This is a genomic window from Streptomyces sp. NPDC005483 (assembly GCF_040606035.1).
GTDB lineage: Bacteria > Actinomycetota > Actinomycetes > Streptomycetales > Streptomycetaceae > Streptomyces.
Window position 1 is genome coordinate 1 of record NZ_JBEXEA010000024.1, and the last position, 115,343, is coordinate 115,343.

Annotated in this window: 96 protein-coding genes, 1 tRNA gene and 2 pseudogenes (1 of these 99 running past the window's edge); 36 read left to right on the forward strand and 63 right to left on the reverse strand. The window is 71.2% G+C overall.

The features are described from left to right. Window positions 1-859: 859 nt before the first annotated feature. Entirely contained in the window at window positions 860-1,408 is a 549-nt protein-coding gene (locus tag ABZT06_RS35330; RefSeq protein ID WP_355750811.1) for a M23 family metallopeptidase, read from the reverse strand. A 379-nt stretch (window positions 1,409-1,787) separates the two neighbouring features. On the opposite strand from ABZT06_RS35330, the gene ABZT06_RS35335 reads away from it, so the two are divergent. Next, window positions 1,788-2,420, forward strand: coding sequence for an HAD family acid phosphatase (locus tag ABZT06_RS35335; protein WP_355750556.1), 633 nt, complete (start codon window positions 1,788-1,790; stop codon window positions 2,418-2,420). 81 nt (window positions 2,421-2,501) lie between these two features. Here the strand turns inward: ABZT06_RS35335 and ABZT06_RS35340 are convergent, their stop codons facing one another. Next, a complete protein-coding gene (locus ABZT06_RS35340) occupies window positions 2,502-5,027 on the reverse strand; it encodes an ATP-dependent Clp protease ATP-binding subunit (RefSeq protein ID WP_057612449.1) in 2,526 nt (841 codons plus the stop codon). Between the two features lie 430 nt (window positions 5,028-5,457). On the opposite strand from ABZT06_RS35340, the gene ABZT06_RS35345 reads away from it, so the two are divergent. Then, window positions 5,458-6,225 carry an SCO3374 family protein gene (locus ABZT06_RS35345; RefSeq protein WP_355750559.1) on the forward strand — a complete coding sequence of 256 codons (768 nt, stop codon included), beginning with the start codon at window positions 5,458-5,460 and terminating at the stop codon, window positions 6,223-6,225. A 35-nt stretch (window positions 6,226-6,260) separates the two neighbouring features. Here the strand turns inward: ABZT06_RS35345 and ABZT06_RS35350 are convergent, their stop codons facing one another. From ABZT06_RS35350 to ABZT06_RS35395, 10 genes are all read right to left on the reverse strand, one after another. Beyond that, window positions 6,261-6,596, reverse strand: a complete 336-nt coding sequence (locus tag ABZT06_RS35350) for an Lsr2 family protein (RefSeq protein ID WP_007383771.1) — start codon at window positions 6,594-6,596, stop codon at window positions 6,261-6,263. A gap of 221 nt (window positions 6,597-6,817) precedes the next feature. Further along, entirely contained in the window at window positions 6,818-7,366 is a 549-nt protein-coding gene (locus ABZT06_RS35355; RefSeq protein WP_355750562.1) for an amino-acid N-acetyltransferase, read from the reverse strand. Window positions 7,367-7,375: 9 nt separating this feature from the next. Beyond that, a complete protein-coding gene (locus tag ABZT06_RS35360) occupies window positions 7,376-7,768 on the reverse strand; it encodes a BlaI/MecI/CopY family transcriptional regulator (RefSeq protein WP_123762293.1) in 393 nt (130 codons plus the stop codon). 148 nt (window positions 7,769-7,916) lie between these two features. Further along, complete coding sequence (locus ABZT06_RS35365) at window positions 7,917-8,081, reverse strand: hypothetical protein (protein WP_020122549.1); 165 nt, start codon at window positions 8,079-8,081, stop codon at window positions 7,917-7,919. Between the two features lie 58 nt (window positions 8,082-8,139). Beyond that, entirely contained in the window at window positions 8,140-8,793 is a 654-nt protein-coding gene (locus ABZT06_RS35370) for a hypothetical protein (protein WP_355750814.1), read from the reverse strand. Between the two features lie 132 nt (window positions 8,794-8,925). Next, complete coding sequence (locus ABZT06_RS35375) at window positions 8,926-9,723, reverse strand: type III pantothenate kinase (protein ID WP_355750567.1); 798 nt, start codon at window positions 9,721-9,723, stop codon at window positions 8,926-8,928. A 5-nt stretch (window positions 9,724-9,728) separates the two neighbouring features. Further along, entirely contained in the window at window positions 9,729-10,715 is a 987-nt protein-coding gene (gene nadC, locus ABZT06_RS35380) for a carboxylating nicotinate-nucleotide diphosphorylase (protein ID WP_355750570.1), read from the reverse strand. Window positions 10,716-10,720: 5 nt separating this feature from the next. Further along, window positions 10,721-12,436 (reverse strand): L-aspartate oxidase, encoded by a 1,716-nt coding sequence (locus ABZT06_RS35385; RefSeq protein ID WP_355750573.1) that lies wholly within the window; start codon window positions 12,434-12,436, stop codon window positions 10,721-10,723. Beyond that, the gene (panC, locus tag ABZT06_RS35390) at window positions 12,433-13,425 is read right to left on the reverse strand and encodes a pantoate--beta-alanine ligase (protein ID WP_355750576.1); all 993 of its coding nucleotides are present in this window, start codon (window positions 13,423-13,425) and stop codon (window positions 12,433-12,435) included. Before panC ends, ABZT06_RS35385 begins: the two co-directional genes overlap by 4 nt. After that, the gene (locus ABZT06_RS35395) at window positions 13,422-14,351 is read right to left on the reverse strand and encodes a DUF2520 domain-containing protein (protein WP_355750579.1); all 930 of its coding nucleotides are present in this window, start codon (window positions 14,349-14,351) and stop codon (window positions 13,422-13,424) included. Before ABZT06_RS35395 ends, panC begins: the two co-directional genes overlap by 4 nt. 171 nt (window positions 14,352-14,522) lie before the next feature. Between ABZT06_RS35395 and ABZT06_RS35400 the strand changes: the two genes are divergently transcribed. Further along, the gene (locus tag ABZT06_RS35400; RefSeq protein ID WP_355750582.1) at window positions 14,523-15,764 is read left to right on the forward strand and encodes a beta-eliminating lyase-related protein; all 1,242 of its coding nucleotides are present in this window, start codon (window positions 14,523-14,525) and stop codon (window positions 15,762-15,764) included. A 233-nt stretch (window positions 15,765-15,997) separates the two neighbouring features. Continuing rightward, window positions 15,998-17,104: a DUF5937 family protein gene (locus tag ABZT06_RS35405; protein WP_355750584.1), complete on the forward strand. Its 1,107-nt coding sequence runs from the start codon at window positions 15,998-16,000 to the stop codon at window positions 17,102-17,104. Between the two features lie 63 nt (window positions 17,105-17,167). Here ABZT06_RS35405 and ABZT06_RS35410 read toward each other — a convergent pair whose 3' ends face one another. After that, window positions 17,168-17,839, reverse strand: a complete 672-nt coding sequence (locus ABZT06_RS35410; protein WP_355750587.1) for a response regulator transcription factor — start codon at window positions 17,837-17,839, stop codon at window positions 17,168-17,170. Between the two features lie 81 nt (window positions 17,840-17,920). Continuing rightward, on the reverse strand, window positions 17,921-19,123 hold the full coding sequence (locus tag ABZT06_RS35415) for a sensor histidine kinase (protein WP_355750590.1): 1,203 nt from the start codon (window positions 19,121-19,123) through the stop codon (window positions 17,921-17,923). Window positions 19,124-19,241: 118 nt separating this feature from the next. Between ABZT06_RS35415 and ABZT06_RS35420 the strand changes: the two genes are divergently transcribed. Next, the gene (locus ABZT06_RS35420; protein ID WP_355750593.1) at window positions 19,242-20,255 is read left to right on the forward strand and encodes an SAM-dependent methyltransferase; all 1,014 of its coding nucleotides are present in this window, start codon (window positions 19,242-19,244) and stop codon (window positions 20,253-20,255) included. Here ABZT06_RS35420 and ABZT06_RS35425 read toward each other — a convergent pair. Continuing rightward, window positions 20,220-21,371, reverse strand: a complete 1,152-nt coding sequence (locus ABZT06_RS35425) for an NADH-quinone oxidoreductase subunit D (RefSeq protein ID WP_355750596.1) — start codon at window positions 21,369-21,371, stop codon at window positions 20,220-20,222. The genes ABZT06_RS35420 and ABZT06_RS35425 overlap by 36 nt on opposite strands. Before the next feature lie 31 nt (window positions 21,372-21,402). On the opposite strand from ABZT06_RS35425, the gene ABZT06_RS35430 reads away from it, so the two are divergent. Then, window positions 21,403-21,906 (forward strand): PH domain-containing protein, encoded by a 504-nt coding sequence (locus ABZT06_RS35430; RefSeq protein ID WP_355750598.1) that lies wholly within the window; start codon window positions 21,403-21,405, stop codon window positions 21,904-21,906. Beyond that, complete coding sequence (locus tag ABZT06_RS35435) at window positions 21,903-23,246, forward strand: PH domain-containing protein (protein ID WP_355750601.1); 1,344 nt, start codon at window positions 21,903-21,905, stop codon at window positions 23,244-23,246. Before ABZT06_RS35430 ends, ABZT06_RS35435 begins: the two co-directional genes overlap by 4 nt. 30 nt (window positions 23,247-23,276) lie before the next feature. On the opposite strand, the gene ABZT06_RS35440 is transcribed toward ABZT06_RS35435, so the two are convergent. Next, window positions 23,277-24,602, reverse strand: coding sequence for a hypothetical protein (locus tag ABZT06_RS35440; RefSeq protein WP_355750604.1), 1,326 nt, complete (start codon window positions 24,600-24,602; stop codon window positions 23,277-23,279). 122 nt (window positions 24,603-24,724) lie between these two features. Further along, the gene (locus tag ABZT06_RS35445; RefSeq protein WP_355750607.1) at window positions 24,725-25,873 is read right to left on the reverse strand and encodes an alpha/beta hydrolase-fold protein; all 1,149 of its coding nucleotides are present in this window, start codon (window positions 25,871-25,873) and stop codon (window positions 24,725-24,727) included. 173 nt (window positions 25,874-26,046) lie between these two features. On the opposite strand from ABZT06_RS35445, the gene ABZT06_RS35450 reads away from it, so the two are divergent. The 6 genes from ABZT06_RS35450 (at window position 26,047) to ABZT06_RS35475 (ending at window position 31,039) form a co-directional block, all read left to right on the forward strand. Beyond that, window positions 26,047-27,858 carry a phosphatidylglycerol lysyltransferase domain-containing protein gene (locus ABZT06_RS35450; RefSeq protein ID WP_355750817.1) on the forward strand — a complete coding sequence of 604 codons (1,812 nt, stop codon included), beginning with the start codon at window positions 26,047-26,049 and terminating at the stop codon, window positions 27,856-27,858. 50 nt (window positions 27,859-27,908) lie between these two features. After that, the gene (gene folP, locus ABZT06_RS35455; RefSeq protein WP_355750611.1) at window positions 27,909-28,769 is read left to right on the forward strand and encodes a dihydropteroate synthase; all 861 of its coding nucleotides are present in this window, start codon (window positions 27,909-27,911) and stop codon (window positions 28,767-28,769) included. Continuing rightward, window positions 28,766-29,281 (forward strand): nuclear transport factor 2 family protein, encoded by a 516-nt coding sequence (locus tag ABZT06_RS35460; protein ID WP_355750614.1) that lies wholly within the window; start codon window positions 28,766-28,768, stop codon window positions 29,279-29,281. Before folP ends, ABZT06_RS35460 begins: the two co-directional genes overlap by 4 nt. 236 nt (window positions 29,282-29,517) lie before the next feature. Continuing rightward, on the forward strand, window positions 29,518-29,877 hold the full coding sequence (gene folB / locus ABZT06_RS35465) for a dihydroneopterin aldolase (protein WP_355750617.1): 360 nt from the start codon (window positions 29,518-29,520) through the stop codon (window positions 29,875-29,877). Continuing rightward, a complete protein-coding gene (gene folK, locus ABZT06_RS35470; protein WP_355750619.1) occupies window positions 29,874-30,485 on the forward strand; it encodes a 2-amino-4-hydroxy-6-hydroxymethyldihydropteridine diphosphokinase in 612 nt (203 codons plus the stop codon). Before folB ends, folK begins: the two co-directional genes overlap by 4 nt. 68 nt (window positions 30,486-30,553) lie before the next feature. Further along, on the forward strand, window positions 30,554-31,039 hold the full coding sequence (locus ABZT06_RS35475; protein WP_355750622.1) for a DUF3180 domain-containing protein: 486 nt from the start codon (window positions 30,554-30,556) through the stop codon (window positions 31,037-31,039). A gap of 10 nt (window positions 31,040-31,049) precedes the next feature. On the opposite strand, the gene folE is transcribed toward ABZT06_RS35475, so the two are convergent. The 6 genes from folE to dacB all read right to left on the reverse strand — a co-directional run bounded on the left by folE (window position 31,050) and on the right by dacB (window position 38,689). Beyond that, window positions 31,050-31,655, reverse strand: coding sequence for a GTP cyclohydrolase I FolE (folE, locus tag ABZT06_RS35480; protein WP_355750625.1), 606 nt, complete (start codon window positions 31,653-31,655; stop codon window positions 31,050-31,052). Between the two features lie 121 nt (window positions 31,656-31,776). After that, a complete protein-coding gene (gene ftsH / locus ABZT06_RS35485; protein WP_355750628.1) occupies window positions 31,777-33,810 on the reverse strand; it encodes an ATP-dependent zinc metalloprotease FtsH in 2,034 nt (677 codons plus the stop codon). 206 nt (window positions 33,811-34,016) lie between these two features. After that, a complete protein-coding gene (hpt, locus tag ABZT06_RS35490; protein WP_020122574.1) occupies window positions 34,017-34,577 on the reverse strand; it encodes a hypoxanthine phosphoribosyltransferase in 561 nt (186 codons plus the stop codon). 53 nt (window positions 34,578-34,630) lie between these two features. Further along, the gene (tilS, locus tag ABZT06_RS35495) at window positions 34,631-35,665 is read right to left on the reverse strand and encodes a tRNA lysidine(34) synthetase TilS (RefSeq protein WP_355750633.1); all 1,035 of its coding nucleotides are present in this window, start codon (window positions 35,663-35,665) and stop codon (window positions 34,631-34,633) included. Window positions 35,666-35,857: 192 nt separating this feature from the next. Beyond that, on the reverse strand, window positions 35,858-36,985 hold the full coding sequence (locus ABZT06_RS35500; RefSeq protein ID WP_355750636.1) for a zinc-dependent metalloprotease: 1,128 nt from the start codon (window positions 36,983-36,985) through the stop codon (window positions 35,858-35,860). 66 nt (window positions 36,986-37,051) lie between these two features. Next, complete coding sequence (gene dacB / locus ABZT06_RS35505) at window positions 37,052-38,689, reverse strand: D-alanyl-D-alanine carboxypeptidase/D-alanyl-D-alanine-endopeptidase (RefSeq protein WP_355750639.1); 1,638 nt, start codon at window positions 38,687-38,689, stop codon at window positions 37,052-37,054. Between the two features lie 79 nt (window positions 38,690-38,768). Between dacB and ABZT06_RS35510 the strand changes: the two genes are divergently transcribed. Both ABZT06_RS35510 and ABZT06_RS35515 read left to right on the forward strand, forming a co-directional pair. Then, complete coding sequence (locus ABZT06_RS35510) at window positions 38,769-39,260, forward strand: inorganic diphosphatase (RefSeq protein WP_007383738.1); 492 nt, start codon at window positions 38,769-38,771, stop codon at window positions 39,258-39,260. A 101-nt stretch (window positions 39,261-39,361) separates the two neighbouring features. Beyond that, a complete protein-coding gene (locus tag ABZT06_RS35515; protein WP_355750643.1) occupies window positions 39,362-41,029 on the forward strand; it encodes a threonine/serine exporter family protein in 1,668 nt (555 codons plus the stop codon). Between the two features lie 7 nt (window positions 41,030-41,036). Here the strand turns inward: ABZT06_RS35515 and ABZT06_RS35520 are convergent, their stop codons facing one another. Continuing rightward, a complete protein-coding gene (locus ABZT06_RS35520; RefSeq protein WP_355750646.1) occupies window positions 41,037-41,930 on the reverse strand; it encodes a VTT domain-containing protein in 894 nt (297 codons plus the stop codon). A 126-nt stretch (window positions 41,931-42,056) separates the two neighbouring features. Here ABZT06_RS35520 and ABZT06_RS35525 point away from each other — a divergent pair, with 126 nt between their 5' ends. Beyond that, window positions 42,057-42,422, forward strand: a complete 366-nt coding sequence (locus ABZT06_RS35525) for a YbjQ family protein (protein ID WP_355750649.1) — start codon at window positions 42,057-42,059, stop codon at window positions 42,420-42,422. Window positions 42,423-42,438: 16 nt separating this feature from the next. On the opposite strand, the gene ABZT06_RS35530 is transcribed toward ABZT06_RS35525, so the two are convergent. Beyond that, complete coding sequence (locus ABZT06_RS35530) at window positions 42,439-43,200, reverse strand: MerR family transcriptional regulator (protein ID WP_355750652.1); 762 nt, start codon at window positions 43,198-43,200, stop codon at window positions 42,439-42,441. 117 nt (window positions 43,201-43,317) lie between these two features. On the opposite strand from ABZT06_RS35530, the gene ABZT06_RS35535 reads away from it, so the two are divergent. Continuing rightward, a complete protein-coding gene (locus ABZT06_RS35535) occupies window positions 43,318-44,601 on the forward strand; it encodes an ion channel protein (protein ID WP_355750654.1) in 1,284 nt (427 codons plus the stop codon). 30 nt (window positions 44,602-44,631) lie between these two features. Continuing rightward, window positions 44,632-46,038, forward strand: a complete 1,407-nt coding sequence (locus ABZT06_RS35540; RefSeq protein WP_355750657.1) for a glutamate decarboxylase — start codon at window positions 44,632-44,634, stop codon at window positions 46,036-46,038. A gap of 17 nt (window positions 46,039-46,055) precedes the next feature. On the opposite strand, the gene ABZT06_RS35545 is transcribed toward ABZT06_RS35540, so the two are convergent. From ABZT06_RS35545 to ABZT06_RS35560, 4 genes are all read right to left on the reverse strand, one after another. Beyond that, on the reverse strand, window positions 46,056-46,697 hold the full coding sequence (locus ABZT06_RS35545; RefSeq protein WP_355750659.1) for a PadR family transcriptional regulator: 642 nt from the start codon (window positions 46,695-46,697) through the stop codon (window positions 46,056-46,058). 21 nt (window positions 46,698-46,718) lie between these two features. Then, window positions 46,719-47,255: a DinB family protein gene (locus ABZT06_RS35550; RefSeq protein WP_355750661.1), complete on the reverse strand. Its 537-nt coding sequence runs from the start codon at window positions 47,253-47,255 to the stop codon at window positions 46,719-46,721. Window positions 47,256-47,368: 113 nt separating this feature from the next. After that, window positions 47,369-48,829, reverse strand: a complete 1,461-nt coding sequence (locus ABZT06_RS35555) for an aldehyde dehydrogenase family protein (RefSeq protein WP_355750664.1) — start codon at window positions 48,827-48,829, stop codon at window positions 47,369-47,371. A gap of 141 nt (window positions 48,830-48,970) precedes the next feature. Further along, a complete protein-coding gene (locus tag ABZT06_RS35560; RefSeq protein WP_355750820.1) occupies window positions 48,971-49,795 on the reverse strand; it encodes a helix-turn-helix transcriptional regulator in 825 nt (274 codons plus the stop codon). A gap of 365 nt (window positions 49,796-50,160) precedes the next feature. Between ABZT06_RS35560 and ABZT06_RS35565 the strand changes: the two genes are divergently transcribed. Then, window positions 50,161-50,661, forward strand: a complete 501-nt coding sequence (locus ABZT06_RS35565) for an ATP-binding protein (protein ID WP_355750666.1) — start codon at window positions 50,161-50,163, stop codon at window positions 50,659-50,661. 91 nt (window positions 50,662-50,752) lie between these two features. Here the strand turns inward: ABZT06_RS35565 and ABZT06_RS35570 are convergent, their stop codons facing one another. The 4 genes from ABZT06_RS35570 to ABZT06_RS35585 all read right to left on the reverse strand — a co-directional run bounded on the left by ABZT06_RS35570 (window position 50,753) and on the right by ABZT06_RS35585 (window position 52,136). Continuing rightward, window positions 50,753-50,995 carry a DUF397 domain-containing protein gene (locus ABZT06_RS35570; RefSeq protein WP_031042736.1) on the reverse strand — a complete coding sequence of 81 codons (243 nt, stop codon included), beginning with the start codon at window positions 50,993-50,995 and terminating at the stop codon, window positions 50,753-50,755. A gap of 148 nt (window positions 50,996-51,143) precedes the next feature. Beyond that, window positions 51,144-51,605, reverse strand: coding sequence for an SRPBCC domain-containing protein (locus ABZT06_RS35575; protein ID WP_355750669.1), 462 nt, complete (start codon window positions 51,603-51,605; stop codon window positions 51,144-51,146). Next, window positions 51,602-51,970, reverse strand: a complete 369-nt coding sequence (locus tag ABZT06_RS35580) for a metalloregulator ArsR/SmtB family transcription factor (RefSeq protein ID WP_355750672.1) — start codon at window positions 51,968-51,970, stop codon at window positions 51,602-51,604. Before ABZT06_RS35580 ends, ABZT06_RS35575 begins: the two co-directional genes overlap by 4 nt. A 10-nt stretch (window positions 51,971-51,980) precedes the next feature. Beyond that, window positions 51,981-52,136, reverse strand: a complete 156-nt coding sequence (locus ABZT06_RS35585) for a VOC family protein (RefSeq protein WP_355750675.1) — start codon at window positions 52,134-52,136, stop codon at window positions 51,981-51,983. 28 nt (window positions 52,137-52,164) lie between these two features. Here ABZT06_RS35585 and ABZT06_RS35590 point away from each other — a divergent pair. The 3 genes and pseudogenes from ABZT06_RS35590 to ABZT06_RS35600 form a co-directional block, all read left to right on the forward strand. Further along, window positions 52,165-52,305 (forward strand): annotated as a pseudogene (locus ABZT06_RS35590) (uS14 family ribosomal protein); the annotation flags it as partial. A gap of 45 nt (window positions 52,306-52,350) precedes the next feature. Beyond that, a complete protein-coding gene (locus ABZT06_RS35595) occupies window positions 52,351-52,866 on the forward strand; it encodes a hypothetical protein (protein ID WP_355750678.1) in 516 nt (171 codons plus the stop codon). An 88-nt stretch (window positions 52,867-52,954) separates the two neighbouring features. Then, window positions 52,955-53,494, forward strand: a complete 540-nt coding sequence (locus ABZT06_RS35600) for a DUF4232 domain-containing protein (RefSeq protein WP_355750681.1) — start codon at window positions 52,955-52,957, stop codon at window positions 53,492-53,494. On the opposite strand, the gene ABZT06_RS35605 is transcribed toward ABZT06_RS35600, so the two are convergent. After that, window positions 53,475-54,668 (reverse strand): DUF2786 domain-containing protein, encoded by a 1,194-nt coding sequence (locus ABZT06_RS35605; RefSeq protein WP_355750684.1) that lies wholly within the window; start codon window positions 54,666-54,668, stop codon window positions 53,475-53,477. The two genes, ABZT06_RS35600 and ABZT06_RS35605, sit on opposite strands and share 20 nt — an antisense overlap. 66 nt (window positions 54,669-54,734) lie before the next feature. Here ABZT06_RS35605 and ABZT06_RS35610 point away from each other — a divergent pair, with 66 nt between their 5' ends. The 3 genes from ABZT06_RS35610 (at window position 54,735) to ABZT06_RS35620 (ending at window position 57,959) form a co-directional block, all read left to right on the forward strand. Continuing rightward, entirely contained in the window at window positions 54,735-55,364 is a 630-nt protein-coding gene (locus ABZT06_RS35610; RefSeq protein ID WP_355750687.1) for a LysE family translocator, read from the forward strand. 49 nt (window positions 55,365-55,413) lie between these two features. Continuing rightward, window positions 55,414-56,157 (forward strand): Clp protease N-terminal domain-containing protein, encoded by a 744-nt coding sequence (locus tag ABZT06_RS35615; protein ID WP_355750690.1) that lies wholly within the window; start codon window positions 55,414-55,416, stop codon window positions 56,155-56,157. A gap of 110 nt (window positions 56,158-56,267) precedes the next feature. Beyond that, window positions 56,268-57,959 carry a bifunctional 3'-5' exonuclease/DNA polymerase gene (locus ABZT06_RS35620; RefSeq protein WP_355750693.1) on the forward strand — a complete coding sequence of 564 codons (1,692 nt, stop codon included), beginning with the start codon at window positions 56,268-56,270 and terminating at the stop codon, window positions 57,957-57,959. Here ABZT06_RS35620 and ABZT06_RS35625 read toward each other — a convergent pair whose 3' ends face one another. The 3 genes from ABZT06_RS35625 to ABZT06_RS35635 form a co-directional block, all read right to left on the reverse strand. Further along, entirely contained in the window at window positions 57,960-61,292 is a 3,333-nt protein-coding gene (locus ABZT06_RS35625) for a BTAD domain-containing putative transcriptional regulator (RefSeq protein ID WP_355750695.1), read from the reverse strand. It lies immediately after the preceding gene. Window positions 61,293-61,657: 365 nt separating this feature from the next. Then, window positions 61,658-62,551, reverse strand: a complete 894-nt coding sequence (locus ABZT06_RS35630; RefSeq protein ID WP_355750697.1) for a glycosyltransferase — start codon at window positions 62,549-62,551, stop codon at window positions 61,658-61,660. Between the two features lie 234 nt (window positions 62,552-62,785). Continuing rightward, window positions 62,786-63,208, reverse strand: coding sequence for a DUF3052 domain-containing protein (locus tag ABZT06_RS35635; protein WP_355750700.1), 423 nt, complete (start codon window positions 63,206-63,208; stop codon window positions 62,786-62,788). Between the two features lie 153 nt (window positions 63,209-63,361). Between ABZT06_RS35635 and ABZT06_RS35640 the strand changes: the two genes are divergently transcribed. Further along, window positions 63,362-65,110, forward strand: a complete 1,749-nt coding sequence (locus ABZT06_RS35640) for a tetratricopeptide repeat protein (RefSeq protein WP_355750703.1) — start codon at window positions 63,362-63,364, stop codon at window positions 65,108-65,110. 1,196 nt (window positions 65,111-66,306) lie between these two features. On the opposite strand, the gene ABZT06_RS35645 is transcribed toward ABZT06_RS35640, so the two are convergent. The 13 genes from ABZT06_RS35645 to bldG all read right to left on the reverse strand — a co-directional run bounded on the left by ABZT06_RS35645 (window position 66,307) and on the right by bldG (window position 90,768). Further along, the gene (locus ABZT06_RS35645) at window positions 66,307-66,855 is read right to left on the reverse strand and encodes a hypothetical protein (protein WP_355750706.1); all 549 of its coding nucleotides are present in this window, start codon (window positions 66,853-66,855) and stop codon (window positions 66,307-66,309) included. Between the two features lie 122 nt (window positions 66,856-66,977). Further along, window positions 66,978-73,196, reverse strand: coding sequence for a DNRLRE domain-containing protein (locus ABZT06_RS35650; protein ID WP_355750823.1), 6,219 nt, complete (start codon window positions 73,194-73,196; stop codon window positions 66,978-66,980). A gap of 1,088 nt (window positions 73,197-74,284) precedes the next feature. Next, window positions 74,285-74,358, reverse strand: a tRNA-Thr gene (locus ABZT06_RS35655). A gap of 107 nt (window positions 74,359-74,465) precedes the next feature. Continuing rightward, window positions 74,466-76,106 carry an alpha/beta hydrolase gene (locus ABZT06_RS35660; protein ID WP_355750709.1) on the reverse strand — a complete coding sequence of 547 codons (1,641 nt, stop codon included), beginning with the start codon at window positions 76,104-76,106 and terminating at the stop codon, window positions 74,466-74,468. 96 nt (window positions 76,107-76,202) lie between these two features. Further along, complete coding sequence (locus tag ABZT06_RS35665) at window positions 76,203-77,408, reverse strand: DNA polymerase III subunit delta' (protein WP_355750712.1); 1,206 nt, start codon at window positions 77,406-77,408, stop codon at window positions 76,203-76,205. A 164-nt stretch (window positions 77,409-77,572) separates the two neighbouring features. After that, window positions 77,573-80,758, reverse strand: coding sequence for a dTMP kinase (tmk, locus tag ABZT06_RS35670; RefSeq protein ID WP_355750714.1), 3,186 nt, complete (start codon window positions 80,756-80,758; stop codon window positions 77,573-77,575). Between the two features lie 123 nt (window positions 80,759-80,881). Next, a complete protein-coding gene (gene topA / locus ABZT06_RS35675) occupies window positions 80,882-83,710 on the reverse strand; it encodes a type I DNA topoisomerase (RefSeq protein ID WP_355750718.1) in 2,829 nt (942 codons plus the stop codon). A gap of 260 nt (window positions 83,711-83,970) precedes the next feature. Further along, complete coding sequence (locus ABZT06_RS35680; protein WP_355750721.1) at window positions 83,971-84,168, reverse strand: hypothetical protein; 198 nt, start codon at window positions 84,166-84,168, stop codon at window positions 83,971-83,973. Window positions 84,169-84,613: 445 nt separating this feature from the next. Continuing rightward, window positions 84,614-86,140 (reverse strand): methyltransferase, encoded by a 1,527-nt coding sequence (locus tag ABZT06_RS35685; RefSeq protein ID WP_355750723.1) that lies wholly within the window; start codon window positions 86,138-86,140, stop codon window positions 84,614-84,616. 217 nt (window positions 86,141-86,357) lie between these two features. Next, on the reverse strand, window positions 86,358-86,957 hold the full coding sequence (locus ABZT06_RS35690; protein ID WP_355750726.1) for a small secreted protein: 600 nt from the start codon (window positions 86,955-86,957) through the stop codon (window positions 86,358-86,360). Window positions 86,958-87,172: 215 nt separating this feature from the next. Continuing rightward, on the reverse strand, window positions 87,173-89,581 hold the full coding sequence (locus tag ABZT06_RS35695) for a sodium-translocating pyrophosphatase (protein WP_355750729.1): 2,409 nt from the start codon (window positions 89,579-89,581) through the stop codon (window positions 87,173-87,175). A gap of 290 nt (window positions 89,582-89,871) precedes the next feature. Further along, the gene (locus ABZT06_RS35700) at window positions 89,872-90,309 is read right to left on the reverse strand and encodes an ATP-binding protein (RefSeq protein WP_355750732.1); all 438 of its coding nucleotides are present in this window, start codon (window positions 90,307-90,309) and stop codon (window positions 89,872-89,874) included. 117 nt (window positions 90,310-90,426) lie between these two features. After that, window positions 90,427-90,768: an anti-sigma factor antagonist BldG gene (gene bldG, locus ABZT06_RS35705; protein WP_006132569.1), complete on the reverse strand. Its 342-nt coding sequence runs from the start codon at window positions 90,766-90,768 to the stop codon at window positions 90,427-90,429. 80 nt (window positions 90,769-90,848) lie between these two features. Here bldG and ABZT06_RS35710 point away from each other — a divergent pair, with 80 nt between their 5' ends. Beyond that, entirely contained in the window at window positions 90,849-93,506 is a 2,658-nt protein-coding gene (locus ABZT06_RS35710) for a DEAD/DEAH box helicase (protein WP_355750736.1), read from the forward strand. Here ABZT06_RS35710 and ABZT06_RS35715 read toward each other — a convergent pair. After that, a pseudogene (locus ABZT06_RS35715) lies at window positions 93,472-93,762 on the reverse strand (Rv3654c family TadE-like protein); the annotation flags it as partial. The gene ABZT06_RS35710 and the pseudogene ABZT06_RS35715 overlap by 35 nt on opposite strands. Between ABZT06_RS35715 and ABZT06_RS35720 the strand changes: the two are divergent. Next, window positions 93,649-94,014 carry a hypothetical protein gene (locus ABZT06_RS35720; RefSeq protein ID WP_355750831.1) on the forward strand — a complete coding sequence of 122 codons (366 nt, stop codon included), beginning with the start codon at window positions 93,649-93,651 and terminating at the stop codon, window positions 94,012-94,014. The pseudogene ABZT06_RS35715 and the gene ABZT06_RS35720 sit on opposite strands and share 114 nt — an antisense overlap. A 47-nt stretch (window positions 94,015-94,061) precedes the next feature. Here ABZT06_RS35720 and ABZT06_RS35725 read toward each other — a convergent pair whose 3' ends face one another. From ABZT06_RS35725 to ssd, 6 genes are all read right to left on the reverse strand, one after another. Further along, entirely contained in the window at window positions 94,062-94,427 is a 366-nt protein-coding gene (locus tag ABZT06_RS35725) for a TadE family type IV pilus minor pilin (protein WP_355750739.1), read from the reverse strand. Continuing rightward, on the reverse strand, window positions 94,414-94,635 hold the full coding sequence (locus ABZT06_RS35730; RefSeq protein ID WP_355750742.1) for a DUF4244 domain-containing protein: 222 nt from the start codon (window positions 94,633-94,635) through the stop codon (window positions 94,414-94,416). Before ABZT06_RS35730 ends, ABZT06_RS35725 begins: the two co-directional genes overlap by 14 nt. Window positions 94,636-94,746: 111 nt before the next feature. Next, entirely contained in the window at window positions 94,747-95,535 is a 789-nt protein-coding gene (locus ABZT06_RS35735; RefSeq protein WP_355750745.1) for a type II secretion system F family protein, read from the reverse strand. Next, window positions 95,532-96,461, reverse strand: a complete 930-nt coding sequence (locus ABZT06_RS35740; RefSeq protein WP_355750826.1) for a type II secretion system F family protein — start codon at window positions 96,459-96,461, stop codon at window positions 95,532-95,534. The genes ABZT06_RS35735 and ABZT06_RS35740 overlap by 4 nt, the downstream gene beginning before the upstream one ends. A 43-nt stretch (window positions 96,462-96,504) precedes the next feature. Beyond that, window positions 96,505-97,701: a TadA family conjugal transfer-associated ATPase gene (locus ABZT06_RS35745; protein ID WP_355750829.1), complete on the reverse strand. Its 1,197-nt coding sequence runs from the start codon at window positions 97,699-97,701 to the stop codon at window positions 96,505-96,507. Window positions 97,702-97,889: 188 nt separating this feature from the next. Next, a complete protein-coding gene (gene ssd / locus ABZT06_RS35750; protein WP_355750748.1) occupies window positions 97,890-99,002 on the reverse strand; it encodes a septum site-determining protein Ssd in 1,113 nt (370 codons plus the stop codon). 611 nt (window positions 99,003-99,613) lie between these two features. Here ssd and ABZT06_RS35755 point away from each other — a divergent pair. Continuing rightward, complete coding sequence (locus tag ABZT06_RS35755) at window positions 99,614-100,447, forward strand: HAD family hydrolase (protein WP_355750751.1); 834 nt, start codon at window positions 99,614-99,616, stop codon at window positions 100,445-100,447. Window positions 100,448-100,785: 338 nt separating this feature from the next. On the opposite strand, the gene ABZT06_RS35760 is transcribed toward ABZT06_RS35755, so the two are convergent. Beyond that, window positions 100,786-101,610 (reverse strand): oxidoreductase, encoded by an 825-nt coding sequence (locus ABZT06_RS35760; RefSeq protein ID WP_355750755.1) that lies wholly within the window; start codon window positions 101,608-101,610, stop codon window positions 100,786-100,788. A gap of 101 nt (window positions 101,611-101,711) precedes the next feature. On the opposite strand from ABZT06_RS35760, the gene ABZT06_RS35765 reads away from it, so the two are divergent. After that, complete coding sequence (locus ABZT06_RS35765) at window positions 101,712-102,698, forward strand: ATP-binding protein (protein ID WP_355750758.1); 987 nt, start codon at window positions 101,712-101,714, stop codon at window positions 102,696-102,698. A gap of 47 nt (window positions 102,699-102,745) precedes the next feature. On the opposite strand, the gene ABZT06_RS35770 is transcribed toward ABZT06_RS35765, so the two are convergent. Next, entirely contained in the window at window positions 102,746-104,023 is a 1,278-nt protein-coding gene (locus tag ABZT06_RS35770) for a hypothetical protein (protein ID WP_355750761.1), read from the reverse strand. A gap of 297 nt (window positions 104,024-104,320) precedes the next feature. On the opposite strand from ABZT06_RS35770, the gene ABZT06_RS35775 reads away from it, so the two are divergent. Further along, the gene (locus ABZT06_RS35775; protein ID WP_355750764.1) at window positions 104,321-106,732 is read left to right on the forward strand and encodes a SulP family inorganic anion transporter; all 2,412 of its coding nucleotides are present in this window, start codon (window positions 104,321-104,323) and stop codon (window positions 106,730-106,732) included. 54 nt (window positions 106,733-106,786) lie between these two features. Here ABZT06_RS35775 and ABZT06_RS35780 read toward each other — a convergent pair whose 3' ends face one another. Both ABZT06_RS35780 and ABZT06_RS35785 read right to left on the reverse strand, forming a co-directional pair. Continuing rightward, complete coding sequence (locus tag ABZT06_RS35780) at window positions 106,787-107,389, reverse strand: hypothetical protein (protein ID WP_355750767.1); 603 nt, start codon at window positions 107,387-107,389, stop codon at window positions 106,787-106,789. Then, a complete protein-coding gene (locus ABZT06_RS35785; RefSeq protein WP_355750770.1) occupies window positions 107,386-107,991 on the reverse strand; it encodes an RNA polymerase sigma factor in 606 nt (201 codons plus the stop codon). Before ABZT06_RS35785 ends, ABZT06_RS35780 begins: the two co-directional genes overlap by 4 nt. Window positions 107,992-108,236: 245 nt before the next feature. Between ABZT06_RS35785 and acs the strand changes: the two genes are divergently transcribed. The 5 genes from acs (at window position 108,237) to ABZT06_RS35810 (ending at window position 113,591) form a co-directional block, all read left to right on the forward strand. Then, entirely contained in the window at window positions 108,237-110,195 is a 1,959-nt protein-coding gene (gene acs / locus ABZT06_RS35790; protein ID WP_355750773.1) for an acetate--CoA ligase, read from the forward strand. A gap of 145 nt (window positions 110,196-110,340) precedes the next feature. Next, window positions 110,341-111,759: a Na+/H+ antiporter NhaA gene (nhaA, locus tag ABZT06_RS35795; protein WP_355750776.1), complete on the forward strand. Its 1,419-nt coding sequence runs from the start codon at window positions 110,341-110,343 to the stop codon at window positions 111,757-111,759. A gap of 74 nt (window positions 111,760-111,833) precedes the next feature. Next, window positions 111,834-112,340 carry a phage holin family protein gene (locus ABZT06_RS35800; protein WP_355750779.1) on the forward strand — a complete coding sequence of 169 codons (507 nt, stop codon included), beginning with the start codon at window positions 111,834-111,836 and terminating at the stop codon, window positions 112,338-112,340. Beyond that, window positions 112,337-113,278, forward strand: coding sequence for an alpha/beta hydrolase (locus tag ABZT06_RS35805; protein WP_355750782.1), 942 nt, complete (start codon window positions 112,337-112,339; stop codon window positions 113,276-113,278). Before ABZT06_RS35800 ends, ABZT06_RS35805 begins: the two co-directional genes overlap by 4 nt. 127 nt (window positions 113,279-113,405) lie before the next feature. Continuing rightward, window positions 113,406-113,591 (forward strand): hypothetical protein, encoded by a 186-nt coding sequence (locus ABZT06_RS35810; RefSeq protein ID WP_355750785.1) that lies wholly within the window; start codon window positions 113,406-113,408, stop codon window positions 113,589-113,591. A 22-nt stretch (window positions 113,592-113,613) separates the two neighbouring features. On the opposite strand, the gene ABZT06_RS35815 is transcribed toward ABZT06_RS35810, so the two are convergent. Both ABZT06_RS35815 and ABZT06_RS35820 read right to left on the reverse strand, forming a co-directional pair. Continuing rightward, on the reverse strand, window positions 113,614-114,813 hold the full coding sequence (locus tag ABZT06_RS35815; protein WP_355750788.1) for a MarP family serine protease: 1,200 nt from the start codon (window positions 114,811-114,813) through the stop codon (window positions 113,614-113,616). A 91-nt stretch (window positions 114,814-114,904) separates the two neighbouring features. Next, window positions 114,905-115,343 carry the 3' portion of a CoA pyrophosphatase gene (locus ABZT06_RS35820; protein ID WP_355750791.1) on the reverse strand. The gene runs 251 nt beyond the window's last position, so 439 of the gene's 690 nt are visible here — the last part of the coding sequence; its start codon lies off the right edge, out of view — the gene reads right to left on this strand; it ends in the stop codon at window positions 114,905-114,907.

Sequence of the window (115,343 nt, forward strand, 5' to 3'; positions counted from 1 at the left end):
GCCGCGCGCGGCGGCGCGAGAGCTGGCGCGCCCGCGGTCCGGCCCGGCGCGCTGCTGCGGGCGCCCCCAGCCCGACCGGGTGGCGCGAGTCGCCGACGCCTGCGGTCCGGCCCGGCGCTCACTTCGGGCATCTCCGGGCCAGGCGCGGCGGCGCGAGGGACGGGCGCCCGCGGTCCGGCCCGGCGCTGCTGCGGGCGCCCCCAGCCCGACCGGGGCAGCGCGAGCAGCCGACGTCTGCGGTCCGGCGAGGCGTGCTTGGTGCGGGTATCTCCGGGCCGCGCGCGGCGGCGCGAGGGGCTGGCGTCCGCGGTCCGGCCGGGGCAACGCAAGAGGCTGGCGCCCGCGGCTCGACCTCGAGGCAGGACGAACGACTCGTGCCCCTGGCCCAACCCAGACCAACACGAGGACTGGCGCCCGCCGTTGCCTCGTAGGCAGCACAAGGAACTCCCGCCCACGAACCGGCCCGAAGCCAACCCGAACGACCCACACCCCCGACCCACCCAGGGGCAACACGAGAGCTGGCGTCCGCGGCTCGCCCTGAGGCGAGACAGACCACTCACGCCCCGCCCCAACCCCAGTCCCACCATGAGGGCTGGGGCCCGCCGTTCGCTGCGAAGGCAGCCCAAGAAGCTGCCGCCCACGAACCGGTCAAGCCAACCCGAACGCCCCCGCCCCCCGCCGAGACAGCCCGAACGACCCGCACCCCCGGCTCACGCCAGAGACAGCGCCCGTCCGCCGCACACCCGCGCTCCGAGGCCCCGAACCGCGGCCCGCCCCGCCCCGGCGGAGACGCCGCCCGCTCACCAGACCCGGCAGGACACGCCACGCGCGGCCACCCCGACCGTCGGACACCCCCGGCTCAGACCTTGACGCCCTTGGCGCGCAGGAAGGCGACCGGGTCGATGGCCGAGCCGTAGTTCGCGGTGGTGCGGATCTCGAAGTGCAGGTGCGGGCCGCTGGTGTTGCCGGTGTTGCCGGACAGGGCGATGCGCTGACCGGTCCTGACGACCTGGCCGACCTTGACCTTGATCCGGGAGAGGTGGGCGTACTGCGAGTACGTCCGTTCGCCGTTCTTGATCACGATGGCGTTGCCGTAGGCGGCACCGTCACCTGCGCCACCCGGACCCGCCTTGACGACGGTCCCGCCGTGCGCCGCGACGACGGTCGTACCGCTCGGCACCGCGAAGTCCTGCCCGCTGTGGGTGGACTGCCACATGGCCCCGGCCTGCGCGAAGCTCGCGCTGAGCTTGTACTTCTTCACCGGGTCGACCCAGGAGGCCGAGGAGGACGCGGCCGAGGCGACTCCGGCCCCCAGTACAGCCGACGCCCCGACGGACGCGGCTATGACGGCCACTCGGGTGCGGAGCAGGGACGTACGGGAAGAGCGGTGGGAGACGCGCTGGAACATTCGGAACCTCATGAAGCCGGGGACAGGAAACCACCCGGCACACGACGGCGACCGGATGGGGCATCCCTTGGTAACCCGGAGGGCCGAATACACCCAAACAGCACATCTACGACGGACTGTAGTAATAAGCCACAGTGAAACTCTCGGGAAGTCCGCCTATTTACCCGAATTACCCCCTCGATCTCACCACTATTCCTCCTAGTAATGGACAAATCGCCTGTGCGGCAAGTCACCGGCGGCCCCTCGGTAAAACCCACGCCATGTGATGCACGCCTCTAGCCTCCTACCAACCAGTAACCCTACGGTTCCCCTCGCGCCACCCTCGCCCCCGAACATGCACCAGACAACGGCATACGGACGTGAGAGGACCCCCACGAAAATGAGAAGCCGACGCCCCTGGGCGCGCCGCATAGCTGTAAGCACCGTCTCCGCAGCCGCACTCGTCGCCCTGGCCGTACCGGCCGAGGCCGCGACCACCAGCACGAGCGCTTCCACGACCGCCACGGCCGCCGCAGCGGACGTCGACTACGCGACCTGGCAGAGCGACTGCCAGGCCGTGATGGACCAGGCTCTCCCCTACCTGAAGACGCGTATCGCCACCCCCAAGCCCGGCGAGAAGCAGGCGATCGTCTTCGACGTCGACAACACCACCCTGGAGACGGACTTCGGCTTCAGCTACCCCTCGCCGGCCAACAAGCCCGTCCTGGACGTCGCGAAGTACGCCCAGGAGCACGGCGTGACCCTGTTCTTCGTGACCGCCCGCCCCGGCATCATCGCCTCGGCGACCGACTACAACCTCAAGCAGGTCGGCTACCAGGTGGGCGGCCTCTACGTCCGCAGCTTCATCGACCTGTTCAAGGACGTCGCCACCTACAAGACCGCCCAGCGCGTCGACATCGAGAACAAGGGCTACACGATCATCGCGAACATCGGCAACAGTGCCACCGACCTGTCGGGCGGCCACGCCGAGAAGACCTACAAACTCCCGGACTACGACGGCCAGCTGTCCTGACCTGCTCCCGTTGCGGAACGCGAGAGGGGCCGGTGCTCTGCGAGCACCGGCCCCTCTCGTCGGCCCTGTGGGCCGTGAGGCTTACGCCTCCTTGCTCAGGTTCGGTCCGGCACCGCCGGCCGCCTGCTCGATCGGCGGGACGTCGGGCAGTGCCGCCTTCTCCTCGCCGCGGAAGGTGAAGGTCTGGGTCTCGCCCTCGCCCTCCGTGTCGACGACCACGATGTGGCCGGGACGCAGCTCGCCGAAAAGGATCTTCTCCGACAGCGTGTCCTCGATCTCGCGCTGGATCGTGCGACGCAGCGGCCGCGCACCCAGCACCTGGTCGTACCCCTTCGTGGACAGCAGCTCCTTGGCGGACTGGGAGAGCTCGATGCCCATGTCCCGGTCCTTGAGGCGCTCGTCCACCTTGCCGATCATCAGGTCGACGATCTGGAGGATGTCGGCCTGGGTCAGCTGCGGGAAGACGACCACGTCGTCGACGCGGTTGAGGAACTCGGGCCGGAAGTGCTGCTTGAGCTCGTCCGAGACCTTGTTCTTCATGCGCTCGTAGTTGGTCTTCTTGTCGCCCGAGGCCGCGAAGCCCAGGTTGAAGCCCTTGGAGATGTCCCGGGTACCGAGGTTGGTCGTCATGATGATGACCGTGTTCTTGAAGTCCACGACCCGGCCCTGGGAGTCGGTCAGGCGACCGTCCTCCAGGATCTGCAGCAGCGAGTTGAAGATGTCCGGGTGGGCCTTCTCCACCTCGTCGAAGAGGACGACGGAGAACGGCTTGCGGCGGACCTTCTCGGTCAGCTGGCCGCCCTCTTCGTAGCCCACGTATCCGGGGGGCGAACCGAAGAGCCGCGAGACCGTGTGCTTCTCGCTGAACTCCGACATGTCGAGGGAGATCAGCGCGTCCTCGTCACCGAAGAGGAACTCGGCGAGCGCCTTGGACAGCTCGGTCTTACCGACACCGGACGGGCCGGCGAAGATGAACGAACCACCGGGACGCTTCGGGTCCTTCAGACCGGCACGCGTACGACGGATCGCCTTCGACAGCGCCTTGACGGCGTCGACCTGGCCGATGACCCGCTTGTGGAGCTCGTCCTCCATGCGCAGCAGACGCGAGGACTCCTCCTCGGTCAGCTTGAAGACCGGGATGCCGGTGGCGGTCGCGAGGACCTCGGCGATCAGCTCGCCGTCGACCTCGGCGACGACGTCCATGTCGCCGGCCTTCCACTCCTTCTCCCGCTTGGCCTTGGCGGCCAGGAGCTGCTTCTCCTTGTCACGGAGGGAGGCGGCCTTCTCGAAGTCCTGCGAGTCGATCGCGGACTCCTTGTCCCGGCGGACACCGGCGATCTTCTCGTCGAACTCGCGCAGGTCCGGCGGCGCGGTCATCCGGCGGATGCGCATCCGGGAACCGGCCTCGTCGATCAGGTCGATCGCCTTGTCCGGCAGGAAGCGGTCCGAGATGTACCGGTCGGCCAGGGTGGCGGCCTGGACGAGGGCCTCGTCCGTGATCGAGACACGGTGGTGGGCCTCGTACCGGTCGCGCAGACCCTTGAGGATCTCGATCGTGTGCGGCAGGGACGGCTCCGCGACCTGGATGGGCTGGAAGCGGCGCTCGAGGGCCGCGTCCTTCTCCAGGTGCTTGCGGTACTCGTCCAGCGTGGTCGCACCGATGGTCTGCAGCTCACCGCGGGCCAGCATCGGCTTCAGGATCGAAGCGGCGTCGATGGCGCCCTCGGCGGCACCCGCACCGACCAGCGTGTGCAGCTCGTCGATGAACAGGATGATGTCGCCGCGGGTGCGGATCTCCTTGAGGACCTTCTTCAGGCGCTCCTCGAAGTCACCGCGGTAGCGGGAGCCGGCGACCAGCGCGCCGAGGTCCAGGGTGTAGAGGTGCTTGTCCTTGAGGGTCTCGGGCACCTCGCCCTTGACGATGGCCTGGGCGAGGCCCTCGACGACGGCGGTCTTGCCGACGCCGGGCTCACCGATCAGGACCGGGTTGTTCTTGGTACGGCGGGACAGCACCTGCATGACCCGCTCGATCTCCTTCTCGCGCCCGATGACCGGGTCGAGCTTGGACTCACGAGCGGCCTGGGTGAGGTTCCGGCCGAACTGGTCGAGGACCAGGGACGTCGAGGGGGTGCCCTCGGCAGGCCCGCCGGCGGTGGCGGTCTCCTTGCCCTGGTAGCCGGAGAGCAGCTGGATGACCTGCTGCCGCACCCGGTTGAGATCTGCGCCCAGCTTGACCAGGACCTGGGCGGCGACGCCCTCGCCCTCACGGATCAGGCCGAGCAGGATGTGCTCCGTGCCGATGTAGTTGTGGCCCAGCTGAAGGGCCTCGCGGAGCGACAGCTCCAGGACCTTCTTGGCACGGGGGGTGAAGGGGATGTGCCCGGACGGGGCCTGCTGCCCCTGCCCGATGATCTCCTCCACCTGCTGGCGGACCGCCTCGAGCGAAATCCCGAGGCTCTCAAGGGCCTTGGCGGCGACACCCTCACCCTCGTGGATCAGGCCCAGGAGGATGTGCTCGGTGCCGATGTAGTTGTGGTTGAGCATCCGGGCTTCTTCCTGAGCCAGGACGACAACCCGCCGCGCGCGGTCGGTGAACCTCTCGAACATCGTTAATCGCTCCTCAGAGCGGTCAGGCAGTGGGGGGAACTTCCCCTCCCTGTCCTTCCGCAGCTTAGTCCCGCAAGCGGGGACCGCTCATTCCAACTGCCGACACCGTCGATGGCCTCCTGACCCCGAACGCCGACATCCTGTCCAACCCGATGGTGCGAGACGATGTTCCCGCAGGCCAGGCAGTTACCCCAGTCGCCAGTACGCCGATGGCGAACGTGAGACGGCCTTTCCTGCGTGTCGCCCCCTCCCACTAGGGATGTCTTACCCGCTCGAACCGACACTCCATGCCGTACGCCCCCCGTCCCTCCGCTACGGGCGAACAACCTTGTGCCACCCCGCACCCCCGCACGCCCCCTCGTTGTCCACTCTTCGCACACGTCGGTACACCCAGCGTAACTCTGGCGCCTTTCCGGCGGTTGCGCTTGGCATGGTCGCCAGCCACCCCCTTCTCACCACGGATCTCACCGCGGTCCCGCTCCCGCGGCGGCCGCTCGAGCGGGCCGCCGCCGGCGACGATCCGGTCCGCCGCTGGTACGAGAACGAACTGGGCTGGCCCACGGTGCCCGGGAGCGCCCTCGAATCTCCCCTACGGCTGCGCCTGGGTCTGCGTTTCGACGTCCTGGACGTCCCGGCCGAGGCAGGTCGGGCGGCCCTGCGCCACCTCGCGGGGGCCTCTCCGGTGGCGCTGCGAGGCGACCGCATGCGGTTCCTGGTGGCGGCGGGCAGCGCGGAGGAGCTGCCGGGCCTTCTGGAGTGGCTGGAGTGGGGCACGCTCGCGCTCGACCTGAGGGCGATCGGCACGGGCGGCGTGATGCGGGCACCACATCCGCCGGAGCCCGGGGTGGGCGGGATCGGAGGGGTGCCGTCGGGGCGGTCTGCGCGTCCGGGGACCGAAGAGGGCGAATCCGTCGCCCTGCCTTCCCTCCCGGAACCGGGGGACCTCACGCCCCGACCGTCGCCGAGGGAGGTGAGCCAGGCTGCCGGAAACCGGCGGCCTCTCGTCCTGGACCGCCCGGGCGCCCTGCAGGGGGCCGCCGTGTGGCTGCGGCCCCCCGAGCCTGGGTGCGAGGTCGAGGCCTCGCTGCCGACGATGTCGGCGCTGGGGGGCGGTGGGGGCGCCCCCGATCTCGTACGCGTCGTGAACACGGTGGCGACGCGGTGCCACCGGCTGCGGCTGCGGCGCGCTCGGCCATAGGCCTTCGCAGGCCCCGGCCCTCGTGGACCTTTCGATCAGGCGTTGGCCTTCTCGTAAGCCTCGCGAATGCTCGCCGGAACACGGCCGCGGTCATTGACCTCGTAACCGTTCTCCTTGGCCCAGGCGCGGATCTGAGCGGTGTCCTGACTGCCACCGGAAGCGGCCCGCGTCTTTCCGCGACCGCCCGAAGCACGGCCTCCGGTACGGCGACCGCCCTTCACATAAGGGTCGAGAAGGCCACGGAGCTTGTCCGCATTGGCGGTCGTGAGATCGATCTCGTACGTCTTGCCGTCCAACGCGAACGTGACGGTCTCGTCCGCCTCGCCGCCGTCGATGTCGTCGACAAGAAGGACCTGAACCTTCTGTGCCACCGGATTTCCTTTCATCCAATACTTGAGGGCCGGGGGTCTGCGGCGTCCGCCGTTTCGCCGTCCCCTGTTATATGCAGTACTGCAGTACGTCGGAAAGCAAACCGCTTTTGCTGAGAAAACACAAACCCTCGGGAGAGACCGACAGGGGCCGCCCCGTCCGGAAACGTGCGCGTTTCGGACATAGGGAACCTGGGCAGGACGAGCGCCGGAATCCTTGGTGATCACAGATGCAGAAGCATCCGGCTGTTGCCCAAGGTGTTCGGTTTCACTCGTTCGAGACCGAGGAACTCTGCCACGCCTTCGTCATAGGAACGCAGGAGCTCGGCGTAGACATCGGTGTCAACGGGCGTCTCACCGATCTCGACGAAGCCGTGCTTGCCGAAGAAGTCGACTTCGAAGGTGAGACAGAAAACGCGGCGAACACCGAGCCAGCGAGCCGTCTCCAACAACTTCTCCAGCAACTGATGCCCGACCCCGGCACCCTTCAGCCCGGGCTTCACGGCGAGAGTGCGCACTTCCGCGAGGTCTTCCCACATGACATGCAGGGCGCCGAAGCCGACCAGCTCGGCGTTGTCGTCACGCTCGGCGACCCAGAACTCCTGGATGTCCTCGTAAAGCGTCACCGTCGCTTTGTCGAGCAGGATGCGGTCGTGGACGTAGGAGTCAAGGAGCCGACGGATGCCGGCGACATCGCTGGTGCGGGCCCGCCGGACGGTGATGGCTTTTGCGGTGACTTCGGGGTTCTCGCTGGAGGGGCTCTTCGCGGACATGAGCGGACGCTATCGCCCGCCGTCCCGCGTTGCCGAGTCGGGGTTCTCCACGGTCGGCCCCCCGACGATCCGTACGGCGTCCTGGAGTGCCTGTCGTTGTTCCTCGCTCATCATGCCGAAGAAGGCGACGAGAGCGGCGGCCGGGTTGTCACTCTGGGACCAGGCGTCGTTCATCAGTGCGGCGGCGTAGGCGGCCCGGGTGGAGACCGCCTCATATCGATAGGCCCGACCTTCCGCCTCACGGCGCACCCAGCCCTTCTGATGGAGATTGTCCAAAACGGTCATCACCGTGGTGTACGCGATGGACCGTTCCTGCTGAAGGTCTTCCAGGACTTCTCGAACCGTGACCGGGCGGTTCCACTTCCACACCCGCGTCATGACCGCGTCTTCGAGTTCTCCCAATGGGCGAGGCACAGCTCAGCACAATAGTGGGAGATCCGGCTTTCGGCGTGACGGACGGGCCTTCCAACACCAAACAGCAACAAAAAGGGCGTACGACTCCGAAAGCGCGGTGGCTCGGGGAGTCGTACGCCGACGAGGGCGGGGCCGGTCAGTCGGCCTGCTTGGTCGCTTCCGCGCGCGCGAGGGCGGCGTCGACGGCCGCGTCCTCCTTGGCCTTGTTGGCCCCGCCCTGGGTCTTCACGATGACTCGGATCAGACCGATGAAGAACACGGCCATGACGACCGGGGGCACGAGCGCGGAGACGTAGTCCATGCGTCCAGAGTAGCCACGCGCGGACGGACAACTCGGGCGGGGTGCGGCCTGCCGGGCGTCAGCCCGCGGCCAGCTGCTGCGGCGGGGCCGGCTTGCGGCGCGGGAAGACCTCGCCCGGGGTGGGAATGGGGCGGGAGGGCTTCGGGGCGGCGGGGGAGGGTTTCTCCGCGGGTCTCACCGGGGGCTTGGCCGGCTCCTTCCGCGGTTCGCGCTGCGGCTGCTTGGCGTCCTGCTCCGCCGGCCCGCCAGGGGCGCTCCCGGAAAGGCCCCCGGGCAGCGCCAGGAGGCGCGTTCGGGAGGCCGGGACCACAGGGTCCGCGGCGGCACGCCGGGCGCCCGTGGTGCCCGCGAGACGGGTTCGCACGTCCCGTTCGGCCAGCACCTGGCAGCGGCTCAGCAGCAGCGCCGCGACGGGGTTGCCGCGCAGCGCCCGGAGCGCGGCGAGATCGTCGGGCCCGGGCCGGTACCCGGCACCCAGCGCCTCCTCCAGCAGCGTGAGGTAACCGGCGGCGGTGCCGGGCAGTGCGGCGCGGTACCGGGCGAGGTCGGCCACCAGGAAGGCGCGCAGCCGGGCGCCCTCACGTACCGCCTCGTCGAGGGACTCGGCGAGGCGGTGGCAGTCCTTGATGTCCTCGGCCGAGGACGGGGCGGGGTGAAGGGCGAGGGCGAGAGCGCGGCGGAGCACGCGCAGCTCCTCCACGCCGAACGCCATGCCGCCGCGGGATCCGTATGGCGTGGGCATGCGGCGACAGTACGCGCTAATCAGACAAACTCGGCATAACGGACGGGTGTGGCGCGGTCGGGGCCACACCAATGCCCCCTTCACGCATCCCGTTCCGGCAGGTCACATCCGCGACAGGTTGCGCTCGTACACCAGCCGCAGCCCCACCAGCGTCAGCCAGGGCTCGTGCTCGTCGATCACGGACGACTCCCCCAGCACCATCGGCGCAAGGCCGCCGGTGGCGATCACCGTCACGTCGTCCGGGTCCTCCGCGAGCTCCCGGGCCATCCGGCTCACCACGCCGTCGACCTGCCCGGCGAACCCGTACACGATCCCGGCCTGCATCGCCTCGACCGTGTTCTTCCCGATCACGCTCCGCGGCCGGGCCACCTCGACCTTCCGCAGCTGCGCCCCCTTCACCCCGAGCGCCTCCACGGAGATCTCGATACCGGGCGCGATGACCCCGCCGACGTACTCCCCGCGCGCGGACACGGCGTCGAACGTCGTCGCCGTGCCGAAGTCCACGACGATCGCGGGCCCGCCGAACAGCTCGACGGCCGCCACCGCGTTGATGATCCGGTCCGCGCCGACCTCCTTGGGGTTGTCGGTGAGGATCGGCACCCCCGTCTTCACGCCGGGCTCGACCAGCACGGCCGGCACGTCGCCGTAGTAGCGCCGCGTCACCTCGCGCAGCTCGTGCAGCACGGACGGCACGGTCGCGCAGATCGCGATCCCGTCGATGCCGTCGCCCAGTTCGTCCCCGAGGAGCGGGTGCATGCCCATCAGGCCCTGGAGCAGCACCGCCAGCTCGTCGGCCGTGCGGCGGGCGTCCGTGGAGATCCGCCAGTGCTCGACGATGTCCTCGCCGTCGAACAGGCCGAGGACGGTGTGCGTGTTGCCTACGTCGATCGTGAGGAGCATCGCGACTACTCCGCCTCGCGCAGGTCGAGGCCGATGTCGAGGATCGGCGAGGAGTGGGTGAGCGCGCCGACGGCGAGGTAGTCGACCCCGGTGCCGGCGTACGCGCGCGCGTTGTCCAGTGTCAGCCGCCCTGAGGCCTCCAGCGCGGCCCGCCCGTGCACCAGGGCGACGGCCTCCTCGCACTCGCCGGGCGTGAAGTTGTCCAGCAGGATCAGATCGGCGCCCGCGTCCACGACCTCCCGCAGCTGGTGCAGGGTGTCGACCTCGACCTCGATCGGCACCTCCGGGAACGCCTCCCGGACGGCCTTGAACGCCTGCGCGACGCCACCTGCGGCGACCACGTGGTTGTCCTTGACCAGCGCCGCGTCGGACAGCGACATCCGGTGGTTGACCCCGCCCCCGCACCGCACCGCGAACTTCTCCAGCGACCTGAGCCCGGGAGTCGTCTTCCGCGTGTCCCGCACGCGTGCCTTGGTGCCTTCCAGTGCGTCCGCCCACGCGCGCGTGGCGGTCGCGATGCCGGAGAGCCGGCACAGCAGGTTCAGCGCGCTGCGCTCGGCGGTGAGGAGGTCACGCGTGCGCGTGGTGACCGACAGGAGCTTCTGTCCCGCCTCCACCCGGTCGCCGTCCTCGACGTGCCGCTCCACCTCGAACTCGTCCTCGCAGACCACCGAGACGACCGCCTCGGCGACCCTGAGGCCGGCCACGACGCCCGCCTCGCGCGCGACGAAGTCGGCGGTGGCGACGGCGTCCTCGGGGATGGTCGCGACGGTCGTCACGTCCACGCCGTGGTCCAGGTCCTCCTGGATGGCGACATTGGCGATGTCCTCGACCTCCACGGGGTCGAGCCCGGCGTCGGCCAGGAGCTGCGCGAGCGCCGGGTCGAGCCCGCACTCCAGGTACTCGTCGTCGCCGATGCCGGCGTCCGCGCCACAGGCACAGCCGTCGCCGCAGCCGCCGGACGAGGCGAGGGGAAGATCGTCGGTGCTCACTGCTGTCACTGCTCCTGGAGGTGCTGCCGGGTCGGGGGGAAGTCTGCGGTATCGGTGGTGTGTACGGCGAGGGTCCGGTCGGGATTCAGTCGTACGACGATGTGGCGGCGCCACGCCTCGTCGTCCCGGTCGGGTTCGTCCTCGCGCCAGTGGCAGCCGCGCGTCTCCTCGCGCAGCAGGGCCGCGGCGGCCAGGACACGGGCCACGCACAGGAGGTTGGTGGCCTCCCAGGTGTCGACGCCGGGCTCGGCCGTCTTGCCGTTCTCGTCGAGGGCGTCGCGGGCGTCGGTGTGCAGCCGGTGCAGGGCGTCGGCCGCGCCGGCCAGGGACGCGGCCGAGCGCAGCACGCCCGCGCCGCGCGTCATGATGCGCTGGATCGCGAACCGGGCCTCGGGGGCGAGCAGGGGGTGGGCGGGCGTCTCGGGGTGCTCGACGGGCACCGGCACGCGCGCGTGGAGGCCGTTCGCCTTCTGCACCGCCGCGATGTCGGCCACGATGCGCTCGGCGTAGACCAGGCCTTCAAGGAGCGAGTTGGAGGCGAGCCGGTTCGCGCCGTGCACACCGGTGCAGGCGACCTCGCCGCACGCGTACAGGCCCGGGACGGTCGTACGGCCCCGGGAGTCGGTGCGCACGCCGCCGGAGGCGTAGTGGGCGGCCGGTGCGATCGGGATGGGCTCGGTGACCGGGTCGATGCCGTGGGCGCGGCAGGCGGCGAGGATGGTCGGGAAGCGGTGCTCCCACATCTCGGCGCCGAAGTGCCGGGCGTCGAGGAACATGTGCTCGGCGTCCCGCTCCTGCATGCGGCGCGTGATGCCCTTGGCGACGATGTCACGGGGCGCCAGTTCGGCCAGTTCGTGCTGGCCGACCATGAAGCGCACGCCGTCGGCGTCGACCAGGTGGGCGCCCTCGCCGCGTACGGCCTCGGAGACCAGCGGCTGCTGTCCCTCCGCGTCCGGGCCGAGGAACAGCACCGTGGGGTGGAACTGCACGAACTCCAGGTCGCTGACCTCGGCGCCCGCGCGCAGGGCGAGCGCCACGCCGTCACCGGTGGACACGGACGGGTTGGTGGTCGCGGAGAACACCTGGCCCATGCCACCGGTCGCGAGGACGACCGCTGGGGCGTGCACGGCGCCCACGCCGTCGTGCTGGCCCTCGCCCATGACGTGCAGGGTGACGCCCGCCGTACGGCCGTCGGCGTCGGTCAACAGGTCGAGGACGAGCGCGTTCTCGATCGTGCGCAGTCCCCGCGCGCGGACGGCCTCGACGAGCGCCCGGGAGATCTCCGCGCCGGTCGCGTCGCCGCCCGCGTGCGCGATCCGGCGCCGGTGGTGGCCACCCTCGCGGGTGAGCTCCAGGTCGCCCGCCTCGGACTCGTCGAAGTGCGCGCCGGTCGCGATCAGGCGGCGCACGGCGTCGGGTCCCTCGGTGACGAGGATCCGGACGGCCTCCTCGTCGCACAGGCCCACGCCCGCGACCAGCGTGTCCTCCAGGTGCTGTTCGGGGGTGTCGCCCTCGCCCAGGGCGGCGGCGATGCCGCCCTGCGCCCAGCGGGTGGAGCCGTCGTCGAGGCGGGCCTTGGTGACGACGACGGTCCTGAGGCCCTCGGCCTCGCACCGCAGGGCCGCGGTGAGGCCGGCGACGCCGGAGCCGACGACCACGACGTCCGCGTCGATGGACCACCCGGGCGCGGGTGCGTGCAGTCGTATGCCTGTGCTGGTCACGAGGCGGCTCCGAAGGTCAGGGGGATGTTGTCGATCAGCCGGGTCGTCCCCACCCGGGCGGCGACGGCGAGGACGGCCTCGCCGGTGAAGTCGTCCTCGATCTCGGTGAAGTCGGACGGGTCGACAAGGGCGAGGTAGTCCAGGGTGAGCGGCGGGTCCTGGCGCGCGGCGTCGTCCAGGATCAGGCGGGCGGCCGCGCGGACGGCCGAGGGGGCACCCGGCAGGGCTTTGGCGACGGCGTGCGCGTCGGCGGCCGCGCGGGACTCGCCGAGGGCGCTCAGCGCCTCGGCACGCGCGTGCGTGGCGGGCACTTCGCGGGCCCGCGCGCGCAGCGCCTCCTGGGCCGCGTGCCGGTCGCGGCCCGCGAACAGGGCGCGGGAGAGCGCGAGGGCCGTGCGCCGTTCCCTGGGCTTGAGGTAGCGGTTGCGGCTGGAGAGGGCCAGGCCGTCGTCCTCGCGCACGGTGGGCACGCCGACGATCTCGACGCCGAAGTTCAGGTCGCGCACCATCCGGCGGATCAGGGCGAGCTGCTGGGCGTCCTTCTGGCCGTAGAGGGCGATGTCGGGGCGGGTGAGGTGGAGCAGCTTGGCGACGACGGTGAGCATGCCGTCGAAGTGGCCGGGGCGCGAGGCGCCCTCCAGGAGTTCACCCATCGGGCCGGCGCTGATGCGCACCTGGGGCTCGCCGCCGGGGTAGACCTCGTCGACGGAGGGCGCGAAGACGGCGTCCGCGCCGGCGTCCTCGGCGATCTTGAGGTCGGCGTCCAGGGTGCGGGGGTAGCGGTCGAGGTCCTCGCCCGCGCCGAACTGGAGGGGGTTCACGAAGACGGTGACGACGACCTCGCCGTCCGCCCCGGCGATCTCGCGCGCGGTGCGGATCAGGGTGGCGTGGCCCTCGTGCAGGGCGCCCATGGTCATCACGACGGCCCGGCGGCCCACGCGCGTGCGTGCGTGCAGTTCGCCGGCGGTGCGCAGCAGGGTCGTGGTCATCGGGCGTCTCCCTCGGCGCCGTCGGTCCCGGTGGCGAGTACCCCGAGGAGGTCCTCGGCGAGCTCCGGCTTCAGCAGTCCGTGGGCGAGCGCCCGGTCGGCGGTCGCGCGGGCCATCGCAAGATAGCCCGCGACGGTCTGCGGGGCGTGCTCGCGCAGTTCCGTGATGTGCGCGGCGACGGTGCCGGCGTCCCCGCGCGCGACGGGGCCGGTGAGGGCCGCGTCGCCGGAGCGCAGGGCGTTGTCCAGGGCGGCGCCGAGCAGGGGGCCGAGCATCCGGTCGGGGGCCTCGACGCCGGCCGAGCGCAGCAGCTCCATGGCCTGGGCGACCAGGGTGACCAGGTGGTTGGCGCCGAGGGCGAGGGCCGCGTGGTACAGCGGGCGCTTGTTCTCCTCGATCCACTCGGGCTCGCCGCCCATCTCGATGACGAGGGCCTCGGCGGCCAGCCGCAGTTCCTCGGGGGCGGTGACGCCGAAGGAGCAGCCGGCGAGGCGCTGGACGTCCACGGGGGTGCCCGTGAACGTCATCGCCGGGTGCAGGGCCAGCGGCAGCGCGCCCGCGCGCAGGGCGGGGTCCAGCACCTTCGCGCCGTAGCGCCCGGAGGTGTGCACGAGCAGCTGCCCCGGCCGCACGGCACCGGTCTCGGCGAGACCCTCGACGAGGCCGGGCAGGGTGTCGTCGGGGACGGTCAGCAGCACCAGGTCGGCGCGTTGCAGGACGTCCGCGGGGGTGACGAGCGGGACGTCCGGGAGCATCAGGGCGGCCCGTCGCCGGGAGGCGTCGGAGACCCCGGAGACGGCCACCGGGCGGTGCCCGGCGAGCTGGAGGGACGCGGCGAGCGTCGGCCCCACCCGGCCGGCGCCGACGACGCCGACGGTGAGCCGCGCGGGGCGGTCCTTGTTGTCTGGCTGTTGGGCTGTACTCACGCGACGGCGGCCTTCCCGTTCCAGTCCGCATCTGGGTACCGGACGATTTCTCGTCATGTTAACGCGATCGGTTCGAGGGGCGTCCGGTTGTCCACAGGCTGTGGGTTTCCGTGGATCGCGCGTGCGGAAATCGGCGTGCCCGTGTCCGGGGGCGCGCGAGATGATCCGCGCATGAGTGACACAGCGGAGCAGAGCGCCGGGCAGACGGCGGACGAGGGACGACCGGAGCAGGTCACGGAGGGGGAGGAGCAGACGGAGCAGCTCACGGAGGAGGAACGGCTCCTGCGACGCCGCGCCCGGCGCATCAGCGCCTATCGGAGCGCGGAGCGCACGCTGGCGCGACTGGGGCTACTCGCGCCCCTCCGTGAGCGCTTGGCCTCGCTCGACGGGGCCGACACGCTCTACGACCTCGACGAGTCGACCGACCTCTACGGCAACGGCATCGTCGCCGCCCTGGAGGAGAAGGTCGCGGGTCTCCTCGGCAAGGAGGCCGCCGCTTTCTTCCCGACCGGCACGATGGCCCAGCAGGTGGCGCTGCGCTGCTGGGCGGGCCGCACCGGAAACCCCACCGTCGCCCTGCACTCCCTGGCCCACCCCGAGGTGCACGAGCGCGACGCCTTCCGGGAGGTCTCCGGTCTGCGTCCGGTCCAGGTGACGAGCGAACCGCGGCAGCCCACGGCCGACGAGATACGCGGCTTCGCGGAGCCGTTCGGGGCGCTGATGCTGGAACTGCCCCTCAGGGACGCCGGTTACGTGCTGCCCACCTGGGAGGAGCTCACCGAACTCGTGGAGGCCGCGCGAGAGCGGGACGCGGTGGTGCACTTCGACGGAGCCCGTCTGTGGGAGACCACCGTCCACCTCGGCCGTCCCCTGGCCGAGATCGCGGACCTCGCGGACAGCGTCTACGTGTCGTTCTACAAGTCCTTCGATGCCTTCGGCGGTGCCGCGCTCGCGGGCCCCAGGAGCCTGATCGAGGAGGCGAAGACCTGGCGGCACCGGTACGGCGGCGCGGTCTTCCAGCAGTTCCCGACCATCCTGTCGGCCCTCGCCGGACTGGAACACGAACTGCCCAGGCTGCCCGAGTACGTGACCCACGCGCGCGTGGTGGCCGCCGCGCTGCGTGAGGGGTTCGCCCAGGCGGGGGTGGCGTGGGCGCGGGTCCACCCCGAGGTGCCGCACACCTTCGACTTCCAGGTCTGGCTGCCGTACGGCGTCGACGAGCTCTCCGAGGCGGCGATCCGGCAGTCGGAGGAGACGGGGACGGCCCTGTTCAGCAACGCCTGGGACGAGAAGGGTCCGGGCCTGTCCATGACCGAGGTCAACGTCCGTGCCGCCGCCCTGGAGTGGACGGCGGCCGACGTGAGGGCGGCGGCCGTCGACTTCGTCGCCCGGCTGCGGGAGGTCAGCGGCTAGGGAGCCGGCAGCGGGACGGGCCTGCCCGTGCAGCCGCCGGGACAGCGTGTGCCGTACCGGCGCCCGGGCGCGCCGCCCCGCAAGGGCCCGCACGGAACCGGCGGTACTCGCGCAGTTTGCGCAGGACCCGCACATCGTGGGCGCCGGGCGCGGCCACGGCGGTGGCGTCGCGTCGATTGACGGCCCCTGCCAATCGAGGGCGGCGTTGTCAGTGGCGGAGTGCACCAGAGGTCATGAGTGTGCGCATCGACATCGCGGGGCTGCGGCCGGAGAGGGTCGCCGTCGTGCCCTCGCCCCTGGCAGAGCTCGGCATGGCGCTGCACGCACTGGCCGAACCGGGTCACCATCCGGGACTCCAGGCCTGGGTGACGGGCGTGACGGCCCGGCTCGACCCGCATCTGGCCGACCGGATGTGCGAGGCGGACTTCCTGTGGCGCACGACGTTCTCGGACCTGTTCCTGCCGTTCGCCGGCGTCGCGGGCCGGACCACGCTCCCCGGGGCCTGCATCGCCGAGGACCTGGACCTGCTCGACAAGCTGACGGACGAGCAGTTCGTTGACGCGGCCCTGGAGTTCACCTGCGCGCTGCCGTACAACTCGCACGGCCCGAGCGTGCTCTCCGACCGTGCGCTGCACCGGCGTGCCCTGGAGCTGGCCGCGTCGCGCGGACCGCGACAGGTGCGCTTCGCCGAGCGGCTGCTGGCCGACCCGCCGCGCATCCGGTCCTGGTTCCGGCAGTTCGTGGCGGACTGCGACGAGGCGTTCTTCGCGGACACCTGGTCGCGGCTGCGCCACCAGCTCGCGGCGGACGCCCGCCACAAGACGGACCTGCTGCGCCGCAAGGGCCTCGCGGAGGCGCTGACCGCGGTGTCGCCCGCGGTCACTCTCGACGAAGCAGCGGGCCGCATCACGGTCGACAAGCTGGGCATCGGACACTGCGCCACCGCGGAGGGCGGTCTGCTGCTGATCCCGACGAGCATGGGCTGGCCGCACCTGAGCGTCCTGCACCGGTACGGCTGGCAGCCCGCCCTGCACTACCCGGTGGCCTCTCCCGAGCTCGCCTCCCCGCCCTCGGTCGAGCAGCTGGCCCTGCGGCTGACCGCGCTCTCCCATCCCGTCCGGATGCGCCTGTGCCGGCATCTGGCCCGCAGCGCCCACACCACCAGCGAGCTCGCCCAGGTGCAGGGCATGACCGCCCCGGAGATATCCCGGCACCTGGGCGTCCTGAAGAAGGCGGGCCTGATCACCACCCGCCGCCGCGGCCGGTATGTCCTGCACCAGCTGGACGTCACCGTGGTGGCGCGGCTGGGCAGCGACTTCCTTGAAGGGATCTTGAGGTAGCCCCTGCCCGGGCTCTGTCCTTCCGGACCCTGGCCTTCCAGCCCTGGCCTTCCGGGCCCCGCCTCAGCCCTGCCCGCCCGCGCGCACCAGCCCGGTCTCGTAGGCGAGGACCACCACCTGCACCCGGTCCCTGAGGCCCAGCTTGGTCAGGATCCGGCCGACATGGGTCTTCACCGTCGCCTCCGACAGCACCAACCGGGCCGCGATCTCGCCGTTGGACAGCCCCTGCGCGACCAGCACCATGACCTCGCGCTCGCGGCCGGTCAGCCGCTCCAGCTCCTTGTGCTGGGGCTCCTTGCCGGTGGCGGGCAGCATGGGCGCGAACCGGTCCAGCAGGCGCCGTGTCGTCGAGGGGGCGACCACGGCGTCACCGCTGTGCACCGAGCGGATCGCGGTGAGCAGCTCGCCGGGGGGCACGTCCTTGAGCATGAAGCCGGAGGCGCCCGCCTTCAGCCCGGAGAAGGCGTACTCGTCGAGGTCGAAGGTGGTCAGGATCAGCACCTTCGGCGGCTCGGGTTCCGAGCAGATGCGGCGGGTGGTCTCCACACCGTCGAGCTTCGGCATCCGGACGTCCATCAGGACCACGTCCACGGCGGTCGAGCGCAGCACCTGGAGGGCTTCCACACCGTCCCCCGCCTCCGCGACGACCTCCATGTCCGGCTGGGCTGCGAGCACCATCCGGAACCCGGTGCGCAGCAGCACCTGGTCGTCGACGAGCATCACGCGGATCGTCATCGGGCCTCTTCCGTTTCCTCGGGGTCGTACGGCATGTCGCCAGGGGGCGTGACAGGTGTCAACAGGGGGCGCGCGTCGGTGTCAATGCGCTGGTTTGAGCGGCAGCAGCGCACTGATCCGGAATCCTCCGCCGGGGCGGGGGCCCGCGTCCAGGGTGCCGCCGACCATGCCGACCCGCTCGCGCATGCCGATCAGGCCGTGGCCCGCGCCGTCGGCGCCGCCCTCCTCGTACAGCTCGTGCGGGGCGCCCTTGCCGTCGTCCTCGACGAGCAGGCCGAGGCCGTCGTCGAAGTAGACCAGGCGCACGCTCGCACCGGCGTTCGGGCCGCCGTGCTTGCGCGTGTTGGTGAGCGCCTCCTGCACGATGCGGTACGCCGTGAGCTCGACGCCGCTGGGCAGCGGGCGCGCGGTGCCCTCGACCTTGAAGTCGACGGGGAGCCCGGAGCCGCGGCACTGCTCGACGAGGTCCTCGATCTGCTCGACGTCGGGCTGCGGCACGTACTCACCGCCCTCCTGGTGCTCACCGGTGCGCAGCACGCCCAGCAGGCGGCGCATCTCGGCGAGGGCCTGGCGGCCGGTGGAGGAGATGGTCTCCAGGGCCTTCTTGGCCTGATCGGGCGCGGCGTCCAGGACATAGGCGGCGCCGTCGGCCTGAACCACCATGACGGACACGTTGTGCGCGACGACGTCGTGCAGCTCGCGGGCGATCCGGGCCCGCTCGGCGGCGACGGCGACCTTGGCCTGTGCCTCGCGCTCCTTCTCCAGGCGGGCGTTGCGCTCCTCCAGCTGCGCGAAGTAGGCGCGGCGGGTGCGGATCGAGTCGCCGAGCACCCAGGCCAGGGCGAACGGCACCGTCTGGAAGATCATGATCGCGACATTGCCGAGCACGCCGGAGTGCTCGTTCGGCCAGCGCAGCTGCGCCACGGGGGCGGCGCACAGGCCGATCGTCAGCGCCATCCGGGAGGCCCAGCGGGCGCCGGTGGCGGCCACCGTGTAGACGATCACCAGGAAGGCGAAGTCGGCGGTCGTGGTCTCCACGTCCAGCGCCAGCTGCACCACGCCGAGCCCGATGGCCAGCAGCAGCATCCACTCCGGCATGCGCCTGCGCAGCGCCACGACCAGGCACAGCAGCAGGACGACGGGAATGATCGCCAGCGGGGACTTCGTCCCCTGGGACTCCCCCCGGGCGGTCTCGCTCGCGAGCGAGATCCCGAACAGGATGACGGCCCAGAAGACGTCGACCCCTGTCGGGTGTCTGCGGAGGAAGTCATAGAGGCGCTGCACGTAACCCAGCGTAGGGAAGCGTGATGTGTGCAGGGGTCAACCGGAGGACCGATCCGTACCGTCCGCGCGTACTCCCCAAGGTGGAGGCCCCGTTCCCCGGTGCGCCTAGCCTGACCGCGTGACCAATGACACGACGGGCGACTGGACGAGTTGGCGGCCCGCCGCGGAGGCCGCCCTCTACGGCCCGGACGGCTTCTACCGCAGGCCGGAGGGGCCCGCCGGGCACTTCCGCACGTCCGTGCACGCCTCCTCGTTGTTCGCCGAGGCCGTGGCCCGGCTGCTGTGCCGCCTCGACGAGGCGCTGGGCCGGCCCGCCCGGCTCGACTTCGTCGACATGGCTGCGGGCCGGGGCGAGTTGGCCACCGGCGTCCTCGCCGCGCTGCCCGCGGAAGTGAACGCCCGCACGCGCGTGTACGCCGTCGAGGTAGCCGGCCGCCCCGCCGCCCTCGATCACCGGATCGAGTGGCTGCCCGAGCCGCCGAAGGACATCACCGGGCTGCTGTTCGCCAACGAATGGCTGGACAACGTACCCGTGGAGGTCGCCGAGACGGACTCCTCGGGCCTGCCGCGACGGGTTCTCGTACGGCGCGACGGTCGCGAACGTCTCGGGGAGCAGGTCGCCGGTGCGGAGGCCGGGTGGCTGGCCCGGTGGTGGCCGCTGCCGGCCGAGGAGGGACTGCGGGCCGAGATCGGCCTGCCCCGGGACGAGGCGTGGGCGTCGGCGGTCGCGACGGTCGGGCGGGGGCTCGCGGTCGCCGTCGACTACGCGCACACGGCGTCCGCGCGCCCGCTCTTCGGGACGCTCACCGGCTTCCGTGAGGGGCGCGAGTGCGCACCCGTTCCGGACGGGTCGTGCGACCTCACGGCCCATGTGGCGCTGGACGCGTGCGCGCTCCCCGGAGGGCGCGTGCTGCTCCAACGCGATGCCCTACGCGCCCTGGGCATCACAGGCGCACGCCCCCCGCTCTCGCTGGCATCGACGCGACCCGCGGAGTACGTACGGGCGCTCGCGCGCGCCGGAGAGGCCGCCGAACTCACCGCGCCGGGCGGCCTCGGCGACTTCGGCTGGCTGCTCCAGCCCGTCGGCGTGGACGGGCTACTTGTCGATGTCCCCGACCACGAAGAACAGTGACCCCAGGATCGCCACCATGTCCGCGACCAGCGTGCCCGGCAGCAGTTCGACCAGCGCCTGGATGTTGTTGTACGACGCCGAGCGCAGCTTCAGCCGGTACGGGGTCTTCTCGCCCTTGCTGACGAGGTAGTAGCCGTTGATGCCGAGCGGGTTCTCGGTCCACGCGTACGTGTGCCCCTCGGGCGCCTTGAGGACCTTGGGGAGCCGCTGGTTGATCGGTCCGGGTTCGAGTTCCGCGAGCCGGTCCAGGCAGGCGTCGGCGAGATCGAGGGCGTTGTGGGTCTGCTCCAGGAGGACCTCGAAGCGGGCCAGGCAGTCGCCCTCCTGGCGGGTCACCACCTTCAGGGTGTCCTGGAGCTCTCCGTAGGCGAGGTACGGCTCGTCGCGGCGCAGGTCGAAGTCGACGCCCGAGGCACGCGCGACGGGCCCGCTGACGCCGTACGCGTGGACGGTCTCCGGGGCGAGAACGCCGACATCCCTGGTACGACCCCGGAAGATCTCGTTGCCGAGCACCAGGTCGTCGAAGCGGTCCATGCGCGAGCGCACGGCGGAGACAGCGGCACGCGCGCGCGTGGCCCAGCCGGCCGGCAGGTCCTCCTTGAGGCCGCCGACGCGGTTGAACATGTAGTGCATCCGGCCGCCGGAGACCTCCTCCATCACGTTCTGAAGGACCTCCCGCTCCCGGAACGCGTAGAAGACGGGGGTGATGCCGCCGAGCTCCAGCGGATACGAGCCCAGGAACATCAGGTGGTTCAGCACCCGGTTCAGCTCGGCGAGCAGCGTGCGCGTCCACACCGCGCGCGTGGGGACCTCCATGCCGAGCATCCGCTCCACGGCGAGGACCACGCCCAGCTCGTTGGAGAACGCCGACAGCCAGTCGTGGCGGTTGGCGAGCATGATGATCTGGCGGTAGTCGCGCGCCTCGAAGAGCTTCTCGGCGCCGCGGTGCATGTAGCCGATCACCGGCTCCGCGCTCATGATGCGCTCGCCGTCCAGGACCAGCCTCAGACGCAGCACGCCGTGGGTGGACGGGTGCTGCGGTCCGATGTTGAGCACCATGTCGGTGCTCTCCGCGGCGCCGCCGATGCCGACCGTGGTCTCCGTCGTAGGAGTCATGGACACAGTCTCTCCTACGTACGCTGGCCCTATGGAGACGGGGAGCGGGCAGGACACTGAGGTCGCGGGCGACGAACCGGTGTGGACCGGGCTGCCACCGGGCCTGCTGCGGATGCGGCGGTTGTTGCTGGTGGTGTATCTGGGACTGCTCGCGGTGGGCCTGGGAGTGCTCCTGGGGCTTCTGTGCGGGCCCGGCTGGGCGGCGTTCGCGCTGGTGCCGCTCGCCCTCATGGGCTGGGGCTGGGTGGTGCTCGGCCGCAACTGGCGCTCCTGGCGCTACGCCGAGCGCGCCGACGACCTCCTGATCAGCCGGGGCGTGCTGTGGCGCGAGGAGACCGTCGTGCCCTACGGCCGGATGCAGCTGGTGGAGGTCACCTCCGGGCCGGTGGAGCGGCACTTCGGGCTGGCCAGCGTGCAGCTGCACACCGCCGCCGCGGCGAGTGACGCGACCATCCCCGGCCTCGACCCGGCCGAGGCGGAGCGGCTGCGCGACCGGCTCACCGAACTCGGCGAGGCCCGATCGGCGGGCCTGTGACGACGCCGGGCGTCGACGACGCCGTACAGGAGAAGCCGGAGAAGGAACCCGTCGCCGAGCAGCGGCTGCATCCGATAACGCCGCTCAGGCGGGCGTGGGCGCCGGTCGCCGTCGTCATCGGGTGGGCCGTGCACGACCCCGACCAGGCGCAGCGCCAGCTGACCCGGCTGACGACCACCGCCCTGCTGATCGCCCTCGCCGTCATCATCCCGGCCGCCGCCCTGTACGGCTTTCTCACCTGGTGGTTCACCCACTTCGCGGTGACCGACTCCGAACTGCGCATACGGACCGGCCTGTTGTTCCGGCGCACCGCGCACATCCGCCTGGAGCGGATCCAGGCGATCGACGTCACCCAGCCGCTCCTCGCGCGCGTGGCGGGCGTCGCGAAGCTCCGGCTGGACGTCGTCGGCACCGACAAGAAGGACGAACTGGCCTTCCTCGGGGAGCGCGAGGCGCGGGCCCTGCGCGCCGAACTCCTCGCGCGCGCCGCCGGGTTCGCCCCCGAGACCGCGCACGAGGCCGGCGAGGCTCCGGCGCGCGAGCTGCTCCGCACGCCCCCGCGCGACCTCGCGCTCTCCCTCGTGCTGACGGGCGCCACCTGGGGCGCGCTGGTCGCCGCCCTCGTCGTACCGCCGCTGCTGTGGATGGCCACCCACAGCCTGTGGACGGTCCTCGCGACCGCCGTGCCGCTGCTCGGCGCGGCGGGGGCGAGCAGTGTGGGGCGGTTCGTCTCCGAGTACGACTGGACGGTGGGCGAGTCCCCGGACGGACTGCGCATCGACCACGGCCTCCTGGACCGCACCCACGAGACGGTGCCGCCGGGGCGGGTCCAGACCGTACGGATCGTGGAGCCGCTGCTGTGGCGCCGGCGCGGCTGGGTACGGGTCGAGCTGGACGTCGCCGGGTCGTCCAACTCCGTGCTGGTGCCGGTCGCTCCGCGCGAGGCGGCCGAGGCGGTCGTCGCGCGCGTGCTGCCCGGGGTGACCGTGCCGCCGCTGTCGGCGCTGTCGCGGCCCCCGCGGCGGGCCGGGCGGTGCATACCCGTGTGGTGGCGCGGCCACGGACTCGCCGTCACCGACGCCGTGTTCGCCTCCCGACGGGGGCTGCTGCGCCGGAGCCTGGCGCTCGTCCCGCACGCGAAGGTCCAGAGCGTACGGCTCTCGCAGGGGCCCTGGGAGCGCCTGTGGCGGGTCGCCGACGTGCATGTGGACACGGGAGCGAACAAGACCGTCACGGCCCGCCTGCGGGACGCTCAGGAGGCCGCGGAGCTGCTCGGGGCGCAGGCGGAGAGGTCGCGCACGGGACGGAAAGGGGCACGGCCCGACCGCTGGATGGTCTGACCGTGCCCCTCGCGAGCAGCTGTACGTCCGTCAGGAGACCGCGCTGCGCAGTCCCTGCAGGTTGATCTGTTCCGTCTCGTCGTGGGCCGTCAGGTCGATGACCTGGCCGACGCCCCGCGACTCCTCGTCGGCCGGCTTGAACTCCGCCTCCGACTCGGCCTTGTGCAGGGCGAGGGCCTCCTGGCCGACGACGTCGGCGAGGTCCTCGTTCTGCACGGCCTCCAGGGCGTCCCGCGAGGCCCCCGACTTGGTGCCGAAGAAGTCGAACCCGCCCTCGACCCGCGGGCGCCGCACGGGAGCCGTGGGCACGACCGCCACCGCGGTCGGCGCGATGAAGTGCCCGGCGGGCCGCTGCTGCGGCTGGGCGGCCCTCACCGTGGTGCCGGCGGCCGCGCGCTCATGCCCGTCGACCGCCTCGGGCTTCCCCCGCGCCTCGTCCTCCTGCGCGGCCTCCGCCTCGGTGCCGGCGGTGTCCGCCGCGGCGGAAGGGGCCTTCGCCGACTCGCCCTTGGGCTCGACCTTGACCGCCGACCTGGGCTCACCCTCGGCCGCCGACCTGGCCTCCGCCCCGACCTCTGCCCTGACCTCTGTCCTGCCCAGAGCCTCGACCTCGGCCGGGGTCTCCGTCCTCGTGCGCCCGTCCCCGTCCCCGTCCCCGCCGTCGCCCTCGTCGAGCCGCTTCAGCGCCGCGTTCGCCCGCAGGAACAACCGCGACCCCTCCGGGGAGAAGATCGCAGGCCGCTCCGGCTTCTCCTCAGAAGCCTCCGCGGCCTCAGAAGCCTCCGCGGCCTCGGCCTCGGTCCCTGCCTCGACTTCGGCCTCGGTCTCGGGTCCGTCCTCGGCAGCCACCGCCACGGCCTCCGCCTCGGTCCGCTGCGCCGGTGGCAGCTCACGCGCCGGGGCGGCCTCTATCTCCAGCAGCCGGCGGCCCTCCAGGGCGCTCGCCCGCTCCGTCTCCGCCGTGGCGTACCGCCGCAGCAGCGCCGCGTGTTCGTTGCGCAGGCCCGCCAACTCGGTGCGCTTGGCCCGCAGCCGCTGCTCCAGCTTGACGCGCAGCTCCCGCGACTCCTCGAGGTCGGTCTCGAGTTCGGCGACGCGCTCCTCGTGCCGCCACTCGTCGCTCGCACGCGCGCGCGTGAGGTCGGCGACCTGCTTGCCCGCCTGCGCGTCCCAACGGCGCATGACGGCCGCCCCGACGACCGCGACAGCCGCGGCGAAGGCGGCTATCACGCGCAGCACGGCCTGCTGCGAGAACACCCAGGGGCCGAAGGCACAGACGAGGGAGACGCCTGCGATCGCCGACGGAGGCAGCAGCCTGTGCAAAGGCGGGGAATGGCGGTGACGTCCACGTGGCATGGCCAGAAACTTACCGCGAGTAGGCGAACCGTGGTGCCCCGCCCCGTAAAAACACAGCCACCCCGTGACCTTCACCCGACATCAGGAATCGGAGCCGCCGCCGAATTCGGCGTATTGATCACTCATCGATCACTCACCGACCGCTCGACGCCACTCAGCCGCCCGCTGACCCACTCCAAGGTGGCAGGGATCTCCCGCCGCCAGGTGTTGAAGTTGTGACCGCCGCTTTCGAGGATGATCGACGAGATCCGTGTCGTTTCCGTCGCCTTCACCCGCTCTATGAACCTCAACGTGTCCTTGTAGTTCGACTCGCCCACCTTGCTGCTGCTGACGAGCAGTGAGGTGTCGGGCGCGGGCAGGTGTCTGAGGCACCACCACAGGTTCGCGCGGTCGCGCAGCGCCTTGTCGCCGTGGAACAGATCCCCCGTGGTGGCGTCGACGGGCGCCTTGTAGTACGGGGACAGGCCCGCCCCCGCGGCGTACACCGCGGGGTGGTGCATGGCGAGCTTCAGCGCGCAGTAACCGCCCGTGGAGTCCCCGATGATTCCCCAGCTCCCCGGTCCCCTGCCCACCCTGTAGTGCTCGGCCACCGCTTCCGGGAGGTCCTTCGAGAAGAACGCCTCGGTCTGCGGACCGCCCGGAACGTCCGCGCACTCGGTGTCCCGCGGCGGCGCCACCGTCGGCCGCATCATCACCAGGATCATCGGTCGCATACGGCCACTCCTGGTGAGTTCCAGAGCCGTGCGCGGATAGTGGAGTTTGTCCACCAGCGCTCGCGCGGTGCCCGGATAACCGGTGAGCACGACGGACGCGGGGAAGGTGCGCTTTCGATAGCGCTCCTGGAAATACTCCGGCGGGAGATAGACGTACGCGGGGCTGGCGATGTGAGACGTGGGGCCGACTATGTCGACCTTCTGGACCTGCCCGGCCGACGACGGCCGAAATCCGCCCCTGCCGGGCACGTCCCCGATCTCGGTCACCCTCAGAGGCCCGCTCGACCGCTTGCCCGGGGTGTGGTCGACCACCACACCCTGGTCGGTCTCCCGCCCGAACAGGTCGGCCCAGGAGGCGTAGAACCCGTAGGCCTGGTTGGCGGCGAGTCCCACCGACGCGAAGATCAGGAACTGCGTCCCGAGCAGCAGCCCGATACGTCCGCTGACGGACCGCCAGCCGCGGCGTGCCAGCCGCGGCCAGAGCCACACCGTGCCGGCGAACAGCGCCACGGCGGACAGGACCGCCGGCACCAGCGTGTTGTTGCTCGTGAGACCCATTGCTTGCTTTCGCTTTCCTCGGCCTTTGAAACGGCTTTGAGGAGATGAGTGAACCTCTCCTCACGAGACACCGTCCTAGAGGGCGCAATGTCGCCGGATGCCCGAATCGGACTCCGGATCCAAAGTCACTCGCAGAACCATGGGATGCGATGTCTGTCAGGACAGATGACGAAATGTCGGGCGGGGTTCCGATCCGATCAATACGGCTACGGCGTGCACTGCACGGACCGCGCCCCGAGGCCGTCCCCGTCCTCGTCGCCAGAGCCTGCGCACTCGTAGGCCTTCTGGACATCGCCGCCGGCGTCTTCCCACGCTTCCGGCACAGCCGTATGCACACCATGGCCGAGGTACTGCCCGGCGCGCTCGGGCCGTTCGCGGCCGCGCTCTCGCTCAGCACCGGTGTGCTGCTGCTGCTGCTCGCCCACGGCCTCAGGCGCCGCAAGCGCCGGGCCTGGCGGGCGGCCGTGGCACTGCTCCCGGCGGGCGCGCTGGCCCAGTTCACCTACCGCCACTCACTCGTCGGGGCGGCCATCTCGCTCGCCCTGCTCGCACCGCTGCTGCGCCACCGCGACCAGTTCAGGGCGCTGCCCGACCCACGCAGCCGCTGGCGCGCGCTCGCCAACTTCGTCCTCATGGGCGCCGGTTCGCTCGTCCTCGGGCTGATCATCGTCAGCGTCCACCCGAACCGCCTGGTCGGCGACCCGAGCCTGGCCGACCGCCTCACACACGTCCTGTACGGCCTCTTCGGCTTCGAGGGCCCCGTCGACTACCAGGGCGACACCTCGTGGACCGTCGGCGTCTCCCTGGGCGCCCTGGGCCTGCTCACGGCGATCACCACGATCTACCTCGCCTTCCGCCCCGAGCACCCCGCCGCCCAGCTCACCGAGGAGGACGAGTCCCGCCTCAGGGCGCTGCTGGCCAAGCACGGCGGCCGCGACTCCCTGGGCCACTTCGCGCTGCGCCGCGACAAGGCCGTCGTCTTCTCGCCCAGCGGCAAGGCCGCGGTGACCTACCGCGTCGTCTCCGGTGTGATGCTCGCCAGCGGCGACCCGATCGGCGACGTGGAGGCCTGGCCGGGCGCCATCGAGCGCTTCATGGACGAGGCCAAGGCGCACTCCTGGACGCCCGCCGTCATGGGCTGCTCGGAGACCGGCGGCGAGGTCTGGACCCGCGAGACCGGCCTGGACGCCCTCGAACTGGGCGACGAGGCGGTGGTGGACGTCGCGGATTTCTCGCTCGCCGGCCGCGCGATGCGCAACGTCCGCCAGATGGTCAAGCGCATCGAGCGGGCCGGTTACGAGACCCGGGTGCGGCGCGTCTGTGACCTCGGGGAGACCGAGCTGCGGCGCGTGCGGCAGGCCGCCGAGGACTGGCGCGGCACCGACACCGAGCGCGGCTTCTCGATGGCCCTCGGCCGGATCGGCGACCTCGCCGACGGCGACTGCCTCATCGCCACCGCCCACAAGGCGGACGACCAGCCCGGCCCGTACGGCGACCTCAAGGCGATCCTGCACTTCGTGCCGTGGGGCACCGACGGCGCCTCCCTCGACCTCATGCGACGGGACCGCGCCGCCGACCCCGGCATGAACGAACTGCTCATCGTCGCGGCCCTCCAGGCGGCCCCGAAGTTCGGCATCACGCGCGTGTCGCTGAACTTCGCCATGTTCCGCTCAGCCCTCGCGCGCGGCGAGAAGATCGGCGCGGGCCCGGTGCTGCGCGCCTGGCGCGGCCTGCTGGTGTTCCTGTCCCGCTGGTTCCAGATCGAGTCCCTGTACAAGTTCAACGCGAAGTTCCAGCCCCGCTGGGAGCCCCGCTTCGTCGTCTACCGGGCCTCCGGCGACCTCCCGCGCATCGGCTTCGCCGCCATGCAGGCCGAGGGCTTCGTCAACCTGGCCCTGCCGCTGCCGCGCTTCCTGCGCCGCCGCTCGCACACCGCACGCGCGTGTGCCCACGCGGTCGCGGAGCGGGACGTCAGGGCGGCCTGACCCACAGGCCGCTCGGGCCCGGCGTGCCACGCTGGGCCTAGGCTGAACGCATGAGCAAGCAGAGCGGACGCGGGCGCGTGGCCGGCCTTCCGGAATGGGACCGCTGCGCGGTCATGGGAGTCGTGAACGTCACCCCCGACTCCTTCTCCGACGGCGGCCGCTGGTTCGACACCACGGCCGCCGTCAAGCACGGCCTCGGGCTCGTCGAGGAGGGCGCCGACCTCGTCGACGTCGGCGGCGAGTCCACCCGCCCCGGCGCCACCCGCGTCGACGAGGCCGAGGAGCTGCGGCGCGTCATCCCCGTCGTCCGCGGTCTCGCCTCCGAAGGCGTCACGGTCTCCGTCGACACCATGCGTGCCTGTGTCGCCGAACAGGCCCTCGCCGCCGGCGCGGCCCTCGTCAACGACGTCAGCGGCGGCCTCGCGGACCCCGCGATGGTCCCGGTCGTCGCCGAGGCGGGCGCCCCCTTCGTCGTCATGCACTGGCGCGGCTTCCTGGAGGGCGGCAACGTCAGGGGCGTCTACGCCGACGTCGTCGCCGAGGTCGTCGACGAGCTCCACGCGCGCGTGGACGCCGTCCTCGCGGGCGGCATCTCCCCCGACCGGGTGGTCGTCGACCCGGGTCTCGGCTTCTCCAAGGACGCCGAGCACGACCTGGTCCTCCTCTCCCACCTCGACCGCCTCCTCGGCCTCGGCCACCCCCTCCTCGTCGCTGCCTCCCGCAAGCGGTTCCTCGGCCGTGTCCTCGCCGGCCCCGGGAGCGCCCCGCCGCCCGCGCGCGAGCGCGACGCCGCCACGGCCGCCGTCTCGGCCCTCGCGGCGCACGCCGGGGCGTGGGCGGTGCGCGTGCACGAGGTGCGCGCCACGGCCGACGCGGTACGGGTCGCGCGCGCCGTGGAAGGAGCCCGGTGAGCGCCCCCCACACCGACGTGGAGCAGGTGGAAGCCGCCAACACCGCCTTCTACGAGGCACTGGAGCGCGGCGACTTCGAAGAGCTGTCCGCGCTCTGGCTCACCCCTGCCGACCTGGGCGTCGACGAGACCTACCACGACCCCGCCGACGTCGGCGTGGTCTCCTGCGTGCACCCCGGCTGGCCCGTGCTGACCGGACGCGGCGAGGTCCTGAGGTCGTACGCGCTGATCATGGCGAACACGGACTACATCCAGTTCTTCCTCACGGACGTCCACGTCTCCGTCACCGGCGACACCGCCCTGGTGACCTGCACCGAGAACATCCTCAGCGGGGGCCCCGCGCCCGAGGGCGGTGAGGAACTCGGCCCGCTCGTCGGCCAGCTGGTGGTCGCCACGAACGTGTTCCGCCGCACCCCCGAGGGCTGGAAGCTGTGGTCCCACCACGCCTCCCCCGTGCTGGCCGAGAACGGCGAGGACGAGGACCCGGACGCGGCCGGGGACGCCTCTTCCTGAACCCGTCGGGATTAAGAAGTGGTTGGAATCACGCACCCCTGGGTATGGGCGGCTACCAACCCGTGAGCCGCCGGGTTCCCCAGGGGAAACACATGGTGAAACCTCCTGGCCCCGGCACCGGCCGCGCCCACGTTGCCCGGCCCTGTCCGTGCTCGCAGGTAGATTCGTTCGAGGCCGGCGTACCGCCCGCACACGGTACGGACCGGCCGTCACCGACGATTGCAGGAGTGATTCGCGTGGATCGTGTCGCGCTGCGCGGCCTGAAGGCCCGCGGGCACCACGGTGTGTTCCCCGAGGAACGCGAGGAGGGCCAGACCTTCGTCGTGGACCTCGTCCTCGGCCTGGACACCCGGCCGGCCGCCGCCGACGACGACCTGACGAAGACCGTGCACTACGGCATCGTGGCGGAGGAGGTCGTGGCCGTCGTCGAAGGCGAGCCCGTCAACCTCGTCGAGACCCTCGCCGAGCGCATCGCCCAGGTCTGTCTGAAGCACGAACGGGTAGAGGAGGTCGAGGTCAGGGTCCACAAACCCGAAGCACCGATCACCGTGCCCTTCGACGACGTGACCGTCACCATCACCCGGAGCCGAGTATGACCGCGTCCTTCGCCGCGGGTCACAGCGACCCGACCGTACAGCCGGTGCCCGCCTCCGTCGTGCAGCAGGTGGACGCCGCCGACACCACGCTCCACAACCCGAAGCGTGCCGTGCTCTCCCTCGGTTCCAACCTCGGCAACCGCCTGGAGACCCTCCAGGGGGCCGTCGACGCCCTCGAGGACACGCCCGGCGTCCGCGTCAAGGCCGTCTCCCCGGTCTACGAGACCGAGCCGTGGGGCGTGGCCGCCGACAGCCAGCCCTCGTACTTCAACGCGGTCGTCGTGCTGAAGACCACACTCCCCCCGTCCTCCCTGCTGGAGCGGGCGCACGCGGTCGAGGAGGCCTTCAACCGGGTGCGGGACGAGCGCTGGGGCCCGCGCACCCTCGACGTCGACATCGTCGCGTACGCGGACCTGGTCTCCGACGATCCGGTCCTCACCCTGCCCCACCCCCGCGCCCACGAGCGCGCGTTCGTGCTCGTCCCCTGGCACGACGTGGAGCCCGAGGCACAGCTGCCCGGCCGCGGCCCGGTCGCAGCCCTCCTCGACACGGTCACGCGAAACGGCGTGGAAGCCCGCAAGGACCTGGAACTCCGGCTGCCCGAATAGCCGTTAAGGTCAACACGACCACTGTCCGTGGGACCACCCAAGGACCTCGGGGGAGTTGAAGGGGCACCGTGAGAGAGCTGCGCATCAGGTTGCTGGCCGCCGTCTTCGCCGTGGCCGGGATCCTGTCCTGGGCAGGCGCCCGCCTGTGGAACTCGATCGGGACCCTGCCCAGCGTCCCGCTGGCCGCCCCCATCGTCCTCGCCCTGATCGCCGTGGTCCTCCTGGCCACGGCGCTCTCCATCCGTGCCCGTCTCAAGGCCCAGCGCGAGCGCGTCCCCGAGGCGAAGGGCGTCGACCCCCTGATGGCGGCCCGCGCGGTCGTCTTCGGCCAGGCCAGCGCCCTGGTCGCCGCCCTCGTCTCCGGCATGTACGGCGGCACCGGCGTCTTCCTGCTGGAATCCCTCGACATCCCCGCCCGCCGCGACCAGGCCATCTACGCCGGCTTCTCGGTCCTCGCGGGCATCGCGGTGATAGCGGCGGCGATCTTCCTCGAGCGGGTGTGCAAACTCCCGGAGGACGACGACCGGAACACGGGGGCTCCGTCGACGGCGTGACGGCCAGCCGTCAGCGGGCCATGATCAGGCTCATGGCCTCGTTCCGCGTCGCCGCGTCCCGCAGCTGTCCGCGTACGGCCGAGGTGAGCGTCTTGGCACCGGGCTTGCGGATGCCCCGCATCGACATGCACATGTGCTCGCACTCCACGACGACGATCACGCCGCGCGGCTCCAGGATCTCCATCAGGGAGTCCGCGATCTGCGTGGTGAGTCGTTCCTGCACCTGCGGCCGCCGGGCGTAGACGTCCACGAGCCTGGCCAGCTTGGACAGTCCCGTGATCTTGCCGGTGGTGGCCGGAATGTATCCCACGTGGGCGACGCCCCGGAACGGCACGAGATGATGCTCACAGGTCGAGTACACCTCGATGTCCTTCACGAGCACCATCTCGTCGTGCCCCAGGTCGAACGTCGTGGTCAGCACGTCCTCGGGCTTCTGCCACAGCCCCGCGAATATCTCCTTGTACGCCCGCGCCACCCGCCCCGGCGTCTCGCGGAGCCCCTCGCGGTCCGGGTCCTCCCCGACCGCGATCAGCAGTTCGCGTACGGCGTTCTCGGCGCGCTTCTCGTCGAACTCGCCGATGGAGCCCTCGCTGGCCAGCGTCACGGGGTCGGTCATCTGGTGCCTCGTTCCTAGAGTCCCTCACGGCCGAAAAACGCCGTGCCCCCCAGGCTAGAACCTGGGGGGCACGGCATTCCATTCCGGGCCCGGTGAGGTCACCGGGGCCAGACGGCGAGCGTCAGCTCTCGGGGCGCTCCTCGGGAACGGCGTCCGGGACCTGCTCCGACGCGGTGGCCTTGGCGGTGGTGATCGCCGGGGCCGCGCCGTTGGCGCCGTTCGTCAGTGCGAGCTCCTTGGGGGAGAGCACCGGCGGACGGGTAGACGGCGTGCGACGGGAGGAGCCGGTCCAGGCCGGACGCGGGGGACGCTTGACGATCGGAGCGAAGATCTCGGCGATCTGCTCCTTGTTCAGCGTCTCCTTCTCCAGCAGCTGGAGCACCAGCTGATCGAGGACGTCGCGGTTCTCGACCAGGATCTCCCAGGCCTCGTTGTGCGCGGTCTCGATGAGCTTCTTGACCTCTTCGTCGACCAGCGCGGCGACCTCTTCCGAGTAGTCACGCGGGTGCGACATCTCACGTCCGAGGAACGGCTCGGTGTTGTCGCCACCGAACTTGATGGCGCCGAGACGCTCGGTCATGCCGTACTGCGTGACCATCGCGCGGGCCGTCGCCGTGGCCTTCTCGATGTCGTTCGCGGCGCCGGTGGTCGGGTCGTGGAAGACCAGTTCCTCGGCAGCGCGGCCGCCCAGCATGTAGGCGAGCTGGTCGAGCATCTCGTTGCGTGTGGTCGAGTACTTGTCCTCGTCCGGCAGGACCATGGTGTAGCCCAGAGCACGGCCTCGGGAGAGGATCGTGATCTTGTGGACCGGGTCGGAGTTGGGGGAAGCCGCCGCGACCAGGGCGTGTCCGCCCTCGTGGTACGCGGTGATCTTCTTCTCCTTGTCCGACATGATCCGGGTCCGCTTCTGCGGGCCCGCCACCACACGGTCGATCGCCTCGTCCAGCATCGAGTTGTCGATCAGCTTCTTGTCGCTGCGGGCGGTGAGCAGGGCGGCCTCGTTGAGGACGTTGCTCAGGTCCGCGCCGGTGAAGCCCGGCGTGCGACGCGCGACGGCCGACAGGTCGACGTCGGGCGCGACCGGCTTGCCCTTCTGGTGGACCTTGAGGATCTCCAGACGGCCCTGCATGTCCGGGCGGTCGACCGCGATCTGGCGGTCGAAGCGTCCGGGGCGCAGGAGGGCCGGGTCGAGGATGTCGGGCCGGTTCGTCGCGGCGATGAGGATCACACCGCCCTTGACGTCGAAGCCGTCCATCTCGACGAGCAGCTGGTTCAGCGTCTGCTCGCGCTCGTCGTGACCGCCGCCGAGGCCGGCGCCGCGGTGGCGGCCGACCGCGTCGATCTCGTCGACGAAGACGATCGCCGGGGCGTTCGCCTTGGCCTGCTCGAACAGGTCACGCACTCGGGAGGCACCGACACCGACGAACATCTCGACGAAGTCGGAACCGGAGATCGAGTAGAACGGCACGCCGGCCTCGCCCGCGACGGCGCGCGCGAGCAGGGTCTTGCCGGTGCCGGGAGGGCCGTACAGCAGTACGCCCTTGGGGATCTTGGCCCCGACGGCCTGGAACTTCGCCGGTTCCTGGAGGAACTCCTTGATCTCCTGGAGCTCCTCGACGGCCTCGTCCGAGCCGGCGACGTCCGAGAACGTCGTCTTCGGGGTGTCCTTGGTGATGAGCTTCGCCTTGGACTTCCCGAAGTTCATGACCCGGGAGCCGCCGCCCTGCATCTGATTCATCAGGAACAGGAAGACGACCACGATGAGGACGAAGGGGAGCAGGGAGAGCAGGATCCCGACGAAGGCGTTCTGCTTCGTCGGCGAGACGGTGTACCCGTCGGGGATCTGCTTGTCCTGGTACTTGTTCTGCAGCACGGTGGCGAGGTCACGGCCCTGGTCGCCGATGTAGCTCGCCTGGATCTTCGAGCTGCCCTCGACCTTTTCGCCGTCCTTGAGCTGCACCTTGATGGTGTTCTCGTCGCCGGTGGTCAGTTTCGCTGATTCGGCCTTGTTGTCATTGATCGCCTGGACGACCTGGCCGGTGTCCACCGTCTTGTAGCCACCGGACGAGCCGACGACCTGCATCAACACGACCACGGCAAGGACGGCCAGCACGATCCACATGACCGGCCCACGGAAGTATCGCTTCACGTCCATCCATACGGAGCGGTGCCGCCCCGTCCCTCCTGCCATAGTGAGTTTGATAAGACAGTTCTTCTGACGGTACCCCAGCATTGTCGCCCGAAGCCGCACGGGACGGCTGGCACACCCGTCTGCATGCTCCAACGGCGCGAAACCCGCCGGGGTTCCCGTTCGTCCTACAAAGACGGCTCTGTTGGCTCAGCGGGCGCTGCAGCCACGTTTCAGCCGCCGTAGACGTGGGGCGCGAGCGTACCGACGAACGGGAGGTTGCGGTACTTCTCGGCGTAGTCGAGACCGTAGCCGACGACGAACTCGTTGGGGATGTCGAAGCCGACCCACTCGACGTCGATGGCGACCTTGGCGGCGTCCGGCTTGCGCAGCAGGGTGCACACCTTGAGCGACTCCGGCTCGCGTGAGCCCAGGTTGGACAGCAGCCAGGACAGGGTCAGGCCGGAGTCGATGATGTCCTCGACGATCAGGACGTGCCTGCCCTTGATGTCGGTGTCGAGGTCCTTGAGGATCCGCACCACGCCGGAGGACTGGGTGCCCGCGCCGTAGGACGACACGGCCATCCAGTCCATGGTGACGGGGGTGGACAGCGCCCGGGCGAGGTCGGCCATGACCATCACCGCGCCCTTGAGGACGCCGACGATCAGCAGGTCCTTGCCCGCGTACTCCGCGTCGATCTTCGCGGCGAGCTCCACGAGCTTCGCGTCGATCTCTTCCTTGGTGATGAGTACCTCTTTGAGGTCGGCACCCATGTCTTTCGCGTCCACCCGCATCACTTTCGGTCGTCCCAGCGGCCGCCCAACACCCCCCAAAGGGGAGCAAGGGTTCAGCCTTGCCGAATCACCAGTCTGCCACCCTGCCGCTGGGCGACGACCTTGCCCGGGAGATTGATGGCTCCCTGGCCGCGCCAGCCGGTGATCAGGCGGTCGACTTCCTCGATGTGGCGGGCGAACAGCGATCCGGCCGGGGCGCCGGCCTCGATGGCCGCCTGGCGCAGGATGCGGCGGCGTACGGCGGGCGGCAGCGCGTAGAGCTTGGCGCACTCCAGGAGGCCGGCGGCGTCGCGTACGGAGGCCTCGGCCTGGCGGGCCCAGGCGTCGAGGGCGTCGGCGTCGTCGCGGGAGAGCTGGGCCGTACGCGCGAGGGCCTCGACGACTCCTTTGCCGAGGGCCTTCTCCAGCGCGGGCAGGCCTTCGTGGCGCAGCCGGGAGCGCGTGTAGGCGGGGTCGGTGTTGTGCGGGTCGTCCCACACGGGCAGGGACTGGACCATGCAGGCCTTGCGGGCGGTCTGCCGGTCGAGTCCCAGGAAGGGGCGGCGGTAACGGCGGGCGGCTCCCGGGCCCCCGGAGACAGCGGCCATGCCGGACAGCGAGCGGATGCCGGAGCCGCGGGCGAGGCCGAGCAGGACGGTTTCGGCCTGGTCGTCACGGGTGTGGCCGAGCAGGACGGCGAGCGCGCCGTGGCGTTCGGCCGCGGCGTCGAGGGCGGCGTAGCGGGCGTCGCGCGCGGCGGCCTCGGGTCCGCCTTCGCGGCCGACGGTCACGGCGGTGGACTCGACGGGGTCCAGGCCGAGTTCGCGCAGCCTGAGGACGACTTCCTCGGCGCGCAGGTCGGAGCCGGGCTGAAGGCCGTGGTCGACGGTGACGCCGCCGGCGCGGAGGCCGAGTTTGGGGGCCTCGAAGGCGAGGGCGGAGGCGAGGCCCATGGAGTCGGCACCGCCGGAGCAGGCCACGAGCACGAGCGGCGACGGCGGGCGCTCGTGCGGGTTCTGCGCGGTTGCAGCATGGTGGTCGTTGAGGATGTCGTGGAGGACGCGGCGGACCGCCAGGCGTATCGCCGCGACCGCAGGATGGGGACCCATGTCCGGTTCCCTTCATGAAGTTTTCGGGGGTGAGCCCGAGGTTCGGTCACTCAGAGTGTGTAGATGGTGACAGAACCGGGCCGTTCCCCGAGCATTGCACGCCTACCCCTCGCTCACGGTCCCTCGGACGGGTGATTGAAGGGGCGTTCGCCTGCCGTCGGCCGGATTCCTCTCACGACGTCCGTACGCGGTTCACGACTCGGCCTTGCGGTGCACCCGCGCGACCCAGTCCGCCGGTTTGGCGATCTCCGTCTTGGTCGGGAGTGTGTTCGGAGAGGTCCATACGCGGTTGAAGCCGTCCATGCCGACCTGGTCGACGACGGCCCGCACGAAGCGCTCGCCGTCGCGGTACTGCCGGAGTTTGGCGTCCAGGCCGAGCAGCTTGCGCAGGGCCATGTCCAGGCGGGAGGCGCCCTTGGCCCGCCGCTGCTGGAACTTCTCGCGGATCTCGGCGACGCTCGGCACGACGGCCGGGCCCACGCCGTCCATGACGAAGTCGGCGTGGCCCTCCAGGAGGGACATCACGGCGGTGAGGCGGCCGAGGATCTCGCGCTGGGCCGGCGTCTGCACGATCTCCACGAGCGAGCGCCCGCCGTCGTCGTCCTCCTCGCCCTCGGGCCGTCCGCCGGCCAGCGACTGGGCGGCCTCCCGGATGCGCTCCAGGACGGTCATCGGGTCGACCTCGGTCTCCCCGAGGAACGACTGGATTTCGCCCTCCAGGTGGTCGCGCAGCCAGGGCACGGCCGTGAACTGGGTGCGGTGCGTCTCCTCGTGCAGACACACCCACAGGCGGAAGTCGTGGGGCTGGACGTCGAGTTCGCGTTCCACGTGCACGATGTTCGGGGCGACGAGCAGGAGCCGGCCGCCGCCGTTCTCCCCCGCCGGGAGTTCGCGGGTGGCCGGGGCGAAGGTCTCGTACTGGCCGAGGACGCGGGAGGACAGGAACGACAGGAGCATCCCGAGTTCGACGCCGGTCACCTTGCCGCCGACGGCGCCGAGGACCGCGCCGCCGGGGGTGTTGCCGCGCCGCTCCTGCATCTTCTCCAGGAGCGGTTTGAGGAGTTCCCGGAACCCGGCGACGTTCGCCCGGACCCAGCCGGGACGGTCGACGACGAGTACGGGAGTGTCGTGGACGCCTTCCGTCCCCATCCGGGTGAAGCCCCGGACGTGTTCCTCCGCAGCCTTGGCGTGCCGGCGCAGTTCCGCGACGACGGCCCGGGCCTCGTCGCGGCTCACGTCGGGGCCCGGCCGCACGAGCCGGGTCGCGGTCGCCACCGCGAGATTCCAGTCGACCATCTCGGCACCACCGATGCTCGTCATGCGTCAACCGTACGTGAGGGGCCCCACTTGGGGCAGGCCGCGCGGGAGGGCAACGCGGACGCCGGGTCAGCCGCAGCCGCAGGCCGCCAGCGCGGAGGCCGTGCGGTCCAGGGCGCTCTGCGCCGCTCCCGGGTCCGTGGTGTCCGAGGTCAGGAACGCGAACGCCAGCAGCCGGCCGTCCTGGTCGACGACGGTCCCGGCCAGGGTGTTCACCCCCGTCAGCGTGCCCGTCTTCGCCCGTACGACACCTGCCGCGCCGTCGGTGTAACGGCTGGTCAGCGTGCCGGTGAAACCCGCGACGGGGAGGCCGGTGAGGACGGGGCGCAGCTCCGGGTGGGCGGGGTCGCCCGCCTTCACCAGCAGGGACGTCAGCAGGTTCGCCGTGAGCCGGTCGGCGCGGTCGAGTCCGCTGCCGTCGTGGAACTCGGCGCCGGCGAGCGGGAGTCCGAGTTTCCTCAGCCGGTCGCGGATGGCGTGGCCGCCGCCCTCGAAGTCGGCGCGCTGCTTGCCCGCGACGGCGGTCTGGCGGGCGAGGGCCTCGGCGATGTCGTTGTCGCTGTTGGTCAGCATGCGTTCGACCAGGGCGGACAGGGGCGGTGAGGAAACCTGGGCGAGGTTCTCGGCGCGGCCGGTCGCCTTGGAGGGGCCGGGGGACGTCGTCCTGATGCCGTCTTCGGCGAGGAACCGCGCGAAGGTCCGGGTCGCGTCCGCTGCCGGGTCGCTCACGCGCGCGACGGGGCCGCTGGCGGAGTCGTCGGTGCGGGCCTCGTCCACCATCAGGGCGCTGACGGGGGCGAGGTTGTCGTTGACCCCGATCGGGTGGATCTCCGAGCCCGCGTAGAGGGTCTTGTCGTAGGAGAGCGTGACCGTCCTGATGTCCCGCTTCTTGAGGGCCGCGGCGGTGTCCCGGGCCAGCTCGCGCAGGCTCGCCCAGCCGTCGGTGTCCGCGCGGGCGGTGAGCGTGGGGTCGCCGCCGCCGACCAGGACGAGCTCCTTGGTGTCGGGTTCCAGGTCCGCGCGCGTGGTGAGGCGGTGGTCGGCGCCGAGGGCGGAGAGGGCGGCCACGGCGGTGGCGATCTTCGTCGTCGAGGCGGGGATGAGCGCCGCGCCGGTGCCCGCGCCGTAGAGGCGTCTGCCGCTGGCGACGTCCACGACGGCCGCCGTGTGGCGGGTGCCGAGCGCGGTGTTGCCGAGCAGCGGCCCGAGGACGCTGGAAAGGGCTTTTCCGGTGGGAGCGGCCTTCACCGTGTCGACCCCACCGCCCACCCCGGCGAGCACGGACGCGGCGCTCGGGGCGGGGCGCGGCGCGGCGGCCGTCGTACCGGTGTCGGCTTCGTGATCTGTGCCACCCGTCCGGTCGAGGGCGACCGCCCGGTCCCGCTCGGCCGTACGCTGACCCGAGGAGTCCCACGGACCGGCGGCGGTCGCCACGGTGGCGGCCAGCGCCAGACCGGCGGTGGCGGCGCCCGCGGTGTACTGCCAGGTCTTGACGGTCTTCGGCCGGGTCACCCCGGAAAGCCGTGTGAACTGCGGTTTCACGGCGGCGGCGGTCCGTGCGAGATACGGCCGTACGGTCTCCGTGGCCCGGGTGAGTCCTGGACGTACGGCGTCCGCGGCGCGTGTCAGACGCGGTCGTACGGCGTTCACGATCCGCGTCGCACGCGGTCTCGCGGCCCGCCAAGGCCTCAGTTCAGGCACGACCAACAGCCCCTTTCGCGATCACACACCTGCGTGAGGGACACTTAACCACCAGAACTATGTGTTGATCATGGAGGAGTCACCGGTGGAGTTCGACGTCACGATCGAGATCCCGAAGGGTTCGCGGAACAAGTACGAGGTGGACCACGAGACCGGTCGGATCCGCCTGGACCGTCGACTCTTCACCTCGACCGCCTACCCGACCGACTACGGCTTCGTCGAGAACACCCTCGGCGAGGACGGCGACCCGCTGGACGCGCTGGTCATCCTTGACGAGCCGACGTTCCCGGGCTGTCTCATCAAGTGCCGTGCGATCGGCATGTTCCGCATGACGGACGAGGCCGGCGGCGACGACAAGCTGCTGTGCGTCCCGGCGACGGACCCGCGTGTCGAGCACCTGCGTGACATCCACCACGTCTCCGAGTTCGACCGCCTGGAGATCCAGCACTTCTTCGAGGTCTACAAGGACCTGGAGCCCGGCAAGTCCGTCGAGGGCGCCGACTGGGTCGGCCGTGTCGACGCCGAGGCCGAGATCGAGCGGTCCTACAAGCGCTTCAAGGACCAGGGCGGCCACTGAGCCCTGGGTCACGGACGGGCCGCACGCGCACGCGTGCGGCCCGTCCGTGTGCCCGCGCATACTGAGGCTTACGGAATGTGTCGTTCAGGGAGCGTTACGGAGTGACGGAGGCGGAGCACCGCAAGCCGCAGTCGGACGAGGCCAGGAGTTCCTACGACTCCGAGATCACGTCCGAGTTCGCCCTTCCCGACGGGCTCGCCGTGCCGAGAACCGTCGGCGGTGAGCCGGAGACCACGTCCGAGTTCGCGGTGCCGAAGGGGCTGGACGTGCCGCAGCCGCCGGTCGTGGAGCCGGAGGGGTCGGCGTTCAGCATGCCCCGCACCTACAGCGCGAAGGACGCGCCGCCCGCGTTCACCCCGCCGACCGGCATACCGGTGGTCAGCCTGACCAAGGACGTGCCCTGGCAGGACCGGATGCGCACGATGCTGCGGATGCCGGTGGCCGAGCGGCCGGCGCCGGAGCCGGTGCAGAAGTCCGAGGACGACGCCGGTCCGGCCGTCCCGCGCGTGCTCGACCTGACCCTGCGTATCGGCGAGCTGCTGCTCGCGGGCGGCGAGGGCGCGGAGGACGTGGAGGCGGCGATGTTCGCCGTCTGCCGGTCCTACGGCCTGGACCGCTGCGAGCCGGGGGTGACCTTCACGCTGCTGTCGATCTCGTACCAGCCGTCGCTCGTGGACGACCCCGTGACGGCCTCCAGGACGGTGCGGCGGCGCGGCACCGACTACACGCGCCTCGCGGCCGTGTTCCGGCTCGTGGACGACCTCAGCGACCCCGAGACGGTCATCTCCCTGGAGGACGCCTACCGGCGGCTCGCGGAGATCCGCCGCAACCGGCACCCGTATCCGACCTGGGTGCTCACCTCGGCGAGCGGGCTGCTCGCGGGCGCGGCCTCCGTGCTGGTCGGCGGCGACCTGCTGGTGTTCGTCGCGGCCATGCTGGGCGCGATGCTCGGCGACCGGCTGGCGTGGCTGTGCGCGGGGCGCGGGCTGCCGGAGTTCTACCAGTTCACGGTCGCCGCGATGCCGCCCGCCGCGATCGGCATCGCGCTGACGCTGGCCGACGTGGACGTGAAGGCCTCCGCGGTCATCACCGGTGGGCTGTTCGCGCTGCTGCCCGGGCGGGCGCTGGTGGCGGGCGTCCAGGACGGGCTGACCGGCTTCTACATCACCGCGTCGGCCCGGCTCCTGGAGGTCATGTACTTCTTCGTCGGCATCGTGGTGGGCGTGCTGGTGATGCTCTACGTCGGAGTGCAGCTGGGGGCGCACCTCAATCCCGACGAGGCGCTGTCGACGCAGCCGCGGCCGCTGTGGCAGATCGCGGCGTCGATGCTGCTGTCGCTGACGTTCGCGGTGCTGCTGCAGCAGGAACGATCCACCGTGCTGGCCGTCACCTTGAACGGCGGTGTCGCGTGGTGTGTGTACGGCGCGATGGCCTACACCGGCGGTTTCTCCCCGGTCGCCTCCACGGCGGTGGCGGCGGGGCTGGTCGGCCTGTTCGGGCAGTTGCTGTCCCGGTACCGGTTCGCCTCCGCGCTGCCGTACACGACCGCGGCGATCGGGCCGCTGCTGCCGGGTTCCGCCACGTACTTCGGGTTGTTGTCGATCGCCGGGAGCCAGGTCGACGAGGGGCTGGTGTCGCTGTCGAAGGCGGCGGCACTCGCCATGGCCATCGCCATCGGGGTCAACCTGGGATCCGAGATCTCCCGGCTGTTCCTCAGGGTCGGTTCCGCGGGGAAGCGCCGGGCCGCCAAGAGGACGCGCGGCTTCTGACCTTCGGTCAGTAGCCCTCGTTGTACGGGTACTGCTGGTTCTGCTGGGGCTGCCCGCCGTACTGCTGGTTGCCGTGGTTCTGCGGGTACTGCTGGGCGTAGGGCTGCTGCTGCGGCTGCTGGCCGTAGGGCTGCTGCTGTTGCTGCTGGCCGTAGTACTGGTCGTAGCCGTACTGCTGCTGAGGAGGCTGCTGCTCGTCGTCGGACGGGATGCGGCGGAGCTGGGTCGTGGCGTCGTCCATGGGCTGGTACGGCTGCTGGGGCGGGGTCTGCGCGGCCGCCCGCTTCTTCTTGGAGCGCTCCCGCAGGTACTCGATGAGGATCGGGACCACCGAGACCAGGACGATCAGGACCAGGATCGCCTCGACGTTCTTCTTGATGACGTCGATCTGGCCGAGCCAGTAGCCGGCGAGGGTGACGCCGGTGCCCCAGGCGGCACCGCCGATGACGTTGTACGTCAGGAAGGTGCGGTACTTCATCCGGCCGGCGCCCGCCACGATGGGGGCGAAGGTCCGTACGATCGGCACGAAGCGGGCCAGGACGATGGCTTTGGGGCCGAACTTCTCCATGAACTCATGGGCCTTCTCCAGGTTCTCCTGTTTGAAGAGCTTGGAGTTGGGGCGGCTGAAGAGCTTCGGCCCGAAGAACTTGCCGATCATGTAGCCGACCTGGTCACCGAGGACGGCGGCCGCGACGATGAGCGTGCACACCAGCCACAGGGGCTGGCTGATGAAGTTCCCCTCGGCCACGAAGAGACCCGCCGTGAACAGCAGGGAGTCACCCGGCAGGAACGCGAAGAGCCCCGATTCGGCGAAGACGATCAGCAGGATGCCGGGCAGGCTGAAGGTCTGGATCAGGTAGTCGGGACTGATCCACTCGGGGCCGAGCGCGAGCGTGGTCACGGGATTGTGGCTCCTGCTGGTGGGGGCGGGGCTGGCTGCCCAAAGTATCAACGCAGCCGTGGTGGCCCAGGTTCCATGGGGCTCCCCAGGATGCACTGTGGCCTCTCTGGGACAAAGCTGTGAGCCATGGGTATTGACGAATACGGCGGCGGCCAGGGGCCCCGGCCCGATGTGCTCGTGGTGACCACCAACGACGTGCCCGGCCACCGGGTCCAGGAGGTGCTGGGCGAGGTCTTCGGGTTGACCGTGCGCTCCCGGCACCTCGGCAGCCAGATCGGCGCCGGGCTGAAGTCGATGATCGGCGGTGAGCTCAGGGGGCTCACCAAGACGCTGGTGCAGACCCGCAACCAGGCCATGGAGCGGCTTGTCGAGCAGGCACGCGCGCGCGGGGCGAACGCCGTGCTGATGTTCCGCTTCGACGTGACCGAGGCCGCGGACGTCGGCACCGAGGTGTGCGCCTACGGCACGGCGGTGGTCCTGACCCGGGAGTAGCCCCGGGTCAGGCGCATCAGGCGGTGTGCCGGGCCGCGTTCGCCGTGATCGCGTCCCGGAGGTGCTCGGCGAGACCGGGGCGCATGGAGTCGTAGAACGCCTTGAAGCGCTCGTCCGACACGTACATCTCGCCCAGGCACCGGTGCATCTCGTACGGGCAGTCGTAGAACCAGCGGCAGATGTGCTGCCGGTGTTCCTCCGCCATGTCCATGGCCGCCGGGGAGGCCGGCGCGTCACCGGCGGCCATCAGGGCGTCGTAGCGCTCGCCCCAGTCGGCCACCTCCGCCTGCATGCGCTTCCAGTCGTCCTTGGTGTAGCTCGCGGTGCGGCGCTGCGACTCGGCGTACGCCGCCGTGCCGCCCCAGCGCTGCTCCACCTCGTCCGCGTACTGCTCCGGGTCCTTGTCCCCGAACACCTCGAACCTCTCCTCCGGCGTGAGATCGATCCCCATCTTGCGTGCCTCCATGGCGTGTTCCACGGCCGTCGCCATCTTCTGCAGCCTCTCGATCCGGGCGGTCAGCAGCTCGTGCTGGCGGCGCAGGTGCGCGCGCGGGTCCGCGGCCGGGTCGTCGAGCAGGGCGGCGACCTCCTCCAGCGGGAAGCCGAGCTCGCGGTAGAACAGGATCTGCTGGAGCCGGTCGAGGTCGCCGTCGCTGTAGCGCCGGTGGCCCGCGTGGCTGCGCTCGCCGGGCACGAGCAGGCCGATGTCGTCGTAGTGGTGCAGCGTGCGCACCGTGACGCCGGCGAAGCCCGCGACCTGTCCCACGGAGTAGCCCACTTCGTCCGCTCCCTTCTCGGTACGCGCTCCACGGTGGCGCCTCACGCCACGTGAGGTGCAAGCCCGGCACGAACGCCTCCGGATGTAACGCCCGTTATGTCCGTTTAACGTGAGCCCGTGGCCCAGGACACCGCACAGCAGGCATCCTCCGCCCCGGCGACCCCGGCGCGCGCCCTGCTGCCGTTGTTCCTCCCCGCTGTCGTCGTCGGGGTGGGGGCGAGTCTGCTGCTCCTCGGGGTCAGCGCGGCGGCCGAGGCGCTTCAGCACGTGCTGTGGCACAACCTGCCGGACGCGCTGGGGGTGGGCCGGTACTCCGTGCTGTGGATGCTGGTGGTGCTCACGGCGACCGGGGTGGCCGTAGGTCTGGTGGTGTGGAAGGTGCCGGGGCACGCCGGGCCGGATCCGGCCACCCTGGGGCTCGACGCTCCGGTGCTGCCGCTCGCCGTGCTGCCGGGGCTGCTGCTGGCGACCGCGCTGATGCTCGCGGGCGGGCCGAGCCTGGGCCCCGAGAACCCGATCATCGCGGTGAACGTGGCCCTGGCCTTCTGGCTCGGGGGCCGGCTGATCCCCCGGATGCCGCGCGGACTGTGGCCGGCGCTGGCGGAGGCGGCGACGATCGGCGCGCTGTTCGGCACGCCGGTGGCGGCGGCGCTGGTGATCTCCGAGGCGCTGGCCGGGCGGCAGCTCAGGGGCGCGCTGTGGGACAACGTCTTCGGTCCGCTGGCCGCGGCGGCGGCCGGGGCACTGACGGTCACCCTGCTGGACCATCCGTCCTTCGACCTGCATCTGCCGGCGTTCGGCCGCCCCGGCTGGGGCGATCTGCTGGCGGCCCTGGTGATCGCGTCGGCCGCCGCGCTGCTCGGCATGGCGGCCGTACGGGCCTTCCCGTACGTCCATGGCGCGTTCGCGCGGCTGCGGCACCCGATGGTGATGCTCCCGGCCGGCGGGCTCGTCCTGGGGCTGCTGGCGGCCCTCGGTGGCCACCTGACGCTCTTCAAGGGGCTCGACGAGACCGGCGAGCTGGCGGCCGATCCGGCGGGCTGGTCGGCCGGGCAGTTCGCCACCATGACGGTGGTGAAGCTCGCCGCGCTGCTCGTCGCCGCCTCCTGCGGCTTCCGAGGCGGGCGGATCTTCCCGGCCGTGTTCGTCGGCGTCGCGTTCGGGCTGTGCGCCCACGCGCTCGTGGACGCCGTACACCCTGCCGTCGGCGTGGCGACCGGGGTGCTGGGCATACTGCTCGCCGTCACCCGGCAGGCCTGGGTGAGTCTGTTCGTCGCCGCCGTGCTGGTGGCCTCTCCCACGATCCTCGCGCTGCTGTGCGTCGCCTCGCTGCCGGCCTGGCTGCTGGTGACGGGACGGCCGCAGATGCAGTTGCGCGAAGACGGAACCCCGGTGCACTGACCGACGTTGATCTCTTCAGGAGGCACGCCCATGCCACTGCACAAAGGACCCGAGAAGCGCGACGAGCGCCCGCTGTCCGTCAATCCCTTCTACGGCGAGGCCGATCCGGTCGGCGGAATGACCGAGGCCCCGCCCAAGCACCGGCTCCCCACCGCTCCCCTGCCGCCGTCGACCGCCTACCAGGTGGTCCACGACGAGCTGATGCTCGACGGCAACTCCCGGCTGAACCTGGCCACCTTCGTGACCACCTGGATGGAACCGCAGGCCGGGGTCCTGATGGGTGAGTGCCGGGACAAGAACATGATCGACAAGGACGAGTACCCGCGCACCGCCGAGCTGGAGCGGCGCTGTGTGGCGATGCTCGCCGACCTGTGGAACGCGCCGGATCCCTCGGCGGCGGTGGGCTGTTCGACGACCGGGTCCAGCGAGGCGTGCATGCTCGCGGGGATGGCGCTGAAGCGGCGCTGGGCCCAGCGGAACGCCGACCGCTATCCGGGGGCGCGACCCAACCTCGTCATGGGGGTCAACGTCCAGGTCTGCTGGGAGAAGTTCTGCAACTTCTGGGAGGTGGAGGCCCGCCTGGTGCCCATGGAGGGCGACCGCTTCCACCTCGACCCGCAGACCGCCGCCGAGCTGTGCGACGAGAACACCATCGGGGTGGTGGGCATCCTCGGCTCCACCTTCGACGGCTCCTACGAGCCGATCGCGGACCTGTGCGCCGCCCTGGACGCCCTCCAGGAGCGCACCGGTCTGGACATCCCCGTGCATGTCGACGGGGCGTCGGGTGCCATGGTCGCGCCCTTCCTCGACGAGGACCTGGTGTGGGACTTCCGGCTGCCCAGGGTCGCCTCGATCAACACCTCGGGGCACAAGTACGGGCTGGTCTACCCCGGTGTCGGCTGGGCGCTGTGGCGGGACAAGGAGGCGCTGCCCGAGGAGCTCGTGTTCCGGGTGAACTACCTGGGCGGCGACATGCCCACCTTCGCGCTGAACTTCTCGCGCCCCGGCGCCCAGGTCGTCGCTCAGTACTACACCTTCCTGCGGCTGGGCCGCGAGGGCTACCGGGCCGTGCAGCAGTCCACCCGGGACGTGGCCAGGGGCGTCGCCGAACGCGTGGAGGCGCTCGGCGACTTCCGGCTGCTGACCCGCGGTGACGAGCTCCCGGTGTTCGCGTTCACGACGGCTCCGGGCGTCGAGGCGTACGACGTCTTCGACGTCTCCCGGCGGCTGCGCGAGCGGGGCTGGCTCGTGCCGGCGTACACCTTCCCGCCGAACCGCGAGGACCTGTCGGTGCTCCGGGTGGTGTGCCGCAATGGCTTCTCGACCGACCTCGCCGACCTGTTCGTGGAGGACCTGGAGAGCCTGCTGCCCGAACTGCGCCGCCAGCCGCACCCGTCCACGAGGGACAAGGACGCGGCGACCGGGTTCCACCACTAGAGCCTGTCCGGCGTTGATCAGCCGGCGTCCCCGGGATGCCGCTCCCCCGTCGCGTACGGGTTCTCCTCGCCCTCGGCGAGGACACCCACGAACGGGCTGCCCTCCCCCGCGAAGGTGTACGCCCCGTCCTCGATGCGGGCGATGAGCCCCTGGGTCCACTCGGCCTCGGCGTCGGCCGTGTGGACCCAGAGGTTCATGATCTCGCCGATGTGACCGAGCTGCTGCGTGCCGCCCTCGGGCACATAGTGCTCGGTGACGGTGGAGCGCCACTCCTCGATGCGCCGGACGCGCTCCTTGAGCAGCGACACCGCCTCCGCGCGCGGCAGGTCGACCATGAAGCCGATGGCCGCCGACTTGATGTCCGTCTTCTGGTCGTAGGAGGTCAGCGCCTCCCGCACCAGTCGCAGGAACTCCTCGGTGCCCAGGTCGGTGATCTCGTACTCGGTGCGCGGCGGGCCGCCGACCGTGGAGGGCGCGATCTCGTGCGCGTGCAGCAGCCCCTGCTTCGCCATCTGCTTCAGGGCGTGATAGATCGAGCCCGGCTTGGCGTTGGACCACTCGTGCGCGCCCCAGTACTCCAGGTCGCCTCGCACCTGGTAGCCGTGGGCCCGCCCGTGCTGGCGCACCGCGCCGAGCACGAGGAGGCGGATCGTTGACATGCGGTCCAGGTTATGGCTTCCTCACTTCGCGGCGAGTGCCACCAGCTCGAAGGCCGTCTTCCCGTCCAGGGACTCCCGGATGATGTCGGCGTGCCCGGCATGGCGGGCCGTCTCACGGATCAGGTGCAGCAGCACCCAGCGCACGGAGACCCGGCCCTCGGGCGGGAACCAGGGCTGGTCCGGGAGCGCGAAGGTGTCGTCGAGGCTCGGCACCGAGCGGGCGAACGCCTCCGTCTCCGCGGCCACCTTCTCCCAGTACGCCAGTTGCGACTCGACGCTCTCGCCGTCGACCAGGGCGAGACACTCGTGCCAGTTCGACTGGTCCCGCTGCACGGCCGGCTCCTCGCCCTTGGCGCGGGCGATCCAGCTCTGCTCGACCTCGGCGACGTGTTTGACCAGCCCGCCCAGGGAGAGTTCGCTCGCGCTGGGCTTGGCGGCGGCCTGTTCGTCCGTCAGCCCGAGCACCGAGCGCCGGATCCCGCCGCGCTGCTCCTCCAGGAAGGACAGGAGCGCTCCGCGCTCGTCGCCGTACTCCTCAGCGGGGACGTGAGTGACCATGACAGCCGCCTTTCATCGGGCTCGGGGGCCTTCCCCCGACACCCATGAAGCTACGGGCCCTTCAGGACAGATCCGGTCCTGAAGGGCCCGTGTCGGCCGTCGTGAGAGGGGCGTCAGAACGGGAAGCGGCTTCGGCCGTGCTGGACCGAGATCCACTTGGTGGTGGTGAAGGAGTCCAGCATGGTGTCGCCGTTCAGGCGGCCGATGCCGGAGCGCTTCTCGCCGCCGAAGGGGACGATCGGCTCGTCGTGGACGGTGCCGTCGTTGACGTGGAACATGCCGGTGTCGATCTGCTTGGCGAAGGCGACACCGCGCTCGATGTCCGCGGTGTGGACGGCGCCGCTGAGGCCGTACGGGGTGTCGTTGACCAGGCGGACGGCCTCCTCCTCGCCGTCGAAGGTGGCGAGGAGGGCGACCGGGCCGAAGAGCTCCTGCTTGAGCAGGGGCGAGTTCGCGGGGAGGTCCGTGAGGACGGAGGGCTCGACCAGGTTGTCCCTCCTGGTGCCGTGGATCAGCGCGGTCGCGCCGTCGGCGATCGCCTGCTCGACGGCGCCCGAAACCGCCTCCGCCTGGGAGGAGTTGATGATCGGTCCGATGACCGTCTCGGGGTCGCGCGGGTCGCCGGCCTTGAGGGTCTTCACCTTGGCGACGAACTTCTCGGTGAACTCCTCGGCGACCGTACGGTCGACCAGGACGCGGTTGGCGGCCATGCAGACCTGGCCCTGGTGGACGTAGCGGCTGAAGACGGCGGCGTCGACCGCGTAGTCGATGTCGGCGTCGTCGAGGACCACCAGGGCGCTGTTGCCGCCCAGTTCGAGGACCGAGCGCTTGAAGTGGGAGGCGCAGACGGTGGCCACGTGGCGGCCGACCTTGTCGGAGCCGGTGAAGGAGATGACCTTCGGGACCGGGTGCTCCAGGAAGGCGTCGCCGATCTCGGCGATGTCGGTGATGACGACGTTGAGCAGACCGCCGGGCAGTCCCGCGTCCTCGAAGATCTTCGCGACCAGCGAGCCGCCGACGATCGGGGTGTTCTGGTGCGGCTTGAGGACGACGGCGTTGCCGAGCGCGAGCGCGGGGGCGACCGACTTGATCGACAGCAGGAAGGGGAAGTTGAAGGGGCTGATCACGCCCACGACGCCGACCGGCACGCGGTAGACGCGGTTCTCCTTCCCGTCCACCGGCGAGGGGATGATCCTGCCCTCGGGGCGCAGCGACAGGTTGATCGCCTCGCGCAGGAACTCCTTGGCGAGGTGGAGTTCGAAGCCGGCCTTCAGGCGGGTGCCGCCGAGCTCCGCGATGATCGCCTCGGCGATCTCCCCCTCGCGCTCCTCGATCAGCCGGAGCGCCTTCTCGAACACCGCACGGCGGGCGTAGGGGTTGGTCTCGGCCCACTTCTTCTGCGCGCGGGCGGCGGCCTGGTAGGCCTCGTCGACCTCGTCGACCGTGGCTATCGTGATCGACGCCAGCTTCTCGTCGTCGTACGGGTTGAAATCGATGATGTCCCAGGAGCCTGTGCCCGGGCGCCACTCACCGTCGATGTACTGCTGGGCCAGGTCGGTGAAGTACGACGACATGTGATCCCCAAATCACTAGCAGACACACGATCAACGTCACGGTCTGATCACATGTCATCGTACGTGCGTGGCACGCCAGTTGGGCACGCTGAGCAATCTTCTGGGGAGAACCCTCGGGGCCCGGTGGAGGTCCCGCGCGCTTCAGGACAGTTGGAGGAGGCCGCGCAGCAGATCCCGGCTCTCGTCCGGGCCCGGGCTGTCCTGCTGGAGTTCCTTCATCGCCTTCTCGTACTGCGTGACGTCCTCGCGCTTGTCCAGATAGAGCGCGCTGGTGAGCTGCTCCAGGTAGACGACGTCCGTCAGGTCGGACTCGGTGAAGCTGAGGATCGTGAAGGCACCGCTCTCACCGGAGTGGCCGCCGAAGCCGAACGGCATGATCTGCAGCCGTACGTTGGGGCGCTCGGAGACCTCGATGAGGTGCTGGAGCTGGCCGCGCATCACCGCGCGGTCGCCGTACGGGCGGCGCAGGGACGCCTCGTCGAGCACCACGTGGAACTCGGGACCGGCTTCGTCGACCAGGTGCTTCTGCCGCTCCAGGCGCAGCTCCACGCGCTTCTCCACGTCCGCCTCGCTCGCGCCCTTCATACCGCGCCGCACCACTGCACGTGCATACGCCTCGGTCTGCAACAGGCCGTGGATGAACTGGACTTCGTAGACCCGGATGAGGGAGGCCGCGCCCTCCAGGCCCACATAGGTGGGGAACCAGCTCGGCAGGACGTCGGAGTAACTGTGCCACCAGCCCGCGACGTTGGCCTCACGGGCGAGGGAGAGGAGCGAGGCCCGCTCCTGCTCGTCGGTGATGCCGTACAGCGTCAACAGGTCTTCCACGTCACGTGTCTTGAAGCTCACCCGGCCCAACTCCATCCGGCTGATCTTCGACTCGGACGCGCGGATCGAGTAGCCCGCCGCCTCGCGCGTGATGCCCCGTGCCTCACGCAGTCGCCTGAGTTGCGAGCCGAGCAGCATCCGCCGCACCACCGATCCGGGCTCTCCCGCGCTCACGTTCGCCAGCCTCCCCAACGTCTTCAGGGGCCGAAGTCTGCCACTAAAACACTCCGAGCAGTACTCGTCCGATTACAGATATGGAAAGAAGCCAAAGTTTCTGCACAGGGCCGAGACAGATAGAGGGGAGGAAGAGGCAAGAACCTGTAGAGAAGATGGCGGAAAAAATGGCCAACAAGCGGTACGGGTAGGGCCAATTCGGTCACGTGCACGTGCATCTGCACCTTGCATCTGCATCGCTCATCCGAAACCATGGTCCCGCGCAACCGCTGCATCGCAACGACCGCGAGTTCCCGGGAGTGCCTCGCATGGGGATGAATGGATCGACCATGCTCGAGCCGTTAAGGCAGGGCCTTCCGCCGCTGGATCCCGCGGCCGCGTCCGACGCCGCCTCCTGTTCTCTGCCCGCCCGCTACGAAGCGGTGGGCGACGCACGGAGGTTCACCCGCAGAACGCTCGACCAGTGGGAGCTGAGCGACCACTTCGACGACATCTGTCTCGTCGTCTCCGAGCTGGTCACCAACGCACTGCGGCACGCCATGCCGGCGAACAGCGCGCACGGCGGGGAGCACAACCCGCCTGTGCGGCTGCATCTGATGCGGTGGACGGGGCGGCTGGTGTGCGCGGTGCGCGACCCCAGCCAGGAGAGTCCGGTCGCGCGCGATTCCGACGACTTCTCGGCGGAGTCCGGGCGCGGCCTGTTCCTCGTGGACTCCTTCAGCGACAGCTGGGGCTGGCACCCGATGGCGGAGACGCTGGGGGGCAAGATGGTCTGGGCGCTGTTCCGGCTCCAGCCGCACGCGGGGCCGGCCGCCGCTTCCGCCGAGTGACGCACCGCAGCGCTTTACGACGTCAAGTGTCTACGCGCGTTACACGGTGCGCGAGCACGGTTACCCCGGGTCACCCACAGGTGACCCGGGCTCAGCCCGCTATGAGGTGGTCGAACTCGCCGTCCTTGATGCCGAGAAGCATCGCCTCGATCTCCGCGCGCGTGTAGACGAGCGCGGGGCCGTCCGGGAAGCGGGAGTTGCGAACCGCAACTCCCCCGTCCGGCAGGCGCGCGAACTCCACGCAGGATCCCTGCGAGTTGCTGTGCCTGCTCTTCTGCCAGGCCACCCCGCGCAGATCCGTGGCCGTCATGCCGTTGTACACGTCCAGGTCCACAGGTCGCTCCCCGGTGGTGCGGTGGCCTTGTGGCCAGTGATGCAGTGGTCAACTGGTCCGGATCATAGCTCTGTTCACGTGCAGGTGCATGAGCAGATGCACGTGCACGAGGGGTGTTCCCGTGGTTACAGATGTGACGTGTGGGGCGCTAGATACGTTCCATCGTGTGCCCCAGAGCCCGCATCACATGTGTCCGCCAGCCCCCGTCCATGATCGTCCGGGACATCAGCTGAGCGGGATCGTCGGGATCGAATCCCTCGTGCACTAGGAAGAGACGCGTACCGCGCCCTTCCTGTTCCACCTTCCATGTGACGGTCCAGTCTGCGGAGTTGGCCGGATCGGCGTCCGTCCACCGGAGGCTGAGCATCCGCTGCGGCTCGTAGGCGAGAACCTCCACGTCGACGGTGCCGGAGAAGTTCGAGTTGGGCCGCGGGACGGAGGTCATGGTGTACCGGTGCCCGACCTCGAGCCGGAACGCCTCCGCCCCCTGCATCTGCCACTGCACGAGCAGTTCGGGCTCGGTGAGGGCGCGCCAGACCTTGGCGGGCGGGTGCGGGAAGAACTGGTCGACACGGATGACCGTGGGGTCGTCGTCGGGTGCGTCGCTCATGTCACGTCATCGTCGGGCATACGGTCCAGCAGCGCGCCCAAGTCCTTCAGCCGGCCGCGCCAGAACCGCTCGTACGGATGCAGCCAGTCCTGCACCTCGGCGAGCGGGGCGGCCTCCAGCCGGTAGATGCGCTGCCGGCCGGAGCGCTGTTCGGAGACGAGACCGGCCTCGCGCAGCACCCTCAGATGCTCGGACAGGCTCGGGCGGCGCATGTCGAAGTGGTCGGCCAGGGCCTGGACGGGCTGCGGCCCGCCGTCCCGCAGCAGCCGCAGCACCTCGCGGCGTACGGCGCTGGCGAGCGCGGCGAAGACGCGGTCCGCGTCGGCCTCGGTGGTCCCGGACTCGACGGCTCCTGGTGCGGTCATGCCGGCCTTCCTACTGGTGTGCCTCCGTCAGCAGCATCAGACCGTTGCCGTCGGGGTCCGTGAAGGTGGCCATGCGGCCCCACGGAAGCTCGTCGGGGCCCTGTACCGGGGTCCCGGCCTCCGTGAGCCGCGCACAGTCCGCGTCGACGTCGGTCGTGACCAACATGATCCCCCGGGCCGAGCCGGGCTCGAAGCGCGACCAGGTGGACGGGCGGCCGCGCGGCTGCTTCCGGGCCTTCGGGCTCTCCCGGGTGGGTCTGCGGGAGCAGGCGCACGCGGGACATCTGCCAGGCGTCCGCACCTCGTCTGGTAACCCTCACGGGTGGTGCTGGTAGCTTGCTGCGGTCCGTACGGCTGACCGCTACAGCTTGGAGCTTTAAGTGACCACGGCGACCTTCTCGCGCACCGTGTCGCGCCGGCGGGCCGGGCTCGCGGCCGCGGGGCTGGCGGGCGCGCTCGTCCTGACCGCGTGCAGCGGCGGGGGCTCCGACGACGACCCGTCAGCCGGCGCCAGTACGGCCGTCTCGCCGTCGGCGTCCGCCTCGGCTTCGGCTTCGGCTTCCGGGGGGACCGGCGGTACGTCCTCCTCGTCCGGCGAGGTGGCGGGCAGCTGGCTGGCGACCACCGGCGGCAAGGCCGTCGCACTGCTGGTCAACGGCGACCAGGCCGGGCTCTTCGTCACCGGCGGCACGGTGTGCAGCGGCTCCGCGAGCACCGACACGATCCGCCTGAAGTGCACGGACGGCAGCAAGAACCGGGTGAACGGGACGGTCGAGTCGGTCGGCAAGGACACCCTCAAGGTGAACTGGGAGGGCGGCGTCGGCGCCGAGACCTACACCCGGGCCAAGGGCGGCGGACTGCCGAGCGGGTTCCTGACGGCGAGCCCGGGGTCGTAGGGGAAGGCGTCGTCGGGGGCGGGCAACCGTGGCGTCCCGCGATGCGTGATGATCCATGCACCGGATCGCTCCCATCAGAGGACTGCACATGCGCGCCGCCCCCCTTGCCGTCACCGCTCTCACCGCGGCCCTGCTCCTGACCGGCTGTTCCAGCGACAAGGACAGCTCCGGCGGTGACAGCGCCGCCGCGAGCCCGAGCAACGGCACCACCTGCCGGATCGCCGACATGGACGTGGAGGTCGGGCCCGCCAACGTGGCACCCGCCGCCGGGGACACCGGAAACATCCCCGTCACGCTCACCAACCAGAGCGCCGAGTGCACGCTGGACGGCTTCCCCGGCATCGACCTGAACGCCGAGGACTCGTCGGCGAACGTCTCGCCCGAAGAAGGCACGAGGTCCACGAGGCTGACCCTGGCCAAGGGCACGGCCGCCACCTTCACCCTCACGTACACGCGCGGCGAGGCGGGCGGCAAGGCGAGCCTCGACGTGAAGACGCTGAACATCGCGCTGCCGGGGGCCGGGACCGCGAAGAGCTACAAGTGGTCGTACGGCCCGGTCGCGGGCCGCAGCGACAACGCCGGCGTCCCGAACGCCACCGTCAGCGCCTTCACTCAGGCCGGGGACTGAGCCGGGACCGGTTCGCGACCTGCGCCCGGTCGGCCGCCCGGGCGCCCTCGGTCCAGCCCGCCTCGTCGCTGACGCCGCGCAGCCGAGTCGTGGTGGTCTGCGGGAACATCCGGTCCGTGCGGTCGGTTACGGCGACCTCGCGGGAGGCGAGGACCGGCAGCAGGTCGTCGGTCACCGGGGCCTCGGCGGCGGTGCGCAGGCGGTCGCCGACGCGGTGGGCGTAGGCCGCGAGGAAGGACTGCCGGAAGGTCTTGGTGCGCTTGCGGCCGCCCGCCCGCTGGGCCGCCTCCGCCTTCGCCAGCGCGGACTGCGCCTGCACGAGCAGCGAGGTGTACAGGAGTTCGACCGCCGCGAGGTCGCCCTCGAAGCCGACGACCGTGGAGAAGGCGAACGGTTCGTTCCACACCGCCCGGCAGTGGTTGGCGGTGGCGACGGCGTCGAGCAGCACCGCCTTCGCCTGCTCGTACGGCGGCTCGACGCCGATCCGGCAGGCGCCGGGGGTGTCCTTCGCGGGCGCCCGGGCGTCGAGCAGCGCCTCGTCGACGCTGTGCCGGGCCATCAGCTCCTGCGCCTTGGCGGTGAGCGCCTCCGCCTCCTCGGGAAAGCCGGTCGCCTCCGCCTTGGCGAGCAGGGCGCGGATACGGCCGAGCATGCGGGCGTCGCCCTTGTGCTCCCCGCGCTCCCGCCTGGGGTCCTCCAGCGGCTCCAGCGCGGGCAGGCGCAGCAGCAGGCGGTACAGCTCCAGTACGGCGGCGGCGTGCGTGAAGCGGTCGGGGCGGGGGGTGTTCCCGTCGGGCTCCTCCAGCTGGGCGAGCTGGGCGGTCCAGCGGGGGCCGCGCGGGCGGTCGTCGGGGGCCTGGGCGCGGATCAGGGCGGTGGCGAGCCGCACATGCGTGGCGTCCAGTTCGCGGCGCACGATCCGTACGACGTCGGCGGGCTGCCAGCCGCGCCGCCATGCCTGCGCCACGAACTCGGCGCCGCGCCGGGCCAGTTCGGCGTCCGTCGCGGGGTCGGCGGCGAGCAGGGAGGCACCGGTGTCCAGGGCGGTGTCGTCGTCGGCGTAGAGGGCAGCCCGGAAGGCGCGGTCGACGACGGCGGTCGTGTCGCCGTTCGGGTCGCCGCTCGTGTCGTTGCTCTTGCTGCCGCTCGCGCCGCTGCTCTTGCTGCTGCTCACCGGACGATCGTCTCACTCCCCGAAAATCGGTCGCCCACGCGCGTGTGCCGCTTCGAGCATGGCGGCATGGTGGACATGTCTCTGTACGCGGCCTTTCTCGTGGCCGCCTTCGCGCTCTGTGTCACTCCCGGTCCCGACATGATGTTCATCGTGGCGATGGGCGGCCGGGGCGGGCCGGCCGCCGGGGTGATGGCCGCGTTCGGCGTGGCCTGCGCCATGCTCGTGCACACGGTCGCGGCGGCGCTCGGGCTGTCGGCGCTGTTCCACACGCTGCCGACGCTGTACCACGTGCTGCGCTGGGTGGGAGCGGCCTATCTGCTCCACCTGGCGGTGAAGGCGTTCCGGGACCGGTCGGTTCCGGACGAGGGCGGGGGCGCCGCCGGCGGGGCGGGGATGCGGCGGGCCTTCTGGCAGGGAGCCGTCACCAATCTGCTCAACCCCAAGGTGATCCTCTTCAACGTGGCGTTTCTGCCCCAGTTCGTGAACCCGTCGCTCGGCCACGTCCCGGGGCAGCTGCTGCTGCTCGGGATCACGCTCGTGGTCATGGGGTTCCTGTGGGACGGCGGTGTGGGGCTGCTCTCCGGGCGGCTCGGCAACGTCCTCAGGCGCAGTGCGCGCGTCAACCGGTGGATGAACATCGTCTCGGGGACGGTGTTCACCGGGCTCGCGGTGCGGCTGGCGGCCTCTCCGAAGTAGAGGCAACCTCGGGTTGACACCCTCTCACTGTCAACCTAAGGTTGACAGCATGACGAACCCCGAGATCACGTCATCCGTACGGCTCGACGACCTCATCACGGCCATCAAGAAGGTCCATGTCGAGCCCCTCGACCAGCTCCAGGACGCGGTGATCGCCGCCGATCACCTCGGAGAGGTGGCCGACCACCTGATCGGCCACTTCGTGGACCAGGCCCGGCGTTCGGGCGCGTCCTGGACCGACATCGGCAGGAGCATGGGGGTCACCCGGCAGGCGGCCCAGAAGCGGTTCGTGCCGAAGGAGTCGGCGGACCTGAACGCCGACCAGGGCTTCGGCCGGTACACCCCGCGGGCCCGCAACGTGGTGATGTCGGCCCACAACGCGGCCATCACCGCCCGCAATCCCGAGGGCCGTCCCGAACACCTCGTGCTCGGCCTGCTGGCCGAACCGGAGGGCCTCGCCGCCAAGGCGCTCGTCGCGCAGGGGGTCACCCTGGACGCGGTCCGCCAGGCCGCGACCGACGCGCTCCCGCCGGCCGCCGAGGAAGTCCCCGAGCTCATCCCGTACGGCTCCGACGCCAAGAAGGTCCTGGAACTCACCTTCCGTGAGGCGCTCCGCCTGGGCCACAACTACGTCGGCACCGAACACATCCTGCTGGCCCTCCTGGAGTTCGAACACGGCACGGGGGTCCTGTCGGGCCTCGGCATCGAGAAGGGCCCGGTGGAAGGCGCCGTCGCCAAGGAGCTGGAGGGGTACCTGCAGGTGCAGCGAGAACAGGGCGGCGGGCAGGGCTGAGGGAGTGTCCGCCAGACCCTCGCCATCTCGTCCTCGGCGGACTGCGGCTACGCGCCCCCCCTCGATGTCCGGAAGGTCCGTTGTCAGTGCCGCCTGGCAGACTCGCAGCCATGACCGACCGCTGGGCTCTCGCTCCGGCCGAGGACGGTGGTGTGGAGGTGGCCGCCCTCGGGTCCGACGGGCTGCCCGCCGGGCCGGTGCGCTGGGAGGGGGACCTGGCCGAGGCCGTGCGGAGGCGGCCGGAGGTGGCGCGGTGGGTGTGGCGGTCCACCGCCGAGGTCTATCCGCGACTGCTCGCCGCGGGGGTGCGGGTGGAGCGGTGCTACGACATCGAGGACGCCGAGACCCTCCTGCTCGGCCACGCCGGGCGCTCTGGCGAGCCCCGTTCGGCCGCCGCCGCCCTGGCCCGGCTGCGCGGCGGCCCCGTACCCCCCGACCCGCCCCAGCGCGCCGCCGAACCGGGATCGCAGTCACCCCTGTTCGAACCGCAGGGCGTCCCTCTGCCGCTCACCGACCTCGCCGAGGTCTACGCCGACCAGCAGCGGCGGCACGACAGCACCGCGCATCCCGACCGGATGCGGTTGCTGACCGCCGCCGAGTCGGCGGGGATGCTGGTGGCCGCCGAGATGAACCGCGCCGGGCTGCCGTGGAGCGCCGATACCCACCGCCGGGTGCTGCACGAACTGCTCGGCGAGCGGTACGCCGGTGGCGGCGAGCCGCGCCGACTGGCCGAACTCGCCGACGAGGTGTCCGCGGCCTTCGGGCGCCGGGTGCGGCCCGATCTGCCCGCCGATGTCGTCAAGGCGTTCGCGCAGGCCGGCATCAAGGTGAAGTCGACCCGCCGATGGGAGATCGAGTCCCTGGACCACCCGGCCGTGAAACCGCTGGTCGAGTACAAGAAGCTGTACCGCATCTGGGTCGCGCACGGCTGGTCCTGGCTCCAGGACTGGGTGCGCGACGGCCGCTTCCGGCCCGAGTTCCTCGCGGGCGGGACCGTCACGGGCAGATGGGTCACCCATGGCGGCGGCGCCCTGCAGATCCCCAAGGTCATCCGGCGCGCGGTGGTCGCCGACCCCGGCTGGCGGCTCGTCGTCGCCGACGCCGACCAGATGGAGCCGCGGGTGCTGGCGGCCATCTCCCGCGACCCGGGGCTCATGGAGGTGGCCGGACGTGAGAGCGACCTCTACCAGTCCGTCTCCGACCGGGCTTTCTCCGGCGACCGCTCCCAGGCCAAGCTCGCCGTACTCGGCGCGGTCTACGGCCAGACCTCCGGCGACGGCCTCAAGAACCTCGCCGCGCTCAGACGCCGCTTCCCCAAGGCGGTCGCGTACGTCGACGACGCGGCCCGCGCGGGCGAGGAGGGCCGGCTGGTGCGGACCTGGCTGGGGCGCACGTGCCCGCCGGCGGTCGGGGCGGGTGACGCGGAGGAGGCGGGTATCCCCCAGGACGATCCGGCCGGGCAGCCCGCTTCCGGCGAGGACGGCTGGGTGCCCGGGTACGCCTCCACCAACTCCCGTGCCCGCGGCCGGTTCGCCCGGAACTTCGTGGTGCAGGGCAGCGCCGCCGACTGGGCCCTGCTGCTGCTCGCCGCGCTGCGCCAGGCCTTGGCGGGGAGGGCGGCCGAACTCGTCTTCTTCCAGCACGACGAAGTGATCGTGCACTGTCCCGAGGAGGAGGCGGAGGCGGTCGTGGCGGCGATCAGGGAGGCGTCGGAGCTGGCCGGGCGGCTGACGTTCGGCGAGACACCGGTGCGGTTCCCGTTCACGACGGCGGTGGTGGAGTGCTATGCCGACGCGAAGTGATCACCGTAGGCCGGAGTCGTCGAGCAGCGCGATGAGCTCCTGGAGCACCGCCTTCTCGTCCGTGCCGTCCAGCGCGTCGAGAGCGGCCCGCCACTGCCCGTACGCCTCCTCGGTCCTGCCCCGCTCACGCAGCAGCAGTCCGTGCTGGTGGCGGGCGAGGGCGCCGGTGTAGCGGTCGGCGCGGGCGTCCGCGCGGCGCAGCAGTTCCGCGCACTCGGCGGCGGCGCGTTCGCCGTGCCCGATCAGACGCAGGGCGCGGACCAGGCCGAGGCGGCTCCGCGACTCGCCGTGCCAGTCGCCGGGGCTGCCGAGGATGCGCAGGCTCTCCTCGAAGTGCGCGGTCGCGGCGGCCGGTTCGCCGAGGGTGAGATGGGCGTAGCCGATGTTGCAGTGCGCCGAGTGCCGCACGACCACGCTGCCGGTCTCCTCGCCGATGGCGAGCGAGCGGCGGTGCTGCTCGATGGCGGCGCGCGGGTCGGTGTGCTCGTACAGGTTGCCGAGGTTGCTGTGGGTGACGGCCTCGCCGAAGGGGTCGTCCAACTGCCGTGCATGGGCGAGGCTCTGCCGCAGTGCCTCGCCCGACTCGGCGTACCGGCCCAGGTTTTCGAGCAGCAGACCCCGGTTGTTGAGGCAGCGGCGCGTCCAGGAGTTCCTGCCCAGGCGCCGCCAGATCGCGAGGGCCCGGTCGTTGAGGGCCAGGGCCTCGCTGTGCCGGCCGGTCAGGAAGTGCGCTCCCGCGAGGTCGCCCAGGGCGCACGCCTCGGCCTCCTCGTCACCGAGCCGCCGCGCCACCGTGAGCGCGGCCCGGCCGAGGGCCTCCGTCTCGGCGACCCGGCCGCTGCGCTGGAGGAAGGGCGAGAGCAGGCGCAGCAGGGTGGAGACATGGGCGGCGGTGCGTTCGTCGGGGGTGTCCGTGTGCTGTTCGGCCAGGGCGACGATGTTCTCCAGCTCCGACTCGCCCCAGGCGAAGGCCTTCTCGGCGGAGGGGAACGGCGGGATGGCCAGTACGTGCGCCGCGTGCTCCGGCGGCTGCGCGGCGGTCGGGCGGCGGCGGTCCTCCAGGTCGAGGCCGGATTCGACGATCGCGGTGAGGGCGCGTTCGGCGACGGCCGCGTACCAGCGCAGGGCGGTACGAGCGATACCGGGGGCGTGCCCGAGGCCCGCGAGTTCCCGCGCGAAGTCGCGGACGAGGCCGTGCGGGGCGTAACGGCCGTACGCGGTCTCCTCCAGCAAGGCCACGTCGACGAGGCGGTCGAGCGCGTCCTCGGCACGGGTCTCGTCGGTGCCGTCGGTGCCGAGGAGGCGGGCGACGAGGGGGACGCCGTAGGTGGGCAGGTCGAGGGCGCCGATGCGGCACAGGGTCAGGGCGGCGTCGCGGTCCGACCTGCGGCCGGAGGCGGCGAGGGCGTCGTGGGCGACGGCAAGGGAGCGGCGGACGGAGAGGTCGTCGTACTCCAGGTGCCGCAACCGGTCCTCCGTGGCGGCCAGTTGATCGGCGAGGACGTCCGGGGTGAGGGCGTGACGGGCGGCCAGGCGGGCGGCCACGACGCGCAGGGCGAGGGGGAGGCGGCCGGTGAGTTCTATGAGGGGGTGCGTGGCGTCTATGGGGGTGGCGGAGGTCGTAGGAGCGACGGCATCGGGAGTGATGGGGGTGACAACGGCGCCGGGGCCGTTCCGGTCGTCCCGGCCGTCCCGGCCCGACACCGCGCGCAGCAACTCCGCGCTCTCCTCGGCCGAGAGCGGGGAGAGCGGGAAGCGGTGGGCGTCGTCGAGGGCGGTCAGGGGGGAACGGCTGGTGACGATCACCGCACAACCGCCGCCGGCCGGCAGCAGCGGCCGTACCTGAGCGGCGCTCGCGGCATCGTCCAGCACCATGAGCGTGCGAGTGGGCGCGAGCAGCGAGCGCAGCAACGAGGCTGCCGCGTCCGGGTGTTCGGGAATGCTGCGCGGGTCGGCGCCGAGGTCGCGGAGCAGGGCGGTGAGGGCCTGGGCCGGGGTGAGGGGGGTCATCCCGGGGGTGGCGCCCTGGAGATTGACGTAGAGCTGGCCGTCAGGGAAACGTTCCCGCAGCCCATGGGCGACATACAGCGCGAGCGCGCTCTTGCCGACGCCGGCCATGCCGCTGACCACACCGACGGCCGGGCCGCCGTCGGAGGTGAGGGCGCGGCGGAGGTCGTCACGGGTGGGGACACGGCCGGTGAAGTGACCGGGGGCCGGCGGGAGTTGGGCCGGGCGGGGCAGGAGGAGGGGCGCCTCGGGATCGGGGGACGACGGGTCGTCGTCGGCAGCGGCGGCTGAGGGAGGTCGGGCCGGGAGCGACGGAGGGACGGCCTGGGGCGGCGGAGGAACGGCCTGGGGCGGCGGAGGGACGGCCTGCGGGGCATCTCCGCGCGTAGCGCCTGCGCGAAGCGTGCCGGGAGCACCCGAACGGCTCCTCTCGCCGGCCGCGCCGAAGTCGACGGCCTTGCCGGGGCGCCCGGTTGTGGCCGTCCGGTCCGTCTCGCCGCCCCGATCGGCGTCGGTGCTCCCGCCGCCCTCTCCCCCGCGCAGCACCCGCACGTGTGCCTCGCGGACCGCCGGGCCCGGTTCCACGCCGAGTTCCTCGACCAGGCGGGTGCGCAGGTCGCGGTGGACGGCGAGGGCCTCGGCCTGGCGACCGGTGCGGTGGAGGGCGAGCATCAGCTGGCGGTGGTAGGACTCGCGCAGCGGGTGTTCGGCGGCCAGCGCGGAGAGTTCGGGGACGAGGGCGTCCGGCCGGGTGCCGGCGAGGGCGAGCTCGGCGTCGTAGTGCCACTCCAGGAGGAGCAGCCGGGCCTCCTCCAGGCGCTGGACCAGGGCGTATCCGGCGAGTTCGGAGGGCACCCCGCTGAGCGGCGCGCCCCGCCACAGTGCGAGCGCCGCCGCGCATGCCTGGACGGTCTCGGTCCAGTTCCTGGCGGCGTGCGCGACGCGGGCCCGGGCGGCGTGGCTCTCGAAGACCTGGACGTCGAGTTCGCCCGGCGCGACGCGCAGCAGGTAGCCGGGGGCCACCGCCTGCAGCCGTTCTGGGTCGTCGAGCAGCCGTCGCAGCCGGGAGACGTGGTTGTGCAGGGACGCCTTGGCGGAGGCGGGCGGGGTGCTCCCCCACAGCGCCTCCTTGAGGGACTTGGTGGAGACGACCCGGCCGGCTTCGAGGAGCAGCGCGGCCAGCAGGATCCGCTGCTTGCGGCTGCCGACGACCCGTACACCGGCGCCGTCTTGGCCGTGGCCGCCGTGGTCGCCGTGGCTGCCGTACAGGATCGGCGGCCCGAGCAGTCCGAACCGCAGCCCCGACTGCTGCGATCCGCGCCCCATCACGCCGCCCACTTCTGGCGGAATTCCGCCCTCTTCACGGCGGTTTCCCGCCAGCCGTCCGACACCGGCCACTGCCGGGATCCGCTACCGCCCCCGCGGTTTCCCACCGTCGGCTCCCCATCACCGCCGTCGACTTCACGCCAACCGGCGTACATCACAACGTAGATGCGTTGGCCAACATGTTAGCGATTTGTTGGCGCAACCTGATGTGATCACAACATCGGATCTGGCCCGAGGGCGCGCGCGTACGACGCGCAACTCGGGGGAGTGTCGCCGTCGTGGCCGGATCCGTGGGACGCGAGAGGGTCCCGGTCGGCGGAGGTGAACGACCGGGGCCCTCGTCCTGTCCCCGGCGCCAAGGGCCCTCAGATCACGGGCGGGCGTCCCAGCCGGGTGAGGTGCCACACCGTTCGCCACCGCATCGGCCGCCGTTCGCCGGCCGGTTCCCGCAGGCCCTCGGCGAATCCGTCGAACCATGCCTTCAGTCCGCTCGACGACCGGGTCCGCAGCAGGGTGAGCGCCGTCCACACGCCGAGGTGCACGGGGATGAGCGGCAGGGGCAGCCGGCGGCGGACCAGCCAGACGCGGTTGCGGGCGTTGACCCGGTAGTAGATGGCGTGCCGGGCCGGTGAGGTCCTCGGGTGCTGGAGCAGCAGGTCGGGCGCGTACAGGATGCGCCAGCCGCGGTCGGCGGCCCGCCAGGCCAGGTCGATCTCCTCGTGCGCGAAGAAGAACTCGGCGGGCCAGTCCCCGGTCTCGGCGAGCATGGCCATGCGGAGTGCGTGCCCGCCGCCCAGGAAGCCGGTGACGTATCCGCCGCGCATCGGGTCGGAGGCGCCGACGCGGGGCACGTGCCGCTGCTGGGTCTCGCCGCTCTCGTCGGCGATACGGAAGCCGACGATGCCGAGCCGCTCGTCGGCCGCGAACAACTCCTGTACGCGGCGCAGCACATCGGCGTCCACGAGCAGGCCGTCGTCGTCGAGTTCGACCACGACGTCCACGTCGCCGAAGTCCCGCAGCCGGGCGAGCGCCACGTTCCGCCCGCCGGGGCAGCCGAGGTTCTCCTCGATGTCGAGGGTGGTGACCTCGCCGGGCAGGGACAGCCGCTCGGCGAACTCGGGCAGCCGGCAGCCGTTGCCCGCGATCACGACCCGGGCCGGGGCGATGTCCTGCTTGGCCACGGACCGCAACAGGGCGTCCACCTCCTCGGGCCGGTTCCCCATGGTCACCACGGCCACGGCGATCCTCGGCGCGCCCATGTCCTCACCTCGTCCCGTGCGTCCCCTTGTCCCGGTCGTCCCGAGGGGCATCAACCGGCGCGATGCTAGCCGTTCACGGTAAGGACTTCTCAGGTACGGGGATCCGTGGGCGAGGCGGGGCGGAGGGTGGTGGGGCAGGGCGGTTCACTCGGACGGGTCGGTTCTCTGCCCGGCGCGGGTGGGCCGGTCCGAACCGGCCCACCGCGTCACCGCCACCGCGTCACCCCCACCGCGTCACCCCCGCCGGTTCTCCCTCCGCCGTACGAACTTCAGCCCCGACCAGTCCTCCCCGAGCGACGCGACCTTCACGTCCACGACGCCGAGCGGCAGGAAGACCTCGCGCAGGGCGTTCTCGGTGATGTCGCTGACGTGCCCGGCGGCCCTGCGCGGCCAGGCGATCCACAGTGCGGAGTGGTCCGCGAGGCCGGTGACCAGTTCACCCGCCTCGGCGGCGAGCCGGGCGTACTCGCGGTGGAAGGCGACGACGACGTCCGCGCCGCGCGAGCCGCCGGCGGCGACATCGCAGCCGTCGGGCAGACCGGGGATCTCCCACCCCTCGGGCGCGCCGTCGAGCCGCACCCGGTGCCCCGCCTTGATGCCGAGCTTCTTGGCGAGGGGCGTGGCGGAGTAGCCTCCGGCCGACCCGGTTCCTGACATACGGCACCTCCGCGCGCTGGTCCAGCCCGTCCACTCCACCCCATCGTGACGGTCCGGACGGAGGATGTCCGTCCGGACACGGCGTCGCGCCGTCTCGCTACCGCACCAACCGCGCGAGCAGCGTGGGAAGTACGGCGAGGACTGCGAGGGACTGTGGCCAGGGCGGGGCCTGCCCGTGCCGGCGGCTGGATCGTCCTGTCCCGCCGGGCGAGCCTCCTCGCCCTGGCGCACCGGCTCCAGGGCCTGCACGACCAGCAGCCGGGGACGCGGGCCCAGCACGAGGACCGTGATCCCGAGCAGACGCTCCAGCACCTGCTGTCCCATGAGTTACCCAGGACCAGAGCGCTGCTGATCTACGACGGGGCGGAGGACGACTCCACCATCCGGCAGCTGCTGCCCGACACCGGCAACGGCGGCCAGGTGCTGATCACCTCCGTCAACCCCGTCTGGCAGCGCAGCGCTCCCCACCACCGCATCGCCCTGGAGGCGTTCACCGCCGAGGAGGCCGTGTCCTTCCTCCGCAACGAGAGCGGGGTCGACGACGAAGCCGGACTGGCGAAGATCGTGGACCGGCTGGGACGGCTGCCCCTCGCCCTGGAGCCCGCGGCGGCCTCCCTGCGCGACGAGCCCGACATAGAGGCGTACCTCCAGGCCCTGGACGTTCCCTCGCAGGTCGCTCCGTCCGCCCGACCGGAGACGAGCCCGAGCGGCGCCCCGGCCTGGATCCACTCCTTCAAACAGGCCGAGACGAAGGACGCGCTCGCGGGTCTGCTGCTGCGGCTGTGCGCCTTCCTCGCACCGCAGGGCATACCCAGCTACTTCTTCGAGGCCGAAAGACAGCGCACCGATCTGCTGCCGAGACCGCTCGCCGAGGGCGTCACCCAGCCGTCGCGGGAACGCCGTATCAAGGACACGGCCAGGAACTCCTCGCTGCTCACGGGCGAGGCGAAGCTGGTGATGCACACCCAGGTGCAGGCCGTGATCCGCGAGGAGATGCCCCAGGCGGAACAGACCTTCCACGCGGCCGCCGCGGCGTGCCTGGTCAACGGCTGGTTCCCGGAGGACCCGGAGCAGGAGAGCACCTGGCCGCAGTGCGTCGAACTGCTCCCGCACGCCCGGGTGGTGCTCGACCACTGCGGAAGGCTCGGGGTCGTCGACGAGAACACCTCGACCCTGCTGCAGAGCATGGGCGAGTACTTCCGTGTGCAGGGCGACCGCACCGAGGCGGAACGGCTGCTGATGGACGCCCTGCGCCAGCGGGAGAACCTCTGGGGCCGCCAGAACTCGCTCGTCGCCAACACCCTGGTGTCCCTCAGCCGGCTCAAGGTGCTCAGTGCCGAGCTGCCCGAGGCACGCAGCTTCGCCGAGGACGCGCTCAAGATACGGCTGCGCCTCGACGGCGACCGTGATCCGCGCACGCTGGAGAGCCGCATGCAGTTGGGGCGGGTCCTGCGCGAGCTCGGTGACTTCGACGGGGCGTCCGAGGCCGCGGCCCAGACCCTGCTGCGGCTGCGGAGGCTGTCCGAGACCGACCCGGTGAAGATCGCCGACGGTCTGTGCGACCTCGGCCTGGTCCGCTGGCGGCAGGGGCGGCTCGGCGAGGCGCTGAACCTGCACCGCGAGGCACTGCAACTGCTGGAGCGGGCGCCCGGGGACGGCGAGCCCGCGCGACGCAACCGTACGGCGTTTCGTCCACCAGGCGCTCGGACTGGCCCTGTTGGACTCCCAGGACCTGGAGGGAGCCGAGAAGCACCTGAGGAGCGCGCTGGAGGTCCTGGAGTGTGCCGGCTACGCGGTCGGCCACCCGGTCGTGCTCTCCTCGTCCGTCCATCTGGGCGAGACGCTCCGGCAGCGGGCGGCGAGATACCGGGGCCGGGACGACCGGCGCTCCCCGGCACGTGAGCGTTCCTCGCCGGGGGAACGGGAGGCCGAGCGTCTCCTCGCCGAGGCGAAACGGATCTTCGACCAGGTGCTGTCCGCCCCCCACATGGACGGCGACCGGGACCATCCGGACCGCGCCTGCGCCCTGGTCCGCTACTCGCATCTCCTCCACGACCAGGGAAACAGCGAGGCGGCGCTGACGGAGGTCAAGAACGCCATCCGGATCTACACCGAGAAGTACGGCTCCCAGCACCCCTACGTCGCCGAGGCCCGCTACCGCCGCGCCCTGATCCGCAAGGGAAGCGGAGCCCAGCCGCTCCGCTGGCGCGAGGACCTGACCACGGCACGGACATCTACCTGCGGGTGCATCCCGAGGACCACCCCCTCATCCAGCGCATCGAGGAGGAACTGCGGGACGCTTCCGGCCCGACGCCGGGTGAGACCGGGGGCGACCGTCATCCCTGAGGTTCCGTCCCATCTCTTGCAGTGGGTTCAGGGGCCGCCCCGCACCAACTTCGACGACAGCGACTGGCGCGCGCCGGGAGTGCAACCGGCACCCCGGGGCGAGCTGCGCGCCCAGGCCCGTGGCTCTACGAGAACGTGGCCGCTCCGCAACGCCCTGGCCCGCCCGCGCGGGGCTCAGCCGTCGATCACCCGGGCCCGCCCCGCCGTCGCGAGGTCGTACGCCCCGGCGCAGTGCCGAGTTCGTACCGCCCGAACGCCGACGCGAGCCGGAAGGTCCCGCCCGTCGGCTCAGCGGAGCGGCCGCCGAAGGGTCGCGCTCCGGCCACCCCACGCGTGTCAGGGCCGGGATCACGGCCAGTCGCGCGGCCCGCGCGGCGACGGCGCCACATCCGGCAAAAGCAAAAGCCCCAGGTCACGGCGAGTGAGTCCTGAGGCTTCCACAGAGCCGCCTTCGGGATTCGAACCCGAGACCTACGCATGTCGAGACCGTGAGCGTTCGTGTTGCGTAGTGCCTGATGGTGCTGCTGAGTGACGTTCTGCCTGATCAGAGAATGTGCGCTTTGCTGTCGGCATCCAAAAGATCGGACAGCAGGCGCCACCGTTCCGTGCGCCGCATGCCGTCGGCGAGGACGACGGTGAGCGTCGCCTCGGCAACCGCCATCTGAACCTGCTTCCCGGTGCCCGAGGCCCGCTCACCCTGGCACGGTGGCGGCTCGGCAGGCCACCTGCCCAGCGATGCCTCGGTTTCCGGATCAGTGCCAACAGCTTTCCTTGCCGCCGTCCCGCTCGGTACCGACCGACACCGCATAGGCGAGGCCCGTGCCGACCTCGGGCTCGGGCGAGAAGCCCTTGGGACGGAGGTCGACTTCGAGCAGCAGATGCCGGCCCTGCTCGGTCCTGGTCCAGCAGGCGCCCTCCACGGTGGCGGGCGGGGCCCCGGGGGCGGGGTCATGCTCCACCTTCCAGCCGGCCGCGGCGGCGGTCTTGGTGTAGTGGGTGATGACCTCGTCAGGTGTGCCCGGGAACGCGTACAGGCGGTCCGCGTGCAGCCAGGGCGCTCCGCTGCTGTCGTCGTCGCAACCGGTGGTCACGCCCACCCCGCGGTAGTTGGCGGGTGCCGAGGCATGGGCGGGCGCTGAGTCGAGGAGTGGCTGCCTGGACAGTCGCTTGAGTTCGGCTGCCGTGTCGTGGCAGCCGTCGCCGCCGCCGAGGGCTGAGCACGCGCTGAGGAGAGCGGTCGGCAGCAGGAGGGCCGCCGCCAGTATGACGCGGGTGCCGACGGACGGTGATGTGGGGGACAACGATGCTCCTGGGAGTACGGGTGGTCGTGGCCGCGGGGACTGGTGACCGGGCGCGGCCCCCGTCCAAGGGGACCGCGCCCGGTCTGTTGTTCGTTCAGATCACTGCTGAGCGCTGACGGTGGCTAGCCCCACAGGTAGCCGTACCGGAACAAGTAGCTGCCGACCTGGTACAGATACTGGAACAGGAGTCCTCTGTTGAGCCAGTAGCGTGTCTGTCCGCGGTTGTAGCTGCTGCTCTCGAAGATCCGTGCCACACGGTTGTTGTGCTGGTCCACCTTGGTGTCGCAGCGTCCGTGGCGAGGACACTTCTCCCCCCACTCATGGGCGTTGCCTATCCGCTTGGCCGCCGCCGCCCCGAAGAAGTACGTCAGGCTGGACTGCCAGATGAAGTGGCGGACGGCGTTGCGCCGGCCGTGGTTGCCCTTGATGTTCCAGGACAGGATGCCGGACAGGTACATCACGAACACGCAGTTCGAATAGCCCAGGCTCATGCACGCCCCGGCCTCGTGACACGCCTTGCCGCACCGTCCGTCGAGGTCGTAGTTGTTGACGGGGTCGCCGCTGCCGTATTCGTAGGCGTTGGCGTTGCCGCCGCGGACCGGGTCCAGGGACAGGAAGCGGCCGGTGGTGGGGTCGTAGAGGCGCGCTCCCATGAGGGTGAGCCCGGTGACCGTCTCGTCGGAGCGCTGCTTGCCTCCCAGCCACGCGTACCGCACGGACGACTGGCCCGCCCTGGGGTTGCCGTACTCGTCGGCGTCCAGGACGGTCGGTGCGACCGAGGTGTCGGCGGGCAGCCGCAGGGTGATGTCCCCGTGCAGGTTCGCCAGTTGCAGGATCACGCCACCGGTCTTGGTGGTCGTCGCGGCGAGGTTGCCGTCGGCGCCGTCGATGTTGCGGGTGACGCTGCCGGCGGTGTCCTCGGTGATCCACCGGGGGTTGTCGCCGTCCGAGTCGTAGTGGTCGACCTTGGCCGAGGTCTGCGTCCAGGTGCCCGAGGAATTGCTCTCGGTGGTCCAGGAGCGTAGGCGCAGGGTGGCGTCCAGGCTCCAGGTCTGCCGACTGCTGCCGGCGGTCTCCTGGCGGATCAGGTCGTTGGTGAAGTAGGCCAGGGTGGCTCCGGGTGCGCTGGTGGTGCGGCCGAAGGCGTCGTAGACGTAGCCGGAGTTCACCAGCCGGTCAGCGGTGTCGTAGGCGTAGGTCGTCGTGGCGGCGCCGGCAGTGGTGCAGTCGGCACCCACCGCCGAGGTGGCCGTCGCCAGGGACTTGCGGTTGCTGTTCTTGTCGTAGGTGTACGTGCGAGTGGTGCAGTAGGCGTCGGTGCTGGTGTCCTGGACCTGGGTGAGGCGGCCCGTGGCGTCGTAGGCGTAGGTCTGGGACGCGGTGACGCCAGGGGTGCCGGAGTGCGTGGCGCGTTGGCCGTGCGCGGTGAGGGTGACGCTGTCGGAGACCAGGACGGTGCCGTCCGAGGTACGGGTGTACACCCGGCTGGTCATCGCTCCCGTGGTGTCGGCGGACTGGGTCACGGTGTAGCCGCCGGGCAGTGTCTGACTGGTGACGGCGCCGTCGGCGTCGTAGCGGGCCGTGAACGTCCCGGCCACCGAGTCGGTGACCGAGGTGGACAGGCCGCGCGGGTCGATCGTGGTGTCGTAGGTGTAGGTGGTCGTGGACGGGACGTTGTCGGTCGCCGTGACGGGCCGGTCCAGGGCGTCGTACGACGTCGTGGTGGTGCCGCCGTCGGCGTCGGTGTAGGAGATTTCCCGGCCGAGCGTGTCGTAGGCCTTGGTGATGGTGCCGCCGTCCGTCGACGTGTCCTTGAGCGGCAGCCCGGTGGCGGCGTCATACGTCGTGGTGCCCGCCGGCACCGCGGCGCCGAGCCCTCCGGTGGTGGTGACGGTGGTCGCCCGGCCCGCGGTGTCGAACCCGGAGGTGGTGGTACGGGTGACATTGTTGGCCGTCTCGGTCACCTTCGTGGGCTGGCCGTACAGGCCGTACTCGAAGGTCTTCGTGGGAAGTTGGGCCGGGTTGCTGCCGCCGCCGCTGATCGCGGCCGCCGGGGCGGTCTGGCAGACCAGGTCGGCCCATTCGGGCCGGTTGCCGCAGGTTCCCGTGCCGTCGGCGGTGTAGTACGTGGTCCTGGTGGTGCCGGCGTCACTCCCGCCGGAGGCGGGCTGGGACGTGGCCGCGACCCGGTTCTGGCTGTCGTACGAGGTCGCGGAGGTGAGGCCCAGGCCGCCCGGATCCTGGGTGGTCCCGGTGGGCTGGCCCTTGGTCCAGTTGATGGTGTGGGTGGTGACGCGGGGGTCGGCCAGCAGGGTGGACCAGGAGCGCGGCTGTGCGCCCTCGGTGACCTTGGTGACCTGGTCCTCGATGGTCGCCGTGCCGTCGGTGGGTCGGCCGGTGTCGTACTCCTGGACGGTGTGCGCGCGGGCCGCGAGCTGACTGCCCGCGTCGGCGAGCGTGGTGGTGCCGCTCGTCAGCTTCGCCTCCAGTGTCACCTGGTGCAGCGGGCCGTAGGTGTCGGTCTCCCGGACGCCGTCGGCGCTGTAGACCGAGACGGTGGACAGCAGTTGGGCGCGCTCGGCGGACGACAGGGCGTTGATGCCCAGGTTCGTCAGCTGGGTGCGCTGGGCCGCGGTGGTGCCGAGCGCCAGTTCGCGGTTGGCCGCGGTCAGGGTGCGGGTGGTGTTGCCGAACCCGTCGTACTCGGTGACGTTGGTGTGGTGACCGGGCACGGTCTGGTCGACCTCGCGGCCGGAGGCGTCCAGGTAGTGGATGGTCGCCCGCTGGTATCCGGTCGAGCCGAGGGACGGGCCGTCGTGGGCCGAGGGCACCTGGTCGGCCGGGAAGACGGCGGTGCCGTCGGTGGGTACGTCGGTCTGGCCCCAGGACGCGGTGGCCGTCGCGCCGAGGTCCTCCGGCGCGGAGCCGCCGCTGAGCGGAACGCCGTAGACGATGTTCGTCTCGGCGGTGCCGTTGGTCTGGGTGGCGCTGCCCGGAGTGAGGGAGGGACGGGACACCTTCAGCAGCATGCCGTCGCCGGCCGCCGGGTTGGAGCCCGCCTGGCCGTAGGCGAAAGTCCACGGCAGTTGTCCGGGCGGTGTCTGGGTGGTGACGCGTCCGGCGGAGTCGTAGCCGTACGCCGTCTTCAGCGCCGGGGAGATCCGCGGGTCCCAGGACTCGACGAGGCGGCCCGAGCCGTCGTACCGGTAGGACGCCACGGCCGTGGCCGTCGCGGCAGCGGCCCCGGGCGCGGTGGACCACAGCCGGAGGGCCGAGACCTGGTCCTTCACGTCACCGGGCGCCGAGGCGGTCGCGGTGGTGGTCGTCGCGTAGACGAACTCCAGGACGCGGCAGCCCTTGGCCGAGGGGTCGGCCTGGCAGGTGGCGGCCGGGACGGCGGAGGTGGCGGCGATGAGGTACTTGGGCCGCGCGGTCTGCACGCCACCCACGGTGACCGGCTCGGAGACGGTCGTGGTGGTGGAGTCCGCGACACCGTCGGTGTACGAGGTCTTCGCCTGCCAGGTGGTACTGGTCGACGTGGTGCGGGCGAAGGTGGTGACCTGACCGTCGCTGCTCTCGATGGTGAAGGTGCCGGAGAAGGAACCGGTGAGCGTGTAGTCCTCCGAGCCGGGTTCGGGTACCCAGCCCTTGCCGTCGGCGGTCGCGGTGAAGCGGATCTCGGAGTTGTCGGCGGCCGTGACGACGCTCAGCGAGGTGGCCGAGGTCTTGCGCAGATAGGAGAACGGCGTGTCCACCTGGTCGGACGCCGCGCCGTAGGCCCATTCCTTGCCGAAGACGGGCGCCTGGTCGTCGTGGGCTCCGGCCTGAGGGGACCGGGAAGAGGCCGTACGGTCCACCGTCAGACCGAAGAAGGAGGCGTCGGTGGCCGACACGTTGTAGTCACCGGTGAGCAGGTTGAGCGAGCCGGGGCCGACGTCCGCGGTGGCCGCGCCGTCGGCGCCTCGGTCCACCACCACACTGATCGCGTCGGACGACGCCGAGGCACCGGAGCCGGTGAAGTCGGCACGCAGCTGGACGTCACCGTCGGGGTTGACGGTCGAGGTGGCGTTCCAGGTGAGCTTGGCGCTCTTGCCCGCGGTGAGCGGGGCCGGCCAGGACGACAGGGGCTGACCGCCCGCGGTCACGTCCGCCGCGGGCACCGGGGTCCACGCGTCGGCATCGCCACGCCGCCAGTCGAACGAGACACCGGTGTACTTGCCGCTGTCCGCCTCGGCTGTCAGCGGCACCCGGGCCGCGGTGCGGGTCCCGTCCCGGGGGCTGGTGACGCCGCCCGGTCCGACGTGGAAGGTGTGGACGACCGGGTCGGACTTGTTCTCCGCCTTGTCGGTGCTGCGCACGGACAGGATGTTGGTGCCCGCGGTATCGGGCTTGATGGTGATCTTCACCGCAGTCGTGGAGCCGCCGGTGGGCACGGTGGTCCAGGTGACGCCGTCGAGTGACCACTCGACGCCGTTCTGGTCACCGGCGGGCGGGGTGACGGTGAAGACGCCCGGCTGCCCGACTCCCTTGACCCACTGGTCGGCCGGGTAGTCGGTGGAGGTCACCGAGGACGGCGCGGAGGGCGCGGAGGTGTCGACGGTGAAGGTCTCGTACGCCGACCACGCGTTGTTGTAGTGCGTGCCGTCATAGGGGTTGGTGCGGAACTTGTACGTCTTTCCGTTCTGCAGGACCCCGGCCGGCACGGTCACCGACGCCGGCTGCCCACTGGGCACGTACGGCGACACCAGGTAGTTGCCGACCTGCGTGCCGGTGGCCGCGTCGTCGATCTCGAAGGTGCCGTCGACCGTGTCGTTGTTGACGTCGGTGAAGGTGTCCCGCAGCGTCGGCGTGGTGGTGTTGACGTACCAGACGCCGTCGCTGCCCTTGAAGAAGGGCGGGCCGGCCTGCCGGTCGGTGCCGGTCTTGGGCCGGTAGTTGTAAGTCATCGTCAGCTTGGGCGGATTGGAGGCGGCGTTGGCGGAGTTGATCCGCTTCCACTGCGACACCACCGACTCGTCACTGGCCTGCAGACCCATGTTGCCGCGGGTGGCCTTGGCCGAGGCCCACTCCTGCGCCAGCGTGGTCACGTCCGCGTTGATCCAGCCGTCCGGCTGGGCCGAGCACCCGGCGTTGCCCGTCGTCTCGGTGGAGGTGGCCTTCTTCGCGATCCACGACGGCTGGGCGGTCCAGCGCGAGGAGGTGGAGGCGGCGCCGGTGGACCACACGTCCCACGGGTAGGGCTTGCAGTCGGTGTTGCCCGAGTGGAAGTTCCACAGGCTCAGCTTCGCGCTGGAGACCAGCGAGTCCTGGATCGGGGTGGTGTTCCAGGAGATGAAGGACCGCGCGGTGCGCGGAGTGCCGTCGGTGTTCTTGGTGCCCGGGTTGCCCAGGTCCAGCTCGGTGTCAGTGGACCAGTCGACGGTCTCGCCCTGCTGGACATAGGTGTCGAAGACGTTGGACAACGACGAGGTGGACGGGTCGACGGTCACCGGGTAAGTGGTGTCCGGGTCGGTGAGGAACCGGGCGTCCGGAGTGACCACCAGGTCGATCGAGGAGCCCTTCTGCACCACCTTCATGCCGACCTTGGCCTTGTGGGTGTGCTCACCGGAGCGCTTGTCGACAGTGGCGTCCCACATCATTGGCGCGGGCATGACAGCCCGTTTTCTGCGCTTGCTGTCGGTGAACAGCACGCTGCCGTCGGGCAGTTGCTTCGCCGTCAGGCCCTTGGCCTTCAGCGGCAGGGTGTACGAGTAGCTCTCCGAACCGGGGCGCTCCTTGATCTGGACGTACTGCTCGAAACCGGTGCGCGTGGCCTCCACGACCACGTCCGCGCCGGGAATCGCGTCGACGTACTTCGCACGCGTTCCGTCGAGCTTCGGCCTGGGGAGGCCGCCTTTCCACTGGAGGGCGATCTGCTGGGCGCCTTCGCCCAGCGTCACCAGGCTCGTCGCCTTGGCCTCGCGAGCGGCCTTCCACGATTTCGCCGGCGCCCCGGACCCGCCGGTCAGCCTCAGCGCCTCGGGGTGAGCCTTGGGCTCGACCGTCCCGTCCAGCTTCTGAACCAGGTTCAGATCGACGTTGCGCCACTTCCCCGTGGCCTCGTCCCTGAAGCGCGTGGGACCGGCGGTGAGTTCGGTCGTGAGAGAACCGTCCTTGTTCGCCCACGTCGTGGAGGTCTCCGTGCGCGCGGACAGCGCCTCAACCCGCCTGCCCGACAACCGTGCCGCCACCCGCGCGGACGGGATGTCCGCCGCCTGCGCGGCCGCGGCCTTCTTCGGCGCCTTGGGGGCCTGGGGTGCCTGGGCTGGGACGGCGGCCGACGCGTACGCGCCATCGAGCATCGTCAGGGTCAGGGCCGCAGAAAGAACTCCGGCCACCCACCGACCGCCCCTCGCGAACCCAGGACGTGGTCTATGTCTTCGGGACGAAGGCATACGAAAAGTCACGATCTCCCCCGTTTCAAGTCGTGAAGTTGTGTCCCCCGTGTGGGGCCGCTGTGAAGCTACCCGCAGCCAAAAGAAGATGATTGCCCGTAAGGGGCGGCAAAGAGGATCTTTCCGCCTGTCGGCGATGGAAGCCTTTATGCACTCTTGACGCGCCGGGGCGGGCGAACGGGCCTAAGGCTGGGGCGAGTTGCATGTCCGGGCAATTGACGCCGCACGCGCCCGTGCCATCTGGTGCGAGAGGAAGACGCCCAGGGGACAGACACGGCACCCCTGTCGCCGCACGCGGCTGAAGCACTTGAGCCCAAGAACTCCGCGGCAAGAACGGAACTTGCCGGTGCAACGCATCCCCATGGTCGTCATGGTGTTCTGCCTGCCACAGGTCAGCCTACCCAACGCGGGGAGGGCGGATCTTCGCACAGAGAGCCCTCCGCAAGCGATCCTCACCCCGTGGACCATGCGTTGGAAGGACGCGCTCCACAATCCGAAGCGCTCTGTTCGCCTCGCCTGCGGGCAGGCTTTCCCGGCGACTGCCGAGCCGCGACTGGGCGAGCCACCGGCACATTGATCTTCTGCAGGGCTCTGGCTGTCAAGGCACCGCTTCGCGCTCCGGGCTCTCCCGCCACGGCCGAAGATGAGCCCAGCATCCACGCGGCCTAGCGCGAAAAGGAAACCCGGCAGCGATGCGGATCCGCTCCGCCCGCCCTCTCGGCGCACAACTTCAGGACGACTGGACCCGGCCGAAGTCCCTTACAGGTAGCGCTGCTCGGCGACGACTTGTAGGGATGGAACAACGACCGAGCGGCCGTTCGCACGCACCGAGCGGCGCACTTGGCCACCGCCGCTGCACGCCGTTGGCACGTTTGGCCACCGGTCGGCCACCAAAGGGCACACGGCCGGACTTCTGAGCTGAAGGCAGTGACAGAAATAAGGTCACAGAACAGCAAAAGACCCAGGTCACGGCGAGTGAGTCCTGGGCCTTTCAGAGCCGCCTTCGGGATTCGAACCCGAGACCTACGCATTACGAGTGCGTTGCTCTGGCCATCTGAGCTAAGGCGGCGCGCCGTCCGCACCATGGTGCGGTCAGCAACGTCGGTAAGTCTACACAGTTTCCGGGGGTGCTCCGCACCAGCCCTGGGGGCGCCCCCGGACGCTCCGGTGACCAGGTCAGGAGCAGCGTTTCCCGTCCGCGGGAGGGGTGCCGCGGAGCAGATACGCGTTGATCGCGGAGTCGATGCAGCCGCTGCCGCGGCCGTAGGCGGTGTGGCCGTCGCCCTCGTAGGTGAGCAGGCGGCCCGAGGTGAGCTGGGCGGCCAGGGCGCGGGCCCAGCGGTAGGGGGTGGCCGGGTCGCGGGTGGTGCCGACCACGACGATCGGGCCGGCGCCCCGCGCCTCGATGCGGTGCGGCTCACCCGTGGGCCCGACCGGCCAGTACGCGCAGTTGAGGGAAGCCCAGGCAAGGCCCTCACCGAAGACGGGGGACGCCTTCTCGAAGGCCGGGACGGCCTTCTCGACCTCCTCCGGACTGTCGTAGGCGGGCTGAAGGTCGAGGCAGTTCACGGCCGCGTTGGCGGACATCAGGTTGCTGTAGCGGCCGTCGGCGTCCCGCTCGTAGTAGCTGTCGGCGAGGACCAGCAGCCCGGCGCCGTCGCTCTCCTTCATCGCCGAGCTCAGTGCCTCCCGCAGCTGCGCCCATGAGCTCTCGTCGTACATCGCCGCGATCACGCCGGTCGTGGCCAGGGCCTCGCCGAGTGTGCGGCCGTCCGCGTCGCCGGTGGGGATGGGGTGCGCGTCGAGCTTCCGGAAGAATGCCTTGAGCTTCCGGCCGGCCTCCGCGCTCGGTGTGCCCTTCGCTCCGAGCGGGCAGTCCGGCTGCTGCACACAGTCCTTCGCGAACGACCGGAACGCCATCTCGAAGCCCGCCGTCTGGTCGAGGTTCACCCGGCGCGCGGACAGTGAGGGGTCCATCGCACCGTCCAGCACCAGCCGCCCTGCGCGACCGGGGAACAGTCCCGCGTACGTCGCCCCGAGGAACGTCCCGTACGACGCCCCCACGTAGTTCAGCTTCGCGTCGCCCAGTGCCGCCCGCACGATGTCCATGTCCCGGGCCGTCTCGACCGTCGACACGTGCCGCAACAGCTTCGCCGAGTGCGCGCCGCACTCTTCCGCGAACTTCTTGTAGGCGTCGACGAGTTGGGCGGTCTCGCGCGCGTCGTCGGGGGTGCTGTCCGTCTGGGTGTACGTGTCCATGTCCCGCCCGTCGAGGCATTCGACTGGCTCACTGCGACCGACCCCGCGCGGGTCCACCGCGACCATGTCGTAACGGGCCCGCACCTCGGCCGGGTAGCCGATCCCGGCGTACGCCTGGAGGTAGCCGACCGCCGAGCCGCCCGGTCCGCCCGGGTTCACGAGCAGCGACCCGAGGCGCTTGCCCGGCCCGGTGGCCTTCTTGCGGGCGACGGCGAGCCGGACGTCCCCGCCGGCCGGCTTGTCGTAGTCGAGCGGCGCCTTCAGCGTGGCGCACTCGAAACCGGGGATCCCGCAGCTGCGCCAGCGCGCCTTCTGCCCGTAGTACGGCGACAGCGCGGCCGGCGTCGACCGGGGCAGCGCGCCCAGTGCCACGTCGGCGGCCGAGGTGGCCGAGGTTGCCGAACTCGTCGATGCACCCGCTGAGCAGGCGGAGACGAGCAGCGCGGCGACGGCGAGGAGGGCGCCGCCGGTACGGATCCTGCGCGCCGGCGCCGGTGCCGGTGCCCGACGCACGGGAAGCTTCCGGCTCGTGTGGCGGGGATTTCGCCTGATGTGCATCGAGTGAGCCTAACTCTGCGCGTTGGATCACATGCTCTGTGTGAACAAACCGGCCCGTACGAGTGACGCCGTCAACGCGTGATCACCCGCCGGTTCTCAGCCCGCTCTGAGCGCCATCGTCATGGCCTCCACCGCGAGCAGCGGGGCCACGTTGCGGTCGAGCGCCTCGCGGCAGGCGCCGATCGCCTCGATACGGCGGAGCGTGGTCTCCGGGGAGCTGCCGCGCGCGAGCCGCTCCAGCGCGTCCTCCGCGTCCGCGTTGGCGATCGCCACCCGGGAGCCGAGCTGGAGGGCGAGGACGTCACGGTAGAACGCGGTGAGGTCGGTCAGTGCCAGGTCGAGGCTGTCGCGCTGGGTACGGGTGCGCCGGCGCTTCTGCCGGTCCTCCAGGTCCTTCATCACGCCCGCCGTGCCGCGGGGCATGCGGCCGCCCTGGGACGCACCCATCGCCGCCTTCAGCTCCTCGGTCTCCTTGCCGTCCATCTCCTCGGCGAGCTGCTTGGCGTCGTCGGCCGCCGCGTCGACGAGTTCCTGCGCCGCTTTGAGACAGCCGCCGACGTCGTCGACGCGCAGCGGCAGCTTCAGCACGGCGGCACGGCGCTCGCGCGCGGCCGGGTCGGTGGCGAGACGGCGGGCCCGGTCGACATGGCCCTGGGTGGCACGGGCGGCGGCCATCGCGGCGGCCGGCTCGACGCCCTCCCGGCGCACGAGCATGTCGGCGACGGCCTCCACGGCGGGGGTGCTCAGGTTGAGGTGGCGACAGCGGGAGCGGATCGTCGGCAGGACGTCCTCGATGGACGGCGCGCACAGCAGCCAGACCGTGCGGGGGGCGGGCTCCTCGACGGCCTTGAGGACCGCGTTGGCCGACTTCTCGTTCAGCCGCTCGGCGTCCTCGACGAGGATGATCTGCCAGCGGCCGGTCGCCGGCGAGGTGAACGACTTCCTGACGGTGTCCCGCATGTCGTCGGCGAGGATCTGGGTGCCGACAGCGGCCACGGAGGTGACGTCGGCGTGGGTGCCGATGAGTGCCGTATGACACCCCTCGCAGAACCCGCAGCCGGGCGCTCCCCCGAGAGCCCGGTCCGGACTGACGCACTGCAGCGCGGCGGCGAAGGCCCTCGCCGCCTGGTTCCGGCCCGCACCCGGGGGACCTGTGAACAGCCAGGCGTGGGTCATCTTCGACGCCTCGGGCGGCGGTGCGCCGGTGGAGACGGCGGTGACCAGGGCATCGGCGTCCCGAGCGGCGGCGGCGAGCTGTTCACTCACCCTCTCCTGGCCGACCAGGTCGTCCCATACGGTCATGGGTCACGCCGCCCTTTCGTCATGCTTCGTGCGTTCAGTCCATTGTGGGGGCGACCACTGACAATGGGTGCGGTACGGGCCTGGCCCGGCTGCCCCCACCTAGGGGCGCGGGGAACCGCGCGACCAGCCACGACGCACCCGCACCCGCACCCGGAGAACCACCGCTACCGGCCCCGACGCCGACCCCGACCCCGGCCGTCCCCACGCTCGTCGTCGTGCGGTCCGAGCAACTCGTCGGCCAGCGAAGGCAGATCGTCCAACGGCGTCTCCTCGGCCCAGTCCGACCGAGCCCTCCGCCGCGGTGTCCCCTTCTCGTCGACCTGCGGCAACTCCCGCGTCCGCTCCTCGTCCCGGAAGTACCCCGGCGGTACCCGGCCCGCGGGCCCGTCCCCCGACACCGGCGGCAGCACGGCCGTCTCGTCGGCGGATCCCGGAGGCACGGGCAACACCGCGGTCTCGTCGGCAGAGCCCGAAGGCACGGGCGGCAGCACAGCCGTCTCATCCGCAGCCCCCTCAGGAACCGGCGGCTGCGGCAGTTCGGCCGTCACCTCGGAGTCGGCGGCACCGGAACCCCTGTCCGGCTCACCTCCGTCGTCCTCCTTGTCCATCCGGACCCGGGGCAGCACGGCCGTCTCGTCCACCGGACCGCCCGACGCGTTCGTCGGCGTCACGACAGGCGTGGGCACGGTCGCCGCGTCCAGCCCCGCCGCGGGTGTGGCGGTCTGCTGGGGCCCCGCCTCCGCCGCCGCGGCCGCGGACTCGGCGAGCCGCCGGGCCTCCTCCGCCCTCAGCAACGCCTCCTCGGCCTTGCGCTGCTTCTCCAGCCGCCGCTCCTCGGCCTCGGCGCGCAGTCGCGCCTCCTCCTCGGCCCGCTTGCGGGCGGCCTCTTCCTGGGCCTTGCGCCGAGCCTCTTCCTCCGCGCGTGCCTTCTCCTCGGCGAGGAGCCGTGCCCGCTCCTCCTCGGCCCGCCTGCGCGCTTCCTCGGCCCGCAGCCTGGCCTCCTCCGCCTGGCGTTCGGCCTCGCGACGCTGGGCCTCCTCCAGCTCGCGCCGCTTGCGCTCCTCCTCCTCGGCCTTCAAACGGGCGAGCTGCTCCTGGCGCTCCCGCTCCAGGCGCTCCTCCTCGGCCTTGCGCGCGGCCTCTTCCTCGGCCTTGCGCCGCGCCTCCTCCTCGGCCTTGCGGCGGGCCTCTTCCTGCTCCCGGATCTCCTGCTCGGACAGCGGCAGCATCTGGTCGAGACGGTGCCGTACGACGGTCGTGACGGCCTCGGGCTCCTGCCCGGCGTCCACGACCAGGTACCGGCCCGGGTCGGCGGCGGCCAGCGTGAGGAATCCGGACCGCACGCGCGCGTGGAACTCCGCGGGCTCCGACTCCAGCCGGTCCGGCGCCTCGGTGAACCGCTCGCGGGCGATCTCCGGGGACACGTCAAGGAGGACCGTCAGATGCGGCACCAGACCGTCCGTCGCCCAGCGGTTGATGCGGGCGATCTCCGTCGGGGACAGGTCACGCCCGGCGCCCTGGTACGCCACCGAGGAGTCGATGTACCGGTCGGAGATCACGACCGCGCCGCGCTCGAGCGCGGGCCTGACCACGGTGTCCACGTGCTCCGCGCGGTCCGCCGCGTACAGCAGCGCCTCCGCGCGGTGCGAGAGCCCGGCGCTCGACACGTCCAGCAGGATCGACCGCAGCCGCTTGCCCACCGGGGTCGCCCCCGGCTCGCGCGTCACCACGACCTCGTGTCCCTTGGCCCTGATCCACTCGGCGAGCGCCTCGGCCTGGGTGGACTTCCCGGCCCCGTCCCCGCCTTCCAGAGCGATGAAGAAACCGGAGGAGGCGGGCACCGTCACCGGGTCGTCGCCGCCGAGCAGCGCGTCCCGCAGGTCGTGCCGCAGGGGTACGCCGGACCGGTCGTCGACCTTGGCGAGCACCAGCGCGGCCACCGGCAGCAGCAGGGCGCCGACCAGCATCAGGGTGAAGGCGGCGCCGCCGTGCGCGAACACGAACTTGCCGTTCACCAGCCGGTGCGGTCCGATCGCCGCGGCCACCACGGGGGCGACCAGCGCGCCCAGCGCCACACCGACCCGCACGACCGCGTGCAGATGCTCGGTGGTCCGCGCCCGCCGGTATTCCTCGGTCTCCTGGTCGAGCAGGGTGTGACCGGTGTTGGCGGCCACACCCGCGCCGACACCGGCCAGCGCGTCGATCAGCAGCACGGTGGTGACGTCCGGGACGAGCCCGGCGGCCAGCAGGGCGATCCCGGTGAAGGCGATCGCCAGCGCGAGCAGCCGGCGCCGCGACAGCGAGACCAGCACCTTGGGCGCCGTACGGACACCGACCACGACACCGCCGGTCAGCGCGAGCACCATCAGCCCGTACAGCACGGGGCCGCCGCCCAGGTCCCTGGCGTGCAGCACGGCGACGGCCACGGCGGCCGCTATCGCCCCGGCGACGGCCGCGCAGGCGGGCACCAGCAGCGGGATCGCGCCGGTGCGGCCCTTGTCGACGCCGGTGCCCGTCTTGGGCCGGCGCAGCCCCTCCAGCGGTGAACGCGCGCGCGGGGTGCGGGTGTCGGGCAGCTCCAGGAAGGTCAGCACGGACAGGGACGCGGCGAACAGGCCGGCCGCGACGTACGACGCGAGGGCCGCCTGGTGCTGGCCGAACCAGTCGATGCCGGAACCCAGCAGGTTGTTGAGCAGGCCCGCGACGACGAGCACGGCGCCGGCCAGCGGGATGACCACGAAGGTCGTCCGCAGCGACAGACGGCGCAGCGCGTCCAGGTGGTCCGGCAGCGGTCGTACCGTCGCCCCCTCCGGAGGCGGAGCCGGCAGCAGCGCGGGCGCCGCGCTCTCGCGGCACACGGTCCAGAAGCGCTCGGCGACCCCGGTCACGAAGACGGTCACCAGGAGCATCGCGAGCGCGTCGTCCGGCATCCAGTCGATCCACAGCGGCGCGACGATGAGCAGCGCGAGCCGGATCCCGTCCGCGCCGACCATGGTCCAGCGGCGGTCGAGCGGCCCCTCCTGCGCGGTGAGCGCGGTCAGCGGGCCGAGCAGGACGGCGCCGAAGAGCACCGTCGCCAGGATGCGCGTACCGAAGACGGTCGCCACTGCGAACGCCCAGCCCCGGTAGCCGCCGCCGAACGAGCCCTGGGCGGTCGCCGCCTGAAGGGCCAGCAGCACCAGCACCAGAAGTGCGAGGGTGTCGCCGATCCCTCCGACGAGCTGGGCGCTCCACAGGCGTTTGAGCTGGGGCCTGCGCAGCAGGGCGCGGACGGCGCGCTCGCGGGAGTCCGCGACCAGGGCGTCGTCGGGGGCCGGGTGAAGGGCCGTTGGCTGCTCGGCACGGGTCATGCGTTCAGCCTATCGGGAGCCACCGACAGCCCGGAGGGCCCGTCCTGACGTGAGCACGTCCCGACACCAAAGTGATGCCGGGACGTTCGCATTGCGAAGCCTCAGTGGGGAACAGCGCCGGACTCAGTCCTCGGACGCCGCCTTCGAGGCCGCCGCCTTCTTCGCGGTGGCGGTGGTCTTCTTCGCCGTCGTCTTCTTCACGGCCGTCGTGGTCTTCTTCGCCGCGGTCTTCTTGGCGGCCGTCGCCTTCTTGGCCGGGGCCTTCTTGGCGGGCGCCTTCTTCGCCGTCTTCTTGGCGGGCGTCTTCGCCCGCTTCTCGGCGAGCAGTTCGAAGCCGCGCTCCGGGGTGATCTCCTCGACGCTGTCACCGGAGCGCAGGGTCGCGTTTGTCTCCCCGTCGGTCACGTACGGCCCGAAACGGCCGTCCTTGACCACGACCGGCTTCTCGCTGACCGGGTCGGTGCCCAGTTCCTTCAGCGGCGGCTTGGCGGCCGCGCGGCCACGCTGCTTGGGCTGCGCGTAGATCGCCAGCGCCTCTTCGAGGGTGATCGTGAAGAGCTGGTCCTCGGTCTGCAGCGAGCGCGAGTCCGTGCCCTTCTTCAGGTACGGGCCGTAGCGGCCGTTCTGCGCGGTGATCTCCTGGCCCTCGGCGTCGGCGCCGACCACTCGCGGCAGCGACATCAGCTTGAGGGCGTCCTCGAGCGTCACCGTGTCCAGCGACATCTCCTTGAACAGCGAGGCCGTACGCGGCTTCACGGCGTTCTTGCCGGTCTTCGGGGTGCCCTCGGGGAGCACCTCCGTGACGTACGGGCCGTAGCGGCCGGCGCGGGCGATGATCTGGTGGCCCGTCACCGGGTCGGCGCCGAGCTCGAAGTCACCGCTCGGCTTGGCGAGCAGCTCCTCCGCGAGTTCGACGGACAGCTCGTCCGGCGCCAGGTCCTCGGGCACGTCGGCCCGCTGGTGGTTCTCGGAGTCCTTCTCGCCGCGCTCGATGTACGGGCCGTAGCGGCCGACCCGGAGCACGATGTCGTTGCCCACCGGGAACGAGGAGACCTCGCGCGCGTCGATCGCGCCCAGGTCGGTCACCAGTTCCTTGAGGCCGCCGAGGTGGTCGCCGTCGCCGTTGCCCGCGTCGGCCGCGCCGCCGGTGACCGTGCCCTCACCGAAGTAGAAGCGCCTCAGCCACGGCACGGACTGCGCCTGACCGGCCGCGATGCGGTCGAGGTCGTCCTCCATGCGGGCGGTGAAGTCGTAGTCGACCAGTCGGCCGAAGTGCTTCTCCAAGAGGTTGACCACGGCGAAGGACAGGAAGGACGGCACGAGTGCCGTGCCCTTCTTGAAGACGTAGCCGCGGTCGAGGATCGTGCCGATGATCGACGCGTACGTCGACGGACGGCCGATCTCGCGCTCTTCGAGCTCCTTGACCAGGCTGGCCTCGGTGTAGCGGGCCGGGGGCTTCGTGGCGTGCCCGTCGACCGTGATCTCCTCGGCGCTCAGGGCGTCGCCCTGGGCGACCTGGGGCAGCCGGCGCTCGCGGTCGTCCAGCTCGGCGTTCGGGTCGTCGGCACCTTCGACGTAGGCCTTGAGGAAGCCGTGGAAGGTGATCGTCTTGCCGGAGGCGCTGAACTCGACGTCCCGGCCGTCGGCGGCGGTGCCACCGATCTTCACGGTCACGCTGTTGCCGGTCGCGTCCTTCATCTGGGAGGCGACGGTGCGCTTCCAGATCAGCTCGTAGAGCTTGAACTGGTCGCCGGTCAGGCCGGTCTCGGCGGGCGTGCGGAAACGATCACCCGAGGGGCGGATCGCCTCGTGCGCCTCCTGCGCGTTCTTGACCTTCCCGGCGTAGGTGCGCGGGGACGAGGGCAGGTAGTCGGCGCCGTACAACTGCGTGACCTGGGCGCGGGCCGCGGTGACGGCGGTCTCGCTGAGGGTCGTGGAGTCGGTACGCATGTAGGTGATGAAGCCGTTCTCGTACAGCTTCTGCGCCACCTGCATGGTCGCCTTCGCGCCGAAGCCGAGCTTGCGCGAGGCCTCCTGCTGGAGGGTCGTCGTACGGAACGGGGCGTACGGCGAGCGGCGGTACGGCTTGGACTCGACCGAGCGGACCGCGAACCGCGTCTGCTCCAGGGCGGCGGCCAGGGCGCGGGCGCCCGCCTCGTCGAGGTGGAGGGTGTTCGCGCTCTTGATCTGTCCCAGGGAGTCGAAGTCGCGGCCCTGCGCGACCCGCCTGCCGTCGACGGTCTGGAGGCGGGCGACCAGCGACGACGGGTCCGAGGGGTCCCCCGCGCGGCCGGTCGCGAAGGTGCCCGTCAGGTCCCAGTACTCGGCGGAGCGGAACGCGATGCGCTCGCGTTCCCGCTCCACGACGAGCCGGGTGGCGACCGACTGGACGCGGCCGGCCGACAGGCGCGGCATGACCTTCTTCCACAGGACCGGCGAGACCTCGTAGCCGTAGAGGCGGTCGAGGATGCGGCGGGTCTCCTGGGCGTCGACCAGCTTCTGGTTCAGCTCGCGCGGGTTGGCGACGGCGGCCTGGATCGCGGCCTTGGTGATCTCGTGGAAGACCATCCGCTTGACCGGGACCTTGGGCTTGAGCACCTCCTGGAGGTGCCAGGCGATGGCCTCGCCCTCGCGGTCCTCATCGGTGGCGAGGAAGAGCTCGTCGGAGTCCTTCAGCAGGTCCTTGAGCTTCTTGACCTGGGCCCGCTTGTCGGCGTTGACGACATAGATCGGCTCGAAGTCGTGCTCGACGTCCACGCCGAGGCGGCGGACCTCGCCGGTGTACTTCTCGGGCACCTCCGCGGCGCCGTTGGGGAGGTCGCGGATGTGCCCGACGCTCGCCTCGACGACGTATCCGGGGCCGAGATAGCCCTTGATCGTCTTCGCCTTGGCAGGCGACTCGACGATGACGAGTCGGCGGCCGCCCTGTGCGGTCTCGCTGGTCGGGGACAACTTCGCTCTTCTCTCCGGTCGAGGCACTGAGGTCTCCCCAGGCCATGGTTCCCGGGGTCGGGTCATGCGGACGCTGCGGAGTGTGACGGTACATCCCGCCCCCGTGTCAAACGGGAAAAGCCCGCAACGGCCACTCGAACGGTAACCCGACTACCGCCATTCCTGCCGCCCGGAGTACCCACCGGCCTTTTCGGGCTCATCCGGAGGGCGATCTCCCCATTACCGGTCCACCCACTTGCGATGACCTCCCAGGAGCCGTCCTAGAGGCGGGCGAAGCACCACGCGCCGAGGGCCAGCGTGAGGAGCGCGGCGAGGGTCGCGAGGGTCGCGGATGCGACGGGACTCACACCGTGGGCGACAGGCTCGCGATGCCGTACCCGGGCCGCGGTCCACACCAGCAGCCCTCCTCCGAACAGGGCGAACACCATCCCCGCGAAGATCGCCGGTCCGCTCTCCATGGTCTCCCGTGCCCCTTTTCTTCCGTCCGTGCGTGCGCCTCCGGTGGAGACTGGCACGCGCGGGCGGCGGGCGGACGAACCCCGGGTGAACGCCGAGCCGACACGACCGCGGACTCCCTCGGACCGGCGCCCGGCCGACCGCCGGACGGCCGCCCCGGCCGCCCGCTTCGGCCACGGATCCCGGCCGGATCCCGTCAGGTTCTCGCCCGCTTCTCACCCGGATCCCGCACTTCTGCGACCGACCCGCACCGGATTCGGCACGAAAACCGACCGGATTCAGACCGCGCCGGGCACGGGTATCCGCGCATACGATCTTGGTGAATCCACTTTCGGTCGCGCTCATTCCGGTCGGGGCATGAACAGTGCCGATCACCTGGGCGCAGTGGGTTTCCCACTGCGCACCGCCCAGGGAGGGGAGCGCATTTCCGGGGCGGCACGGCTCAACTCACGCCGGTTCCAGGAAACCCTGCTCCACCAACACCCGGATCTGCGCGGGCGTACGGTCGCGCAGCATGACCGGGTCCTCGTCCATGAGCTGGGCGATCGCGTCCAGGATGCGACCCGCGCTCAGCGAGCCGTCGCACACGCCGGCGAAGCCCGCACCGACGGTGTCCACCTTGGTGGCCCGGCGCATCCCGCGGTGCTGGCGCAGCACCACGTGCTCCGGGTCCTCCGCGCCGGGCAGCCCGACCTGCTCCTGGACGATCTCGGGCACGAGCTTGAAGTGGGCCTCCAGCAGGGCCGCGTCGTCGTGGGCGCGCAGGTAGTCGAGGCGCTCGAAGTGCGCCCGGACGGTGTCGCCGAGCGGCTGCTCGACCGGGTGCGGCCACTCCTCCACGGTGATCGAGGGCACGGCGGAGCCCGTCCTGCGCAGAGTGATCCAGCCGAAACCCACGGCCTTCACCTTGCGCGCCTCGAACTCGTCCAGCCAGGCGTCGTACAGCGCCTGGTACTCGGCCGGGTCGCCGCGGTGATCACCGGCGTCCCTCAGCCACAACTCGGCGTACTGCGTGACGTCCTGGACCTCGCGCTGCACGATCCACGCGTCGCACCCGCGCGGCACCCACGACCTGAGCCGGTCCTGCCAGTCCTCCCCCGCGACGTGCTGCCAGTTGGCGAGGAACTGCGCGAACCCGCCCTCGTTCAGCAGCGCCCCCGCCCCCTGAACGACCGAGCGGCACAGATCGTCCCCGCCCATCCCGCCGTCGCGGTACGTCAGCCGCGCACCGGGCGAGATCACGAAGGGCGGGTTCGAGACGATGAGGTCGTACGTCTCCCCCTGCTTGACGGGCCCGAACAGTGAGCCCTCCCGCAGATCGGCCGCCGGGGCGCCGGACAGGGCCAGGGTCAGCGCGGTGATGTGCAGCGCGCGCGGGTTGAGATCGGTCGCCGTCACGCGCGTGGCGTGCTGTGCGGCGTGCAGGGCCTGGATCCCGGAGCCGGTACCGAGGTCGAGGGCGGAGCCGGCGGGCGTACGGACAGTGATGCCGGCCAGGGTCGTGGAGGCACCGCCGACACCGAGGACGACGCCCTCCTCCCGGCTGCCGATGCCACCGGCGCCGCCGACGGCACAGCCCAGGTCCGACACGATGAACCAGTCCTCGCCGCCGGGGCCGCCGTAGGGCCGTACGTCCACCGTCGCGGCGACCTCGTCCGCACCGGCGCGCACCAGCCAGCCGCTCTCCAGACACGCGTCGAGGGGCAGTACGTCCGCCACGCGCGCGTGGAGCACCGGTTGCTGGAGAAGGAACAGGCGTACGAGCACCTCCAGCGGGGTGTCCCCGCGGGTCGCCCGGAGCGCCGGCACGGTCTCGCTGCGCGCGAGGGCCGCGTACGCGGGGGCGCCGAGCAGCTCCAGCAGGCCGTCGGCGGTGAAGGAGGCCCCGAGCAGGGCGTCCCGCAGCCGGGCGGTGGCATCGGGACGGCCGGGAGGGGGCGCGGCGGGCAGCGTGGGCAGACTGGAAGTACTCACGCCCCCATTGTGGCCCGCGCACGCCACGCGGCACGCGCCACCGCGCGACTCACGGCGCGGGCCCGCCTCACCGAAGCAGCACGGACGCTTGACGGCGTGGCGCCATGGGCGTCCGTGCCGGCCGGCGAGGCGCACCCGCCCGGCGCCGGCTCGCGCCGGGCACGCGGATCGTGCGGGGCCTCCGCGCGGGGCCGCGCAAACCGAGGTGATCTTCCGCTCAGCTGTCCGTCGCCGAGGCGGACGCCACCGGCGACGTCGAGGCCTGCTTGCAACCCGACTGCTCGGACAGTGCCTGCTTGGTGTCGCCCGACTCGAGGTCCTTCAGGGCGCCGAGGGCGGTCTGACGCTGCGTCTCCACCTTCTTCATCTCGGCCGAGACGTCCTTGAGACCGGTCGCGAACTTCGCCTGGTCCTTGGTGTCGAGCCCGTCCACCTGCGTCTTCATGTCGGCGTAGGACGCCGAGAGGGCCGTGAGCTGCTTGACGGCCTCCTGGAGCTTCTTCGCGCCGTCCTCGGCACCGGGAGGCGCCCCCGCGTTGCTGATGACCGTGGCACGCGCCTTGTAACCGTCGGACAGGTCCTGGAAGGCCTGGGAGTCGGCCTTCTGGAGCTCCGCCGGGGTGCTCTCGGTGTCCTCGGCCGCCTTGGTGATCGCGTCGTAGGCCGCCGTGATCTTCTTGTTCTGGGCCGGCACCAGGTCACAGACCTTCTTGGCCCAGGCGTCGAGTTCCTTGTTGTCCTCGCTGCCACCGCATCCCGTCAGTGCCAGTACCAGTACCGCACCGCTGGACAGCGCGGCCGCGAGCTTCTTTTTCACCGGATCGGTCCCTTCCGTGGCCTCTCAGCCCCCGGACCTTACACAGCACGGGCACCGCACCCGCACACCGAATGTCACATATAGGACCCTTCTCTACGCTTTTGCACCAGGCGAGAGAAGCCTCACGACCGAGCGGCGCGCACGCACAGGGCGGGCGTGCGGCGCATGAACGCGCGCCGCCCGCCCGCCCCTTGAGCTGGGACTCGTCGGAGGGCCTACGAAACCACCGCGGGATCCGCCGACTTGGCCGCCTTCTTCTCGTTGCCTTCGTCACCCACGGCGATGCCGCGCCGCTTGGAGACGTAGACCGCGCTGGCGATCACGAGGAACGCGAGAACGGCGACGAAGATCCGTACGCCGATGCTCTTGTCGTCGCCGTAACTGAACTTGATCACCGCCGGCGCGATCAGCAGCGCCACCAGGTTCATCACCTTCAGCAGCGGGTTGATCGCCGGGCCCGCGGTGTCCTTGAACGGGTCGCCGACGGTGTCGCCGATCACGGTCGCGGCGTGGGCCTCGCTGCCCTTGCCGCCGTGGTGACCGTCCTCGACGAGCTTCTTGGCGTTGTCCCAGGCACCGCCGGAGTTGGCCAGGAAGACCGCCATCAGGGTGCCCGCGCCGATCGCGCCCGCCAGGAACGAGCCGAGCGCGCCGACCCCGAGCGTGAACCCGATGAAGATCGGCGCCATCACGGCGAGCAGCCCGGGGGTGGTGAGCTCGCGCAGGGCGTCCCTGGTGCAGATGTCGACGACCTTGCCGTACTCCGGCTCCTCGCTGTAGTCCATGATCCCGGGATGCTCGCGGAACTGCCGCCGCACCTCGTACACCACGGAACCCGCCGACCGCGACACCGCGTTGATCGCCAGCCCCGAGAAGAGGAAGACCACCGCCGCGCCCGCGATGAGGCCGACGAGGTTGTTGGGCTGCGAGATGTCCATCATCAGGCTCATCGGCGCGCCGTCCCCGCTGAGCTTCTCGCCGACGTCCTGCGCGCCGGTCGTGATCGCGTCACGGTACGACCCGAAGAGCGCCGAGGCCGCGAGGACCGCGGTGGCGATGGCGATGCCCTTGGTGATGGCCTTGGTGGTGTTGCCGACGGCGTCGAGGTTGGTGAGCACCTGCGCGCCCGCGCCCTCCACGTCGCCGGACATCTCGGCGATGCCCTGCGCGTTGTCGGAGACCGGCCCGAAGGTGTCCATGGCGACAATCACACCGACCGTGGTGAGCAGGCCGGTGCCGGCCAGCGCCACCGCGAACAGCGCCAGCATGATCGAGGTGCCGCCGAGCAGGAAGGCCCCGTAGACGCCGAGGCCGATCAGCAGGGCGGTGTAGACGGCCGACTCGAGACCGATGGAGATACCGGCGAGGACGACGGTGGCGGGCCCCGTGAGCGAGCTCTTGCCGATGTCCTGGACCGGGCGGCGAGTCGTCTCGGTGAAGTAGCCGGTCAACTGCTGGATGACGGCCGCCAGCAGAATGCCGATCGCCACCGCGACGAGGGCGAGGATCCGCGGATCGCCGTCCCTGCCGCTGATCGCCGTGTCGGTGACGCCGTCGAGGTCGGAGTACTTCCCCGGCAGGTAGACGAAGGCGGCCACCGCCACCAGCACGAGCGAGATCGCCGCGGAGATGAAGAACCCGCGGTTGATCGCGGACATGCCGCTGCGGTCGGAGCGTCGTGGGGCCACCGCGAAGATGCCGACCATCGCGGTGAGCACCCCGATCGCCGGGACGAGCAGCGGGAAGGCGAGTCCGGCGTCGCCGAAGGCCGCCTTGCCGAGGATCAGCGCGGCGACCAGGGTCACGGCGTACGACTCGAAGAGGTCGGCCGCCATGCCCGCGCAGTCCCCGACGTTGTCGCCCACGTTGTCGGCGATGGTCGCGGCGTTGCGCGGGTCGTCCTCCGGGATGCCCTGCTCGACCTTGCCGACCAGGTCGGCGCCGACGTCGGCGGCCTTGGTGAAGATGCCGCCGCCGACCCTCATGAACATCGCGATGAGCGCCGCGCCGAGACCGAAACCCTCCAGGACCTTCGGCGCGTCGGCCGCGTACACCAGCACCACACAGGAGGCTCCCAGCAGGCCGAGCCCCACCGTGAACATGCCGACGACGCCGCCCGTGCGGAAAGCGATCTTCATGGCTTTGTGCGAGACGGCGGTGAGATCCTTTTCCGGCTCGCCTGCCGCCGGAGTGGCCTCTCGTGCCGCCGCGGCGACACGCACATTGCTGCGCACGGCGAGCCACATGCCGATGTAGCCGGTGGTCGCCGAGAACGCCGCGCCGATCAAGAAGAACATGGATCGGCCTGCGCGCTGATTCCAGTCGTCCGCGGGCAGCAGCATGAGCAGGAAGAACACGACGACGGCGAATACGCCGAGCGTGCGCAACTGGCGTGCGAGATAGGCGTTCGCGCCTTCCTGGACCGCCGCCGCGATCTTTTTCATGCTGTCGGTGCCCTCGCCGGCCGCGAGCACCTGGCGCACCAGGACTCCCGCCACCACGAGCGCCGCCAGTGCGACCACCGCGATGACCGCGATCAGTACCCGGTTGTCGTCGGTGAGCACCGCGGCCGCGAGGGTTGTTGTGGGCTGGTCCAACTGATCAGGGGTAGAAAGCCCCGCCATTCGTCCTCCTTGACGCTTGGGCTGAGCTCAAGATGTGGACGGATTGTAGGTACCACGCGCCGATCAAAACAGGGCGCGGTAAACGGAATTCGCCTTTTACAGAACCTGAATGCAGTAATGCCCTGAAGGCATTCTTGACCAATATCTTGATCGTGAACCAATTCACGAAACGCATCGCACCAGACCACTGTAGGCACAGAAAGCCCACGCCGACATGCGGAAGGGCCCCACCAGGGTGGTGGGGCCCTTCCGCATGTCGAACTGAAATCTGATACGAACCGGGGAGGAAATCAGGAGAGCACTGCGGCCGGCGGCGTGGTCGGCCAGGTCATACGGATCTGTCCGCCATGCTCCCCTGCGGTGACCTCGACGTCGTCGACGAGGCCGCTGATGACCGCGAGGCCCATCTCGTCCTCCTCGGTCTCCGGGTCGGGCTCCTCGCCCAGTGCGCCCGACGCCCGGTCGCCCGGGGCCGAACGCGGTGCCTCGTCGCCGACCTCGATGGAGAACTGCTTCTCCTCCTCGATCAGCAGCACCTTGACCGGCGCGGTGATGCCGCCGCTCTGGTGCAGTCCGACGGCACGGGTGCAGGCCTCGCCGACGGCGAGCCTGACCTCGTCGAGGACAGCCTCGTCCACTCCGGACCTGCGCGCCACCGCTGCCGCCACCAGTCGGGCGGTCCTGACGTGCTCGGGCAGCGCGCTGAAACGGAGTTCAACGGTGGCCATGCGTCCCCCTCGGAACTACGGGCGTGCTGTCGGGGGACCGGGCCGCCGAAAGCCCGGACCCCTTCTTTTGCTTCTGTCGACGTCCTTCTGCCGATCCGGGCACGGGCCCGGGACGGGTCAGTCGGTCGCCGCCACCGCTTCCTCGACCGAGGTGTGGATCGGGAACACCTTGGTGAGGCCGGTGATTCGGAAGATCTTGAGAATGCGCTCCTGGTTGCAGACCAGGCGCAGCGAGCCCTCATGGGCACGCACCCGCTTGAGTCCGCCGACCAGTACGCCGAGCCCGGTGGAGTCGAGGAAGTCCACGCCCTCCATGTCGACGACAAGGTGGAAACTGCCGTCGTTCACCAGCTCGACCAGCTGCTCGCGCAGCTTGGGCGCGGTATATACGTCGATTTCGCCACCGACCCTGACGATCGTGCGATCGCCGACGGTCTCGGTCGACAGGGACAGGTCCACGGATCCTCCAGCACCTTGCTATCGAGCGGTCGCCCCTCGGGACACCTCGGCAGAGCCCCCGGGACGGTTCGCCAGCCGCGATGGCATTCAATCACTTACCGGCAGGCGTGCACGACGCCTTGGTCCCATTGTCCGTCACGCCAGTGACACACTCGGTGCCGATGGCCAAGAATCTCCGATCCGATCGACCCTCGACGGACGCCGGTCCCCGCCCCACGCCGAGCACGGTCCTGGACCGGCTCGCCGCCGGGACGAACCGGGCTGCGCGCATCACTCATACGGAGCACTTGCCCCCGCGTGCGGGTCGCCATGCCGTCTGGCCCGACCGGATCCGCTCCGAGGTCATCGCGGCCGTCCAGGCCTGCGGCATCGAGCACCCCTGGGCCCACCAGGCACGCGCGGCCGAACACGCCCTGGACGGCGAGTCGGTCGTCGTCGCCACCGGCACCGCCTCCGGCAAGTCCCTGGCGTACCTCGTGCCGGTCCTCTCCACGCTCCTGGACGGCTCCGAGGCCCCGAACGGCCGCGGCGCCACCACGCTCTACCTGTCCCCCACGAAAGCCCTGGCGGCGGACCAGTGCCGTTCGGTGAAGGAACTTTCACAACCGCTGGCCAATTCCGTACGACCCGCGGTCTACGACGGCGACACGCCGTTCGAGGAACGCGAGTGGATCCGCCAGTACGCCAACTACGTGCTGACCAACCCGGACATGCTGCACCGCGGGATACTCCCCTCCCACTCCCGCTGGTCCTCCTTCCTGAAGGCGCTCAAGTACGTCGTCATCGACGAGTGCCACACCTACCGGGGCGTGTTCGGCTCCCATGTCGCCCAGGTGCTGCGCCGTCTGCGCCGCCTCTGCGCCCGCTACGGCGCCTCCCCGGTCTTCCTGCTGGCCTCCGCGACCGCCGCCGAGCCGTCGGTCGCCGCCCGCCGCCTCACCGGCCTCCCGGTGGTCGAGGTCGCCGACGACGCCTCACCGCGCGGCGAACTGGTGTTTGCCCTCTGGGAGCCCCCGCTCACCGAGCTGCAGGGCGAGAAGGGCGCCCCGGTCCGCCGCACCGCCACGGCGGAGACGGCGGACCTCCTCACCGATCTCGCCGTGCAGGGCGTGCGCTCGGTCGCCTTCGTGCGCTCCCGGCGCGGCGCCGAGCTGATCTCCGTGATCGCCCAGGAACGGCTGGCCGAGGTCGACCGCTCCCTGGCCCGCCGCGTGGCCGCCTACCGCGGCGGCTACCTCCCGGAGGAGCGCCGCGCCCTGGAACAGGCTCTCCACTCGGGAGAACTGCTGGGCCTGGCCGCCACCACCGCCCTGGAACTCGGCATCGACGTCTCGGGCCTGGACGCCGTGCTGATCTCCGGCTACCCCGGCACGCGCGCGTCCCTGTGGCAGCAGGCCGGCCGGGCCGGGCGGGCCGGCCAGGGCGCCCTGGCGGTCCTGGTGGCCCGCGACGACCCCCTGGACACCTTCCTCGTCCACCACCCCGAAGCCCTGTTCGACCAGCCGGTGGAGTCCACCGTCCTCGACCCCGACAACCCGTACGTCCTCGCCCCGCACCTGTGCGCGGCCGCGGCGGAACTGCCGTTGACGGACGAGGACATGGAGTTGTTCGGGCCGGAGACCGAGAGCCTGCTGGGACAGCTGGAGTCCGCGAAACTCCTGCGCCGCCGCACCAAGGCCTGGCACTGGACCCGCCGCGAGCGGGCCGCCGACCTCACCGACATCCGCGGGGAGGGCGGCCAGCCCATCCAGATCGTCGAGTCGGGCACGGGCCGCCTCCTCGGCACGGTCGACGCGGGCTCCGCCCACACCGCCGTCCACGAGGGCGCGGTCCACCTCCACCAGGGCCGCACCTATCTCGTCCGCTCCCTGGACCTGGAGGACTCGGTCGCCCTGGTCGAGGAGGCAAACCCCTCCTACTCGACGGTCGCCCGCGACACGACGGCCATCTCCGTCCTGGAGACGGACACCGAGATCCCCTGGGGCGACGGACGCCTGTGCTACGGCTCCGTCGAGGTCACCAACCAGGTCGTCTCCTTCCTCCGCAGACGCCTCATCACCGGTGAAGTCCTGGGCGAGACGAAACTCGACCTCCCTCCTCGTACGCTCCGCACCCGCGCGGTGTGGTGGACGGTCACCGAGGACCAGCTCGATGAAGCCCGGATCAACCCGGAGATCCTCGGCGGCGCCCTGCACGCCGCCGAACACGCCTCGATCGGCCTGCTGCCCCTGTTCGCGACCTGCGACCGCTGGGACATCGGCGGCGTGTCGATCCCGCTGCACCCCGACACGCTGCTCCCCACGGTCTTCGTCTACGACGGCCACCCGGGCGGGGCGGGCTTCGCGGAGCGCGCCTTCCACACCGCCCGCGCCTGGCTCACCGCCACCCGTCAGGCCATCGCCTCCTGCGAGTGCGACGCCGGCTGCCCGTCCTGCATCCAGTCCCCCAAGTGCGGCAACGGCAACGACCCGCTGCACAAGAGGGGGGCGGTGCGGCTCCTCACAGTGCTGTTGCGGGGGGCGCCGGAGGAGGGGCTCCCCGGGGGGCCGGAAGAGGGACATCCTGGGGCGCCGCAGGACGGGCTCCCCGGACTCCGGGAAGCCGGAGTCCAGGAGCGGCCGGATCTCCAGCAGGCACCGGAACCCGGGCCCTGGAAGGCAGCGGCACAGAGCCGTCGAGGGCCGACGGAAGAGGACCCTCCGACGGAACCGGCCCCGCAGGCCCCGCCCGCGCCCTGATCTCCGCCGTGAACGGCCCCCGCCCGGAGGCAGCCGTCACGTCGGAGATCTCGCCGACCATCACGCACCGCACCAGCCGCGCACCCTGGTCCCGCGCCACCTCCTCCGCCCGGGCGCAGGCCACCGCGGACCCGTCGGCCCAGTGGTCCGCCGCCGCGAGCGCCGCGAGATCCGCGCCACCGGCCGCCCGATGCCGTACGACGACGGCCTGCCCGAGGGCCAGCACGGCCCCGAACACCACGCACAGCACCGCGATGGCACCGACACTCCAGACGGTGGCGGAACCCCGGTCCGAACGTTCGGCGGTGAGATGGGAGCCGGCGAACCAGGCGGCAGCACGACGGACGCCGGCGAACCACTCACCGCCGGCGCGGGCCACCACAAACCGCCCCGCCTTCGCCCACCGCACCGCGCCGAACCGGACATCGGCGCTCCGCTCGCCCGGGTGGCGGGGCCGCCGGAGCCGAGGACGAACGGGACACCGGCGGGCGGACCGACCGACCACTGATCGCACGGCGGCGACCCGCGCTCCGAAGCCCCGCCCCTCAGCCCCCTTCATCCCGCTTCCCCCACCGTCGCCTCCACCAGAGCCACGGCCTCCTCGCGCACCTCGAAGGGCAGGCCGTGCAGCGCGGGCGGCTTCGCCACGACCACGACCCGGACCCGGTCGCCCTCCCGGGCGACCGTCACCTCCGCGTCGCGCGGTGCCGTGTCCCGAGCCACCCGGACGACCGCCTCGTCGGAGTCCTCGCGGGCCGCCGCGCGGGCGCCCGTCCTGGCCGCGTCCACACACTGGATCTGCGCGGCCACCACGAGCAGCCCCCACACCAGTGCCATCGCGAACATCACCAGCACGGGCAGCACCATGGCCGACTCCGCCGTCACGAACCCCTGGTCCGCCGCCCGTTCACGCCTTCGCATCGAGGGCCCGTTTCACGATGGCCTGGAGTTCCGCGCTGACGGCTCCGCTGGTCACCACCTTGTAGAGCACCACCGCGAACGCCACCGCCGCGACGATCCCCATCGCGTACTCGGAGGTGACCATTCCCTCGTCGCCGTGCATCGACCGCACCCGGCACACCGTCCTGCACACCAGGGCACGCATCCGCGCCCGTACCGTCTTGTACATCTCAACCCCCGTAAGGATCAGTCCTGTTGATCGCTGTCTGGCTGCTCGTTGAACCTGTTCGTGTGTCGCCTCGTCCGCCTCCGCGTACACCGGCTCACCCACCGCCGGCCCTCATCGCCCACCCCCTCCCAGCACCCCTCCCGCGAGCCCGACCACGATCGGCAGCACGCCGATGGCGATGAACGCGGGCAGGAAACACAGCCCCACCGGAGCGGTGACCAGCACGGCGGCCTTCCGGGCCCGTGCCGTCGCGGCCCGCCCCCAGTCGGCGCGGGCGTCCGCCGCGAGCCCGGCGACGGGTCCGGCCGCGGGCAGGCCGGTCACATCGGCGCGTTCCAGCAGCCGGGCCAGCGCACCGGCGCCCGGTGTCGAGGCGAGCCCTCGCCAGGCCTCACCCGGTTCGCCGCCGAGCCGTACCTCCGCCGCCCCGCGTGCGAGTCCCACTCCCACGGGGCCGCCCAGCGCCTCACCCACGGCCTGCGCGGCGATCACGGGACCGGCGCCCGCCGCGATACAGGCGGCCAGCAGGTCGGCGGCGAGCGGTAGTTGCCGAGCCGCCTCGCGCGCGGCGGCCTCCCCGGCGCCCACGCCGGCCGTCTCGCGCAGCCGCCACCGCCACAAGCCCGCCGCGACGGCGAGGCCGACCACGGCGCCGACGACTCCGCCGACCAGCACCCACCCGGCGCATCCGACGCCGAGCACGGGCAGCCACCGGCGCGCGAACTCCCGCCCCTCGAACCGCGGGCCCTCGGTCGTGGCCTCCGCGGCGGCGAGCAGCTCTCCGAGCCGCCGCCGCAGTATCCGCTCACGCCGCGCCGTCGCGGCCCACCGAGCGAGCCAGGTGACCAGCAGCGCGATCCCCAAAACCGCCCCCAGCCTGTGGACAACTTCCGCGCTCATGCCGCCTCGGCTCCCCGTACGATCCGCGTCGCCCACCACATCCCGACGCCCTCCAGCAGGCCGCCGACCAGCAGGCAGCCCAGCCCGGTACCGGTGTGCAGAAGGACGTGCAGGGGGTCGGCGCCGAGGGCGGCACCGAGGCCCAGTCCGAGCACGGGCAACGCGGCGAGCATCCACGCCGTGGACCGAGCTCCCGCCAACTGGGCTCGCAGATCAGCCCGTTGGTCCCGCTCGGCCCGTAGAGCCCCTTCGAGCCGATCGAGCCCGGCCGCGAGCCCCGCGCCCTGATCCACGGCCACCCGCCAGCACGCGGCAAGCCCCAGCAGCCCCTCGGCACCGGGTCGCCGGGCCGCCGCCGCGAGCGCCGTCGGAACATTCCCACCGAACCGGGCCGCCGCCAGCACAGTGGCCTGCGTCTCCCCGAGCCCACCGAACTCCGGCGCCCCCGGACCGTGTCCACCCGAGCCGGCCCCAACGTCTCCGGCCCCCTCGAAGTCCCGCACAGCCCGCACCAGCGCCTCCCCGGGCTGCCGCCCCGCGCGCACCTCTCCAGCGACCACCGCGCACAACGCGATCACCGCGTCCGCCCGCCGCTCACGCACCCGACGCTCCTCCCGGGCCAGCCGCACCCGCCGCAGCAACGGCACCCCGGCCGCCCCCGCGACGACCGGCAGCACCGAGGCCCCCAGTACGGCGAGCACCAGCCCGGCGGCCGCCGCCCACCACTCGAAGCCCAGCCGCCCGCGAACCCGCCGCAGCTCCCCCATCAGTCGCCGCCACGGCGGAGGCCCCGCTCCCACCACCCCACCGCCGGCCAGCAGCAGCTGCGCCCGCCGCATCCCGGAACGCCGTCCGCCCCACAGCCACACGGCCGCCCCGAGGCACCCCACGGCCACTCCCGTCGACCCCACCGACATCTCCCCCATCCCGATCTCCACGTCTCTCACTGTCCGAGCCCTCTCGTCGCCGTCACGTCTGGCCTGCCGCTTCGCCGAGTCGTCCGGCCTTCCCCGGCCCCCGCATCGCCTCCCCGAGCAGCCCCCGCAGCCGCTCCCACCCCCGCTCGTACGCGAAGGCCTCCGCTCCCCACCGCAGCGCCGGCACCGTCCGCACCAGCCCTGTGGAATCCCGTTCCAGCACCCGCACCTCGGCGATCCGCCGCCGCCCGGCCCGGTCGCGCACGAGATGCAGCACGACCGACAGCGCGGCCGCCAACTGGCTGTGCAGCGCCGCCCGGTCGAGTCCGGCGGCCGTACCCAGCGCCTCCAGACGGGCCGGTACGTCGGCCGCCGCGTTGGCGTGGACGGTCCCGCAGCCGCCTTCATGACCCGTGTTCAACGCGGCCAGCAGATGCACCACTTCGGGCCCACGCACCTCACCCACGACGAGCCGGTCCGGCCGCATCCGCAGTGCCTGTCGCACCAGGTCCTCGAGCGTGACGAGCCCGGCGCCCTCCTGGTTGGCGGGTCTCGTCTCCAGCCGGACGACGTGCGGATGGTCCGGCCTGAGCTCCGCCGAGTCCTCCGCGAGCACGATCCGCTCACCCGGTCCGACGAGTCCCAGCAGCGCGCTCAGCAGGGTCGTCTTCCCGGTGCCCGTCCCGCCGCTGATGAGGAAGGACAGCCGCGCGTCGAGCAGCGCCCGCAGCACCCGGTCCCCGCCCGGCGGGACCGTGCCGGCCGCGACCAGTTCGTCCAGCTTGAACGCGCGGGGCCGTACGACCCGCAACGACAGACAGGCACAGCCGACGGCGACCGGAGGGAGCACCGCGTGCAGCCGCGTCCCGTCCGGCAGCCGGGCGTCGACCCAGGGCCGGGCGTCGTCGAGGCGCCGCCCCGCGACCGCGGCAAGCCGCTGCGCGAGCCGTCGTACGGCGGCCGCGTCGGGGAAGGAGACGGCGGTCAGTTCGAGTCCGCCGCCCCGGTCCACCCAGACCCGGTCCGGCGCCGACACGAGGACGTCCGTCACCGACGGGTCGGCGAGCAGCGGCTCCAGGGGCCCACTGCCGACCAGCTCGGACCGCAGCAACTCGGCCGCGCCCAGCACTTCGGTGTCCCCGAGGACCCGCCCCTGCTCGCGCAGCGCCTGTGCCACCCGCGCGGGCGTCGGTTCGGCCCCGCTCTCGGCCAGCCACTGCCGTACGCCGGCCAGCAGCCCGGGGGCCATGTCCGCACCGGCTGCCGAGGACGCCGTGGACACACCCGCCGGGGCTGCCCGCAGCCGCCCGGCAGTGCCGAGCGGTGCCTCACCCGACCGCCGTCGCTCGACGAGGCCCGCCACCGGATCACCTGTCCGCCGCGCCTTGGCGGAACCGCCCTTCGCGCCGTCCACCCCGTGGAACCCTGAGAACACGCTCATGCCGCCCCCGCCTCCGTCAACGCGCGCTCCCAGAACTCCTTGCAGAACCGCGCCAGCGGCCCCCGTACCGCCGCCCCCGGTGGTGATCCGCTCCCCTGTGGCCGCTGGAGCGCCGACTCGACCGGGACCTCACCCACCAGGGGCAGTCCGAGCAGGCGGGCCACCTCGCGGTCGTCGAGGCCGGGGGCGTACGGGCCGCGTACCGCCACCCGCAGGTCGCGCAGGACCATGCCCACCGCAGAGGCCACGCGGCCTGCCGCGGCGACGGCGCGCAGCTCGGCGGGGACCACCAGGATCCCGAGGTCGAGCTGGGCGAGAGCCTCGGCGACGCCGTCGTCGAGGCGGCGCGGCAGGTCGACGACGACAGTGCCGCCCCGGCGCCGGGCCGCGGCGAGCACCGCCCGGACGGCCTGGGGCGGGACGGCGATGCGGTCGCCGCGGTCCCAGCTCAGGACTCGCAGCGAGTGCAGCCTCGGCAGCGACTCCTCCAGGGCGCCGCCGCCGACCCGCCCGCGCGAGGCGGCGAACGCGGGCCAGCGCAGCCCCTCGGTGCTCTCCCCGCCGAGGAGTACGTCGAGTCCGCCGCCCAGCGGATCGGCGTCCACCAGGAGCGTGCGCAGGCCCTCACGCGCGGAGGTGACGGCGAGGGCACACGCGAGCGTGGAGGCTCCGGCCCCGCCGCGGCCGCCGATGACGCCGACGGTGAGGGCGGGCCGGCCGACGCCCTCGGTGACGTCGGCGATCCGGTCGACCAGCCACTGCTCGCCGTCGGGCAGCATCAGGACGTGATCGGCGCCGATCTCGACGGCCCGCTTCCACACTCCGGAGTCGTCCTGGTCCCGGCCCACCAGCACCACTCCGCGCCTGCGGGCGGCTCCGCGCACCCGCCTGGCGGCGTCGTCGCCGACCAGGATGAGCGGGGCGGCCTCCCAGCTGCCTCTGGGCTGTGGCACCCCGTGATGGACCTCGGCGGTCGCGCCGGCCGCCGCGCACAGCCGTAGGAGGTCGTCGAGCAGGTCCTCGTCCTCCGTGACGATCAGCGGCCGGCCCGGTCGCCCTCCGGCGGCGGGCTGTCCCTCGTGTGTGACGGCTGCGGTCACGGTCTTCATCCCCCTTCACCGCGCCACGCGAGGGCCCCTCCGAAGGGCCCGCGCGGCGCGTCTCTCACGCGGCCCCTTCGGCCCCGCGATTCCCAAACATGTGAAGAACCGGCAACCGGCCTCCATATGAACGGCCGATACGAACCGGCCAAACACACCCGACAAACCAGAACCGGCCATGAAGTCGGCCGGAGCGGGACGTGTGGGAATCACGGTGCAGCGATCCCGGAAATCGTGTGGATCTTGCTCGATAACTGTGGACAACTCAGCGGTTGTGAATATCGCCGTCACCCATACCGGTGAGCCCGTACCGCCCGTGTGCGACTTCCACAGAGCAGCACCGTGACTACGGTCAGTAACAGATCATGAGCATGCGGAAGAGGCGACCGAAGTCGCCTCGAAGCGGTCGAAGAACCGCGTAAGGAAGAGGAAAAATGCACCCGGACATGCGACGACCCCCACCGGGGGGGAGAGTGGGGGTCGCCTCCACGGCCGACTCGGGGGGGGAGGAGCCGGACCGGGTTAGCACGGTCGCGAACGATCCGTGACTTCCATGGTGTACCCGAGAGCCCTCTCAGGCAAACCCACGCGCCTCACCTTACGCCGAATGGGCTGCGCCTATGCTCGGGGTCGTGGAAAACCACTCCTTGCCCCGCACAGCCGCCTTCTTTGACCTGGACAAGACGGTCATTGCGAAGTCGAGCACGCTCACCTTCAGCAAGTCGTTCTACCAGGGGGGCCTGATCAACCGCAGGGCCGCCTTACGGACCGCATATGCCCAGTTCGTCTTCCTCGTCGGCGGTATGGACCACGACCAGATGGAGCGCACCCGCGAGTACCTGTCCGCGCTCGTGCGCGGCTGGAACGTCCAGCAGGTCAAGGAGATCGTGGCCGAGACCCTCCACGAACTGATCGACCCGCTCATCTACGACGAGGCTGCCTCCCTCATCGAGGAGCACCACACCGCGGGGCGGGACGTCGTCATCGTCTCCACGTCGGGCGCCGAGGTGGTCGAGCCGATCGGCGAACTCCTCGGCGCCGACCGGGTGGTGGCGACCCGCATGGTCGTGGGCGAGGACGGCTGCTTCACGGGCGAGGTGGAGTACTACGCGTACGGCCCGACCAAAGCCGAGGCGATCAAGGAGCTGGCGGAGTCCGAGGGGTACGACCTGGAGCGCTGTTACGCCTACAGCGACTCGGCGACCGACCTGCCCATGCTCCAGGCCGTGGGCCATCCGCACGCGGTCAACCCGGACCGGACGCTGCGCCGCGAGGCCCTCGCGCGCGGGTGGCCGATTCTCGATTTCCACCGGCCGGTCCGGCTCAAGCAGCGGCTGCCCGGATTCGCCGTACCGCCCCGCCCGGCGCTCGTCGCGGTCGCCGCGATAGGAGCGGCGGCAGCGACGGCAGGCCTCGTCTGGTACGCGAATCGACGGCGGTCAACGGTGGCCTGAGGCGATTGCATCTACTTGGCACCTATTTGAGGACAAAAGTAAAGAACGGCGGCCGGGGGTTCCGCTTGCCCGGGTCCAGGAGTACAAAGGGGTTAACGGCCCGCGAGACCAAGGACATCCGAGAGGATCACCTTAAAAACGCATTTGGCCCCACGGACCGAGCATGGACACTGAGCACCCACGCGACGTCGACCCGTCGATTACGGGCCAGCCGCACCAGGTGACGGGCTAAGTTCCCGACCTGATGGGCAATATATCGAGGACGCTTGGTAACCCGGTGAACATGCCAGCGGCGGTACGAATCCTTTCGTACCGCCGCAACCCTGTTCCGGGGGTTTTCACGCCGCGCCGCGCTGGAGCGCCTCGCAGACCGCCGTCGACTCGCGCGCGCCCAGTTCGATCGCGCTGCCGCAGTGGGCGATCCAGGCTGCCATGCCCTCGGGGGCGCCGGAGACGTATCCGTCGAGCGCCGCCAGATAGGCCGCACGGCCCAGTTCGGCGTGACCGACCTCCGCCGGGCAGACCGACTTCGGGTCGAGACCGCTGCCGACCAGGACGATCCGCGCGGCCGCCCGCGCGACCAGGCCGTTGTGGGAGACAAAGGGCCTGAGGGCGAGCAGCTCGCCCTGCACGACGGCGGCCGTGACCAGGGCGGGGGCCGAGCTGCCCGCGATGATCAGCTCCGACAGACCCTCCAGGCGGCCCGAGACCTCCGCCGCGCCAGGCAGGGGCAGCTCGATGAGCGGCTCGTCGACACTCTCGCCGGCCTGCCGGGGACGGCCGATCTCGTCCTCGTCGGACGCCGCGGCGACCAGATGCAGCCTGGCCAGCACCCGCAGGGGTGACTGCCGCCAGATGGACAGCAGTTGGCCGGCCTCGGCGGTCAGCCTGAGGGCCGCGCCCATGACCCGCGCCTCGTCGTCGACGCCGAAGTCCGAGCGCCTGCGGACCTCTTCGAGGGCCCAGTCCGCGCCGGACAGCGCGGCCGAGCCGCGGGCGCCGCGCAGGGCCGCCTCGGAGGTGATCTCGTTACTGCGGCGCCGCATGACTCGGTGCCCGTAGACCCGGTCCACGGACTTGCGCACGGACTCCACGGAGTCGGCCACCCCGGGCAGCGAGCCCAGGGCCGCGAGCGGATCGGCGTTCGCGCCTGTCGTACTCATGAGTCCGACATTACGCAACCCAGCCGCGCGCCCCTCGATGGAGTGGTCTTCTTCACGCACTCCTGTCACATACAGCTATCACCCGACTACTCTTGGTGAACATGAAAATTGCTTTCGTCGGGAAGGGCGGCAGCGGCAAGACCACCCTGTCCGCCCTGTTCATCCGCCATCTCGCGGCCACCGGAGCGCCGGTGATCGCCGTCGACGCCGACATCAACCAGCACCTGGGGCCAGCCCTCGGCCTGGACGAGGCGGAGGCGGCCGCGCTGCCCGCCCTGGGTGAGCAACTGCCACTGATCAAGGAGTACTTGCGCGGCACCAACCCGCGGATCGCCTCGCCCGCGGAGATGATCAAGACCACCCCGCCCGGCGGGGGCTCGCGGCTGCTGCGGGTGCGCGAGGACAACCCGCTCTACGACGCCTGTGCCCGGCAGGTGGAACTCGACGGCGACGTCGTCCGTTTGATGGTCACCGGCCCCTTCACGGAAGCCGACCTGGGGGTCGCCTGCTACCACTCCAAGACGGGAGCGGTGGAGCTGTGCCTGAACCACCTGGTGGACGGGCCGGACGAGTACGTCGTGGTGGACATGACGGCAGGCTCCGACTCCTTCGCCTCCGGCATGTTCACCCGCTTCGACATCACGTTTCTCGTCGCCGAGCCGACCCGGAAGGGGGTCTCCGTCTATCGCCAGTACAAGGAGTACGCCCGCGACTTCGGAGTCGTTCTGAAGGTCGTCGGCAACAAGGTGCAGGGCCAGGACGACCTCGACTTCCTCCGCGCCGAAGTCGGGGACGACCTGCTGGTGACGGTCGGGCACTCCGACTGGGTGCGCGCACTGGAGAAGGGCCGGCCGCCCCGGTTCGCGCTCCTGGAGGACGTCAACCGCCGCGCCCTGCACCAACTGCGGGCGGCCACCGACGCGACGTACGACCTGCGGGACCAGGAGCGCTACACCCAGCAGATGGTGCACTTCCATCTGAAGAACGCCCGGTCCTGGGGCAACGAGCGCACGGGGGCCGACCTGGCGGCGCAGATCGACCCCTCATTCGTCCTCGGCGAGGGCGCGGTGACGGCTGCGGGCGTCTGACGGCCACGACGGCCCCCGCCGCGCCCCCTCCCCGCTCCCTCTGACCGCTACCGCTGCCTGGCCGCCGGTGCCCCCGGTACGCCCTTCGGGGCCGGGGCGGGCCGGCCGGACAGGAAGGCCTGCCAACCCTGCTTCGGCGCCTCGCCGACCCCCAGGGCACGCAGCTTCTCGAGGGTCTTCGGGTCCTGGGCGTCCAGCCAGTCGGCGAGTTGCCGGAAGGAGACACAGCGCACGTCGGGCTTGTTGCACACCTGCTCGACGGTCTCCTTGACGGCGCGCATGTAGGTGCCGCCGTTCCAGGACTCGAAGTGGTTGCCGATGATCAGGGGCGCACGGTTGCCGTTGTAGGCCCGGTCGAAGCCCTTGAGCAGGCCCTCGCGCATCTGGTCGCCCCAGAACTCGTACTTGCTCGGGTCGCCCTGGGTCCTGGTGCCGGACTGGTTGACCATGAAGTTGTAGTCCATGGTGAGCTGCTCGTAGGAGTGCCCGGGGAAGGGCACGAGCTGCATCGACAGGTCCCACAGGCCCTGCTTCTTCTTCGGCCAGAGCTGCTCGTTGACGCCGCTGGTGTCGTAGCGGAAGCCGAGCTCGCTCGCGGCCTTCATGAAGTTCGTCTGGCCCTCCAGGCACGGGGTGCGGGCTCCGACGAGCTCCTTGTCGTAGTCGAAGGGCAGCGGGGAGGCCTTCGTCATCCCCGTGTTGGTCTTCCAGGACTTCACGAACTTCTTCGCCTGGGCGATCTCGTCCTTCCACTCCTCGACCGACCACTGGCCGACCCCGCCGCCGCTGCCGCAGAAGTGGCCGTTGAAGTGGGTGCCGATCTCGTTGCCCTCCAGCCACGCGAGGCGCAGCTGCTTGACGGTGTCGGCGATGCCCTGCTCGTCGTTGAAGCCGATGTCGGAGCGGCCCGGGGAGTGCTGTGGCGGCTTGTACTCGTCGCGCTTGTCCTCCGGCAGCATGTACACGCCGCTGAGGAAGTACGTCATCGTCGCGTGGTTCGCCTTGGCGACCTCGCGGAAGTGGGAGAACAGCTTCTGGCTGTCCTCGCCGGCGCCGTCCCAGGAGAACACCACGAACTGCGGCGGCTTCTCGCCGGGCGCCAGGCGTTTGGCTCTGGGCAGGTGCGGCTGTGCTCCGGTGTACGCGGTGGAGCCGTCGCCGATCAGGCGGAACACCCGCTTGGGCGGGGCCTGGGCGGGCTTCACCTTCTGGGGGCCGGCGGCTCCTCCGTCGGCGGTGTCGGCACCGGTCGCGCAACCGGCGAGTGAGGCTGCGCAGACCGCGGCGACCACGGCTCCCGCGGCAATCCTGTGGGTGGCGGCCATGTTCCGCCCACCTTCTTCCTTCTCTCGGGGCAACGACAGCGCCGTCAAGTTCGCACGAGCCCGAGAGGGAATTAGTACGACAAGCCGATGAAATTACCACTCCACCCATTCAGGTGAGCTGTTCACCTATTTGCCCGGAAAGTCCATGCCTGCCCTTTACTCTGCATTACGATCCATTTACCGAGCGTTGATTCATCCCGCCGCTGCACGCCGTGACCCACGGCCGCGACCCGACCCCTGCCATCGACGGGGGACCACCTGTTCCGCGACCGCGCTGCCCCGGAGGAGACGGGAAAAATGTCAGCCTGTGTTCCCACCCGCGCCACCGACCCGAGCGACTCGCACCACGCGAGGAGCAGCCACCCCTCCCACAGCCCCCCACCGACCCCGCCCCGCCGCTTCCGTGTCGCGGGCGCCGACGTCTCTGCCTCCATCGCGGTCTTCCTGATCGCCCTGCCCCTGTCCCTGGGCATCGCCCTGGCGACCGGCGCACCCCTCCAAGCCGGCCTCGTGGCCGCCGCCGTCGGAGGGATCGTCGCCGGCCGGCTGGGCGGCTGTCCGCTCCAGGTCAGCGGCCCCGCCGCCGGACTCACCGTGGTCACCGCCGACCTGATCCACCGCTACGGCTGGCGGACGACCTGCGCCATCACCGTCCTTGCCGGAGTGGTCCAACTCGGCCTCGGCTGCCTGCGCGTGGCCCGCACCGCACTCGCCGTCAGCCCCGCGATCGTGCACGGCATGCTCGCCGGCATCGGAGTCACCATCGCCGTCGCCCAGGTGCACATCGTCCTCGGCGGCACCCCGCAGAGCTCCGTCCTGGACAACCTCCGTGCCCTGCCCGCCCAGTTGGCGCGGGTGCAGCCCGCCGCGGTCTCGGTGAGCGTGCTGACCCTGGCGCTGCTCCTCCTCTGGCCGCGCATCCCGGGCCGCGCGGGCCACCTCCTGCGCAGGATCCCGGCCGCGCTCGTGGCCGTCGCCGGAGCCACCACCGCCGCCTCCCTCACCGGACTGACCGTGCCGAAGGTCGACCTGCCGTCCTGGAGCAGCCACGCCCTGGCCGGGCTGCCCGAGGGCCCCGTGCTGGGGCTCACCGCCGCCGTGCTCACCACCACACTGGTGTGCAGCGTGCAGTCGCTGCTGGGCGCCGTCGCCGTCGACAAGCTGGCGGCCGGACGCCCCGACCTGATCACCGCGAGCACCGGTCCGGGCCGCGGTGTCCGCGTCGGCCGCTCCGACCTGGACCGCGAACTGCTCGGGCAGGGCGCCGCCAACATCGTCTCCGGCGCCCTCGGCGGACTGCCCGTCGCCGGTGTGGCGGTGCGGAGTTCCGCGAACGTCCAAGCGGGTGCCGTCAGCCGGAACTCCACGATGCTGCACGGCGTTCTCGTAGTGATCGCCGCGCTGCTGATGGTCCCGGTCCTCGAGTTCATCCCGCTCGCCTCGCTCGCCGCCCTGGTGATGGCCGTCGGCATCCAGATGGTGTCCCTCAACCACATCCGCACGGTGACCCGCCACCGAGAGGTCCTGGTCTACGCCGTCACCACCCTCGGCGTGGTCGTCTTCGGCGTCCTGGAGGGCGTGACGCTGGGGATCGCCGTCGCCGTCGGGGTCGCCCTGCACCGCCTCACCCGCACCCGGATCACGCACTACGAGAGGGAAGGAGTCCATCACGTACACGTACGAGGGCAGTTGACGTTCCTCGCGGTACCCCGGCTCAGCCGGGCCCTGCATCTCGTCCCGCAGGGGGCCGACGCCGTCGTGGAGTTGGACGGGTCGTTCATGGACCACGCGGCGTACGAGTCGCTTCACGACTGGCAGAAGACGCACACCGCGCAGGGCGGTTCCGTCGAGCTGACCGGGCGCAGACCCGGTACGCGCATCGCCGAGCCGTCCGAAGCCGATCACTGCCGCTGCCGTCCCTGGACGGCCTGGCGCAACCACCAGTGCGAGCGCCCGTACGCCGCGCAGGCCGCGGGACCCGCCGGTGCGTCCGGCGAGCCGGGTGCCGCCCAGGCTCCGGGCGCGCACCGCGAGTCGAGCGGGCACGAACTGGCGCGTGGCATCAGCGCGTTCCAGCGGAACACCGCGCCGATCGTGCGGGGTGAGCTGGCCCGGCTGGCGCGTGAGGGCCAGCGGCCTGACCAGCTCTTCCTCACCTGCGCCGACTCACGGCTGGTCACCTCGATGATCACCTCCAGTGGCCCGGGCGACCTGTTCGTGGTGCGCAACGTGGGCAACCTCGTCCCCCTGCCCGGTGAGGAGAGCGGGGACGACTCGGTGGCGGCCGCGATCGAGTACGCGGTCGACGTGCTGAAGGTGCGCTCCATCACGGTGTGCGGGCACTCCGGCTGCGGGGCCATGCAGGCGCTGCTCAACTCCGAGCCGGGCGGTGCCCGGACCCCGCTGAAGCGGTGGCTGCGGCACGGACTGCCCAGTCTGGAGCGGATGGCCGACGGCAGCCGACCCGGCGCCAGGCTTGCCGGGCGGGCGCCCGCCGACGCGGTCGAGCAGCTCTGTCTGATCAACGTGGTGCAGCAGTTGGAGCATCTGAGCGCTCATGACTCGGTCGTCCGGGCCCTTCGGGACGGGGAGCTGGAGTTGCACGGGATGTACTTCCACGTGGGCGAGGCCCAGGCGTACCTGCTCACCGGGGCGGACGAGGACCGGCTGTTCGACCATGTGGAGGCGGCGGCGGATCTGCCGGCCTGAGCTTCACGGGTGTGCGGCCCCTCCGGGAGGGGCCGCACACCGCCGGAGTTGGCACTAGGCGCGCTGAGACCGGTTCGGCGTCGGCTTCACCGGCACACAGGGCTTGACGTCGGCCTCGGTCGGGTAGACGTAGACCCGGTACGGCTCTGCCCTGTCGTTGAGGTTCACGAAGACCAGCACATTGCCGCGGTGCAGGGTGATCTTCCGGTTGAACTGGAAGACGAGGAGCGGAACGCGCTCGCCCTGGGCGTTGACTCCCCAGAGCACCGGATCACCCTTGCAGGCATAGCCCGGTCGAAGGATCTGCACATCCATCTCGATGCCGTTGCGGCTCAGCTTCCGCGCGAGTTCGCGCTGTGCCTGCACGCCGATGTCCTGGTCTTTGACCGTGAGGGTGACCGTGCCGTCGTCGTGGCGTTCCACCGCGTACGCCGGAGACTGGGCCGGCGTGCCCGGTGACGTCACCACCGCGAGTACGGCCGCCGCGCAGAGCCCCGCGGCCAGGGCGAGCCGGCGTCCCGTGAACAGGGGGCGCCGTGCGGCAGGCACCGAAGCGGACTCCCGCCGATCGATCTCCCGCCCATCGATCTCCCGTCGCTCGATCTCCCCCTGCAACTCCGCCAGCAGCCGGTCCTCGAACGTCGCCCTCGTCGTCATGCCTCTCCCCCGGTTCCTTCCGTGACGTACGACAGGAAGGGCCCGTACAGCTCCCCGCCCGGTGATTCCGCCTGCTCCCGCAGTGACTTACGCGCCCTGTGCAGCCGTACCCGCGCCGCCACCTGGCTGATCCCCAACGCCGTCGCGGCCTCGCCGACCGTCAGTTCGTCGACCGCGACCAGTTCCAGGACGGCTCTCTCCCCCGCGGGGAGCCGTTCCAGTGCGGCCAGGGCGCGGCGGCCCGGGCTCTCCGCGTCGAGCTTGTCCTCCAGGCGGGCGATGTCGTCCGGCTCCAGCAGTCGCCGCCCCGAGATGCGCCGGAAGCGGTCGGTCTCACGGGCGACCCGCCGGCGCTCCCCGGCGACCACGTTGCGCGCGATGCCGTACAGCCACGCCCGCTCGCTGCCCCGGGACGGGCGGTAGGTGTGGGCGGAGTCCAGGACCGCCAGGAAGATCTCGGCCGTCAGGTCGGCGACCGTGTGCGGGTCCGCGACACGCCGGGCCACGAAAGACGTCATCGCGTCCACATGGCGCCGGTAGAACTCCTCGAAGAGCTGTGGGTCGCGGGCCGCGGCCCGCGGTCCGCCCCGTATGCCGTCCACTCGGGCTCCCTTCTCATCGGGCGCCGGTGCGTCGACGGCGCTTCACCCGTACTTGGGCGGGAGTGTGAAAGGCGTTACAAGTGCTGAACTCTGCCTGGTCGGCGTACGTGGGTACGGATGACCATGGCCGGCGGACTCGACCCCCACAGGTCTAAACCAATTTCCGGTCGACCCTTGTCATCGCACCCCCGGTCTGATGAGCTGTGGCCTGGGACACAACGGACACCCTGGGAAAGGCAGATGCCGTGAGCAACGAAAGCCTGGCCAACCTGCTCAAGGAAGAGCGCAGGTTCGCACCCCCCGCCGACCTGGCCGCGAACGCCAACGTCACGGCGGAGGCGTATGAGCAGGCCAAGGCTGACCGGCTGGGCTTCTGGGCCGAGCAGGCCCGCCGACTGAGCTGGGCCAAGGAGCCGAGCGAGACACTGGACTGGTCGAACCCGCCGTTCGCCAAGTGGTTCCAGGACGGCGAACTCAATGTGGCGTACAACTGCGTCGACCGGCATGTCGAGGCGGGCCACGGCGACCGGGTCGCCATCCACTTCGAGGGCGAGCCGGGCGACAGCCGCGCGATCACCTACGCCGAGCTCAAGGACGAGGTCTCCAGGGCCGCGAACGCCCTGCTGGAACTGGGCGTCCAGAAGGGCGACCGGGTCGCCGTCTACATGCCGATGATCCCCGAGACGGCGGTCGCCATGCTCGCGTGCGCGCGGATCGGCGCGGCGCACTCCGTCGTCTTCGGCGGGTTCTCTGCGGACGCCCTCGCCACACGCATCCAGGACGCAGACGCCAAGGTCGTCATCACCTCCGACGGTGGGTACCGCCGCGGCAAGCCGTCCGCGCTCAAGCCCGCCGTCGACGAGGCCGCGGACAAGGCCGGCAACGTCGAACACGTGCTCGTCGTGCGCCGCACCGGCCAGGAGGTCGCCTGGGACGACAGCCGGGACGTGTGGTGGCACGAGATCGTCGAGCGGCAGTCGGCCGAGCACACCCCCGAGGCCTTCAACGCCGAGCAGCCGCTGTTCATCCTCTACACGTCCGGCACGACGGGTAAGCCCAAGGGCATCCTGCACACCTCCGGCGGCTACCTCACCCAGACCGCGTACACCCACCACGCCGTCTTCGACCTCAAGCCGGAGACCGACGTCTACTGGTGCACGGCCGACGTCGGCTGGGTGACCGGGCACTCGTACATCGTCTACGGCCCGCTCGCCAACGGCGCCACCCAGGTCATGTACGAGGGCACGCCGGACACCCCGCACCAGGGCCGCTTCTGGGAGATCATCCAGAAGTACGGGGTGACGATCCTGTACACGGCGCCCACCGCGATCCGTACGTTCATGAAGTGGGGCGACGACATCCCCGCGAAGTTCGACCTGTCCAGCCTGCGTGTCCTCGGCTCGGTCGGTGAGCCGATCAACCCGGAGGCCTGGATCTGGTACCGCAAGCACATCGGCGCCGACCGGACGCCGATCGTGGACACCTGGTGGCAGACCGAGACCGGCGCGATGATGATCTCCCCGCTGCCAGGAGTGACCGCGACCAAGCCGGGTTCCGCACAGACGCCGCTGCCCGGCATCTCGGCCACCGTGGTGGACGACGAGGCCAAGGAAGTCCCCGACGGCGGTGGCGGCTACCTCGTCCTCACCGAGCCGTGGCCGTCGATGCTGCGCACCATCTGGGGCGACGACCAGCGCTTCCTCGACACCTACTGGTCCCGCTTCGAGGGCAAGTACTTCGCCGGTGACGGCGCGAAGAAGGACGACGACGGCGACATCTGGCTGCTGGGCCGCGTCGACGACGTCATGCTGGTCTCCGGCCACAACATCTCGACCACCGAGGTGGAATCCGCGCTCGTCTCCCACCCCTCGGTCGCCGAGGCCGCCGTGGTCGGTGCCGCGGACGAGACGACCGGTCAGGCCATCGTCGCCTTCGTGATCCTGCGCGGCACGGCGAACGCCGAGGACGAGGGCCTTGTCGCCGATCTGCGCAACCACGTCGGCGCCACCCTCGGCCCGATCGCCAAGCCCAAGCGGATCCTGCCGGTGCAGGAGCTGCCCAAGACCCGCTCCGGCAAGATCATGCGCCGACTGCTGCGGGACGTCGCCGAGAACCGCCAGCTCGGTGATGTCACCACGCTGACGGACTCCACGGTCATGGACCTCATCCAGGACAAGCTGCCGGCCGCGCCCAGCGAGGACTGACGTACTCCTGAAAGGGCGCCCGGCACGGCAGCGCGCCGGGCGTCCCTTTTAGGTAAACTAAACAAAGAAGCGTGACCCTCAAGGTGTGCCGGGAAGTCTGGTCGGCAAGCAGCACTGCCATGCCCACCGACCGGAGGTCCCCCCGATGCCCGCGCCCACTCGTAAGGTCCTCGGCCGTCTCTCCCTCCCCGAGCGCACCTTCGTCGCGGACGCGCTGCGCACCGAAACGGTCGGCGGTGTGCTGCTGCTCATCGCCGCCATCGCCGCGCTGGTCTGGGCGAACGTCCCCGCGCTGCACGACAGTTACGAGAGCGTCAGCCACTACCACCTGGGCCCAGCGGCCCTCGGACTCGACCTGTCGATCGAGCACTGGGCCGCCGACGGGCTGCTCGCGATCTTCTTCTTCGTGGCCGGCGCCGAACTCAAGCGCGAGCTGGTCGCCGGCGACCTGAAGGATCCCAGGGCGGCCGCGCTGCCCGTGGCCGCGGCCCTGTGCGGGATGGCCGTACCGGCACTCGTCTACACGCTCACCAACGTCACCGGTGGCGGCTCCCTGTCCGGCTGGGCCGTGCCCACCGCCACCGACATCGCCTTCGCGCTCGCCGTGCTCGCTGTCATCGGCACCTGGCTGCCGAGCGCGCTGCGCGCCTTCCTCCTCACCCTCGCCGTCGTCGACGACCTCTTCGCGATCCTGATCATCGCGGTCTTCTTCACCGCCGACATCGACTTCGCCGCGCTCGGCGGCGCCGCCCTCGGCCTCGCGGTCTTCTGGCTACTGCTGCGCAAGGGCGTGCACGGGTGGTACGTCTACGTCCCGCTCGCGCTGGTGATCTGGGCGCTGATGTACAACAGCGGCATCCACGCCACGATCGCGGGCGTCGCGATGGGCCTGATGCTGCGCTGCACCAGGCGGGAGGACGAAGAGCGGTCCCCGGGCGAGCACATCGAGCATCTCGTACGGCCGCTCTCGGCGGGCCTGGCCGTCCCCCTGTTCGCCCTCTTCAGCGCGGGTGTCTCCGTCTCCGGCGGCGCGCTCGGCGACGTCCTCACCCAGCCGGAGACGCTGGGCGTGGTGCTCGGGCTCGTCGTCGGCAAGACGCTCGGCATCTTCGGCGGGACCTGGCTCACGGCCCGCTTCACCCGGGCCTCGCTCAGCGACGACCTCGAGTGGGCCGACGTGTTCGCGGTGGCCACCCTCGCCGGCATCGGCTTCACCGTGTCGCTGCTCATCGGGGAGCTCGCCTTCGACGGCGACGCGAGGCTGACCGACGAGGTCAAGGCCGCCGTACTCCTCGGCTCGCTCGTCGCGGCCACCCTCGCGACCGTGCTGCTGAAGCTGCGCAACACCAAGTACCGCAGGCTGTACGAGGCCGAGGAGCGCGACGACGATCTCGACGGCATCCCGGACGTGTACGAGGAGGACGACCCGGCGTATCACCTGCGGATGGCGGCGATCTACGACCGCAAGGCCGCCGAGCACCGCCGGATCGCCGAGCTCAAGACCGCCGAGCGGCTTGCCGAAGTGGCGGGCGGGGCAGGCGAGGAGGACGACCGTCGGGCATGATCTGACGGGACGGTACAAAAGTCACGGCCCACAAAGGGTCCCGGTAACGAGTCCCAGTGAAGAGGGAGACCGCGATGAGCGCACCCGACGGCAGCCCGGTCGGCGCCGAACGCAGCATCGGCCAGCTGTTCGCCTCGGCGACGACCGAGATGTCGGCCCTGGTGCACGACGAGATCGCGCTGGCGAAGGCCCAGCTCAAGCAGGACGTCAAGAAGGGCGCCATGAGCGGCGGCGCGTTCAGCGTGGCCGGCGCGGTCCTGCTGTTCTCCCTGCCGATGCTCAACTTCGCGCTGGCGTACGGCATCCGGACCTGGAGCGACTGGAACCTCGCGGTCTGCTTCCTGCTGTCCTTCGCGGCGAACGTCCTCGTCGCCGGCGTCCTCGCGCTGATCGGTGTCGTCTTCGCGAAGAAGGCACAGAAGGGCAAGGGCCCGCAGAAGGTCGCCGCGTCGGTGAAGGAGACGGCGGGCGTGCTGCAGAACGCCAAGCCCCACCCGCGGCCCGGTGACGACACCAAGGTCCTCGAGGAGCGGGTCCGCAACACGAAGGCCATCGAGGCTGTGGCACGCTCGTCGTCATGACCGACCCCGCCGCCCCTTCGGCGCAGCAGCCCGCCTCTCTCGTACGGCCCGACGGTCCCTGGACGCACCGGGACGTGGCCGCCAACGGCGCGCGCTTCCACATCGCCGAACTGGGCGACGGACCGCTCGTGATGTTCCTGCACGGCTTCCCCCAGTTCTGGTGGACCTGGCGCCACCAGCTGGAGGCGCTCGCCGGCGCCGGCTTCCGGGCCGTGGCCATGGACCTGCGCGGCGTCGGCGGCAGCGACCGCACCCCGCGCGGCTACGACCCCGCCAACCTCGCCCTCGACGTCACCGGCGTCATCCGCTCCCTGGGCGAGCCGGACGCCGCGCTGGTCGGCCATGACCTGGGCGGCTATCTGGCGTGGACGGCGGCCGCGATGCGTCCCAAGCTCGTACGACGGCTCGCGGTCGCCTCGATGCCGCATCCCCGGCGCTGGCGCTCGGCGATGCTGTCGGACCTCAAGCAGACGCGTGCCGGCTCCTACATCTGGGGGTTCCAGCGGCCCTGGGTCCCCGAGCGGCAGCTGACCGCGGACGACGGCGCACTGGTCGCCGAGCTGATCCGGGACTGGTCCGGCCCGCGGCTGCCGGACGACAAGGCCGTGGAGACGTACCGCGCGGCGATGTGCATCCCCTCCACGGCGCACTGCTCGGTCGAGCCGTACCGCTGGATGGTGCGATCGATGGCCCGTCCCGACGGGATCCAGTTCAACCGGCGCATGAAGCGGCCCGTCCGCGTGCCGACCCTCCATCTGCACGGCTCGCTCGACCCGGTGATGCGAACACGCAGTGCGGCCGGGTCCGGGGAGTACGTCGAAGCGCCGTACCGCTGGCGGCTGTTCGACGGTCTGGGGCACTTCCCGCACGAGGAGGATCCGGTCGCCTTCTCGACAGAACTGATCAATTGGCTGAAGGATCCCGAACCCGATCGGTGACCGACACATCGCGCCCGGTATCCGGACCTGAACACCTGTCCTACGAACGGCCACTTGCCCGGCGCATAGGCCAATTGGGGGGCGTGGGGGCGGTTATCGACCTTGGGGCAGGGGCACACGTCCGGGTATGGGCTGGACGCACGACTACGGTGACGCAGCACGCAATCGACGCTCGGGCGCTGCCCTGAGCTCCCGCCATCAGGGTGGTGCCCCGCAACTGCCGGGCGGCACGGACCTGAGGGTGGGCATTCCGCGCATCCTGCGCCGCCGGGCCCGCTGGGTCTCGGTAAGGCTGCGTCACCCCCGAGGCTGACGCGCCCGGCTTTCGACACCCCTCACAGCGCGCAGCTGTCGCTGTCCACCTGCTGGTTCGCGGTACGCCCCTTGGCGATGTCCTCCTGGATCTCGTCCGCGGTGAGCGCGTACCCGGTGTCGGGGTCGTCGAGCGACTTCGCGAAGACCACGCCGTACACCCTGCCCTCCGGGGTCAGCAGCGGGCCGCCGGAGTTGCCCTGGCGGACGGTGGCGTAGAGGGAGTAGACGTCGCGGTCGACGGTGCCGCGGTGGTAGATGTCCGGTCCGTGGGCGTCAATGCGCCCGCGCACGCGCGCGGAGCGGACGTCGTACGAGCCGTTCTCCGGGAAGCCCGCGACGATCGCGCTGTCCCCGCTGGCGGCGTCATCGGACGTGAACTGCAGCGCGGGCGCGTCCAGATCGGGCACGTCCAGGACGGCGATGTCGCGCTGCCAGTCGTAGAGGACGACCGTGGCGTCGTGCTTGCGGCCCTCGCCGCCTATCTGGACCGTGGGCTCGTCGACGCCGCCGACGACGTGGGCGTTGGTCATGACGCGGCGGTCGCCGAAGACGAAGCCGGTGCCCTCCAGGACCTTGCCGCAGCTCTGCGCGGTGCCCATGACCTTGACGATGGAGCGCTGGGCCCGGTTGGCGACGGCGCTGTTCGCGAGCTTGGGGTCGGGCGGCTGGACCTCCTTGATGGGCTCGTCGGAGAAGGGGCTGAAGACCTGCGGGAAGCCGTTCTGCGCGAGGACCGAGGTGAAGTCCTTGAACCAGGTGTCGGCGTCGGAGGGCAGCGCCTCCTGCACCCCGAGAAGCACCTTGGAGCCGCGTACCTCCTTGCCGACCGTCGGCATCGTGGTCTGCGCGAGCATGGCGCCGATCAGCCAGGCGACCAGGAGCATCGCGAGGACGTTGACGAGGGCGCCGCCGGTCGCGTCCACGGCACGGGCCGGGGACCAGGTGATGTACCGGCGCAGCTTGTTGCCGAGGTGGGTGGTCAGGGCCTGGCCGATGGAGGCGCAGACGATGACGACGACCACCCCGACGACGGCGGCGACCGTGCCGACCTCCGCGTGATCGGTCAGTGCGTCCCAGACGACGGGAAGGGTGTAGACGGCGATGAGACCGCCGCCCAGGAATCCGATCACCGACAGGATGCCTACGACGAAGCCCTGGCGGTAGCCGACGATCGCGAACCACACGGCGGCGACCAGCAACAGGATGTCCAGCACGTTCACCGGTTCGAGCCTCGCCTCATCACTTCGCGGTCACCACAGGTCGGCCGGTCGGGGGCTGTCCCCGGAAAGACACAGCACGGACGCCACCCTGTCATGCGCGCCAGTCGAGCGGGACCTGCTTCTCGCGGTCCCAGGGTCGCTCCCAGCCCGCGAAGTGCAGGATCCGGTCGATGATTCCGGCGGTGAAACCCCAGACCAATGCCGATTCGACCAGGAATGCCGGACCTCGGTGTCCACTGGGGTGGACGGTGGTCGCACGGTTGTCGGGGTCCGTGAGATCCGCCACGGGAACCGTGAAGACGCGGGCGGTCTCGTTCGGATCGACGACGCCGACCGGGGTCGGCTCGCGCCACCATCCCAGCACCGGGGTCACCACGAAGCCGCTGACCGGGATGTACAGCTTGGGCAGTACGCCGAAGAGCTGGACGCCCGAGGGGTCGAGGCCGGTCTCCTCCTCGGCCTCGCGCAGGGCGGCCCTGAGCGGCCCATCGCCCTTCGGATCACCGTCCTCCGGGTCGAGTGCGCCGCCG

Bases quoted from the DNA above. Each gene is read 5' to 3' on its own strand.
- ABZT06_RS35410 (WP_355750587.1), bottom strand. From the start codon at position 17,839: ATGACGATCCGCGTGATGCTCGTCGACGACCAGGTGCTGCTGCGCACC.
- ABZT06_RS35450 (WP_355750817.1), top strand. From the start codon at position 26,047: ATGTCGGGCGGGGTTCCGATCCGATCAATACGGCTACGGCGTGCACTG.
- ABZT06_RS35560 (WP_355750820.1), bottom strand. From the start codon at position 49,795: ATGCTGCTCGGCTCGCAACTCAGGCGACTGCGTGAGGCACGGGGCATC.
- ABZT06_RS35630 (WP_355750697.1), bottom strand. From the start codon at position 62,551: ATGGGCGCGCCGAGGATCGCCGTGGCCGTGGTGACCATGGGGAACCGG.
- ssd (WP_355750748.1), bottom strand. From the start codon at position 99,002: ATGAAGACCGTGACCGCAGCCGTCACACACGAGGGACAGCCCGCCGCC.
- ABZT06_RS35430 (WP_355750598.1), top strand. From the start codon at position 21,403: ATGGAGACGGGGAGCGGGCAGGACACTGAGGTCGCGGGCGACGAACCG.
- ftsH (WP_355750628.1), bottom strand. From the start codon at position 33,810: ATGGACGTGAAGCGATACTTCCGTGGGCCGGTCATGTGGATCGTGCTG.
- ABZT06_RS35610 (WP_355750687.1), top strand. From the start codon at position 54,735: ATGGTGGACATGTCTCTGTACGCGGCCTTTCTCGTGGCCGCCTTCGCG.
- ABZT06_RS35600 (WP_355750681.1), top strand. From the start codon at position 52,955: ATGCGCGCCGCCCCCCTTGCCGTCACCGCTCTCACCGCGGCCCTGCTC.
- ABZT06_RS35540 (WP_355750657.1), top strand. From the start codon at position 44,632: ATGCCACTGCACAAAGGACCCGAGAAGCGCGACGAGCGCCCGCTGTCC.
- ABZT06_RS35745 (WP_355750829.1), bottom strand. From the start codon at position 97,701: ATGGCCCCCGGGCTGCTGGCCGGCGTACGGCAGTGGCTGGCCGAGAGC.
- ABZT06_RS35345 (WP_355750559.1), top strand. From the start codon at position 5,458: ATGGTCGCCAGCCACCCCCTTCTCACCACGGATCTCACCGCGGTCCCG.
- ABZT06_RS35365 (WP_020122549.1), bottom strand. From the start codon at position 8,081: ATGGACTACGTCTCCGCGCTCGTGCCCCCGGTCGTCATGGCCGTGTTC.
- ABZT06_RS35440 (WP_355750604.1), bottom strand. From the start codon at position 24,602: ATGCCACGTGGACGTCACCGCCATTCCCCGCCTTTGCACAGGCTGCTG.
- ABZT06_RS35700 (WP_355750732.1), bottom strand. From the start codon at position 90,309: ATGGCCACCGTTGAACTCCGTTTCAGCGCGCTGCCCGAGCACGTCAGG.
- ABZT06_RS35555 (WP_355750664.1), bottom strand. From the start codon at position 48,829: ATGTCGTCGTACTTCACCGACCTGGCCCAGCAGTACATCGACGGTGAG.
- folK (WP_355750619.1), top strand. From the start codon at position 29,874: ATGACCGCGTCCTTCGCCGCGGGTCACAGCGACCCGACCGTACAGCCG.
- ABZT06_RS35500 (WP_355750636.1), bottom strand. From the start codon at position 36,985: ATGACGAGCATCGGTGGTGCCGAGATGGTCGACTGGAATCTCGCGGTG.
- ABZT06_RS35810 (WP_355750785.1), top strand. From the start codon at position 113,406: ATGGGCTGGACGCACGACTACGGTGACGCAGCACGCAATCGACGCTCG.
- ABZT06_RS35615 (WP_355750690.1), top strand. From the start codon at position 55,414: ATGACGAACCCCGAGATCACGTCATCCGTACGGCTCGACGACCTCATC.
- ABZT06_RS35650 (WP_355750823.1), bottom strand. From the start codon at position 73,196: ATGCTCGATGGCGCGTACGCGTCGGCCGCCGTCCCAGCCCAGGCACCC.
- ABZT06_RS35335 (WP_355750556.1), top strand. From the start codon at position 1,788: ATGAGAAGCCGACGCCCCTGGGCGCGCCGCATAGCTGTAAGCACCGTC.
- ABZT06_RS35730 (WP_355750742.1), bottom strand. From the start codon at position 94,635: ATGTACAAGACGGTACGGGCGCGGATGCGTGCCCTGGTGTGCAGGACG.
- ABZT06_RS35770 (WP_355750761.1), bottom strand. From the start codon at position 104,023: ATGGCCGCCACCCACAGGATTGCCGCGGGAGCCGTGGTCGCCGCGGTC.
- ABZT06_RS35375 (WP_355750567.1), bottom strand. From the start codon at position 9,723: ATGCTCCTCACGATCGACGTAGGCAACACGCACACCGTCCTCGGCCTG.
- ABZT06_RS35775 (WP_355750764.1), top strand. From the start codon at position 104,321: ATGTCAGCCTGTGTTCCCACCCGCGCCACCGACCCGAGCGACTCGCAC.
- nhaA (WP_355750776.1), top strand. From the start codon at position 110,341: ATGCCCGCGCCCACTCGTAAGGTCCTCGGCCGTCTCTCCCTCCCCGAG.
- ABZT06_RS35545 (WP_355750659.1), bottom strand. From the start codon at position 46,697: ATGTCAACGATCCGCCTCCTCGTGCTCGGCGCGGTGCGCCAGCACGGG.
- ABZT06_RS35425 (WP_355750596.1), bottom strand. From the start codon at position 21,371: ATGACTCCTACGACGGAGACCACGGTCGGCATCGGCGGCGCCGCGGAG.
- ABZT06_RS35405 (WP_355750584.1), top strand. From the start codon at position 15,998: ATGAGTGTGCGCATCGACATCGCGGGGCTGCGGCCGGAGAGGGTCGCC.
- ABZT06_RS35550 (WP_355750661.1), bottom strand. From the start codon at position 47,255: ATGGTCACTCACGTCCCCGCTGAGGAGTACGGCGACGAGCGCGGAGCG.
- ABZT06_RS35755 (WP_355750751.1), top strand. From the start codon at position 99,614: ATGCTCGGGGTCGTGGAAAACCACTCCTTGCCCCGCACAGCCGCCTTC.
- ABZT06_RS35760 (WP_355750755.1), bottom strand. From the start codon at position 101,610: ATGAGTACGACAGGCGCGAACGCCGATCCGCTCGCGGCCCTGGGCTCG.
- ABZT06_RS35575 (WP_355750669.1), bottom strand. From the start codon at position 51,605: ATGAGCGACGCACCCGACGACGACCCCACGGTCATCCGTGTCGACCAG.
- ABZT06_RS35585 (WP_355750675.1), bottom strand. From the start codon at position 52,136: ATGTTGGTCACGACCGACGTCGACGCGGACTGTGCGCGGCTCACGGAG.
- ABZT06_RS35340 (WP_057612449.1), bottom strand. From the start codon at position 5,027: ATGTTCGAGAGGTTCACCGACCGCGCGCGGCGGGTTGTCGTCCTGGCT.
- ABZT06_RS35800 (WP_355750779.1), top strand. From the start codon at position 111,834: ATGAGCGCACCCGACGGCAGCCCGGTCGGCGCCGAACGCAGCATCGGC.
- panC (WP_355750576.1), bottom strand. From the start codon at position 13,425: ATGACCACGACCCTGCTGCGCACCGCCGGCGAACTGCACGCACGCACG.
- ABZT06_RS35370 (WP_355750814.1), bottom strand. From the start codon at position 8,793: ATGGCGTTCGGCGTGGAGGAGCTGCGCGTGCTCCGCCGCGCTCTCGCC.
- hpt (WP_020122574.1), bottom strand. From the start codon at position 34,577: ATGCGGGTGGACGCGAAAGACATGGGTGCCGACCTCAAAGAGGTACTC.
- ABZT06_RS35765 (WP_355750758.1), top strand. From the start codon at position 101,712: ATGAAAATTGCTTTCGTCGGGAAGGGCGGCAGCGGCAAGACCACCCTG.
- ABZT06_RS35680 (WP_355750721.1), bottom strand. From the start codon at position 84,168: ATGGAGAGCGGACCGGCGATCTTCGCGGGGATGGTGTTCGCCCTGTTC.
- ABZT06_RS35665 (WP_355750712.1), bottom strand. From the start codon at position 77,408: ATGACCGTATGGGACGACCTGGTCGGCCAGGAGAGGGTGAGTGAACAG.
- ABZT06_RS35635 (WP_355750700.1), bottom strand. From the start codon at position 63,208: ATGTCAGGAACCGGGTCGGCCGGAGGCTACTCCGCCACGCCCCTCGCC.
- ABZT06_RS35620 (WP_355750693.1), top strand. From the start codon at position 56,268: ATGACCGACCGCTGGGCTCTCGCTCCGGCCGAGGACGGTGGTGTGGAG.
- folP (WP_355750611.1), top strand. From the start codon at position 27,909: ATGAGCAAGCAGAGCGGACGCGGGCGCGTGGCCGGCCTTCCGGAATGG.
- folE (WP_355750625.1), bottom strand. From the start codon at position 31,655: ATGACCGACCCCGTGACGCTGGCCAGCGAGGGCTCCATCGGCGAGTTC.
- ABZT06_RS35735 (WP_355750745.1), bottom strand. From the start codon at position 95,535: ATGAGCGCGGAAGTTGTCCACAGGCTGGGGGCGGTTTTGGGGATCGCG.
- ABZT06_RS35740 (WP_355750826.1), bottom strand. From the start codon at position 96,461: ATGGGGGAGATGTCGGTGGGGTCGACGGGAGTGGCCGTGGGGTGCCTC.
- ABZT06_RS35725 (WP_355750739.1), bottom strand. From the start codon at position 94,427: ATGCGAAGGCGTGAACGGGCGGCGGACCAGGGGTTCGTGACGGCGGAG.
- ABZT06_RS35565 (WP_355750666.1), top strand. From the start codon at position 50,161: ATGCTCGAGCCGTTAAGGCAGGGCCTTCCGCCGCTGGATCCCGCGGCC.
- ABZT06_RS35805 (WP_355750782.1), top strand. From the start codon at position 112,337: ATGACCGACCCCGCCGCCCCTTCGGCGCAGCAGCCCGCCTCTCTCGTA.
- ABZT06_RS35580 (WP_355750672.1), bottom strand. From the start codon at position 51,970: ATGACCGCACCAGGAGCCGTCGAGTCCGGGACCACCGAGGCCGACGCG.
- ABZT06_RS35710 (WP_355750736.1), top strand. From the start codon at position 90,849: ATGGCATTCAATCACTTACCGGCAGGCGTGCACGACGCCTTGGTCCCA.
- tmk (WP_355750714.1), bottom strand. From the start codon at position 80,758: ATGACCCGTGCCGAGCAGCCAACGGCCCTTCACCCGGCCCCCGACGAC.
- ABZT06_RS35525 (WP_355750649.1), top strand. From the start codon at position 42,057: ATGGGTATTGACGAATACGGCGGCGGCCAGGGGCCCCGGCCCGATGTG.
- ABZT06_RS35445 (WP_355750607.1), bottom strand. From the start codon at position 25,873: ATGGGTCTCACGAGCAACAACACGCTGGTGCCGGCGGTCCTGTCCGCC.
- ABZT06_RS35625 (WP_355750695.1), bottom strand. From the start codon at position 61,292: ATGGGGCGCGGATCGCAGCAGTCGGGGCTGCGGTTCGGACTGCTCGGG.
- ABZT06_RS35780 (WP_355750767.1), bottom strand. From the start codon at position 107,389: ATGACGACGAGGGCGACGTTCGAGGACCGGCTGCTGGCGGAGTTGCAG.
- ABZT06_RS35660 (WP_355750709.1), bottom strand. From the start codon at position 76,106: ATGCACATCAGGCGAAATCCCCGCCACACGAGCCGGAAGCTTCCCGTG.
- ABZT06_RS35400 (WP_355750582.1), top strand. From the start codon at position 14,523: ATGAGTGACACAGCGGAGCAGAGCGCCGGGCAGACGGCGGACGAGGGA.
- ABZT06_RS35355 (WP_355750562.1), bottom strand. From the start codon at position 7,366: ATGTCCGCGAAGAGCCCCTCCAGCGAGAACCCCGAAGTCACCGCAAAA.
- ABZT06_RS35330 (WP_355750811.1), bottom strand. From the start codon at position 1,408: ATGTTCCAGCGCGTCTCCCACCGCTCTTCCCGTACGTCCCTGCTCCGC.
- tilS (WP_355750633.1), bottom strand. From the start codon at position 35,665: ATGGGTCCCCATCCTGCGGTCGCGGCGATACGCCTGGCGGTCCGCCGC.
- ABZT06_RS35695 (WP_355750729.1), bottom strand. From the start codon at position 89,581: ATGGCGGGGCTTTCTACCCCTGATCAGTTGGACCAGCCCACAACAACC.